The 112,137-nt window shown below is 61.9% G+C and carries 112 protein-coding genes, 3 tRNA genes and 1 pseudogene (2 of these 116 cut by a window edge); 52 read left to right on the top strand and 64 right to left on the bottom strand.

What is annotated here, in order from left to right; all coding sequences use genetic code 11:
• Positions 1-506: the 3' portion of an NAD kinase gene (locus tag AC6JBC_RS08440; protein WP_498023807.1), read on the top strand. The gene continues 271 nt to the left of window position 1, outside the view; only the last 506 of its 777 coding nucleotides appear in the window; the start codon falls outside the window, past its left edge; the stop codon is at positions 504-506.
• A gap of 79 nt (positions 507-585) precedes the next feature.
• Positions 586-660: transfer RNA gene (locus AC6JBC_RS08445), tRNA-Asn, on the top strand.
• A gap of 340 nt (positions 661-1,000) precedes the next feature.
• Here the strand turns inward: AC6JBC_RS08445 and AC6JBC_RS08450 are convergent.
• The 3 genes from AC6JBC_RS08450 to AC6JBC_RS08460 are packed head-to-tail and all read right to left on the bottom strand — an operon-like array spanning position 1,001 to position 3,570.
• Entirely contained in the window at positions 1,001-2,299 is a 1,299-nt protein-coding gene (locus AC6JBC_RS08450) for an SPOR domain-containing protein (RefSeq protein ID WP_498023808.1), read from the bottom strand.
• Positions 2,300-2,312: 13 nt separating this feature from the next.
• Complete coding sequence (locus AC6JBC_RS08455; protein ID WP_498023809.1) at positions 2,313-2,831, bottom strand: hypothetical protein; 519 nt, start codon at positions 2,829-2,831, stop codon at positions 2,313-2,315.
• 16 nt (positions 2,832-2,847) lie between these two features.
• Positions 2,848-3,570 carry an AAA family ATPase gene (locus AC6JBC_RS08460; protein WP_449472118.1) on the bottom strand — a complete coding sequence of 241 codons (723 nt, stop codon included), beginning with the start codon at positions 3,568-3,570 and terminating at the stop codon, positions 2,848-2,850.
• A 180-nt stretch (positions 3,571-3,750) separates the two neighbouring features.
• Between AC6JBC_RS08460 and AC6JBC_RS08465 the strand changes: the two genes are divergently transcribed.
• From AC6JBC_RS08465 to purU, 3 genes are all read left to right on the top strand, one after another.
• Complete coding sequence (locus AC6JBC_RS08465; RefSeq protein ID WP_498023810.1) at positions 3,751-4,797, top strand: SPOR domain-containing protein; 1,047 nt, start codon at positions 3,751-3,753, stop codon at positions 4,795-4,797.
• A 73-nt stretch (positions 4,798-4,870) separates the two neighbouring features.
• Positions 4,871-5,890 carry a 2-oxoadipate dioxygenase/decarboxylase family protein gene (locus AC6JBC_RS08470; RefSeq protein WP_498023811.1) on the top strand — a complete coding sequence of 340 codons (1,020 nt, stop codon included), beginning with the start codon at positions 4,871-4,873 and terminating at the stop codon, positions 5,888-5,890.
• A gap of 71 nt (positions 5,891-5,961) precedes the next feature.
• Complete coding sequence (gene purU, locus AC6JBC_RS08475; protein ID WP_498023812.1) at positions 5,962-6,828, top strand: formyltetrahydrofolate deformylase; 867 nt, start codon at positions 5,962-5,964, stop codon at positions 6,826-6,828.
• A gap of 545 nt (positions 6,829-7,373) precedes the next feature.
• Here purU and AC6JBC_RS08480 read toward each other — a convergent pair.
• The 4 genes from AC6JBC_RS08480 to AC6JBC_RS08495 form a co-directional block, all read right to left on the bottom strand.
• Positions 7,374-7,586, bottom strand: a complete 213-nt coding sequence (locus AC6JBC_RS08480) for a DUF2093 domain-containing protein (protein ID WP_498023813.1) — start codon at positions 7,584-7,586, stop codon at positions 7,374-7,376.
• Positions 7,586-8,989 carry an NAD(P)H-dependent flavin oxidoreductase gene (locus AC6JBC_RS08485; RefSeq protein WP_498023814.1) on the bottom strand — a complete coding sequence of 468 codons (1,404 nt, stop codon included), beginning with the start codon at positions 8,987-8,989 and terminating at the stop codon, positions 7,586-7,588. The genes AC6JBC_RS08480 and AC6JBC_RS08485 overlap by 1 nt, the downstream gene beginning before the upstream one ends.
• A 94-nt stretch (positions 8,990-9,083) precedes the next feature.
• On the bottom strand, positions 9,084-10,223 hold the full coding sequence (locus AC6JBC_RS08490; protein ID WP_498023815.1) for a glycosyltransferase family 4 protein: 1,140 nt from the start codon (positions 10,221-10,223) through the stop codon (positions 9,084-9,086).
• Entirely contained in the window at positions 10,216-11,085 is an 870-nt protein-coding gene (locus tag AC6JBC_RS08495) for an alpha/beta fold hydrolase (RefSeq protein ID WP_498023816.1), read from the bottom strand. The genes AC6JBC_RS08490 and AC6JBC_RS08495 overlap by 8 nt, the downstream gene beginning before the upstream one ends.
• A 67-nt stretch (positions 11,086-11,152) precedes the next feature.
• Between AC6JBC_RS08495 and AC6JBC_RS08500 the strand changes: the two genes are divergently transcribed.
• The gene (locus tag AC6JBC_RS08500) at positions 11,153-12,547 is read left to right on the top strand and encodes a protein adenylyltransferase SelO (protein ID WP_498023817.1); all 1,395 of its coding nucleotides are present in this window, start codon (positions 11,153-11,155) and stop codon (positions 12,545-12,547) included.
• A 155-nt stretch (positions 12,548-12,702) separates the two neighbouring features.
• Positions 12,703-14,136 (top strand): succinylglutamate-semialdehyde dehydrogenase, encoded by a 1,434-nt coding sequence (astD, locus tag AC6JBC_RS08505; RefSeq protein ID WP_498023818.1) that lies wholly within the window; start codon positions 12,703-12,705, stop codon positions 14,134-14,136.
• A gap of 166 nt (positions 14,137-14,302) precedes the next feature.
• Here astD and AC6JBC_RS08510 read toward each other — a convergent pair whose 3' ends face one another.
• The 6 genes from AC6JBC_RS08510 to AC6JBC_RS08535 all read right to left on the bottom strand — a co-directional run bounded on the left by AC6JBC_RS08510 (position 14,303) and on the right by AC6JBC_RS08535 (position 19,544).
• Positions 14,303-15,094: a phosphoadenylyl-sulfate reductase gene (locus AC6JBC_RS08510; protein WP_464788912.1), complete on the bottom strand. Its 792-nt coding sequence runs from the start codon at positions 15,092-15,094 to the stop codon at positions 14,303-14,305.
• Positions 15,087-15,527, bottom strand: coding sequence for a DUF934 domain-containing protein (locus AC6JBC_RS08515; protein WP_498023819.1), 441 nt, complete (start codon positions 15,525-15,527; stop codon positions 15,087-15,089). The genes AC6JBC_RS08510 and AC6JBC_RS08515 overlap by 8 nt, the downstream gene beginning before the upstream one ends.
• A complete protein-coding gene (locus AC6JBC_RS08520) occupies positions 15,520-17,151 on the bottom strand; it encodes a nitrite/sulfite reductase (RefSeq protein WP_498023820.1) in 1,632 nt (543 codons plus the stop codon). Before AC6JBC_RS08520 ends, AC6JBC_RS08515 begins: the two co-directional genes overlap by 8 nt.
• 2 nt (positions 17,152-17,153) lie before the next feature.
• On the bottom strand, positions 17,154-17,450 hold the full coding sequence (locus AC6JBC_RS08525; protein ID WP_449472101.1) for a DUF2849 domain-containing protein: 297 nt from the start codon (positions 17,448-17,450) through the stop codon (positions 17,154-17,156).
• The gene (cobA, locus tag AC6JBC_RS08530; protein ID WP_498023821.1) at positions 17,447-18,235 is read right to left on the bottom strand and encodes a uroporphyrinogen-III C-methyltransferase; all 789 of its coding nucleotides are present in this window, start codon (positions 18,233-18,235) and stop codon (positions 17,447-17,449) included. The genes AC6JBC_RS08525 and cobA overlap by 4 nt, the downstream gene beginning before the upstream one ends.
• A 262-nt stretch (positions 18,236-18,497) precedes the next feature.
• The gene (locus AC6JBC_RS08535) at positions 18,498-19,544 is read right to left on the bottom strand and encodes a family 43 glycosylhydrolase (RefSeq protein WP_498023822.1); all 1,047 of its coding nucleotides are present in this window, start codon (positions 19,542-19,544) and stop codon (positions 18,498-18,500) included.
• 135 nt (positions 19,545-19,679) lie between these two features.
• Between AC6JBC_RS08535 and AC6JBC_RS08540 the strand changes: the two genes are divergently transcribed.
• Entirely contained in the window at positions 19,680-20,075 is a 396-nt protein-coding gene (locus tag AC6JBC_RS08540; protein ID WP_498023823.1) for an MAPEG family protein, read from the top strand.
• 42 nt (positions 20,076-20,117) lie between these two features.
• On the opposite strand, the gene AC6JBC_RS08545 is transcribed toward AC6JBC_RS08540, so the two are convergent.
• Positions 20,118-21,602, bottom strand: a complete 1,485-nt coding sequence (locus tag AC6JBC_RS08545; protein ID WP_196226296.1) for a replicative DNA helicase — start codon at positions 21,600-21,602, stop codon at positions 20,118-20,120.
• 119 nt (positions 21,603-21,721) lie between these two features.
• Between AC6JBC_RS08545 and AC6JBC_RS08550 the strand changes: the two genes are divergently transcribed.
• The 5 genes from AC6JBC_RS08550 (at position 21,722) to AC6JBC_RS08570 (ending at position 24,710) form a co-directional block, all read left to right on the top strand.
• Positions 21,722-22,204, top strand: coding sequence for a UPF0262 family protein (locus tag AC6JBC_RS08550; RefSeq protein ID WP_460987934.1), 483 nt, complete (start codon positions 21,722-21,724; stop codon positions 22,202-22,204).
• A gap of 72 nt (positions 22,205-22,276) precedes the next feature.
• Positions 22,277-22,903, top strand: a complete 627-nt coding sequence (locus tag AC6JBC_RS08555; protein WP_464788917.1) for a glycoside hydrolase family 25 protein — start codon at positions 22,277-22,279, stop codon at positions 22,901-22,903.
• Positions 22,900-23,343, top strand: coding sequence for a cytidine deaminase (locus AC6JBC_RS08560; protein WP_498023824.1), 444 nt, complete (start codon positions 22,900-22,902; stop codon positions 23,341-23,343). The genes AC6JBC_RS08555 and AC6JBC_RS08560 overlap by 4 nt, the downstream gene beginning before the upstream one ends.
• Before the next feature lie 8 nt (positions 23,344-23,351).
• Positions 23,352-23,906 carry a dCTP deaminase gene (gene dcd / locus AC6JBC_RS08565; RefSeq protein WP_449472091.1) on the top strand — a complete coding sequence of 185 codons (555 nt, stop codon included), beginning with the start codon at positions 23,352-23,354 and terminating at the stop codon, positions 23,904-23,906.
• A 45-nt stretch (positions 23,907-23,951) separates the two neighbouring features.
• Positions 23,952-24,710 carry a metallophosphoesterase family protein gene (locus AC6JBC_RS08570; RefSeq protein ID WP_498023825.1) on the top strand — a complete coding sequence of 253 codons (759 nt, stop codon included), beginning with the start codon at positions 23,952-23,954 and terminating at the stop codon, positions 24,708-24,710.
• 24 nt (positions 24,711-24,734) lie between these two features.
• On the opposite strand, the gene AC6JBC_RS08575 is transcribed toward AC6JBC_RS08570, so the two are convergent.
• Both AC6JBC_RS08575 and AC6JBC_RS08580 read right to left on the bottom strand, forming a co-directional pair.
• On the bottom strand, positions 24,735-25,430 hold the full coding sequence (locus tag AC6JBC_RS08575) for an anti-sigma factor family protein (RefSeq protein WP_498023826.1): 696 nt from the start codon (positions 25,428-25,430) through the stop codon (positions 24,735-24,737).
• Positions 25,427-25,915, bottom strand: coding sequence for an RNA polymerase sigma factor (locus tag AC6JBC_RS08580; protein WP_498023827.1), 489 nt, complete (start codon positions 25,913-25,915; stop codon positions 25,427-25,429). Before AC6JBC_RS08580 ends, AC6JBC_RS08575 begins: the two co-directional genes overlap by 4 nt.
• 88 nt (positions 25,916-26,003) lie before the next feature.
• Between AC6JBC_RS08580 and AC6JBC_RS08585 the strand changes: the two genes are divergently transcribed.
• Both AC6JBC_RS08585 and AC6JBC_RS08590 read left to right on the top strand, forming a co-directional pair.
• Positions 26,004-27,311 (top strand): S8 family serine peptidase, encoded by a 1,308-nt coding sequence (locus tag AC6JBC_RS08585; RefSeq protein ID WP_498026034.1) that lies wholly within the window; start codon positions 26,004-26,006, stop codon positions 27,309-27,311.
• A 100-nt stretch (positions 27,312-27,411) separates the two neighbouring features.
• Positions 27,412-28,101, top strand: coding sequence for a hypothetical protein (locus tag AC6JBC_RS08590; RefSeq protein ID WP_498023828.1), 690 nt, complete (start codon positions 27,412-27,414; stop codon positions 28,099-28,101).
• Between the two features lie 142 nt (positions 28,102-28,243).
• On the opposite strand, the pseudogene AC6JBC_RS08595 reads toward AC6JBC_RS08590, so the two are convergent.
• The 8 genes and pseudogenes from AC6JBC_RS08595 to AC6JBC_RS08630 all read right to left on the bottom strand — a co-directional run.
• Positions 28,244-28,486 (bottom strand): annotated as a pseudogene (locus tag AC6JBC_RS08595) (transposase domain-containing protein); the annotation flags it as partial.
• A 25-nt stretch (positions 28,487-28,511) separates the two neighbouring features.
• Positions 28,512-30,581, bottom strand: coding sequence for a recombinase family protein (locus AC6JBC_RS08600; protein ID WP_498023829.1), 2,070 nt, complete (start codon positions 30,579-30,581; stop codon positions 28,512-28,514).
• Positions 30,568-30,750, bottom strand: a complete 183-nt coding sequence (locus AC6JBC_RS08605) for a hypothetical protein (RefSeq protein WP_087576147.1) — start codon at positions 30,748-30,750, stop codon at positions 30,568-30,570. The genes AC6JBC_RS08600 and AC6JBC_RS08605 overlap by 14 nt, the downstream gene beginning before the upstream one ends.
• 104 nt (positions 30,751-30,854) lie before the next feature.
• Positions 30,855-32,384 (bottom strand): IS66 family transposase, encoded by a 1,530-nt coding sequence (tnpC, locus tag AC6JBC_RS08610; RefSeq protein WP_498023830.1) that lies wholly within the window; start codon positions 32,382-32,384, stop codon positions 30,855-30,857.
• 67 nt (positions 32,385-32,451) lie between these two features.
• The gene (tnpB, locus tag AC6JBC_RS08615) at positions 32,452-32,805 is read right to left on the bottom strand and encodes an IS66 family insertion sequence element accessory protein TnpB (RefSeq protein ID WP_253345114.1); all 354 of its coding nucleotides are present in this window, start codon (positions 32,803-32,805) and stop codon (positions 32,452-32,454) included.
• Positions 32,802-33,224, bottom strand: coding sequence for an IS66-like element accessory protein TnpA (tnpA, locus tag AC6JBC_RS08620; RefSeq protein ID WP_498023831.1), 423 nt, complete (start codon positions 33,222-33,224; stop codon positions 32,802-32,804). Before tnpA ends, tnpB begins: the two co-directional genes overlap by 4 nt.
• Positions 33,225-33,405: 181 nt before the next feature.
• The gene (ctrA, locus tag AC6JBC_RS08625; RefSeq protein WP_196226306.1) at positions 33,406-34,113 is read right to left on the bottom strand and encodes a response regulator transcription factor CtrA; all 708 of its coding nucleotides are present in this window, start codon (positions 34,111-34,113) and stop codon (positions 33,406-33,408) included.
• Between the two features lie 209 nt (positions 34,114-34,322).
• Positions 34,323-35,216 carry a LysR family transcriptional regulator gene (locus AC6JBC_RS08630; RefSeq protein ID WP_498023832.1) on the bottom strand — a complete coding sequence of 298 codons (894 nt, stop codon included), beginning with the start codon at positions 35,214-35,216 and terminating at the stop codon, positions 34,323-34,325.
• Between the two features lie 107 nt (positions 35,217-35,323).
• Here AC6JBC_RS08630 and AC6JBC_RS08635 point away from each other — a divergent pair, with 107 nt between their 5' ends.
• Together AC6JBC_RS08635 and wrbA are read left to right on the top strand one after the other, a co-directional pair.
• On the top strand, positions 35,324-36,043 hold the full coding sequence (locus AC6JBC_RS08635; protein ID WP_498023833.1) for a pirin family protein: 720 nt from the start codon (positions 35,324-35,326) through the stop codon (positions 36,041-36,043).
• Positions 36,044-36,155: 112 nt separating this feature from the next.
• A complete protein-coding gene (gene wrbA, locus AC6JBC_RS08640) occupies positions 36,156-36,755 on the top strand; it encodes an NAD(P)H:quinone oxidoreductase (RefSeq protein ID WP_498023834.1) in 600 nt (199 codons plus the stop codon).
• A gap of 105 nt (positions 36,756-36,860) precedes the next feature.
• Here the strand turns inward: wrbA and AC6JBC_RS08645 are convergent, their stop codons facing one another.
• On the bottom strand, positions 36,861-37,847 hold the full coding sequence (locus tag AC6JBC_RS08645) for an acyltransferase family protein (protein WP_498023835.1): 987 nt from the start codon (positions 37,845-37,847) through the stop codon (positions 36,861-36,863).
• 65 nt (positions 37,848-37,912) lie between these two features.
• Between AC6JBC_RS08645 and AC6JBC_RS08650 the strand changes: the two genes are divergently transcribed.
• The 5 genes from AC6JBC_RS08650 to AC6JBC_RS08670 all read left to right on the top strand — a co-directional run bounded on the left by AC6JBC_RS08650 (position 37,913) and on the right by AC6JBC_RS08670 (position 40,887).
• Positions 37,913-38,590 (top strand): RluA family pseudouridine synthase, encoded by a 678-nt coding sequence (locus AC6JBC_RS08650; RefSeq protein WP_498023836.1) that lies wholly within the window; start codon positions 37,913-37,915, stop codon positions 38,588-38,590.
• Positions 38,577-38,981 carry an alternative ribosome rescue aminoacyl-tRNA hydrolase ArfB gene (gene arfB / locus AC6JBC_RS08655; RefSeq protein ID WP_196226538.1) on the top strand — a complete coding sequence of 135 codons (405 nt, stop codon included), beginning with the start codon at positions 38,577-38,579 and terminating at the stop codon, positions 38,979-38,981. Before AC6JBC_RS08650 ends, arfB begins: the two co-directional genes overlap by 14 nt.
• Positions 38,982-38,990: 9 nt before the next feature.
• A complete protein-coding gene (locus AC6JBC_RS08660; RefSeq protein WP_498023837.1) occupies positions 38,991-39,476 on the top strand; it encodes a GAF domain-containing protein in 486 nt (161 codons plus the stop codon).
• A 127-nt stretch (positions 39,477-39,603) separates the two neighbouring features.
• A complete protein-coding gene (locus AC6JBC_RS08665; RefSeq protein WP_498023838.1) occupies positions 39,604-40,455 on the top strand; it encodes an RcnB family protein in 852 nt (283 codons plus the stop codon).
• Positions 40,456-40,509: 54 nt separating this feature from the next.
• Complete coding sequence (locus AC6JBC_RS08670; RefSeq protein WP_498023839.1) at positions 40,510-40,887, top strand: VOC family protein; 378 nt, start codon at positions 40,510-40,512, stop codon at positions 40,885-40,887.
• Between the two features lie 36 nt (positions 40,888-40,923).
• Here the strand turns inward: AC6JBC_RS08670 and AC6JBC_RS08675 are convergent, their stop codons facing one another.
• Together AC6JBC_RS08675 and AC6JBC_RS08680 are read right to left on the bottom strand one after the other, a co-directional pair.
• Positions 40,924-41,742, bottom strand: coding sequence for an arginyltransferase (locus tag AC6JBC_RS08675; protein WP_498023840.1), 819 nt, complete (start codon positions 41,740-41,742; stop codon positions 40,924-40,926).
• Positions 41,743-41,866: 124 nt separating this feature from the next.
• On the bottom strand, positions 41,867-43,114 hold the full coding sequence (locus AC6JBC_RS08680; protein ID WP_464788933.1) for a threonine ammonia-lyase: 1,248 nt from the start codon (positions 43,112-43,114) through the stop codon (positions 41,867-41,869).
• 97 nt (positions 43,115-43,211) lie between these two features.
• On the opposite strand from AC6JBC_RS08680, the gene AC6JBC_RS08685 reads away from it, so the two are divergent.
• Positions 43,212-44,081: an NAD(P)-dependent oxidoreductase gene (locus AC6JBC_RS08685; protein ID WP_498023841.1), complete on the top strand. Its 870-nt coding sequence runs from the start codon at positions 43,212-43,214 to the stop codon at positions 44,079-44,081.
• A complete protein-coding gene (locus AC6JBC_RS08690; protein WP_498023842.1) occupies positions 44,078-45,772 on the top strand; it encodes an amidohydrolase in 1,695 nt (564 codons plus the stop codon). Before AC6JBC_RS08685 ends, AC6JBC_RS08690 begins: the two co-directional genes overlap by 4 nt.
• Before the next feature lies 1 nt (position 45,773).
• Here AC6JBC_RS08690 and AC6JBC_RS08695 read toward each other — a convergent pair whose 3' ends face one another.
• The 19 genes from AC6JBC_RS08695 to AC6JBC_RS08785 form a co-directional block, all read right to left on the bottom strand.
• Positions 45,774-47,516 carry an MFS transporter gene (locus AC6JBC_RS08695; RefSeq protein WP_498023843.1) on the bottom strand — a complete coding sequence of 581 codons (1,743 nt, stop codon included), beginning with the start codon at positions 47,514-47,516 and terminating at the stop codon, positions 45,774-45,776.
• On the bottom strand, positions 47,517-48,269 hold the full coding sequence (locus AC6JBC_RS08700) for an FkbM family methyltransferase (RefSeq protein ID WP_498023844.1): 753 nt from the start codon (positions 48,267-48,269) through the stop codon (positions 47,517-47,519).
• Positions 48,266-49,411: a glycosyltransferase family 4 protein gene (locus AC6JBC_RS08705; protein WP_498023845.1), complete on the bottom strand. Its 1,146-nt coding sequence runs from the start codon at positions 49,409-49,411 to the stop codon at positions 48,266-48,268. Before AC6JBC_RS08705 ends, AC6JBC_RS08700 begins: the two co-directional genes overlap by 4 nt.
• A complete protein-coding gene (locus tag AC6JBC_RS08710; protein ID WP_498026035.1) occupies positions 49,408-50,697 on the bottom strand; it encodes a hypothetical protein in 1,290 nt (429 codons plus the stop codon). The genes AC6JBC_RS08705 and AC6JBC_RS08710 overlap by 4 nt, the downstream gene beginning before the upstream one ends.
• A 29-nt stretch (positions 50,698-50,726) precedes the next feature.
• Positions 50,727-51,479: a class I SAM-dependent methyltransferase gene (locus tag AC6JBC_RS08715; protein ID WP_498023846.1), complete on the bottom strand. Its 753-nt coding sequence runs from the start codon at positions 51,477-51,479 to the stop codon at positions 50,727-50,729.
• Positions 51,480-51,542: 63 nt separating this feature from the next.
• Positions 51,543-52,676 (bottom strand): glycosyltransferase, encoded by a 1,134-nt coding sequence (locus AC6JBC_RS08720; RefSeq protein ID WP_498023847.1) that lies wholly within the window; start codon positions 52,674-52,676, stop codon positions 51,543-51,545.
• Positions 52,676-54,025, bottom strand: coding sequence for a sugar transferase (locus tag AC6JBC_RS08725; protein WP_498023848.1), 1,350 nt, complete (start codon positions 54,023-54,025; stop codon positions 52,676-52,678). The genes AC6JBC_RS08720 and AC6JBC_RS08725 overlap by 1 nt, the downstream gene beginning before the upstream one ends.
• A 94-nt stretch (positions 54,026-54,119) precedes the next feature.
• Positions 54,120-56,015 carry an XrtA/PEP-CTERM system amidotransferase gene (locus AC6JBC_RS08730; protein ID WP_498023849.1) on the bottom strand — a complete coding sequence of 632 codons (1,896 nt, stop codon included), beginning with the start codon at positions 56,013-56,015 and terminating at the stop codon, positions 54,120-54,122.
• An 11-nt stretch (positions 56,016-56,026) separates the two neighbouring features.
• Positions 56,027-57,562, bottom strand: coding sequence for an exosortase A (gene xrtA, locus AC6JBC_RS08735; protein ID WP_498023850.1), 1,536 nt, complete (start codon positions 57,560-57,562; stop codon positions 56,027-56,029).
• On the bottom strand, positions 57,559-58,788 hold the full coding sequence (locus AC6JBC_RS08740; protein WP_498023851.1) for a TIGR03087 family PEP-CTERM/XrtA system glycosyltransferase: 1,230 nt from the start codon (positions 58,786-58,788) through the stop codon (positions 57,559-57,561). Before AC6JBC_RS08740 ends, xrtA begins: the two co-directional genes overlap by 4 nt.
• Positions 58,785-59,849: a FemAB family XrtA/PEP-CTERM system-associated protein gene (locus tag AC6JBC_RS08745; RefSeq protein ID WP_498023852.1), complete on the bottom strand. Its 1,065-nt coding sequence runs from the start codon at positions 59,847-59,849 to the stop codon at positions 58,785-58,787. Before AC6JBC_RS08745 ends, AC6JBC_RS08740 begins: the two co-directional genes overlap by 4 nt.
• Positions 59,846-60,694, bottom strand: a complete 849-nt coding sequence (locus tag AC6JBC_RS08750; protein ID WP_498023853.1) for an XrtA system polysaccharide deacetylase — start codon at positions 60,692-60,694, stop codon at positions 59,846-59,848. Before AC6JBC_RS08750 ends, AC6JBC_RS08745 begins: the two co-directional genes overlap by 4 nt.
• A 9-nt stretch (positions 60,695-60,703) precedes the next feature.
• Positions 60,704-61,915: an XrtA/PEP-CTERM system-associated ATPase gene (locus tag AC6JBC_RS08755; RefSeq protein WP_498023854.1), complete on the bottom strand. Its 1,212-nt coding sequence runs from the start codon at positions 61,913-61,915 to the stop codon at positions 60,704-60,706.
• Between the two features lie 19 nt (positions 61,916-61,934).
• On the bottom strand, positions 61,935-63,518 hold the full coding sequence (locus AC6JBC_RS08760; protein WP_498023855.1) for a hypothetical protein: 1,584 nt from the start codon (positions 63,516-63,518) through the stop codon (positions 61,935-61,937).
• On the bottom strand, positions 63,515-64,432 hold the full coding sequence (locus tag AC6JBC_RS08765; protein WP_498023856.1) for a P-loop NTPase: 918 nt from the start codon (positions 64,430-64,432) through the stop codon (positions 63,515-63,517). Before AC6JBC_RS08765 ends, AC6JBC_RS08760 begins: the two co-directional genes overlap by 4 nt.
• A gap of 11 nt (positions 64,433-64,443) precedes the next feature.
• Entirely contained in the window at positions 64,444-65,961 is a 1,518-nt protein-coding gene (locus tag AC6JBC_RS08770) for an XrtA system polysaccharide chain length determinant (RefSeq protein WP_498023857.1), read from the bottom strand.
• Between the two features lies 1 nt (position 65,962).
• A complete protein-coding gene (locus tag AC6JBC_RS08775) occupies positions 65,963-66,607 on the bottom strand; it encodes an XrtA/PEP-CTERM system exopolysaccharide export protein (RefSeq protein WP_498023858.1) in 645 nt (214 codons plus the stop codon).
• A gap of 133 nt (positions 66,608-66,740) precedes the next feature.
• Positions 66,741-67,973 (bottom strand): pyridoxal-dependent decarboxylase, exosortase A system-associated, encoded by a 1,233-nt coding sequence (locus tag AC6JBC_RS08780; RefSeq protein WP_498023859.1) that lies wholly within the window; start codon positions 67,971-67,973, stop codon positions 66,741-66,743.
• Entirely contained in the window at positions 67,970-69,502 is a 1,533-nt protein-coding gene (locus AC6JBC_RS08785) for an acyl-CoA ligase (AMP-forming), exosortase A system-associated (protein WP_498023860.1), read from the bottom strand. The genes AC6JBC_RS08780 and AC6JBC_RS08785 overlap by 4 nt, the downstream gene beginning before the upstream one ends.
• Positions 69,503-69,552: 50 nt before the next feature.
• Here AC6JBC_RS08785 and AC6JBC_RS08790 point away from each other — a divergent pair, with 50 nt between their 5' ends.
• Positions 69,553-70,560: a GNAT family N-acetyltransferase gene (locus AC6JBC_RS08790; RefSeq protein WP_498023861.1), complete on the top strand. Its 1,008-nt coding sequence runs from the start codon at positions 69,553-69,555 to the stop codon at positions 70,558-70,560.
• Positions 70,561-70,589: 29 nt separating this feature from the next.
• Positions 70,590-70,880: a phosphopantetheine-binding protein gene (locus tag AC6JBC_RS08795; RefSeq protein WP_464772198.1), complete on the top strand. Its 291-nt coding sequence runs from the start codon at positions 70,590-70,592 to the stop codon at positions 70,878-70,880.
• Positions 70,881-71,041: 161 nt separating this feature from the next.
• Here AC6JBC_RS08795 and trxB read toward each other — a convergent pair whose 3' ends face one another.
• The 5 genes from trxB to AC6JBC_RS08820 all read right to left on the bottom strand — a co-directional run bounded on the left by trxB (position 71,042) and on the right by AC6JBC_RS08820 (position 76,292).
• Complete coding sequence (gene trxB, locus AC6JBC_RS08800) at positions 71,042-72,004, bottom strand: thioredoxin-disulfide reductase (RefSeq protein WP_498023862.1); 963 nt, start codon at positions 72,002-72,004, stop codon at positions 71,042-71,044.
• A 128-nt stretch (positions 72,005-72,132) separates the two neighbouring features.
• Positions 72,133-72,870 carry a proteasome-type protease gene (locus AC6JBC_RS08805; RefSeq protein ID WP_464772196.1) on the bottom strand — a complete coding sequence of 246 codons (738 nt, stop codon included), beginning with the start codon at positions 72,868-72,870 and terminating at the stop codon, positions 72,133-72,135.
• A 24-nt stretch (positions 72,871-72,894) separates the two neighbouring features.
• A complete protein-coding gene (locus AC6JBC_RS08810; protein WP_498023863.1) occupies positions 72,895-73,767 on the bottom strand; it encodes a transglutaminase family protein in 873 nt (290 codons plus the stop codon).
• A 16-nt stretch (positions 73,768-73,783) separates the two neighbouring features.
• Positions 73,784-74,716, bottom strand: a complete 933-nt coding sequence (locus AC6JBC_RS08815; protein WP_464789157.1) for an alpha-E domain-containing protein — start codon at positions 74,714-74,716, stop codon at positions 73,784-73,786.
• 166 nt (positions 74,717-74,882) lie between these two features.
• The gene (locus AC6JBC_RS08820) at positions 74,883-76,292 is read right to left on the bottom strand and encodes a circularly permuted type 2 ATP-grasp protein (protein ID WP_498023864.1); all 1,410 of its coding nucleotides are present in this window, start codon (positions 76,290-76,292) and stop codon (positions 74,883-74,885) included.
• 230 nt (positions 76,293-76,522) lie between these two features.
• On the opposite strand from AC6JBC_RS08820, the gene AC6JBC_RS08825 reads away from it, so the two are divergent.
• Both AC6JBC_RS08825 and AC6JBC_RS08830 read left to right on the top strand, forming a co-directional pair.
• A tRNA-Met gene (locus tag AC6JBC_RS08825) sits at positions 76,523-76,599 on the top strand.
• A 167-nt stretch (positions 76,600-76,766) separates the two neighbouring features.
• Positions 76,767-77,198 (top strand): universal stress protein, encoded by a 432-nt coding sequence (locus tag AC6JBC_RS08830; RefSeq protein WP_498023865.1) that lies wholly within the window; start codon positions 76,767-76,769, stop codon positions 77,196-77,198.
• A 25-nt stretch (positions 77,199-77,223) separates the two neighbouring features.
• Here AC6JBC_RS08830 and AC6JBC_RS08835 read toward each other — a convergent pair whose 3' ends face one another.
• Entirely contained in the window at positions 77,224-79,122 is a 1,899-nt protein-coding gene (locus AC6JBC_RS08835) for a potassium transporter Kup (protein ID WP_498023866.1), read from the bottom strand.
• Positions 79,123-79,311: 189 nt separating this feature from the next.
• On the opposite strand from AC6JBC_RS08835, the gene AC6JBC_RS08840 reads away from it, so the two are divergent.
• The 4 genes from AC6JBC_RS08840 (at position 79,312) to AC6JBC_RS08855 (ending at position 83,920) form a co-directional block, all read left to right on the top strand.
• Complete coding sequence (locus tag AC6JBC_RS08840; protein WP_498023867.1) at positions 79,312-80,538, top strand: NAD(P)/FAD-dependent oxidoreductase; 1,227 nt, start codon at positions 79,312-79,314, stop codon at positions 80,536-80,538.
• Between the two features lie 80 nt (positions 80,539-80,618).
• Positions 80,619-81,329, top strand: coding sequence for a head GIN domain-containing protein (locus tag AC6JBC_RS08845; RefSeq protein WP_498023868.1), 711 nt, complete (start codon positions 80,619-80,621; stop codon positions 81,327-81,329).
• A gap of 466 nt (positions 81,330-81,795) precedes the next feature.
• Positions 81,796-83,070: an ammonium transporter gene (locus tag AC6JBC_RS08850; RefSeq protein ID WP_498023869.1), complete on the top strand. Its 1,275-nt coding sequence runs from the start codon at positions 81,796-81,798 to the stop codon at positions 83,068-83,070.
• A gap of 4 nt (positions 83,071-83,074) precedes the next feature.
• The gene (locus tag AC6JBC_RS08855) at positions 83,075-83,920 is read left to right on the top strand and encodes a glycosyltransferase family 2 protein (RefSeq protein ID WP_498026036.1); all 846 of its coding nucleotides are present in this window, start codon (positions 83,075-83,077) and stop codon (positions 83,918-83,920) included.
• Here AC6JBC_RS08855 and AC6JBC_RS08860 read toward each other — a convergent pair.
• Entirely contained in the window at positions 83,917-85,248 is a 1,332-nt protein-coding gene (locus AC6JBC_RS08860) for an MFS transporter (protein WP_498023870.1), read from the bottom strand. The genes AC6JBC_RS08855 and AC6JBC_RS08860 overlap by 4 nt on opposite strands.
• Positions 85,249-85,414: 166 nt before the next feature.
• Between AC6JBC_RS08860 and cyoA the strand changes: the two genes are divergently transcribed.
• The 7 genes from cyoA (at position 85,415) to AC6JBC_RS08895 (ending at position 92,324) form a co-directional block, all read left to right on the top strand.
• A complete protein-coding gene (gene cyoA / locus AC6JBC_RS08865) occupies positions 85,415-86,551 on the top strand; it encodes a ubiquinol oxidase subunit II (protein WP_498026037.1) in 1,137 nt (378 codons plus the stop codon).
• 156 nt (positions 86,552-86,707) lie between these two features.
• Entirely contained in the window at positions 86,708-88,726 is a 2,019-nt protein-coding gene (cyoB, locus tag AC6JBC_RS08870; RefSeq protein ID WP_498023871.1) for a cytochrome o ubiquinol oxidase subunit I, read from the top strand.
• 6 nt (positions 88,727-88,732) lie between these two features.
• The gene (gene cyoC, locus AC6JBC_RS08875; RefSeq protein ID WP_498023872.1) at positions 88,733-89,377 is read left to right on the top strand and encodes a cytochrome o ubiquinol oxidase subunit III; all 645 of its coding nucleotides are present in this window, start codon (positions 88,733-88,735) and stop codon (positions 89,375-89,377) included.
• Complete coding sequence (gene cyoD, locus AC6JBC_RS08880; RefSeq protein ID WP_498023873.1) at positions 89,374-89,763, top strand: cytochrome o ubiquinol oxidase subunit IV; 390 nt, start codon at positions 89,374-89,376, stop codon at positions 89,761-89,763. Before cyoC ends, cyoD begins: the two co-directional genes overlap by 4 nt.
• Positions 89,760-90,476 (top strand): SURF1 family protein, encoded by a 717-nt coding sequence (locus AC6JBC_RS08885; protein ID WP_498023874.1) that lies wholly within the window; start codon positions 89,760-89,762, stop codon positions 90,474-90,476. The genes cyoD and AC6JBC_RS08885 overlap by 4 nt, the downstream gene beginning before the upstream one ends.
• On the top strand, positions 90,473-91,801 hold the full coding sequence (locus tag AC6JBC_RS08890) for an ATP-binding protein (RefSeq protein WP_498023875.1): 1,329 nt from the start codon (positions 90,473-90,475) through the stop codon (positions 91,799-91,801). Before AC6JBC_RS08885 ends, AC6JBC_RS08890 begins: the two co-directional genes overlap by 4 nt.
• Positions 91,791-92,324: a response regulator transcription factor gene (locus AC6JBC_RS08895; protein WP_498023876.1), complete on the top strand. Its 534-nt coding sequence runs from the start codon at positions 91,791-91,793 to the stop codon at positions 92,322-92,324. The genes AC6JBC_RS08890 and AC6JBC_RS08895 overlap by 11 nt, the downstream gene beginning before the upstream one ends.
• Before the next feature lie 8 nt (positions 92,325-92,332).
• On the opposite strand, the gene AC6JBC_RS08900 is transcribed toward AC6JBC_RS08895, so the two are convergent.
• A tRNA-Gly gene (locus AC6JBC_RS08900) sits at positions 92,333-92,406 on the bottom strand.
• A 223-nt stretch (positions 92,407-92,629) separates the two neighbouring features.
• Here AC6JBC_RS08900 and AC6JBC_RS08905 point away from each other — a divergent pair.
• Together AC6JBC_RS08905 and AC6JBC_RS08910 are read left to right on the top strand one after the other, a co-directional pair.
• Positions 92,630-94,594 (top strand): hybrid sensor histidine kinase/response regulator, encoded by a 1,965-nt coding sequence (locus AC6JBC_RS08905; protein ID WP_498023877.1) that lies wholly within the window; start codon positions 92,630-92,632, stop codon positions 94,592-94,594.
• Between the two features lie 149 nt (positions 94,595-94,743).
• A complete protein-coding gene (locus AC6JBC_RS08910; protein ID WP_498023878.1) occupies positions 94,744-95,664 on the top strand; it encodes an alpha/beta fold hydrolase in 921 nt (306 codons plus the stop codon).
• Here AC6JBC_RS08910 and AC6JBC_RS08915 read toward each other — a convergent pair.
• From AC6JBC_RS08915 to epsC, 3 genes are all read right to left on the bottom strand, one after another.
• Complete coding sequence (locus AC6JBC_RS08915; RefSeq protein WP_498023879.1) at positions 95,647-96,591, bottom strand: NAD(P)H-dependent flavin oxidoreductase; 945 nt, start codon at positions 96,589-96,591, stop codon at positions 95,647-95,649. The two genes, AC6JBC_RS08910 and AC6JBC_RS08915, sit on opposite strands and share 18 nt — an antisense overlap.
• A gap of 92 nt (positions 96,592-96,683) precedes the next feature.
• Positions 96,684-97,028: a DUF2794 domain-containing protein gene (locus AC6JBC_RS08920; RefSeq protein WP_464802441.1), complete on the bottom strand. Its 345-nt coding sequence runs from the start codon at positions 97,026-97,028 to the stop codon at positions 96,684-96,686.
• Complete coding sequence (epsC, locus tag AC6JBC_RS08925; RefSeq protein ID WP_498023880.1) at positions 97,028-97,750, bottom strand: serine O-acetyltransferase EpsC; 723 nt, start codon at positions 97,748-97,750, stop codon at positions 97,028-97,030. The genes AC6JBC_RS08920 and epsC overlap by 1 nt, the downstream gene beginning before the upstream one ends.
• Positions 97,751-97,906: 156 nt before the next feature.
• Here epsC and AC6JBC_RS08930 point away from each other — a divergent pair, with 156 nt between their 5' ends.
• A complete protein-coding gene (locus AC6JBC_RS08930; protein ID WP_460987872.1) occupies positions 97,907-98,680 on the top strand; it encodes a sulfite exporter TauE/SafE family protein in 774 nt (257 codons plus the stop codon).
• A gap of 39 nt (positions 98,681-98,719) precedes the next feature.
• Complete coding sequence (locus tag AC6JBC_RS08935) at positions 98,720-99,646, top strand: hydrogen peroxide-inducible genes activator (RefSeq protein WP_498023881.1); 927 nt, start codon at positions 98,720-98,722, stop codon at positions 99,644-99,646.
• 3 nt (positions 99,647-99,649) lie between these two features.
• Here AC6JBC_RS08935 and AC6JBC_RS08940 read toward each other — a convergent pair whose 3' ends face one another.
• From AC6JBC_RS08940 to pgsA, 3 genes are read right to left on the bottom strand one after another with little or no spacing between them, the layout of a single operon-like run.
• Positions 99,650-100,093, bottom strand: coding sequence for a molybdenum cofactor biosynthesis protein MoaE (locus tag AC6JBC_RS08940; RefSeq protein WP_498023882.1), 444 nt, complete (start codon positions 100,091-100,093; stop codon positions 99,650-99,652).
• Entirely contained in the window at positions 100,090-100,350 is a 261-nt protein-coding gene (locus AC6JBC_RS08945; protein WP_498023883.1) for a MoaD/ThiS family protein, read from the bottom strand. Before AC6JBC_RS08945 ends, AC6JBC_RS08940 begins: the two co-directional genes overlap by 4 nt.
• 3 nt (positions 100,351-100,353) lie before the next feature.
• Positions 100,354-100,917, bottom strand: a complete 564-nt coding sequence (gene pgsA / locus AC6JBC_RS08950) for a CDP-diacylglycerol--glycerol-3-phosphate 3-phosphatidyltransferase (RefSeq protein ID WP_498026038.1) — start codon at positions 100,915-100,917, stop codon at positions 100,354-100,356.
• 146 nt (positions 100,918-101,063) lie between these two features.
• Here pgsA and AC6JBC_RS08955 point away from each other — a divergent pair, with 146 nt between their 5' ends.
• The gene (locus AC6JBC_RS08955) at positions 101,064-102,359 is read left to right on the top strand and encodes an MFS transporter (RefSeq protein ID WP_464789161.1); all 1,296 of its coding nucleotides are present in this window, start codon (positions 101,064-101,066) and stop codon (positions 102,357-102,359) included.
• 7 nt (positions 102,360-102,366) lie between these two features.
• Here the strand turns inward: AC6JBC_RS08955 and AC6JBC_RS08960 are convergent, their stop codons facing one another.
• Positions 102,367-102,549: a hypothetical protein gene (locus AC6JBC_RS08960; protein WP_464788981.1), complete on the bottom strand. Its 183-nt coding sequence runs from the start codon at positions 102,547-102,549 to the stop codon at positions 102,367-102,369.
• Between the two features lie 108 nt (positions 102,550-102,657).
• Here AC6JBC_RS08960 and AC6JBC_RS08965 point away from each other — a divergent pair, with 108 nt between their 5' ends.
• The 8 genes from AC6JBC_RS08965 to AC6JBC_RS09000 all read left to right on the top strand — a co-directional run bounded on the left by AC6JBC_RS08965 (position 102,658) and on the right by AC6JBC_RS09000 (position 110,755).
• A complete protein-coding gene (locus tag AC6JBC_RS08965) occupies positions 102,658-104,718 on the top strand; it encodes a transglycosylase domain-containing protein (protein ID WP_498023884.1) in 2,061 nt (686 codons plus the stop codon).
• A gap of 141 nt (positions 104,719-104,859) precedes the next feature.
• Entirely contained in the window at positions 104,860-105,282 is a 423-nt protein-coding gene (locus AC6JBC_RS08970; protein ID WP_498023885.1) for an iron-sulfur cluster assembly scaffold protein, read from the top strand.
• Positions 105,282-107,102 carry a cation:proton antiporter domain-containing protein gene (locus AC6JBC_RS08975; RefSeq protein ID WP_498023886.1) on the top strand — a complete coding sequence of 607 codons (1,821 nt, stop codon included), beginning with the start codon at positions 105,282-105,284 and terminating at the stop codon, positions 107,100-107,102. The genes AC6JBC_RS08970 and AC6JBC_RS08975 overlap by 1 nt, the downstream gene beginning before the upstream one ends.
• On the top strand, positions 107,099-107,425 hold the full coding sequence (locus AC6JBC_RS08980; RefSeq protein WP_498023887.1) for a DUF423 domain-containing protein: 327 nt from the start codon (positions 107,099-107,101) through the stop codon (positions 107,423-107,425). The genes AC6JBC_RS08975 and AC6JBC_RS08980 overlap by 4 nt, the downstream gene beginning before the upstream one ends.
• 47 nt (positions 107,426-107,472) lie before the next feature.
• Entirely contained in the window at positions 107,473-107,937 is a 465-nt protein-coding gene (locus AC6JBC_RS08985) for a Fur family transcriptional regulator (RefSeq protein ID WP_464788986.1), read from the top strand.
• Between the two features lie 49 nt (positions 107,938-107,986).
• Positions 107,987-109,921 carry a 1-deoxy-D-xylulose-5-phosphate synthase gene (gene dxs, locus AC6JBC_RS08990; RefSeq protein WP_498023888.1) on the top strand — a complete coding sequence of 645 codons (1,935 nt, stop codon included), beginning with the start codon at positions 107,987-107,989 and terminating at the stop codon, positions 109,919-109,921.
• Positions 109,922-109,983: 62 nt separating this feature from the next.
• Complete coding sequence (locus tag AC6JBC_RS08995) at positions 109,984-110,439, top strand: SRPBCC family protein (protein WP_498023889.1); 456 nt, start codon at positions 109,984-109,986, stop codon at positions 110,437-110,439.
• Entirely contained in the window at positions 110,426-110,755 is a 330-nt protein-coding gene (locus AC6JBC_RS09000) for an ArsR/SmtB family transcription factor (RefSeq protein WP_498023890.1), read from the top strand. The genes AC6JBC_RS08995 and AC6JBC_RS09000 overlap by 14 nt, the downstream gene beginning before the upstream one ends.
• A 12-nt stretch (positions 110,756-110,767) precedes the next feature.
• Here the strand turns inward: AC6JBC_RS09000 and AC6JBC_RS09005 are convergent, their stop codons facing one another.
• From AC6JBC_RS09005 to ileS, 3 genes are all read right to left on the bottom strand, one after another.
• Positions 110,768-111,181 (bottom strand): DUF3035 domain-containing protein, encoded by a 414-nt coding sequence (locus AC6JBC_RS09005; RefSeq protein ID WP_196226372.1) that lies wholly within the window; start codon positions 111,179-111,181, stop codon positions 110,768-110,770.
• A complete protein-coding gene (lspA, locus tag AC6JBC_RS09010; RefSeq protein ID WP_498023891.1) occupies positions 111,181-111,693 on the bottom strand; it encodes a signal peptidase II in 513 nt (170 codons plus the stop codon). The genes AC6JBC_RS09005 and lspA overlap by 1 nt, the downstream gene beginning before the upstream one ends.
• A gap of 142 nt (positions 111,694-111,835) precedes the next feature.
• On the bottom strand, positions 111,836-112,137 hold the final stretch of the coding sequence (ileS, locus tag AC6JBC_RS09015; protein ID WP_498023892.1) for an isoleucine--tRNA ligase. The gene runs 2,611 nt beyond the window's last position; 302 of the gene's 2,913 nt are visible here — the last part of the coding sequence; the start codon falls outside the window, past its right edge; it ends in the stop codon at positions 111,836-111,838.

Below are 112,137 nucleotides of genomic sequence, written 5' to 3' on the forward strand. Positions count from 1 at the left end.
CCAAGCCTTTCAAGGTCAATCCGCTGCGCATGACGGTGGATACCGTCGATGGCGAACGCTTTTCAATTCCCGCCATCAACGAAGTGTCGCTGCTGCGCGAGACGCGCCAGACAGCGAAGCTGGAAGTCCATGTGAACGGCCGAACAGCGCTCACTGAACTCGTATGCGACGGCGTGCTGGTCGCAACGCCTGCTGGCTCTACGGCCTATAATCTGTCCGCGCACGGTCCTATCCTGCCGCTGGGTTCGGGCCTGGTCGCGTTGACGCCGATCAGCCCCTTTCGTCCCCGCCGCTGGCGTGGGGCGATCCTGCCTGAAAGCACGGCGATCCGTTTCACTGTGCTTGATCCGGTAAAGCGCCCCGTCAGCGCGGTCGCGGATCAGCGCGAAGTCCGTGACGTCGCCGAGGTGGAGGTGCAGATCGATCGAGGGACGCCGCTCACCCTCCTTTTCGACCCGGAACATACGTTGGATGACCGGATCGCAGCGGAACAATTCATCGCCTGAAAAAATTCGCAATTCTGTCCTTGCCATCCGAAGAATCTCGCTGCTATAGGCGCGGCCTGCCCAGCGAGAGCCGGGCTGCTCCCCGATAGCTCAGCGGTAGAGCATTCGACTGTTAATCGAATGGCCGTAGGTTCGAATCCTACTCGGGGAGCCACTTTCGTCCACTTGGGCGGCTCCAGAAATTTGCGGATTATAATGGAATTCGTCCGAACGGGCGGACAAGGCGCGCGCATATTCGCTTGCCCGAATATGGCTGCGTCGCTTCTTACGTTGAGACGGTAGATATGAATTGCTCACCGCCGAAGCGAGGCCCTCATCGTCTCGAAAGAGCGTAAAAACGACAAAGCCCATCCCATGAGGGGATGAGGTCATCAATCTGAAAGACTTTAGAGCGCGCTGCGTTAATCGGACGCAGGTCGCGCGCTCTAGTTATTTTGTTATCGCATCCTTTTAAGCGCAAAACCGGTTCCCACTTTTGCGCACGATGCTTTAGGTCAGCGCGATGCGAACTGACGCGGCTTGGATGCCAGCGCCCAGCGCTGCGGCTCCGCGCCGGGGGCCTTTTCCCGAACGAAGCATTGGCCACGGCGAGCGCGGATTGCGCGGCATAGCGCCGTCGCTTCCACGCGATCGTCAAAGCCGCTGACGGCAAGGCGAGCATAGCTGACGCCGTTCACGGTAATCTGGCTGGTGACGACCGGCAAAGCGGCTATCGCGCTGTCCCGGCGGGCGATATCGTACCATTTCTCCTTGGCGATCGCAGCGTTTGAATAGGCGCCAAGTTGAACAACCCACGGGCTGTTCCCATTGCCATCGAAACGAAGCGCCGGGCGAGCCGCGAGCGGAGCGCGAGCGGCTGCCTGCTGGCGAAGCCCTGCCGCCTTTACCGGAGCATTGGATACTTTCAAGGGCGTCGCGGGGGCGACATAAGGCGTGAAGGCGACCGCCTGCTGAACTGGTTCCTGCTTCGTCGCTTCGGGGGCAACCTCCTCGGCAACGGAAGCGGTCGGCGTTTCGACAGCACTTACCTCTGCCATCTGAACGGGCGCGGCCTCGGTCGTGAGGGCGAGCGCAACGGGCTGGCCCGCGTCACTGCGATCGACGGCAATGCCCATCAGACCGGCAATGCGCTGCTGCGCGAAATCGGGAGCGGCGGTCTGCGCCCATTGGGCGATCCGCTGGTTGGCGGCGAGCGGTTCAAGGTCGAGGCCTGCCATTACACGCGCGTCCTTCCACCGTCCCGCCAGCGCATAGGCATAGGCGAGATTTTGGCGCGTGCGCGCGGTGGCCGACGGATCATGGATGGCTTCGGAAAGGATGCGAACACCCTCCGCTGCGTCGCCCGCCATTGCCATAGCGAGCCCGTAGTCGCTCGCGGGAACGACGTCTGAATTGGTTGCGAGCAGCTCGCGCGCAGCGTCATTCTTCCCAAGCGCTACCTTTACCAGGGCGAGGCTGACGATGGTGCGGGGATCGCGATTGCCAAGGGTCATGGCGTCGCTGAGCGCGGTTTCCGCAGAGATGAAACGGCCGCTCGCAATATAGGCGCGACCCAGCAGCTGCCGATAGTTGGCGTCTTGCGGAGCAGTCTTGACCGCCGCCTCTGCCGCCGCGACTGCGCGAAGGCCATCCCGGCTTATCAACGCCTTGTCGATCGCTGCTGTCACACGGCTGGAATCCTCCTTGGCCGCTGCGATGGCGGACGGACGGAATGCCGCGCCGGTGCAGCCGACCATCGTGGTTCCGACGATCAGCGACGAAAGTGCCGCCTTGGAAAGAGCACTGCGCTTCATGGCTTGATCCTTCTTACTCTGCTTCGTCGCGCGGCAGTTGCTGCGCGAGCCGGTCGATTTCCGGCAGGCTGGCGAGGAAAACATCGAGTGCTTCGGTCACCATCTGTTGGGCAGAACGGCCCGCGACGGCGCTTGCAAGGCGCAGCTTCAAATGACGATCCGCGTCCAGCCGCAGCGTGAAAGCAGCCTTGCGGCCCCTGGTTCCGGAACGGATGGCGGGGGCGATCGTCTTGACCGCTTCTTCCATGCGCTCGGCCAATTCCTCTCGCTCGACAACGACGGAAGGGATGGGCGCGGCTACCGGCGGCAGCGTCATCGGGGTAAGCCCGACAACGGCGCGAGGCTCGGCAGGCACCGGCTCAGGCTCAGTCACGTCGAAGCCCATGTCGTTCCAGCCCAGATCATCCTGCAGCAGCGCTGCCGTAGCCTGATGGCCAAAGCCCATGATGGGGCGGCGCATGGCAGGCTGAGCAGCACCCTTGCGGGCGAGAAGTCCGGAGGTCAGCGAAGCGAGTGGCTTGGGTTCGGCCATGATGTCTTCCCTCCCTTTACTGACCTACGACGCGGCGGCCGAAGCCACCGGTCGCTGGACGAACCGCACCGCTGGTGCCCGCCGTGCCGTTGGGCACCGAGAAGACCGTGCGACGGAAATTCTTTTCCAGGCGGTCGGAGACATAGGTCCACAATTGCGTGACCTCGCCCGCCGAACGGCCGTTGGGATCAACCTCCATCACCGTGCGGCCGTCGATCATCGATGCGGCGAAATCGGTGCGGTGATGCAGCGTCACGGGTGCGACAGTGCCATGCTGGGAGAGCGCCACGGCAGCTTCCGACGTGATCCGTGCCTTGGGCGTCGCGGCGTTGACCACGAAGATCAGCGGCTTGCCCGCCCGTTCGCACAGGTCCACCGTCGCACCGACAGCGCGCAGGTCATGAGGACTGGGACGGGTCGGCACCACGATCAGCTCGGCCACGGAAATGACGCTTTGAATGGCCATGGTGATCGCCGGGGGCGTATCGATGACGGCAAGTTTGAAGCCCTGCTGACGCAGAATTTCAAGATCGGCCGCGAGACGCGCGACCGTCGTCTGGGCGAAGGCGGGAAATTCAGCCTCTCGTTCATTCCACCAGTCGGCAAGGGACCCCTGGGGATCGATGTCGATCAGAACCACCGGGCCAGCGCCTGCCCTTTGCGCCTGAACGGCCAAGTGACCAGACAAGGTGGTCTTCCCCGATCCGCCTTTTTGCGATGCCAATGCGAGTATGCGCACGCGCGTTTCCCCCAGAAAATCCAATTGCCTGTTGGACTGCCACGACGGCACCTAAAAATTGGTTAACTTCGGCGCATCCTTCGAATGGAAGCATATTATGAAGAGTGCTTCTCCTAATGCTAAGCGAGCGTTAACCTTGTTCGCTCATAGGCGGGGGCTACGCTGTTCTTTCAGGAGCACATGCACATGAAGTACATCTGGGGCATCTTGGCCGCTGCAACGATGCTGAGTCTGGCGCCGCCTGCCCTTGCCGATGTAAAAGCCGGGGTCGATGCCTGGCAGCAGGGTGATTATGAAAAAGCCGTCAGCGTCTGGCGGCCGCTTGCGCAGGCAGGCGATCCCGATGCGCAATTCAACATGGGCCAGGCGAACAAGCTCGGACGCGGTGTCAAAGCCGACATGGCTGTCGCACTCGATTGGTATCGGAAGGCCGCCGCGCAGGGACACGTCCGGGCAGAGGACAATCTCGGCCTGCTGATGTTTCAGCAAGGGGAGCGGGCGAGCGCCCTTCCCTATCTTCAGCGATCGGCGGCCCGCGGCGAACCTCGCGCCCAATATATCGTTGGCACCGCCCTTTTTAACGGAGATCTGGCGACCAAGAACTGGCCCCGCGCCTATGCCCTGATGAGCCGGGCGTCGGCGGCGGGCCTGGGACAGGCGACGGCCAGCCTGAAGCAGATGGATAAATATATCCCTGATGATCAACGTCAGCAGGGGCTCGCGCTGGCGCGGGAGATGGGCCAGAACGAGGTAGCGGCGCTGGCGGAAGCCAATGGCCGATTGTCCACCATGCCCATTCTGCGCGAAGAAGCGCCGTCGATGGCGAGCGCCGATCTGCGACCTGCCCGCGCTCCGGAAAAGCCTGCGCCCGCCAAGCCATTGCCGAAGCCGAAATCTGAAGCACCCAAGGCCGCCTTAGCCGCCGCCCAAACGCCGAAACCAGTTGCTGAAAAGGCGAAGGCAACCAAGACGCCAGAGCCCAAGGTAGCTGCCAGCGGCCCCTGGCGCGTACAGCTAGGAGCGTTTAGCGAAGAGGCCCGCGCGCGCGCGCTTTGGACCAGTCTGCGCGGTAAAGTGGCTGGCCTGTCGGCCTATCAGCTTTTTCTGGTGAAAGGCGGCGCCATGACCAAGTTGCAGGCTGGGCCGTTGGCGAACAACGCGGAAGCGTCTCGGCTTTGCAGTGCCATCAAGGCGGCTGGTGCCGACTGCATGCCCCGGAAAATGTGACGAGGCGTAATACTGGCTCTTGGAAGTCAGGGATCAGCGCGCGATAACGGCCATATCCGATATGGAGCGCGCCATGGCCGTCGATAGTGAGCAGGGAAGTGCAACAGCGCTGGTCAGGGCCACGCTGGGTAATAGTGCTGCGGAGCAAGCGCTTGCGGCGCTTACGATCGCACCGCCTTTGCTGGCGGAAACCGGCCCCTATGTCTCTCGAGCAGCGCTTGCCATGGCCTTGAACGTCATTCTGTTTCACGGCCTACTGCAACGGGTTCCGAGCGGCGCTGCTTATGTGGCTGACAGGCTGGCCAGCGGCGGCAAGGTGGTGTTCGATCATGGAGCACTGCGGACGATCCGCCTGCCCCAAGGCCCCACGGGAGCTTTGCCCGCCGGGGAAGACGCTTTCACGCGTATCCTAAAGCCATTGGGCTACACGCTGGCTGGGGTTTATCCTCTGGACCGGCTGAAGATGACCGGGCGCGCTTATGCTCATGCCGACGCTCCCCACAACATTCCCCAATTCTTTGTTTCGGAATTGCATGTCGATCGGTTTGATGCCGAGTTTGCTACAGTCGCGGCAAGCGTTTTTGGTACGTCGCGTGATCCGCTCGATCCGGAAACGCTGACAGTATTGCGCGCCTATGAAGCGGGACAGCTCGTCCCCTTTGAGCGTGCGCGGACGGCCTTGCTGGTTCTGGTGTCCGCCTTCGATCGGCAGCACGATCCTGCCACGTTGGAAGATTATGAGCTGTTGCTATCGCAGTCGCCTGAAGCCGCATGGATCGCGACGGAGGGTAATGCCTTCAATCATGCTACCGACCGGGTGGCGGATGTCGCGGCCTTGGCCCAGCGGCTGAAAGCTGACGGATGGCCGATCAAGGATGATGTCGAAATTTCCCGCAATGGCCGCGTGAAACAGACCGCCCTTCGCGCAGACCCGGTCGAGCGGTTATTTGCCGGAAACAAAGTGCGGCAAGTCCCCGGTTCTTTCTACGAATTCATCAGCCGGGATGTCGATCCCGCAAGCGGGTTGCTCGACCTGTCATTCGACGCGGGGAACGCGACCGGAATTTTCGCGATGACCAGCGCCAATGGCTGAGTTCCTTTAACGGCTTGATCATGGGAGCGGCATAAGGCAACGGCTTTCCCGATCATTCGCGGAGGCTCCCTTTGAACAATCCGGTTATCCCATCATGGGTGCTGACGCTTGTCTGCTCCGACCGTGTGGGAATCGTTGCCGCGGTTAGCCAGTTCCTGGCGGAACGCGGATGCTTCATCACGGACAGCCAACAATATGCCGACAGGGAAGCGGGGCGCTTCTTCATGCGGGTGGCCTTTGAGGCAACCGATGGCCGGATCGCGGATACCGAGCAACTGCAAGGCGAGTTCGATGCCGTAGGCGCGCGCTTCGGCATGGACTGGCGTATCACCGCCGCGCAGGAAAAGCCGCGCATGCTGCTCGCCGTTTCCAAGGGCTCGCACTGTCTTGCCGACCTCCTGCACCGTTGGCAGACAGGGACGTTGGCCATCGACATCATGGGGGTGGTGTCGAACCATCCCGACATGCGCCGGATTACCGAGTGGCATGGCATCCCCTATCATGAGCTTCCGCCCAACGGGGATAAGGCGACGCAAGAAGCCGCTTTGCTGGACGTTTTCAGCCGATCACGATCGGATTATCTGATCCTCGCACGCTATATGCAGGTGTTGTCCGAAACGCTTGTGGAACAGCTCGAAGGACGTTGCGTCAACATCCATCACAGCTTCCTGCCAGGGTTCAAGGGCGCGCGGCCCTACCACCGGGCGCATGAGCGCGGCGTCAAACTGATCGGCGCGACGGCGCATTTCGTGACCGCCGACCTCGATGAAGGGCCGATCATCGAGCAAGCCGTGGAGCGCATCGACCATCGTGCCACGGCTGAAGACATGATCCGCATCGGCCGCGACATCGAGGCGCAGGTTCTGGCGCGGGCGGTCGGCTGGATCGCTGACCGCCGGGTGCTCCTGAATGGTGGCAAGACCGTCGTTTTCCGCTGATCAGATGCCGAGTTTCGCCCAAAAGTCTTCGGGCGCGATCACGGCATCAGCAGCGGCTCTGGGCTTCCGCGACCAGGATGAGTGTGGAATGTAGATGTCGCGCCCTGTGTCGCGAGGGCGTTTGCGGCGTGCAAGAATGGGTCGAGGGCTCATCGTCTTCTCCTTAAGCGGAGGAACACGAAACCTTGCGTGGTCGCATGGGGGCCGTGCGCTTTAGCCGTTGTTGACGCGGAGCAAGCTGTCATCCTTCAAAAGCCGCGGAGCCTTAAGCTCGAGCCCTTTTTACAATGCCGCTTTTGAAAGGAAACATAGTTTTGCTTTAACGGCAGTCGCTTACGCTTGCCGCTGTTACCGAGGTTCGATCAAAATAGAATGTCGTAGATAAACCAGCCCACAATGAGGAAGCTGGTGACGACACATATCCGATCGCCATAGATATCAATTCGCGACATCGCCGACATCCTTCCGCACGCGGCGATCTTTGTCGCCTGCGTGGACAGGATAACGCATCAAACCAGGAAAGGGAACAAAAAGTGCAGCGCCGATCAGGCGCTGACTAAGCCGCGATGACGCAGGAACGACTGGGTCGCCTCAACGGGACCCCGATAGGCCTCCTGAAATTCGGCGCTCCAATATTTAAGGTCGTCAAGATCGATACGTGCGCCCGACACCGCACAAAGGACGAACTGGCCCGGACGCACTATGTCGAAATGTGGCGTGTGATATTCCAACACCGCCAATCCCTGAATCTCCGCCATCAGTCGCCCGTCAAAATACGGTCTACGAGCTGCTTCACCGTCGGCACGAAACCGTTGGAATAGAAAGGATCCTGCTTGAACTTGTAAGCACCATGTCCGGCGAACAGGAGGTTCTTGTCCAGGTCCCCGCCATGCACCGCTTCTTGCAAGGATTTCTGAATGCAGAAGCTCCTTGGATCGGCAAGACGGCCGGTGGAGTTCGTCTCACTGTCCATCCAGCTAGAGAATGCGCACTGGCTGAGGCAGCCCATGCAGTCGGTCTGATCCTTGCGGATCTCCGCCCTTTCCTCTTCGGTGACGAATACCAGCGTGTTGTCGGGCGTCTTGAGAGCGGAGGTGAGGCCCTGCCCCACCCACTCGCGCGCCCGCAACAGGTCGCCCCGCGTCACCCAGAAATTCTTGCCCTTCACGCCTGCATCAAGCTGATGCGTGTGGTCGCCAGCCTGTTCCGTGCTGAACGGGATCTGGCGTTCCGACCGTGCCTCGAGCTGACGGAGGAAGGGGTTACGGATCGCCGAGCTGTAGAAGCCGGTCGGCGAAAAGCGATGAAGCAGCACGTCACCGGGTTCCAGCTGGGTCAGGCGTTCCTTCCAAAGCTGGGGGATGGGGCTTTCCTGCGTCAGCAGCGGGCGTGTGCCGAACTGAAACGCTATGGTGCCCAGTTCCGGATTGTCGATCCAGTCGTTCCAATCCTTGAGGTGCCAAACCCCGCCCGCCATGATGATCGGCACCTCGTCGGATATGCCGCCTTCGCGCATGGTTTCCCGAAGCGCCTTGACGCGCGGATAGGGATCCTGAGGCTCCCGAGGGTCTTCGGCATTGGAGAGGCCATTATGACCGCCCGCCAGCCACGGGTCCTCATACACCACCGCAGCCAGCCATTCGGAAGCCTTTGAATAGGCGCGCTTCCACAAGGCGCGAAAGGCACGGCCCGAACTGACGATCGGGAGGTAGCTCACGCCATAAGAGGCCGCGATCTCGCTGAGCTTGTAGGGCATGCCCGCGCCGCAAGTGACGCCAGCCACCATGCCCCTGGTCTTTTCCAGAACGCCGTGCAGCACGCGCTGCGCACCGCCCATTTCCCAGAGGACGTTGATGTTGATCGCGCCCTTACCACCAGCGATTTCGAAGGCGCGCTTCACCTGTTCAACCGCGCCATCGACGGCATAGGCGATCAGTTCTTCATGACGATCGCGGCGGGTTCGGCCGTGGTAGATCTGGGGAATGACATTGCCCATGCTGTCATAGCTGTCGGCATTGACGGCCGACACGGTGCCGATGCCGCCCGCAGCGGCCCATGCACCGGAACTGGCGTGATTGGAGACGGCCACGCCCTTCCCGCCCTCGACCAGCGGCCATACTTCACGACCACCATAGATGATGGGCTTCAAACCCTTGAACAACCTAATCTCCCGCGCAATAGCTGCTGGGTCACCCGTCGACTAAGCCCCGCTCTATAGCAGCTTTCACGACTGATGACGAATTTACGGCCGCGCCCTACCGCAAAATATGGGGGCTGGATAGTACCTGTCCATAAAGCGTCGCATAAGCATCCACCATTGCGGCCTCTTCGAAATCGCGTTGAGCCCGGTGCAGGTTCGCGTCACCCAGACGGTTGCGAAGCTCGGAGCTTGCTGCCAGCCGTCCTAGCGCGTCGGACAGCGCCGCCTCATCAAAGGCGATGAATGGCTGGTTTTCCGGCGCGACCATCTGAGCCACATCTCCGACATCGGTTGACGCCACCGGCAAGCGCGCGGCCATCGCTTCCACCAGCGAGATGGGGAATTGTTCACTGTCCGAGGACAGCGCAAAGATGTCGAGCAAGCCAATGAAACGCGAAGGATTGGGCAGAAACCCGGGCATGCATATGTCATCAAGCCCATGCCGCGCCGCTTCCGCCATGATCGGGTCGCGCTCAGGCCCTTCTCCGATGACTACCAGTTGCAGCTTATCACGGTGCGGCGCGACGGCGCGGACCAGCCGGGGGATATTCTTCACCGGACGCAAGCCGGCCAGCGTGCCGACAAGCAACTTGCCCGGTGAGCGCACCAGCCCTGGAATGGCGTCGGAAACGGGTTGAAGATATTGTGCGACGTCGATCCCGTTGCGGATCAAATGAACTTTCCGCGCAGGCTGATGCCACATCGCGCGGGCAATCTGATTGAGCCGGATGGACGGCACGACGACGGCCTGGGCGCGCTGGAGCGCCAGTCGGCGGTAGAGGTTGCGCCCCGTCTTGAGGCGCTCGGCCTCCTCGATGTTGAAGCCATCCTCATGATGGATCAACGGGGGCATCGGGAGAAAGGATGAGCAGAAACGATGGGCCATGACGGCATCCATCGCGCCCCAATTATAAGTAAGAACAAGGTCAAAGCTGGACATGAAGCGTCCCAATGCCCGGAAGCGGCCGGGGCCGGGACGGCCGGTGAGTTGCGGGGGAGCGGGGAAGCTGACATCTATTCCCGGCGCGATCGCCGATCGGGCGCCCATTGCTTCTGGCGCTGCGCTGACGATCGTGTGGCTGGCGCGGTTTCCCCACAGGTTCATCAGGCGGACGGCACGCGCTTCCTTGCCGCCGAGGGAAAAACTGCCGTGAACATGAAGAAGGCGGGGCGGCCGCCGAATAGTGTCAGCCATGCAGGACTCGGGCGAGTAGGCGGTCGATGGCGGCGGCGGCTTCCAGCTCGTCCAAAATGGGCGCGTGACCGACGTCGGGAACGGTCACGAGTTCAGCGCTCGAGCCCATATCTGCCAGCATGCGTTCGGCTGTTGAGGCGCTGATAACGTCGGAGTGTTCGCCGCGCAGAATCAATGAAGGAATGCCATGGAAGGAAGACATTACAGGCCACAGGTCGACCCCGGCCTCTCCTCCGGCCAAGCGGAGGGGCTCGGCTATGCGCATGTCATAGTCCAGCACGACGCGGCCTCCGCTGTTGAGGCGGTACAGGCGCTTGGCCATGGCTAGCCATTGTTCGAGGCCATAGCGGGGATAGATGTCGCGGTTCGCCTCTTCGAGGGCGCGTGCGGCCTGGACCCAGCTTTGATGTGATTGGCCAACGCCCACATAGGTGCGGATGCGGTCCAGCCCCGCCTGCTCGAGCTTCGGCCCCACGTCGTTCAAGAGCGCACCGGCCAGCCATTCGCGGTGAGTCGCGGCGATCAACATGGTGATGAGGCCGCCGAGCGAAGTGCCGATCGCGACGAAGCGGGTGATGGCAAGGTCGGCGAGAAGGCGGCTGATGTCCTGCAAATAGGTCAGCGGGACATAGGTCATCGGGTCCTTGGCCTGCGCGCTTTCGGCCCGGCCGCGCATGTCGGGGCAGATGAGGCGCCAATCACCCGCTAGACGATCGGCCAGGGGTTCAAAATCGCGCGCGTTGCGGGTCAGGCCGGGCAGGCAGAGCAGTGGTGGGCGACCATCTTCACCGCCGCCATAATCGCGATAATGGAGCCGGAGGCCGTCGGGAGACCACCAATAGCCGTCGGTGAAGCTGGTCAACGGTCGTGCGCCCTCAAATAAATGTCCAGCGGTTGCAACTTCCTGCCCCGCTCCCCCATATCGCCGCATGGACAAATCCTCGCAAGCAAACAGATACAATCCGGCAAAGGAAATCTTCGGATTACAGCCGGATTTCGCCGATGAGGTCGCCCCAGCCGACTTCCCGCAGACGATTTTACGATACCGTAACGACCGGGCCGCAGCCAGCGTGGGGTTGGAAACGCTGAGCGATAAGGAGTGGATTCGTCATTTCGGGCGATTTAACCCCCTGCCCGGCAACCTGCCCCAGCCCTTGGCGCTGCGTTATCATGGACATCAGTTCCGAACCTACAATCCCGACATAGGCGACGGCCGAGGTTTCCTGTTCGCGCAGTTGCGGGATGATGCTGGACGGATTCTGGATCTGGGGACGAAGGGGTCGGGGCAAACGCCCTATAGCCGTTTCGGCGATGGCCGCCTGACGTTGAAAGGCGGGGTTCGCGAGATATTGGCCACCGAAATGCTCGAAGCGCTGGGCGTCAACACGTCAAAGACCTTCTCGCTGATCGAGACTGGCGAGGCGCTGGAGCGCAATGACGAGCCCTCCCCCACCCGCGCGGCCGTGATGGTGCGGCTTAGCCATTCGCACATCCGCATTGGGTCGTTCCAGCGCGCCGCCTATTTCGATGACAAGCCCCTGTTGGAGCGGCTGACCGATTATTCGCTGCGGTTGCTTTATGACGAGGAGCCGGGGAACCACGCCCCCGCGCAATTGCTTGGACGCGTGGTCGAACGGACGGCCGATCTGGCGGCAAGCTACATGGTTGCAGGGTTTGTGCATGGCGTGCTGAACAGCGACAATATCAATGTGACGGGCGAGAGCTTCGACTATGGGCCGTGGCGCTTCACGCCCTTGTGGGAGCCAGGCTTTACGGCGGCCTATTTCGATCATGCCGGACTTTATGCCTTTGGGCGACAAGCAGAGGCGATCCATTGGGACGTGGCGCAGCTGGCTGTCTCCTTGCGCCCATTGGTCGCGGCCGAGCCGTTGATCGAGCAGTTGGAGCGGTTTCCCGAGCTGTTCGGGCAGGCGATGGTTCGGCGCTTTTGCTGGCGGCTGGGTGTCGCGCCTTCAGGAGAGGCGGACGCGATGATCCAGGCGGCCGTCAATGGCATGGCCGCGAGTGAGACGCCGATCGACCGTTTTTTCCACGATTGGCGTGGTGGAGAGCCGCGTGACGGGGCGGACTATTCAGGTGAGGCATGGACTCCGTTCCGTGAGGCTGTTGCGGGGATGGAGGCAAGTGGCGGCAGGGAGCATGACTATTGGAGCGATACGGCACCCTGTTCGATGCATATCGACGAGGTTGAGGCGATCTGGAGCTCCATTGCCGAGCGGGATGACTGGTCGCTGTTGCAGGAGAAGGTGGCCGTGGTTCGGCGGATGGGTGAGGCTATGGGAAGTGGGCCGGAGGTGCCTTGAGGCCGGTGAGTTATAGAAAGGCGGCGCGTGTGAGCCACTGCGCTCGCTCCCCCTCTCCCCCGCCCTCTCCCCGGTGGGGAGAGGGCGCTTTTTCTTGTTTTCGCGCGGCTGGGGTGCCCCTTCCCTAATGGGCTGTTATCCGCCATATCGGCTGTATGTCCGCGACGCTGACTTCGATTGAACCCGCCACTGGCGCACTGTTGTGGCAGGGGACTGCCAGCGATGTAGAGGCGGAGGTCGCAAGGGTCAGGACCGCTTGGCCCTCATGGGCTGCACAACCGATTTCCTATCGCATCGAGACGCTTCGTCGTTTCGTCAATGTCGTGCGCGCCAATGAAGAGGCGTTGGGCGACCTGATCGCGCGGGAGACGGGAAAGCCGCTTTGGGACACACGAACCGAAGTCACGGCCGTGATGAACAAGGTCGACATTTCGGTGGCCGCTTATTCCGAGCGGACGGGGCAACGGCGGTTGGAATCGGCAATGGGTGCCCGCCAGTCGGTGCGGCACAAACCGCATGGCGTCATGGCGGTGTTAGGCCCCTATAATTTCCCTGCCCATCTGCCCAATGGCCATATCATTCCTGCCCTGCTGGCCGGGAATGGCGTGCTGTTCAAACCGTCCGAAAAGACGCCAGCGGTGGGCGAAATGCTTGTGCGTTTCTACCATGAGGCGGGCGTGCCGCAGGATGTCGTGCGGCTGGTGCTGGGCGGGCCGGATGAGGGTAAGGCGCTTGCGGCCCATGCCGACGTGAACGGCATTTTATTTACCGGGTCGGCATCAACGGGCCTGGCGATCAATCGGCAGTTCGCCAGCAATCCGGGCAAGATATTGGCGCTGGAAATGGGCGGGAATAATCCGATCGTCGTCTGGGACACCGGCGATATCGCCAGCGCCGCCGTCCTGGTGGTGCAGTCGGCTTTTCTGTCGAGCGGCCAACGCTGCACGGCTGCGAGCCGATTGATCGTCAAGGAAGAGCTGGCCGACCTGTTGATCGGTGAGGTCAAGAAGATCGCCGACCGGCTGATCGTTGATCATCCGCATGCCGACCCTGCCCCCTTCATGGGACCGGTCATCGACAATCATGCGGCGGACCAACTGACCGAAAGCTTCCTTTATCTGATGAGCCATGGCGGGCGGCCAATAAAGCATCTGGTGCGCCTGTCGGAAGACAGGCCGTTGTTGAGCCCAGCGATCATCGACGTGACCGCGATGACGGAACGGCCCGACGTGGAGCTATTCGGGCCGTTGTTACAGGTAATCCGCGTTCCCGATTTCCCGGCCGCAATCGCGGAGGCGAACAATAGCCGTTATGGCCTGTCGGCCTCCCTGATCGGCGGATCGCCTGAGCAATATAATCAGTTTTGGGCGAATATCCGGGCGGGCATTGTCAACTGGAACCGGCCGACCAACGGCGCTTCGTCCTCGGCGCCCTTTGGCGGTCAGGGCATTTCGGGCAATCATCGGCCGAGCGCTTTTTATGCGGCGGATTATTGTGCTTACCCTGTTTCATCGGCGGAGATCGAGCAGCCACGGGCATCGATCGGAATTGGACTGAAGGAAGTGGATGTCAGTGGGATGGGGGATTGAGGGAATTATCCCGGCGTCCTTCCAGCCATTTCTGACGTCATGCTAGCGAAAGGCGTAAGCTGGCAACTCAGCACAAGGGATCAAATGGTCATCGCGTCATCCCAGCTTCCGTTGGGATGACGCGATGTCGATGTCTATCTCGCCCAACCGAGGTCGGCTCAGTCTATCAGAACACAGGCTGATTAGCCGGGTCTTCCGGATCAACCACGGGCGCCGGGATAGGCGTCACGGGCGTGTGAATGCCGCATTCCACCTTGTCCCAACCGCGCCAGCGTCCTGCGCGCGGGTCTTCACCCGGCAGCACCTTCGACGTGCACGGCTCGCAGCCTACCGACAGATAACCCTGCGCCTCCAGCGGATGGCGCGGCAGGTCATGCTCCGCGAAATAGGCTTCCAGATCGTCCTTCGCCCAATCACCCAGTGGATTAATCTTCAGGCGGCCGTCTTCCACCTCGAAACGCGGCATATTCTGGCGCGTGGTGGATTGAAAAGCCTTGCGCCCAGAAATCCACGCGTCCAGCCCGTCCTTGGCGCGCTGCATCGGCTCGACCTTGCGGATGTCGCAGCATCCATCCGGATCATAGGACCAGCGCAGGCCCGTCTCGTCCTTCTTCGCCAGCACTTCCGCATTGGGAGTGACCGACCGGCTGTCGGAAAAACCCATCCGGCTGATGAGCGTATCGCGATAGTTCAGCGTTTCCGCGAACATCTTGAGCGTATCAACGAAGATCACCGGCACGCTCTTGTCCGCCCGCGCCACCAGATCGAGCAGCACGGCACTTTCCGTACCGAAGGAAGACACAACCGCCACCTTGCCTGCCAGACCTTCGGCAAAGACGGTCTTGAGCATCGTCAATGCATCCACGCCTTCGAAACGCGCGTTCAGCGCGTCCGCGTCGGCCTGCGTGAAGGCAGGGCGGGCGTCGATTACGTCAAGCTGGCGGGCAGGTTCAGCCATATATACTCTCCGGGTGCCGCTTCGCCCAAACCGGGCTGCGGCCATCGACGGTCTTTTGATAGACGTCGGCATAGCGATTAAGGGCGCGATCGACGGCGGCATCGTCCAGCGCCTTGTCGGGGCGGAAGCTATCGAAGCCGCAGCGGCGCATCGCGTTGATCTGATCGACCAGCACATCGCCCACCGCGCGCAGTTCACCCTGATAACCGGCCTCGCGCAGGATACGGGCGGCCGAATAACCGCGCCCGTCGCCATAGGCGGGGAAGTTCACCTCAACCAGCGACAGCCGGTCGAGATAGGGCAGCAACTCGCGCGCATCCTCGCCCGCTTCGATCCGCACGGCAGTCGAATTGGACTGGCCGGTGAAGGATTCGACCGTCACGGCAGGTTCCTGCGCGGCTTCACCGTCGCGGAAAGACAGGAACTCAACCATAGATCGCCTCCTTGAAGGGCTTCATGCCAAGACGGCGATAGGTGTCGAGGAAGCGTTCGCCTTCCTGACGTTCGGCAAGATAGAGGTCGGTGACCTTCTCGATGGCATCCACGACGCCATCTTCGGAAAAGCCCGGCCCCGTGATCTGGCCGACGGCAGCATCCTGCGCGCCGGAACCGCCAAGCGACAGCTGGAAATTCTCCACGCCCTTACGATCCACGCCCAGCACGCCGATATGACCGGCATGATGGTGGCCGCAGGCGTTGATGCAGCCGGAAATCTTGACCTTCAGCTCGCCCAGTTCCTTCTGGCGGCCGGCGTCGGCGAACCGTTCCGAAAGCTTCTGCGCCAGCGGGATCGATCGCGCATTAGCAAGGCTGCAATAGTCCAGGCCCGGGCAGGCGATGATGTCGCCGATCAGGTCAAGATTGGCCTCCGCTAGCCCAGCCCCGTCCAGCTTCTGCCAGATGGCATAAAGGTCCGCCTTTTTCACATGCGGCAGGACGAGGTTCTGCGCATGGGTCACGCGCAGTTCGTTCAGCGAATGGTGTTCGGCGAGGTCCGCCACCAACTCGATCTGCTCGGCCGAAGCATCGCCCGGAATGCCGCCGCGCGGCTTCAGGCTGATGTTGACGATCGCATAGCCCGGCTGCTTGTGCGCCGCGACCTGCCGGTCCACCCACAGGGCGAAGGCCGGGTCGCTACGGTCGATCTCGTCGCTCAGACCCTGATCATAAGTCGGGTTGGCGAAGAAGGGCCGGATGCGGTCCAGCTCCTCGCGCGGCGGGTTCAGGCCCAGTTCCCGCATGTGCGCAAACTCTTCCTCGACCTGACGCTTATATTCCTCGACGCCCAGCTCATGGACCAGGATCTTGATCCGTGCCTTGTACTTGTTGTCGCGGCGGCCGTAGCGATTATAGACGCGCAGGCACGCTTCCAGATAAGGCACGATCTCATCTTCGGTCACGAAGTCCTTGATAAGAGGCCCAACCATCGGCGTACGGCCCATGCCGCCACCGGCATAGACTTCCGCACCAATCTGCCCATCGCGCGACACCAGCTTCAGGCCGATATCGTGAAGCCGCATCGCCGCGCGATCCTCTTCGCTGGCGATCACCGCAATCTTGAACTTGCGCGGCAGATAGGTGAATTCCGGATGGAAGGTCGACCATTGGCGCAGCAGCTCGGCCCAAGGGCGCGGGTCCGTCACCTCATCAGCGGCGACGCCCGCATATTGGTCGGAGGAGATGTTGCGGATGCAATTGCCGCTCGTCTGGATGGCATGCATCTCAACCGTTGCCAGCTCGGCGAGGATGTCGGGCGCGTCGGCCAGCTTTATCCAATTATATTGCAGGTTCGTGCGCGTGGTGAAGTGGCCATAGCCCTTGTCATATTTGCGCGCGATCTCACCCAGCTTCCGCATCTGCGGCGCGTTCAGCGTGCCATAAGGAATGGCGACGCGCAGCATATAAGCGTGAAGCTGGAGATAGAGGCCGTTCATCAAACGCAGCGGCTTGAACTGGTCTTCGGTCAGTTGCCCGGCCAGGCGGCGTTGCACCTGATCGCGAAATTCCTCAACGCGGGCGTCCACGATGGACTGGTCATAGCTGTCATAACGATACATGGTCAGATCACCCAGTTGCCGGCATCGGCGTCATTCGGTTTAAGCGTCAGGTCGGGGCGCACCGTCGGTCCCAGAGCGCGGATGCGGTCCTTGATATGGGCCGGGCGCACGCCTTCGTCGGTCAGGGTAGCGTCGATCACATAGGGAGCGACCACCCGCAGCGCGGCTTCCTCGGCACGGGCAAGCTCGTCGCCCTTGTCGCCCACATCGACGGATTCGCCGACCTGCCGCGACCAGCCGTCGCCCGCCCACCAGATCACATCCCCGGTGCCAAGGTCATTGCCGGTCAAAATCTTCACGAATGCATCTCCGCCCCATTATTCACCTGTGTGGCCCAGCCAGCCAGCACGTCCTGCGCCAGCGCATAGGCCGCCACTTCACCGACCACAATCAGGGCCGGACTTTTTACTTTTTCACGCGCCACCATGTCACCCAGATCGGTGAGCAGGGTGCGCAGCGTGCGCATATCGGAACGCGTGCCATTTTCCAGCACCGCGACCGGAATGGCAGGCGACACGCCATCGGCAATAAGCTTGTCGGCGATATCCGCCGCCGTCGCCACGCCCATATAGATAACCAGCGTGCGGCCATGGCCAGCAAGCCCGGACCAGTCCTGATCCGTCAGCCCCTTGCACTGGCCCGCGACGAAGGTCACCGCGCTCGCCGCATCACGATGGGTGAGGGGAAGCTGCGCCTGCGCCGCGCAGCCGATCGCCGCGCTGATCCCCGGCACGATCTCGACCGGCACGCCAGCGGCGCGGCATGCTTCCATTTCCTCGCCTCCACGACCGAAGACGAATGGATCGCCGCCCTTCAGCCGCACGACATTGCGTCCGGTAAGCGCCAGTTCCACCAGCAAGGCGTTGATGCCCTCTTGCGGCATCGAATGGCGGCTGCGCTGCTTGGCGACGGAAATCAATTCAGCATCGACCGAAGCCATCGCCAAAATCTCGGCCGAAACCAATCCGTCATGCACGATGACATCCGCCTGCGCGATCAGGCGCGCAGCGCGCAACGTCAGCAGTTCCGGATCACCCGGACCCGCGCCGACGAGAAAGACGGTAGCAGGGAGTTGTTCGGCCATGCTGGGCAGATGGCGGAAGCGCTCAACCGTTTCAATTCAGAATGCTTTGCCCATGGCGAAGGAAAATTTGGGGGATGGGGTGTCCAAGTCCGACACCCGCCCCTTCATTCCCACAAAATCAGTTGCATTCGGGCCGGGAAACTCGGCCGCTTCACCTATACTAGAGCATTTTCGAAGCAGATGGCATCATCTGCTGGCTCGGAAAATGCGGAAACAAAAGACAAATGGAGCATGATCCAATTCAGTCTGATCGGATCATGCTCTAGCGTGGAGAAATGACACCGTTCGCCGTCAGTTTGAGTGGGGCGATCCTGCCGTCGCGCAGATAGTGGACGTCGAAAATCACGCTTTGGCGGAACAGCGGTGTCGTGCCCTCCTGCGATTGGTCATTGCAGGCGAGAAACCAGCGACCGCGCCACTTGAAGAAAGAGCCATGGCGGTCGAAGTTCAGCCAGTTCTTCGGCTTAAAACCGGGGGGTGGCGCATAGCGGCCCCGCATGGAGCTGTCGTTAAGGAAAGACGGCTTCACATTTTCGGGCAGCAGCAAGGGGCCTTTGCACTGGAAGGGGCCATAGGGCGACGTGCCGATCCCGTAATAGGTCCCCCATGACAGATAATAATATCTACCCCGGCGGTGCAGGAATGGTTTGTCGTCCGTCTTGCCCGGACCATAAGGCCCTTCGGGATCGGCAATCGTGATCTTGCGCGGTGTTTCGGCGAGCGAGATCATATCGTCGGACAGGCGCGCGATATAATAGTCGAAGGTGCCGAACACGATGTAGCTGGTGCCATCGGCTTCCTGAAAGATACCGGGGTCGCGGCTTTCCGTAGGAACCTGCCCCTTGGCGATCAGCGCCTTGCCCAGTGGATCGCGCCACGGGCCTGCGGGCGCGTTGCTGACGACAACGCCGATATCCTCAGGACCCATGGAGAAATAGAGATAATATTTGCCATTGCGGCGGATCGCGTCAGTGGCCCAGCATCGGCTGCTCGGCTTACCAAAATAGGTCTGTTCAGGCAGTAGCGTGCCCTCATGGGACCAGTTCACAAGATTGTCGCTCCGCCAGATCTGCCAATCCTTCATCGTGAAGGTGCGGCTCGTCGGGCTGGCGTCATGGGTGGCATAGAGCCAGGCGACATCATCGAAAATGCGGATCTGCGGATCGCATACGCCCATCGGCAGGCGCAACGGATTGCCGGTATATTGCAGCCTTGAGCCTTTGCTGAGTTCGCGTGCGACGGCCGGAGCCGCCGACCAGACGCTGGCGAGAAGCGGCAGGGTCAGGGCACGGCGCCGGGAGATGATCACCTCGTTGTCCTCGCTCAGATCAATTGTCAGTATTGACCAATAATCGAACGGTATCGTTCTGTCGAGCAAGCCTCATGGCGCGAGCGCAGGAATGGCGATAACGTAGCCCGCTTACCTGTGGAAAGGGGATACCGCATGGCAATCGAGCTCAAGATATTGGCGTGGAGCTGCGTGCTCCTGATGGTGCATATTTTCGCGGCGGCGCATTTCAAAACGAAGCAATATGGACCGAAGTGGAACATGGGCGCGCGGGACGAGACCTTACCCCCGCTGGAGCCGATCGCCGGACGGCTGGTGCGCGCGCAGGCAAATTTCCTTGAGACCTACCCCATCGCCATCGTCGCGCTGCTCGGCGTGGTGATAGCCGGCCGGACGAGTGACCTGACGGCCATCGGCGCATGGCTGTGGCTGGGCGCGCGGATCGTCTATTTTCCGCTTTACGCGATGGGCGTGCCGGTGGTGCGGACGCTGGTATATATGGTTGGGCTGATTGGTCTTATATTGGTGTTGCAGGCGCTCATCACGGGTTGAGCGCCCTCGCCCCTTAGTTCGAGCAGAGCCGAACTCAGTAGATCACTCATAATCGCCCATATAACCGCCGTCCGCGAGGTCGGAGAAGCGGGTGATCTTTGCGTCGAACTTCATACGGATACGGCCGGTCGAACCGTGACGCTGCTTGGCGACGATCAGTTCGGCAAGGCCGTATATCCGCTCCATCTCCTGCGCCCATTCGAGATGTTCGCTACTCTCCTTGTTCCCCGGCTCCTTCGCGGCGACATAATAATCCTCGCGGAAGACGAACCAGACCATGTCGGCGTCCTGCTCGATCGAGCCGGATTCGCGAAGGTCGGACAGCTGCGGACGCTTGTCCTCGCGCTGTTCGACCGCACGGCTCAGCTGTGAAAGCGCCAGAACCGGAACATTAAGTTCCTTCGCCAAGGTCTTGAGACCACGAGAAATTTCAGAAATTTCCTGCACGCGATTGTCGCTGCCCCGCCCGCTGCCCTGTAGCAGTTGGAGATAGTCGACGATGACGAGGCCAATGTCATGACGCCGCTTCAACCGGCGCGCACGCGTACGCAGCGCCGCGATGGTCAGACCCGGCGTGTCATCAATGAACAGCGGCAGTTCCTGAAGGTCGCGCGCGGCGCGGGACAGGTTCTGGAAATCGGCGCGACTGATTTTGCCCATGCGGAGCGCCTCTCCGCTGATGCCCGACTGTTCGGCAAGCACGCGGGTCGCGAGTTGGTCGGCCGACATTTCGAGGGAGAAGAAGGCGGTCTTGGCGCCCATATTCTTTTCTGGCGGGATGCCATCGACGTGGTCGCGCATCCAGCGGGACGCGGCGTTATAGGCGATGTTGGTGGCGAGCGAGGTCTTGCCCATGCCTGGACGCCCCGCGAGGATCATGAGATCCGAATTGTGGAGGCCACCAATCTTTTCGTTGAGGCTGTTGAGCCCGGTGGTGATGCCGGAGACGTGGCCGCCACTGTTGAGAGCGCGTTCGGCCACCTGCACGGCCATGGTGGTGGCGGTGGCGAAGCTCTTGACGGAGCCGGTCTCGCCCTCGCCCTCGGATACTTTATAGAGCGCGACTTCGGCCATCTCTATCTGCTCGCGTGGGTTGACATCCTCGCTAGTATCCAGAGCATTTTCAACCAGTTCTCGCCCAACATTCACAAGCTGGCGCAGGAGCGCGAGGTCATAAATCTGGCTGGCGAAATCGCGCGCGCCGAGCAGCGCCGCACCATTGCCCGTAAGCTGCGCGAGGTAGCCGACGCCACCCAGTTCCTTAAGAGCCGGGTCCTGTTCCAGCATCGGCTTAAGCGTGACCGGATTGGCGACCATGTCGCGCTCAACCAGCTTCATCACGGCTTCATAGATGCGGCCATGCAGAGGCTCGAAGAAATGCTCCGCCTTGAGCTTGAGCTGGACATCCTCGGCAATGCGGTTGTCGATCATCAGCGCGCCCAACAGCGCGGCTTCCGCCTCCACGTTGCGCGGGAGTTCGGGGATGCCTGCTTCTGCGGCGGGATTAATCTGCACCAGTTCGACCATGCGCCTCTCATCGCCCTCGCCGGGGTTCTGCGCAAGGGGCAAGCTGTGTCCCGACAGGCAAAGCTGTGGAGAACTCCCCCTTGCTTTTCATCGTCGGCAGCAGCAGGGACTATGGACCCATGACCGACCCGCGCATCATCGACATCACGCTTGACGAGCGGACGATCCTTTGGCGCAACGCCGATGTCGAGCAAGAGCGGCGGATCGCCATATTCGACCTGCTGGAAGACAATTATTTCGCGCCCCAGCGCACCCATGCCGATGATTATGCAGGTCCCTACCGCGTGCTGCTGCGCGTCGAGGATGGGCGGCTGGTGATCGAAATCAAGCGGGAGGATGGCGAACCGCTGGAGGCGATCATCCTCGGCCTCGGCCGGTTCCGGCGTCCGATCCGGGAATATTTCGCGATCTGCGACAGCTATTATCAGGCAATCAGCAATGCCTCCCCGCAACAGATTGAAACGGTAGACATGGCGCGCAGGGCCATCCACAATGACGCGGCGGAAATGCTGATCGAGCGGCTGGAGGGCAAGATCAAGGTCGATTTCGACACGGCACGACGCCTGTTCACGCTCATCTGCGTGCTGCATATCAAGGGGTAAGGGGACATTCGCCAGCATTCTTCCGGCCGGTTTCTGGTCCGCATCGTTGCGGGCGCGCTGGTTATCGCCCTGTTGGTGTTGGGGGCATGGAGCTATGCCTGTCGCTGGGCGCCGGGGCGCGACGTCTATCCGGTTCAGGGCGTAGCCGTTTCCGCCGACGGAGGCGCTATCGATTGGGGCACGCTGGCCGCCAACGGCGTAGATTTCGCCTATATAAGAGCGGCCAAGGGCACAGAGGGCCGCGACCCCGCCTTTGCGCGCAACTGGTCTGCGGCGCGATCGTCCGGTTTGCGCTATGGCGCGGTGCTGGATTTCAGTCTGTGCGGCCGCGCGGCCGGTCAGGCGACACGCTTCGTCACGACAGTGCCACGCGACAATGCCGCCCTGCCCCCGGTGATCCGGCTCGACTTTGATCCTGGCTGCACTGCGCGGCCGGGGCGGGACGCGGTGCTGTCTGAACTCAATACGCTGGTGAACCTGGTCGAGAGCAATGCAGGCAAGCCGGTGCTCCTCAACATCTCTAGGGCTTTCGAGGAGGAATATGACATTGCGTCGGGCATAAACCGGACGCTCTGGCTGGACGGAAACTTCTTTCCCCCCGACTATGCCACCCGTCGATGGGTGATGTGGACGGCGAATGACATGCGTCATATCGATGGCATCGATGGCCCGGTCAGATGGGGCGTGGTTGCGCCATGAACACGAGTGAAGACGTCAGGACGCTGATCGAGGCAGCGCGTGCGGCGAAGGCAAATGCCTATGCCCCGTACAGCCGTTTTGCTGTCGGAGCGGCCGTGCGCTTGTCCGATGGCGAGGTGGTCGTTGGCGCGAACTTCGAAAATGCGAGCTTTGGCCTGTCGCTCTGCGCTGAAACGGTGGCGCTGGCGGCAGCTAATGCGCAGGGGAGGCTTGGCGATGTTCAGGCGATTGCGGTCGTCGGCGGTGGCGCCGATCCGATAACGCCTTGCGGAAGATGCCGCCAGATACTGAACGAAGCAGAGCAGGTGGCAGGCAGACCCATCGCCATTTATTGTGCGGCGGGCGGAGGTGATTCCGTGGTCCAACACAGCGTTACCGAACTTTTGCCTTTCTCTTTTGGACCCAATGATTTGGGTCATGATCCTTCCAGTAAGAGTTAAGAATAATCATGTCGATTTTGTCGGATAAATGGATTCGCGAGCAGGCCATTTCCCAAGGAATGATCGAGCCATTCGTGGAAAATCAACGGCGGGACGGCTGCATAAGCTATGGCTTGTCCTCTTATGGCTATGATGCGCGCGTGGCCGACGAGTTCAAGATTTTCACCAATGTCGACAGCGCAGTGGTGGACCCCAAGGATTTCGCGGCGAACAGCTTTGTCGATCGCAAGACCGACTGCTGCATCATCCCGCCCAACAGCTTTGCGCTCGCCCGGACGGTCGAATATTTCCGGGTGCCGCGCGATGTACTGGTGATCTGCCTTGGCAAATCCACCTATGCGCGGTGCGGCATCATTGTGAATGTGACGCCGCTGGAGCCGGGCTGGGAAGGCCATGTGACGCTGGAGTTTTCCAACACCACGCCCCTCCCCGCCAAAATCTACGCCAATGAAGGAGCCTGCCAGTTCCTCTTCCTCAAGGGCAATGAGCCTTGCGAGGTCAGCTACGCCGACCGGGCGGGGAAATATATGGGGCAGCAGGGCGTTACATTGCCTCGACTCTAGGCGACGTGCGACAAGGGCGATGATGAATTTCAATGGGCGCCAGTCATGCTGAAGTTTTTCCGCCGCGGTGCATCGCCAGCGCCCTCTTTCGTGCCCGACATAGGCGGGGACCGACGGGTCTATGCCATCGGGGACATTCATGGGAGGCTCGACCTGTTCGAACAGCTGCTGCGGTTGATCGATCAGGATGACTCGGCCCGTGCACCCCTGCCCTGCCATCTCGTCCTGCTGGGCGACCTGATGGATCGCGGGCCGCACTCGGCCGCCGTCATAGAGCATGCCATATCCTTGTGGCGAGCATCCCCGAATGTGCACCTGATCAAAGGCAATCATGAGGAGGTCTTTGTCGGCGCCGCGAAGGGCGATGCGCAGTATGCGGGCTATTGCCGACGCATTGGGGGTGTGGCCACGCTTGAAAGCTATGGGCTGGAATCCGGCGTTGGCACAGCAATGACGGACAAGGACATCGCGTCATGGATGCTGGAAAATGTGCCCCGTGAGCATGTCGATTTCCTGAACGATTTTGCGGATAGTCTTGTGATGGGCGACTATCTGTTCGTTCATGCCGGGATCAGGCCCGGCCTGCCGCTGGAGAAGCAGGACGCAGCGGATTTGCGCTGGATCAGGGGTGAGTTCCTACATGACCGGCAAGCCCATCCCTATATGGTGGTCCATGGGCACAGCATCGCCAGCGAAGTCGATGAACAGGCCAACCGGATCGGGATAGACACGGGTGCCTGGAACAGCGGCAAACTGACGGCGATCGGCCTTGAGGGCACGGAGCGCTGGTATTTGCAGACTTAGCCAGAACGAAAAGACGTCCGAAGTTCAGCGCCAGCCCTTCTCCTTCGCGGCAGCCTCCTGGGTCGCGTCGGCGGGGGAGCCTTCCATCAGGGCACCGACCGTCGCCATGATGCGAGCGTCGGTGGAGGATGCCTGACGGTAATCCGTTGATTGCGGAGTGCCGGGAATCAGTTGCTGAACGTGCCAGCCTTTCCCCCCGCGGCAGGCAACTCCGGACAGGGAGCCGCCTTCGAAGCTGCGGCACCAGCCTCCGCCCTTGCGCTGAAAACTCAGGCCAATGCGGATTGATGCGTCCTGTTGTGCCGAGGCAAGTTGGGTTTCGAGGGCAGACGCGAGTTCGCCCCTCGCCGTCATGACGCCATCCTTGACCGCAATGGGTCCAGCGGGGCCGCTCGACAAGCGGCCGACGCCAAGACCCAAGACAAGACTGGCGGCGATCGCGCCGCCGATGCCCCAGCTGCGCCATTTGGGGGGTGCGGCACGGGTGATGGGCGTGACCTTCGCCCGTTCCTCCAGCAGCGCGCGCATGGCCGGTGGCACCGACTCAGCTGCCACTGGAGCATAGTGGCCAGACAGACGCTGCCGCAAATGCCGGTGCATTTCGAGCCGCTGGGCCAAGGCCGGATCGTCCGCAACGGCGCGATCCACGCGGCGGCGGGTGACTTCGTCCAGCTCGCCATCCACCCAGGCGATCAACATGGCTTCGTCAATGTCGGTCATGCCGCTTCTCCCAGCAATTCGATAAGGGCGCCGCGTCCCCGGACCAGCCGGGACGTCAATGTGCCCATGGGGACGCCCATGATGCTGGCGGCTTCCTTGTAGGAAAGCCCCTCGACCAGGACGAGGGCGATGGCTTCGCGCTGGTCGTCCGGCAGGGCCTGCATCGCGCGATCGACGTCGGAGAGCGTAACATGCGCTTCCACATCCTGGTCGCCTGCATAGCCGACATGCTCCCCCGCTTCTTCGGGCGCGAAGGTCCGCACGGCGCGCTGCCGCGAACGGGCTTCATCGATCCAGAGATTGCGCATGATACGATACATCCAACTGTCCAACCTTGTCCCCGGCTGCCATTGTTCGCGCGCCCGCAGCGCCCTTTCCAGCGCCGCCTGACACAGGTCGTCCGCATCGGCGCGATCCCGCGAAAGGCTGACGGCGAAGCGCCGTAGCCGGGGGAGGATCGCCAACAGATCGCTTTCGAACGACATCCGGTCTCCATCACATGTTCAGGGATGAAACGGCTGTGCCCACACGTTTCATCCCTGAAGGCTTAAATCTACCGGAAATAAATGCGTGATGATTCATTATGGATGCGAAAGAACCGGAAAATTCGCTTCCGCGCCGTCCAAGGGTAAAGAGATAGAGATGAAGATCCCACGTTCCTGGATTGTTGCCGGGCTGCTGCTGACAGGTCCGGCGGCCCACGCGCAACTGCTGCCCTCCCCCGGCGGAGCGTTGGGGCAGGTCGGAAGCATCCTCGACGATGCTGACCGAGCGCTGGAGCGAACGGAACTGGACCGGGTCGCTCCCGGCCGCCTGGCCCAACGCCTGGTGGCGGCCAGGGCAGCGCGGATCGGTGATATGTTGCGGCGGCATGGCGACAGTGTGGAACTGGACGACAGGAAAGAACCGGCGCGGCGTGGCGTCATCCTGCTGACAGGCGCGAAACCGGCGAGCGTCGATGCGTTGCGCGGCGCTGGCTATGCGGTGGAAAGCGATGCAGTTGAAGGGATCGACCTACCGATCGCGCGGGTCACGGTGCCGCCGGGGCGCAGCCTCCCCCGGGCATTGAAGCAGGTGCGCTCCATCGCGCCCGAGGCGGAGGCGAGCGCGGACAATCTTTATTTCCCCGGCGGCGTGGCGCCCAAGTCGGAAGGAGCCGCATTGGCAGGCGCAGGCCCTGTCCGGTCGCAAGCGGCGGGCATGATCGATGGCGGCGTTGCCCGTCACGCGTCCCTGACCGGCCCAGTCGAGCAGCGCGGCTTCGCGCGCGGCGCGCCTCGCGTCAGCTCGCATGGGACGGCGGTAGCGTCGCTGATTAGTGGGGCCGGAGCCATCCGGGGCGCGGCGCCGGGGACGCCCCTGCTGGTGGCGGACGTCTATGGTGACGATCCGGCGGGCGGCAGCGCCTTTGCTATTGTCCGCGCGCTGGGGTGGATGGCGGCGCGAGGGATCAAGGTCGTGACGGTGAGCCTGGTTGGACCCGACAATCCTCTGCTGGCGGGAGCGATCCGGCTGGCGCGGGACAAGGGCGTGATGGTGGTCGCAGCGGTCGGCAATGATGGCCCGGCCGCGCCACCCGCCTATCCCGCATCCTATCCCGGCGTTGTGGCAGTAACGGGCGTAGATGGCCGCGGCCATTTGCTGCCTGAAGCGGGGCGCGCACGGCATGTCGATTTCGCAGCGCCGGGCGCGGATATGAACGCCGCGCGCAGCGATGGAGGCAAGGGCCGCGTGCGTGGCACGTCCTTCGCAGCGCCGCTCGTCGCGGGTCGGCTGTTCTCAAACGGTAGCGTGAATGGGCTGATCGCGGAAGCCAAGCCGGGAAGCAGCAAGGCATTCGGACACGGGGTCGTCTGCGGCAATTGCAGAAATATCGATTGAATATCAGTGTCTTGTAAAAAATATTCTTGCGCCAGGGATTAAGTCGCATCGCCATCCCGTTGTCCTTGCATCGGATCGAAAACGAACAAGGAGACGATCGATGAAGAAGACACTCATTCTTGCCACTGCCTGCCTCGCAGCCCTGACTGTAACTCCTGCATCCGCCCAGCTTCTGGGTGGCGGCGGCGGGCTCGGCGGTGGCCTTGGCGGCGCTCTGGGTGGCGCTGGCGGGTCGCTGGGCGGCACGTTGAACGGTTCGGGCGGTATCGGCCTCGACCGCGCTGTCGATCTGGAGAATGGCCATGTTTCGGCGAAGGGCTCTGGTTCGGGCCGGGCTGATGGCGCCGCGGGCGGATCGTTGAGCCACAAGGGGAAGAGCCATGGCGCGAACGCTTCAGGTTCCGCGAGCGGATCGGCGAGCGGCGGCCTGACGGCAGACACGCTGGGCACCAACGATGTCGCCAATGCGGTTGGCGGCGTAAGGGACCAGGCCAGCCAGACGGCAGGAGCAGCGCGAGACCGTGCGATCACCGCTGGCGCAGCGGCGCAAGGACAAGCCAGTGCTACTGCTCAGGCAGCACGCAACCGAGCAAGTGGCGCGGCGAGCGGCGCTGGATCGGCCGCCGGTAACGCAGCGGGCGCGGCGCAGTCTGGAGCGGCCAATTCGACCGGAAGCACCAGCAACGCCCTTAACGGTGGCGCTGCGCTAAGTGCGACGGGTCAGCTCACCGGAAGTGGACAAGCTTCCGGGTCCAGCGAAAACACGTCGTCCAGTCAGGCGGACAATTGACCCCACCGGGCGGATCCCCCCACTTCGGGCTTTGAGCCCGCCCCTCTTCCGCCCCTCCGCCTGACAAGACAGGGCCGGTGATCCCAAAAGGTCACCGGCCCTTTCCATATCGTAAGCGCTAAAACACTTCCACTGGGAGGCGTCAGGCGGCCTGATCGATGGCGGTGTTGGTGGCGGCGCGGCTATCTACCCAGTTGTAGGGGAGCAGATCATCGACCGGATCTGCGTCGCCGCGCAGGATGATGCGGGCGAGGACGTCGGTGAGATAGGCCTGAGGGTTAATGCCTCCCAGTTTGCAGGTTTCGATGAGGCTGGCGAACGTCGCCCAGTTTTCAGCTCCCAGGTCATGGCCTGTGAACAGGGCGTTTTTCCGCTGGAGGGTGATGCCTGATTCATTGTGCTGCTCCTCTTCAAATGGCGGAAAACAGGGATTTTTGGTTTTCATCCTGAGTACGACACGGGCCTTTTCGCGAGATCGCGGCTTGGATTTCGGGCTTTTCGAGGTCCGCGGCGCGGATTTGATGCGGCGCGCCGGGCATAACCTGCTCGGTCGGGAGCAAGCCAGCTTCGACGACACGGCGGATTTTGTGGTTTGTGACGCCGAACTTGGCTGCCGCCTCCGACATGGTGAGCCATTCACCACCCGTGGTTCCGGCGGAACGATAGCCTTCAATCTTATGCACACGGCGCAGCGAGCTGACGCGATGCCCAGTCCATGTCTTGCCCTGACCCGTTCGCATGCCCATACGGTTGAGGGTGGCGGCGACATCGGCATCGGACCAGCGCGTCGCCATCGATCGAATGATTGCCATCGCTTCTTCGGGCGTGCTCTTGGTATGTTCCCCGGTCTTGGGTTTGCGGATGCGAACCTGGGAATGCTGCCCGCCTTGCCAGTGAATGGTAAGCTCGATTTCCTGCCCATCGTTTTCGACGGTGGCGACGATATCCTTCACCAGCGCGCGCAACAACCTTTGCCGGAACCGCATATCGACATCGGGGGCATTCCACGCCGCTTTGAGATCGTGAGCCAAGCCGGCGAAATTCGGCAGGGCGGCGTCATCGCGCACTTGTCGTTCGTTAAGCCGCACCTCGCAGGCCTCGACACGGCGCAGCGTCGCTTCCCAGCTTTTCTCCAGCTGAGCGGCGATCAACCGGTTATCGGGATCGCAGGCGGCATAGCGTCGCTCAGCAAGCGAGGCTTCATAGCGGGCTTGCTGCAAATCCAGCTCGACCAGCTGTCGCCTCTGCGCTTCGCCTTCAAGATGCATACGCTCTGCCTCCAATGCCGCGTCGATCGCCAAGGGCTCCACGGCGCGCAGCAGTTCCTCCATAACTGCCACATCCGTTCGAGCGCCATTGGTGGTCATGCATCGGGGCCGGGCCAGCATGAGGTTCGAGCGGTCGCAGCGGTAGATATGATAGCCGATGCGGCGGCCGACATAAACGACGCACAGGCGGCGGCCACAATGACCACAAGTGAGCATGCCTGCGAGGAAAGCCTTGCCACCGCGGCCGGACTTTATGCCGCCGGCCTTGCCGTAGGCGTTGGTCGCCAGGACCCTTTGGTTCCGCTCAAACTCATCCCAGCTGACATAGCTGTCATGATGCTCCCTGAGCATGATGCCCCAATCGTCGTACGACTTGCGATGCCCATAGCTCTTGCGCACTCGACCATCGACGATCTGGGTGCGCTTCTCGGTTTTGCCATAGGCGTAGGCACCGGCGTAGAACGGGTTCTTGAGCACGCTAATTACATTGCGATAACGGATCGGAACCCAATCAAAGGAGACCATCATCTTGCCGTCCGATGGGCGCGGGAAATGCATACCTTCGGCGGTCAGCGCGATGAGCACCTGGCGGGCGCTACCTATCTCGCGGAACCGCGCGAATATGTGCCTGATGGCCTCCTGAACTCGAATGTCGGGGTCAAAACTCAGACCGTAGTCGCGATGCCAGATGTAGCCGATCGGAACGCTGATGCGCAGTTCGCCGCGCTGAGCCTTTTGCCGTGCAGCTTCGTACATACGGGCACGGATTACAGAAAGCTCGAACTCGCTGATACTGCCCTTCATGCCGAGCAGCAGCCGGTCGTTCGGCTTGGCCGGATCGTAGACCCCATCGATGTCGATGACACGAGCATCGACCTGGCCGCAAAGCTCGAGAAGCCGGTGCCAGTCGGGTCCGTTGCGGGAAAGGCGAGAGGCCTCAAGGCACAATACGGCGCCGACGCGACCCGTGCACAGATCCTCCACCAGACGCTCAAAGCCGGGGCGATCCACTGCACCGCTCGCGCTGCGTCCAAGATCCTCATCGATCACCTCGACATCACGAAATCCCCAGCGGCGCGCAACATCGACGAGTTCATACTGGCGACGCTGACTCTCCAGGTTCCCGTTGACCTGCTGGGGCGTCGACTGCCTGACGTAAACAACTGCCTTGCGCCTCAGCAGGGCCATCGGAAGGAGATTACCGCCCGTCATTGGTCGTCTCCTCGTCCGAGACGCCTGCGGCCGCCATCAACAACTTGGCTAGGCTTGCCACCACGACGACGCGCTGGGCTCTCGTCAGACCGTCCAGGCTTCTGGTGTCGAGCGGCATGATCAACTGGCGCAGCGCCGGCAGCCGCGTTGGTGGGGGCAAGGTCTTCATCGTTTACCTCCTGAGCGTTCAAACCGCTCAGCAGGGCATTACGAAGGTCCGCGTCGATCAAGAGGCTATGGAGATCGGTCAACGCATCTACGGCAACCTGAGGGCTACCCAAGCTGAACGCATCGCACACCTCGCGATCCAACATCCAAGCCGGAACTACGATGACTTCGCCGGGGCTCACCACAATGTGGGCGACTCTGCCGTTCGCCCGTTCCTCGGTATACTCGCACCGAACCGTGCGCTCGAAATAGGGATGCCACCGATACCAGACGACAACGTCGTGCCCGACATGGGCAGAATGTCTGCGAGATGGCAAGCGGCCTGATTGATCGCTCGACGGTGTTGTTGTCCAGTTCGATCCGTCCATCGTCGAGGAAGCGGACGAGGCCTTTCCAGTGGTTGAGGGTGTAGCCGATGGCCTCGGCCGTGTTGGAGCTTCGCGGCAGCTTGGGCAGCATTTCCTCAAGCCAGGGTCGCATGTCGGCGATGATCCGAGCGGATTCAGTCTGGCGGATCGCCAACCTGTGTTCGGGGCTGGAACCTCGGATACGAGCCTCGATCTTGTAGAGGCTGGCGATCCGCCTTAGCGCCTCATCGGCGACCGGGGCGTTGCCGCCCTTGGCATCGTCGAAGAAGCCACGCCTGACGTGCGCCCAGCAGAAGGCGAGCGTTCCCGGGCCGCCCTTCCGGTCCGGCGCCTCTATGTGCTTATAGGCGCCATAGCCATCGCATTGGACGATGCCGGTGAACTCCCCGAGCAGCTTTTCCGCCCAGACTTTTCCGCGACCGGGCATGTAGGTGTAGACGACGGCCGGTGGATCGGTGCCCCCATGCGCGCCATCATCACGAGCGATCGCCCAGAGATATCCCGTCTTCACCTTGCCGGTGCCGGGCGCCAGGACCTTGGCGGTGGTCTCATCGACGAACAGCCTCGCGCCCGTCAGGAGATCAGCTTTCATCCGGCCGGTCAGGCGCCCGAGCCAGGCAGCGGCTCGGCCCGCCCAGTTGCACATGGTTCCCCGGTCGATCTCAATGCCCTGACGTCGCAGCGCCTGCGCTTGCCGATAGAAGGGCATGTGATCGGCATATTTCCTCACCAGAACATCGGCGATCAGCGCCTCAGTGGGCAGGCCGCCTGGCACCACATGCTTGGGTGCGGGCGCCTGGAACACGCCGTCGCTGCAGGCGCGGCACGCCATTCTCGGCCGGGACGTGACGATCACGCGATATTGGACCGGGATCACATCAAGCCGGCTCGATATGTCGCTGTCTATGCAGTGCAGCGTGCCTCCGCAGCAGGGACATTCCTTCTCGTCTGGAAGGATCACTTCCTCAACCCGGGTCAGGTGCGCGGGCAACGACGCCCGTGCTGTCCCGCTTTCCCTCCGCGCCCGTTCCTTCTTCTGGCCTGCCGCCTGCTCGCCAAGCGCCTCCAGTTCAGCACGGGCGACGTCGAGATCATCGAAGGCAAGCGCCAACTGATCTTCGCTCAGCTTCTCGGACCGCTTCCCGAATGTCGTGCGGGTGATCTGGTCGATGATATGCTGCATCCGAGCTTCACGCTCGAGGCCGACCAGGACCATCGCCTTGAGGGTGGCGACATCGTCAGGAAGGTCGGCTGCCGTGGCGGACATGCCCCATTTCTGGCAGTTTTTGGGCGGTCCGCAATGGCCTATCGATCAGGGGAATCAGGCGTGCGACCTATCGCGTCGTCACCGGAACCTGGGTGCGCGGCGTGTGCATTTTCGACCATTGCAGCCCTTCGAACAAGGCCGACGCCTGCGATGCCGACAGCCGCATGACGCCATCGTGCGCCCGGGGCCAATGAAAGCCTCCGGTCTGCAAGACCTTGCTCACAAGCACCAGGCCGGTGCCGTCCCAGACCAGCAGCTTGATCCTGTTCGCCCGCTTCGAGCGGAAGATGAAGACCACCCCCGAGAAGGGCTTGAGTCCGAGTTCATGCTCGACCAGCGCCGCCAGGCTAATCGCGCCTTTCCTGAAGTCGACCGGCTTTGTCGCCACCATCACCTTGAGCGGCCCTGGCGGGATGATCATCCCGACCGGCCCACAGCGGCGAGCACCCGGGCGATATGATCCTCGCTCGCGCCCGGCGGCACGTGGATCGCGAGGGTGGTCGTGCGGATCACGATCTCATCGCCTCCACCATCAGCCGAGCCGGCGCCGCCCGCATCTTCAATCACCGCCGGAACAAAGCCCATCTTTTTGCTGGCCAGGCGCTTGCCCGGGATGCTGTCATGCCGCCATGCGTAGAGCTGCTGTGGCAGCAGCCCATGCGTTCGTGCAATTTCCGCGATGTTGGCGCCGGGTTCAAAACTCGACGCGATGATCCGTGCCTTGGCTTCCGCCGTCCAGCGGCGCCGCATCGGTCCTGCGGGAATGACGTCCATACGCGAGGGGCGTTGCCCCTCCTGCCTTTCGAAACTTGTTTCGAATGTTCTTACATCATCAGCCACTACGATACCCCTCAGACGAGGGGCAAAACATAGCCAGATCAGCGCCTACGAAAATGTGGGGAGGTTTTTGCGCTTACTCCATATCGGCCTTAGACGATCATCGATTGTGTTCGACCAACGACAAAGGCCGGTAATCCTTTCGGATCACCGGCCTTTGTTGCATCCTTGCGGGGTGGCCAGGTCAGGCGACCTTGGTCGCCACCTCCTCCGCTTCATCAGGATCGCGCAGCACATAACCACGGCCCCACACGGTTTCGATATAATTGTCGCCGCTGCAAGCCAGAGCGAGTTTCTTGCGCAGCTTGCAGATGAAGACGTCGATAATCTTCAATTCGGGCTCGTCCATGCCGCCATAGAGATGGTTAAGGAACATCTCCTTGGTCAGCGTCGTGCCCTTGCGGAGCGAAAGCAGCTCCAGCATCGCATATTCCTTGCCGGTCAGATGGACGCGATTGCCATCGACTTCGACGGTCTTGGCGTCCAGGTTCACGGCCAGCTTGCCCGTGCGGATGACCGACTGCGAGTGCCCCTTCGACCGGCGCACAACGGCGTGGATGCGAGCGATCAGCTCTTCGCGATGGAAAGGCTTGGTCACATAATCATCGGCGCCAAAGCCGAAGGAACGAACCTTGCTGTCCATCTCCGCAATCCCGGAAAGGATGAGGACCGGCGTCTGCACCTTTGCGGCGCGGAGCTTCTTCAGCACGTCATAGCCGTGCATGTCCGGCAGGTTCAGATCGAGGCAGATGATGTCGTAGTCATACAACTTACCAAGATCGAGACCTTCCTCGCCCAGGTCCGTGGTGTAGACGTTGAAGCCTTCGGTCGTGAGCATAAGCTCAATCGCCTTGGCGGTGGTCGGTTCATCTTCTATTAGCAGAACGCGCATATTGAAGCCCCTGTCCTTGCAGATCCCGTCAACCCCTAAGAACGGCGTCTGCTCCAATTCATTAACCAAAAAACTTCTGAAGGACAAAGGTTAATTTTTCGCTAACCCGCAGAAATGCGCGAGTCGCGGGAATTTGAATCTGTTTGCAAAGATTTATTGTCGAAGTGATTCATTTTGAGTCAAGATAGATTCACCTGCACAACGAAGCTTCAGCAACCGTGGTTGCGAGCGATGAAGTCGAGCAGCGCTTCGACCCGCGCGGGCCGTAAGCGCGAGGGCGGCGTGACCAGATGCAAACCAAGTGGCGGCGGCCTCCAGTCGACAAGGACCTCCTCCAGTTCACCAGAAGCGAGCGCTTCGCCCACTATGAAATCGGGCAGCCGAGCAACGCCTATGCCTCCCCGCAGCGCAGGCAGCATCGCCTCGCCGCTGTTCACGGTGAGACGCGCCCTTACCTGTATCACGACATTCTGCTGCCCCGGCCCCGAGAAGCGCCACACGTCAGGCGTCGGCGCATTGGCATAGCAAAGACAGTCATGGGCACCGAGGTCGGACGGATGTTTGGGCCTGCCCCGCTCCTCCAAATAGGCGGGAGAAGCGATGACATGCATCTTGACGTCACCCAACCGCCTCGCGCGGAGCGAGCTATCGGGCATGTCGGCAATGCGGAGGGTGGCGTCGAGCCCCATCTCGATCATGTCTATCCGCGCATCGGACAGGTGAAGATTGATATCGACGGCGGGATGAAGCTTGGCAAACTCCGCGACCAGCGGCGCGATGCGGAGCAATCCGAACGTCATCGGCGCCCCCAGCCGAATAGTTCCGGACAGTTCGTCCGTATCCTGGCGGGCGGCTTCCTCCGCCGCCTGCCCTTCCTCGAAAATCCGGGCTGCATGACTGGCCAGCCGCTTGCCACTTTCAGTCAGGGCGAGGCGTCGGCTGGTGCGATTGAACAGGCTGGTTTCAAGATGCTGCTCAAGGCGTGTGACCGCCTTTGAAACCGTGGCTTTCGACACGCTGAGCGCCTTGGCGGCGTCGGTGAAGCTGCGATGCTCCACAACGGCGGCGAACATCGCCCATGCTTCAAGGTCGGGAAGACGCATAAAGGAAACAATCCGTTTCAATGCTGCTGGTTTAAGAAACGATCCTGATCGTTAAATCAGTCGGAAGCAAGCGGGAACGCTTTTCCGCCGCAACGAAAGGCACAAATATGATCACCGCCGCAGGAAACCGCATCGAGCGTCGCCCCTTCGAGACGCTGGGTCATGCCGACCATGGCTGGCTCAACGCTCGCCATCATTTCTCCTTCGCCAACTATCATGACTCCGATCGCATGGGCTGGGGCGCTATCCGCGTATGGAATGACGATGAGATCGCGGCGAACACCGGATTTCCTCCTCATCCCCACCGCGACATGGAAATCGTCACCTATGTCCGCAAGGGCGCGATCACGCATCAGGACAGCCTAGGCAACAAGGGCCGCACCGAGGCAGGCGACGTACAGGTGATGAGCGCAGGCACCGGCATCCGCCACTCCGAATATAATCTGGAGGATGAAACGAGCACGCTGTTCCAGATCTGGATCATACCGAAGGATCAGGGCGGCGCGCCGAGCTGGGGCGCCAAGCCCTTTCCTAAGGGCGATCGCGCCGGACGCTTGGTCGTGCTGGCCAGCGGCTATGCGGAGGATGAGGAGGCGCTACGCATCCGCGCCGATGCCCGCCTACTGGGTGGGACGGTGAAGGCTGGCACCAGCGTGACCTATGAAAGCACCGAGGGACGACACCTGTATCTCGTGCCCGCCACGGGGCGGATCGAGATTGACGGTCAGACCTTTGAAGCGCGCGACGGGGCCGCGATCCTGGGCGGACAGCCGATCACGATCACCGCGATCGAGGACAGCGAAATCGTCCTCGTCGATAGCGAATAGCTCACAAGGCCTATCGGCCGCTCGCTCACCTTGCCCCCCTAAGGGGGCGAGCGGTCGCATTATTCAAGAAACCTTTTCCCAATCAATGCATTACCAAGACTGGAGACGCTTTATGGCTAAGGTGCTGGTTCTCTATTATTCGTCCTACGGCCACATCGAAACGATGGCGAAGGCCATCGCGGAGGGCGCGACCGCCGCTGGCGCTCAGGTCGATATCAAGCGGGTTCCTGAAACCGCGCCCTTGGAGGTCGCCCGGAATGCGGGCTTCAAGCTGGATCAGGATGCGTCGATTGCGACCGTAGCAGAACTTGCCGACTATGATGCAATCATCATCGGCACCGGCACCCGTTTCGGCCGCATGTCGAGCCAGATGGCGGCTTTCCTTGATCAGGCAGGCGGCCTTTGGGCGCGCGGCGCGCTTAACGGAAAAGTGGGTGGCGCCTTCACATCTACTGCCAGCCAGCATGGCGGGCAGGAAACGACTTTATTTTCGATCATCACCAATCTGTTGCATTTCGGCATGGTGATCGTGGGGCTGGACTATGGTCACGCCGGGCAGATGGGCGTCGATAAGGTGCGCGGCGGTGCGCCCTATGGCGCCACGACTATCGCGCATAGCGATGGCAGCCGTCAGCCTGATGAGGATGAACTGGAAGGCGCCCGGTATCAGGGGCGGCGGATCGCGGAGACCGCGATCAAGCTGCACGGGTAGAAATTTGGCTGCACCCTCCCCCTCTCGGTGCAGCGGTTGAGCCTTGGGTCGCAAGGCACAACGATCGGGGCTGGTGCATAGGATGGGTGCACCGGCCCCTTTTTTTCAGAGGAACAAGCGACCGCCAACCGGGCTGGCGCGCAAAAGATAATAGACGGCGATGGGCAGCAACAGCGCGTGGAGCAGCAACCAGGGCTTGTCCAAATGGGGTGACAGATAGTGAATGACCGTGACGTGAAGATACATGATGACGAGCGAGGCCCTCCCCACCGCCGCCAACCATCCGCCAAAAGGCGCGACATGGACCGAAATGCGGAAGATCAGCAGAGACGTCGCGACTGCTGAACCCACCGACAGGATCGGCAAGCCGTAATCCGCAGCCTTCATGTTAAGCGTGGGAAGCAGACCGGATAGCCCCGCCAGAGCCAGCGCGCCCAAGGGGAGCCACATCCAATGCCTCCACGGCACCCGCTGCCACACGGCTCCGATCCAGAGCAGCACAAAGGCCATGGGCACGGTCAGCAACCCCAGCACGGACGTCTGGGTAACCTCCCCTGCTACATACGCTACAACAGAGACAGGTATGATCGCGATAAACCAGCGCCGGTCGAGCGGATCGGGCCAACGGGACAGCAGGGCGTTGAACAGGATACGCGCGGCCATCAGGCAGGGCACGAACCAGAATATGGTATAGGGACCGTGCAGCCATGATCCGCCAAGAAGGATCGGCAATATATCGTCCGGCCATTGGTTGAATATGGGCCGTTGCCCCTTCATGGGCTCGATGATCTGATCCGCGATGATCAGCGATGCGAGGAAAGCCGCATAGGGGCGCATCTGCGACGCCAGTTGCCGCAGGGCGAACCCCTTGGGCGGTTGCGGACGGGAAAGCAGGCCCGACAGCAGGAAGAATAGCGGCATGTGAAAGCTGTAGAGCGCATCGCGGAGGGGGCCGCTTCTCCACACATGTCCGGCCACCACGGCGATGATGCCAATGCCGCGCGCCACATCGATCCATTCCAGCCGCCCGCCACCCTGCACCCGTTCCGATGGCGCCGACTTGTGCTGGACCTCGTTCCCCCTGTTCTCCATGGCTTCCACGCCCTATAGGACAGCGCGCGCCCGTCAATCTTTCCAACTGCTCCCGGAATCACTCCTTGTCCCTATTGCATGACCGAGTTCTCTTCATCGATGGCGAAGCCATCATCCTCGACAAGCCCGCTGGCTTGCCGGTCGATGCGCCGCGCGACGGTTCGCTGAGCTTGGAGAACCACCTTTCGTCACTAACCTTCGGCTTTCAGCGCTGGCCCCTGCCGGTGCATCGGCTGGATCGGGACACCAGCGGTTGCCTGCTGCTCGCGCGCAATCCCAAGGCGCACAAGCGCTATGCCGCCGAGTTTGAGGCAGGAACGGTCAGCAAGCGCTATGTCGCGGTCGTGGACGGCGTGCCGGAAACCGAAAGCGGCACGATCGAACTGTCGCTGAAGAAAGTCAGCAGCGCGGCCAAGGGCTGGCGCATCATCGCGGCAAAGGAAGGAAAGTCCGCCGTGACCGAATGGCGAAAGCTGGCGGTGAAGGACAGCCGCTCGCTGATTGTCTTCACACCGCGCACCGGACGAACCCATCAGATTCGCGCGCATACATTATATGGCCTGGGCTTCGGCATCGCTGGCGACCCGGTCTATGGCACCGGCGAGGGACCAATGCTGCTACACAGCCGTTTCCTCAGCATCCCGCGCGGGAGCAAGGCTCCGGCAGAGGCGACAGCTCCTCTGCCCGCCACCTTTGCGGCAGCGGGCTTCGGGCCAGAGTATCTGGACGATGCCGGACTTTGACATTCCGGAAGATGCGCTGGAGGAGCGCTTCATCACCGCTGGCGGTCCCGGCGGGCAGAATGTCAACAAGGTCGCCACTGCGGTCCAGTTGAGGGTGGCTCTCTATCGCTTGGGATTGCCGGTCCATGCCTTCCGAAAAATAAAGGAACTGGCGGGGTCTCGCCTGACTTCCGGCGGAGAGATCGTAATCCAGGCGTCCCGCTTCCGCACGCAGGAGGCCAATCGTCAGGATGCCCGCGACCGGCTGGCCGAGATGATAGCGCAGGCTTACAAACGCGACCCCCGGCGCATCGCCACAAAGCCGGGCAAGGCAGCAAAGGCACGCCGGGTGGACGCCAAGAAGGCGCGCAGTTCGGTGAAGCAGGGGCGTGGCAAGGTGCGGATGGATTGAGGACTGCCAATGTTTGATTTCAAGGCACCAGCGCATAGCGACAAGTCCGCACTCAATGCGGACCTCCTGTCGGCCGTCGATGCAGTGACGGACGGCGAGCCCGATGCGATCGCCAACATGGCCAATGTCGCGGCGCTGATTTGGCAATTTCTTCCGGACCTTAACTGGGCAGGCTTCTATCGTATGGTAGAGGGTGAACTTGTGCTTGGCCCGTTTCAGGGGAAGCCAGCCTGCATCCGCATTCCTCTGGGCCGGGGCGTCTGCGGCACGGCGGCGGCAACGGGAGAGACCCAGCTGGTCGAGGATGTCCACGCTTTCCCCGGGCACATCGCCTGCGATGCCGCCAGCGCATCGGAGATCGTTGTGCCGGTGAAGGTCGGTGGCCGCGTCGTCGCGGTGCTTGACCTCGATAGCCCAATCCCGGCGCGTTTCGATATCGCCGACCAGAATGGGCTTGAGATACTGATCGAACGGATCGGCGCTCGGCTCGCTTAACAGCGCTGCTCCGTTTCGGGACAGGCGGGGCGTTCCCCCCGCGTGGATCGTGGCGGATCATCATGCTAAACCAGACGTTAACGTCACGGCCATGCCCAAGGCAGCCATGAACAACGGGGAGTTTTGCATGCGGATCTGGAGCATTATGCTGGCGGGCACGGGCCTTGCCCTCGGCCTCGCAGCGCCGGCTTTAGCGGGTGATGCCGCCGGGACTGGCGCGACGCTCCCTGTTTTGGGCAAAAGCTTTTCCGGTATGCGGCCGGTTCATGCCGGAATGCACCGCGGAACGATGGTCCACCGCTGGGGACCCCGCGTTCAGGGTCGCTGGTTTGCGGGCTGGTATGCGCCGGGCGGTTGGGGCGCTTACCGGCGGCCGGTCATGGGCTATGTCCTGCCATCCTATTGGGTGAGCCCCACCTACCGGATCGGCAATTATGGACGCTATGGCCTGCCCGCGCCCGCCGATGGCTATGGTTGGTCCCGCTATTATGACGATGCCGTGATGGTCGATCGGCACGGCCGCGTCCAGGATCATCGCAGCGACGTCGATTGGGATGCCCGCGATCAACAACCGGACCGGCCGGGCGTTCCCTATGACGATGATGTGACCGCGCATGATGGTCCTCCGCTCGCGCCCCATGAATATGAAGGGCGCTGGACCGGCACGTGGCGTGACGACAACGGCCGCACGGTGAGCGGCGAATATGAGGGCCGTTTCGAAGGCGAGGCGCGCAGTAACTATGGAGTGGATTATGACGCTCCGCCCTATGGCGCACCACCGCCCATCGTCCGGCATGATGGCCCCGGCGCCCCGGTGGTGACGACGACACAGGCTCCCGGCTACATCGCGGGCGGCTATTATTATCCGGGTGCCACGACAACGACAGTCGTCATCACGCCGACGGTCACCACCACCAGCTATGTGACCGAAACGACGACGCGCCGCCATGGCGTCAAACGCAGGTGCAACTGCAAATAGGATCAGCAGTTTAGCCTGTCTGAATACCCGGTGGGCAAGGACAGGAGAGACGGCATGATCCATCATGTGTCGGTTGGGACAAACGACGTCGAACGCGCGCGGGCGTTTTACGACCCGCTGATGGCACTGCTAGGCTATCGCAACATACGCGATTATCCGCATTCGCTGGATTATGGCGTGACGGATGTGGCGTTCAGCGTCGAGACGCCAGTAAATGGGGGCCGGGCGTCGTCTGGCAACGGCGTTCATATCTGTTTCGAAGCGGCCGATCGCGAAGCCGTCCGCGCGTTTCATCGACTGGCGCTGGAGCTTGGCGGCACCGATGAAGGCGCGCCGGGCGTTCGCCCCAATTACGACGCCCATTATTATGGGGCCTTCGTGCGCGATCCGGATGGAAACAAGATCGAGGCCGTGACCTTCGCCGCGAAATAGACGGATGCAGTCTTGTGGCGGTCGAGGCCGAGAGGGCTATTTCCGAAAGATACCCGCCAGCTCGATCGGCAACGGCGGCTCATCGCGAGGCAGCACACCCCGGATGGCCTGCGCCTGCTCCTGCGGGTCGAAACGAACCCAACCGCTGCGGCTCAGCTTTTCCAGCGGGCGGTAGCGGACCTTATATTGCATCCGCTGCGACCCTTCGACCCAATAGCCGAGATACACATAGGGCAGACCGGCCTTCGCGGCGCGCAGGATGTGATCCATGATGATGAAGTTGCCCAGGCCCTTGCGATGCTCCAACTCCGTATCGAAGAAGCTGTAGATCATCGACAGCCCGTCGCCCTGCCGGTCGGTCAGGCATGCGCCGATCAGCTTGCCGGGGCGGCCATTTTTACCGGGCTCGCGATATTCGACGACATGGCTTTCGACCGGGGTCTGCTCGACCATGTCGGCGAAATCCATCTCGTCCATCTCGGTCATGCCGCCGCCCGGATGGCGGGCCTTCAGATAGCGCTGGAGCAGTTCGAATTGCTCCTCGGTGGACCATGGCTTGCATGCCGTGACGATCAAGTCGCTGTTGCGGCGGATGAGCTTGCGCTGCGTCGCGTTGGCCGTGAACTCTCCTGCCACCACGCGAACCGACACGCAGGCGGAGCAGTCGGCGCAACTCGGCCGGTACGCGACATTCTGGCTGCGGCGAAAGCCGATGCGGCCGAGCGCATCGTTAAGTTCCGACGCATTGTCGCCGTTAAGTTCGGTAAAGACCTTCCGCTCGCTCCGGCCCGGAATATAGGGGCAGGGGCTGGGGTTCGTCACAAAGAAGCGCGGAAAACGAAATGGTGCGCTCACCCCACGGTCTCCGTCAAAACGCTGCGCGAAACTTGAGTCATGGACAGACTATGACGCCCGCAGCCTTCCGTGAAAAGGTCATTTACCACGAAAAAAATGCGTACTCCCTGCGCCGGGAGGCCGATCAGGCAACCTCGATCGGCGCGACCTCATATCCTGCGGCGCGCAGGGCCGTGATCAGCCGATCGAGATGCTCCCCATCGCGGGTTTCGCATTCGACGTCGAGGCTAAGGCCCTTGGCCGGAAGATTGGTGAAGATGCGCTGATGCGACAGCTCCAGAATGTTGACCGCTTCCTGATCGAAGATGCGGGCGACATGGAACAGTGCGCCGGGGCGGTCTTGCAAAATGATACGCAGGCGCGCCAAACGACCCGACCGCGCAAGATCACGCAGCAACACGTTCGCCAGCAGGCGCGTGTCGATATTGCCGCCTGTCAGAACGAGTCCGACATTGCGGCCCGCGAACAATCCCTTGTGCATCAACAACGCGGCAAGCCCGGCCGCGCCTGCGCCCTCGACCACCGTCTTTTCGATCTGGAGCAGCAGGCTCAACGCCTCCTCCAGATGCCGTTCATCGACCAGCAGGATGTCGTCGGCCAGACGCTCGACAAAGCGGCGCGTCAGCTCACCCGGCTCCTTCACCGCGATGCCTTCGGCCAGCGTATCGCCGTCGCAGGGAAGGTTCGCCTGCTTGATATGGCTGTACATCGACGGATAGAGTTCCGCCTGCACGCCATAGATGCGGATGTCGGGCTTCATCGCCTTGGCCGCAGTGGCCATGCCGGAAAACAGGCCGCCGCCGCCAATCGGTATGACCAGCGTGTCGATCTCGGGCGCGTCCTCCAGCATTTCAAGCGCGACAGTGCCCTGCCCGGCCATGATGTCGGGTTCATCGAACGGGTGAACGAAGGTCAGACCATTTTCCTTGGCCAGTTGGCGCGCATAGGTGCTGGCGTCGTCAAACTTCTCGCCATGCAGCACGACCGTCGCGCCATGCCCTTGCGTCTGCGTCACCTTCACCGTCGGCGTGGTCACGGGCATGACGATCGTCACGGGCACGCCCAGACGGCGGCCGTGATAGGCAAGCCCCTGCGCGTGATTGCCAGCGGAAGCGGCGATCACGCCCTTTTCCTTCGACGCCGCGTCCAGCTGAAGCAGGCGATTGAGCGCGCCGCGTTCCTTGTAAGCAGCGGTAAACTGGAGATTTTCGAACTTCAGGTAAACCTTGCAGCCGAGCATGTCGGACAAAGTCTGGCTGATCAGCGTCGGCGTATGCACGACCGCGCCCGAAATCCGCACGCGCGCCGCCAATATGTCATCGACGGTTACGGGCAGCGGCATCGCGCTTTCGATCTTGCTCAACGTGTTCATGCGCTCGCCCCTAGCGGAATTTTACCTCGGAAGGAACTGGCCCTTGGCGAAATCTCGTCCTATGGCAAAAGGCCACGCGGCTAACTGTACGAGGCATATGGCTAATATCGCGTTTATCGGTCTGGGCGTCATGGGCGGCCCGATCGCCGGGCATCTGGCGAAGGCCGGACACGAACTGACCGTCTACAACCGCTCGATCGGAAAGGCGAAGAAGTGGGCCGAGGCTTATGGCGGCGCCGTGGCGGTCACCCCGGCCAAGGCGGCGGAAGATGCCGAAATCGTCATCAGCTGCGTTGGCACCGACGATGACCTTTCGCAGGTCACCGTTGGCAAGGAAGGCGCGTTCCGGACGATGAAGCCAGGCAGCCTGTTCATCGACCATACGACGGTATCGGCACGGATCGCGCGGCAGTTGTTCGTCGAAGGGGAAAGCCGGGGGCTTCATTGCGTCGATGCTCCCGTATCGGGCGGTCAGGCAGGCGCGGAAAATGGGCGCCTGTCCATCATGTGCGGTGGCACGGGACCGGCGGTCGAGGCCGCGAGTATCGTCATGCAAAGCTATGCCGCGCGGATCGTGCATGTCGGCGGTGCGGGAGCCGGGCAAACGACCAAGATGGTGAACCAGATTTGCATCGCGGGCGTTCTGCAAGGGCTTTCCGAAGCGCAACGCTTTGCGCAAGCCGCCGAACTGGATTTGGACAAGGTGTTCGAAGCCGTGTCCGGCGGCGCCGCGCAAAGCTGGCAGATGGATAACCGTTGGAAGACTATGGCACAGGACAGTTTCGATTTCGGCTTCGCAGTTGATTGGATGCGCAAGGATCTTGGCCTTGCCCTCGAAGAGGCGCGTGCCAATGGTGCGACCCTCCCCGTGACTGCACTGGTCGATCAATTCTATGCCGATGTGCAGGCGATGGGCGGAAGCCGACAGGATACGAGCGCGCTGGTGAGGCGGATCACCAAGGCATGAAGCGCGCCCTTTTGGCGGCCATCACCGCGCTCGCCCTGCCCTTTCCCGCTTTGGCATCGGGGGTCATCGACAATGTGAATGGCATCGCGGTCGATTCCAGTGGACGCACCGTGCGGTTTCGCTCTCTGCTGATAGACGACGAGGGCAAGGTCGAAAGGCTGCTACCCGGACGCTATGAAGCGCCGCCCCGCCAGAAGAAGCTGAAGAAGGGCGAGAGCTGGCCCAAGGGGCTGGACTTCCAGCTGGACGGCGGGGGCAAGACACTGATCCCCGGCCTGATCGACGCGCATGGCCATGTCATGGCGTTGGGCCTGACGCAGATCACGCTCGACCTGTCGGGCACGCGTTCGCTGGCTGACGCGCAGGGCAAGATACGGGAATATGTCGCCGCCAATCCCGGACGGAAATGGATCATCGGCCGGGGGTGGAATGCCGATCTTTGGGGGCTTAATCGGGCGCCCACCGCTGCCGATCTCGACTTTGCCTCCGCCGATGTCCCAATATGGCTGGAAAGCGCGGACGGCCAAGCAGGCTGGGCCAATTCAGCGGCGATGAAGGCCGCCAACATCAGCGCCACAAGCAAGGCGCCTGCCGGTGGCCGGATCGAGATGACCGGGGGCAAGCCATCCGGCATTTTCGTCGGCAAGGCGATGGACATGATCCAGCGGGTCGTCCCCCCTCCCGCCCCCAAAGACCGGGACATCGCGCTGGAAAAGGCGCAGCAATTGTTGCTTGCGAACGGCGTCACCGGCATTGCCGACATGGGCACCACGATCGAGGATTGGCAGGCATTCCGCCGCTCGGCAGATCGGGGCGCGCTGCGCGTGCGGATCATCTCCTATGCGCAGGGCCTCGACAATATGGTGCTGATTGCAGGCCCTGAGCCGACACCGTGGCTCTATGATGACCGGCTGCGCATGGGCGGGCTGAAACTAACGTTGGACGGATCGCTCTCATCTCACGGAGCGTGGCTCAGGGCCGATTATGCCGACGCGACGGGGCAGCGTGGATATTCGCTCATCCCATCCACCCAGCTGCGCAACATGATGAGCCGCGCGGCGATGGACAATTTCCAGATCGCCGTCGATGCCTCCGGAGACGCGGCCAACAGCGAACTGCTGGATGCGATCACGGAACTGGGCCAGACCTACAAGGGCAATAGGCGCTGGCGGATTGAAAAGGCAGAGATTGTTGATCCGTCGGACCTTCCCCGCTTCGGACAAAATGGCGTCATAGCGTCTATGCAACCCGCGCTTCAGGCCACAAACTGGCGCATGGCGGTGGCGCGCATGGGCGAGAACCGGTTGAAGGGCGGCTATGCGTGGAAAGCGATGCTCGATAATCGCGCGCCATTGGCGTTCGGCTCCGGCGCGCCTGTGACAAGTCCGAACCCCTTTGTCGGCATGGCCGTTGCCATGAGCCGCGAGGATGCGGTCGGCGAACCGGCGGGGGGATGGATGTCGCAGCAGCGAGTGAGCTTTGAGGCAGCGCTTGACGGCTATACGCGGCAGGCGGCTTTTGCGGGTTTCGCGGATAAGCGCTTCGGCAGCCTGATCCCTGGACAGCGCGCAGATTTCATCCTCATCGACCGGGACATCTCGATCGCTCGGCCCGCCGACATACGGGCAACGCAGGTTCTGGAAACATGGATCGGCGGCAAGCGGGTCTTCATGAAGGGCGCCAAGCCCTAAATCATAGCACGTCGCCCGACGCGTTCATCGCATCATCGATGGTTTCAGGCAGCGGCGGCAACACCGGCTTGTCGCATCCAGCAGCCTTCATATGTGCGCGGAGCGCGTCCATGCGACCGAGATTCCAGCGAGCGAGCGGTATGCCCAACGGGCGGAACTCGGCGCGGTCGAATAGTTCTACGACATAATGCTGACAAAGCTCGTCCACCTGCCCCAGCGTCAACATGCCAAGGTTCATCACCATGGGCCGCCCCGGTACACCGTCCCGGCCGCGCACCAGATCGGTCACATATAATCCGCCGCGCGGATCGACCAGCACCACATCGGCCTTCGACGCATCGATCATGCGATGGCTGGCGGCATAGGGCGCGACGAACACATGCGTGCGCCAGACCAGAAAGGCGCTCATCGCCAACGTTATCGCCACGGCCAGGTAAATGGGCCGCATCGCCGCTGGACGGAAACGCGCCCAGCCCAGGCCCGCCAGCAGGCAGAAAGGCCCGATGAAGCCGTGGGCATAGCGAAAGCCCCAGCCATAGCCCTGGGCCAGCGCGAGCGCGCAACCGGCAAAGCAGCCAAGCGCCAGTGGCAATGCGATTTCCTGCCCCCGCAACGCCTTGCGCCATTGCATCGCCATCACGCCCAGCGCCGCCAGCGGCACCATCAAGATATTGTTCCATGCGGCAAAACGGCTGAGGTTGACCAGCGGTTGCCAGCGATCGCCCAGGCGTTCGAACAGGCTCCCCACCTTGTCCGCCACCCCTGCGGAAGGCCGGACATCGGCGGCAGGCCCCAACGATTGGACGAGGAATCCGGGCCAGAGCTTTGCCCACACGACAACGATGGCGATCAGGATCAGGACGTGAAATGCGGCAACGGCCCAGCGGCGCGATAGGAGCATCCACAATATGAAGGGCGCGATGAAGATGGGCGGGAAATGCCATTGATGCAGGCCAGCTGCCACCAGCGCCACCGCACCAGCGCTGCCATGGCCGATCACGCCACCCCGCAGGACAAGCGCGAGCCAGACCATGTTGAGCGCGAAATGGCCTGTCATCGCATAGGGGGTCATCGCCGTGACCCAGAGCTGCGTGGACGACAATCCAAGCAGCATCGTCACCCAAACGGCATCGTCCCGCGTCGGAAAAAGATGCAGCGCCACGCGCCACAGGGCAAAGAGCCCGGCAATCAACAATGCTGGACCCGCCAGATTCGGGTCGCCCAACTGCCAGAACAAGGCCTGAATCGCGCTGTTCATCGGCAAATAGGCGGCGGTCCAATAGTCGGCAGCGCCAAAGGGAGAGAAGAATTCCGGCATGATCGCGCGCCGATAGGCTTCCCATTCGGCGGGGATCGGTCGGGCAAACAATCCTTCGCGCATATAGGCGGCCGCAAAGCGCGCGACTTCCTCGTCTCGCGATATCGAATAGTTCTGGAACAGCCAGTAATGGCCCGCCCAGGCGACGAGGCCAAAGACGACGATCAGCGGCACGATCACCCGCGCGCGGGGCTTTGGCAGGCGGAACCCCATCCCCTCGGCAAAAAGCGCCGCCAGCGTCAGCAGTAACAGCCCGCCCAGCAGCGCGGGAAAATCCTGATCCAGAAACAGGATGACCGCCAGGCTGACACCTTGCCGATACGTCACATGCCACAGAAATGTAGCGCCCAGCCACAGGGTCAGGCCGATGGCACCCGCCAGGAAAAGGCGGCGGGCATCGATAGGCCGGGCGGGCGGAACGTACATTCAGCTTTCCTGCGGCAGCAGCGCCCGGTTGACGAAAATGCCATCCATTTCGACGAGCAGCGGAAAATGCCCCTTGTTGTTGGCGAAGAAAGCCGAGGGGACGAAATCCTTTTGCTCCAGCCAATCGATCATCGCCTGATAGCCGGTGCCGTTCTCGTAGATGAGGCGCACGCCAAGTTCGGTCTGCACGCCCGCCATGGCAGAGATCGCGGCCCCCGCACCTTCGCAGACGGAAAGATCATGACCCTGCGTGTCCATCTTCAGGAACGGACGGGAAAATCCATGCTCCGCCCGCAACTCCGGCAGAAGCGTGTCGATCCGCCTGCATTGCATCTCGACCGTCCGGGTGACTTTGTTGCGCTCGGCAAAGATGGCATCCTGCCGATCCGACGGCTTCTTGAGCGAGCTGAACTGATCGGCCGCCATGATGTTGAAACTGGCGGTTCCTTCAAAGTCCGACAAGGCAAGATTGAACACGTGCCATTTGGCGTCAGATGCCGCCCGGCGGGACAGCTCTGCAAAAATGTCGGGATTGGGTTCGAAGGACAGGATCGTGCCGGAAAAGCCTACATCTTTGCGCAACATCGCCGCATATTGGCCCCGGTTGGCGCCGACATCGAACATGCAATCGACCGCAAAGGCGGAGAGGAACCGACGAAGCGCCTGGATCTCCGGATATTGATGCACCCGCCCGGCGATGGCGAGGCGGATCGCCAGCGCGCGGTCGGCCAGTTCGCGGACATATCGGCTCATGCGCGCGAGGCCATAACAGAGCGGTAAATGCCGATCGTTGCCAACGCCATATCCTTCCAACTGCCCATAGTCTCACCATAGGCGCGTGCCGCCGCGCCAGCCGTCTGCCTGATGGCGGGGCTTTGGATTAGCCGCAAGAGGGCTTGAGCAAGACCGTCCGGATTTCCGGCGGCTGTGCGGATCGCCACTCCCTCCGGCAAGGCGGCAAACATGCCCACGTCCGATGTGACCATCGCCTTGCCATGGTGCAGGGCCGACAGGAATGCGCCGCTTGAATCGATCTGGCGATAGGGGAAGATGATGGCATCGGCCTTTGCCATATGGGCGTCCAGCCGCCCTTCCGTGAGGAAGCCAAGGTCGGCAATCAGCCGGTCGGCAAAGCCTTCGGCCCGGACTCTTTCCAGCAATGGCGCTACATCCATGAAGGGCTTGCCTGCCACCACCAGTTCGAAAGCATGCCCCGCCCGCCAGAGCGACATGCAAGCCTCGATCAATATATCGACGCCCTTATACGGCCTGATCGTACCGAAGAAGAGCAGGCGCGGGACGGAGGCATCGGGGATAGCGGCCAGATCGGCCGTTGTCGCCGGTGCCAGACGCATCGGGGGGTGGGACGTCACATGAATGCGGGCAGATGCGATCCCCTGCGCCTCCAATGCCTGGCGCGTCGTATCGCCATGCACGATCAGCGCATCGAATAGGTCGAGCAAGGCGCGATATCCTCTGCCCTGCACGCCTGCATCGGCATGATAGGCATCCGCATTGTGGACCGTATGGACCAGTGGAACCCGCCCCTTCAATCGGCGCAACAGCAGGCGGTCGGCGGGCGCGAGGGGCAGCCATTGGAAATGCGCAACGTCCGCCGCTGCCAGCGTACCGATCCGGCCAAGCACGCAGGCGGCGCCATATTCGGCGGCCTTGATCAGACGAAAGGCCTTGCCCTCCCCCAATCGCGCTCGCAACGCTTCGCTCCGATGGAAGAATCTTGATTCGTATCGATAGCTCTCCGGCGCGATGGCGTCAGTGGATCGCATCGGGCGGCCGAGCAGGGTCACATCCGCGCCCTGTGCGGCAAGACCGCTGCACAGGCTGTCATCATATCGCCCGGTGAAAAGCGACGGATCGACCATTGCGATCTTCATCGCGCGGCCGGACCTTGCAGCAGACGGCGCAACGACAGGGCATGGAGCGCCGCGACGACGATCATCGTCAGCGCATAGGTTGCGAGGAAGCCTCGATCGAACCCGTCACCCAGCATCATGGCGAGTGGCACGCTGAGCAGCGATCCGGCGAGGAAGGGTAGAGAGCGCTTGAGCAGGTGAGAAAAGCGCCCGAGCGCCGCCTGGACATAGACCGACACGCAGATCAGCGTCAGCGCCAGCAAAGCGCCGTCAATCAGCAGCAGATCGGTCATGCCAATGGCGGCTCGTCCGGCGAACAGCTTTGCGAAGACCCACTGCCCAAGCATCAGCAACGCAGCCGACGCGGCAAGGGCGAAGATAAACCCGGCCGCCAGTGCCCGGGCCAGCAATTGTCGCAGGCGGGGTCGGTCTCCCCCGTGAAAAGCTCGGGTGATGCGGGGAAGCGCGGCTTCCACCATGGCGCGGATGGCCATGGAAAGCGCCCGCGACATTTTGAACAGGAAATCGAAAAGCAGCATCGGCCGCGCATCCTGCGTGGCGATCGCTATGGTGAAATAGGGCGCATTATAGGCCACGATCTCCGAAACGGTGAACAGCGCCGACGCACTTATATCCCGCAGATAATGGGTGCGCACATATGCGCCGCCCCGGCGAAATGCCAGCCAATGCCGCGTCGTCATACCCAACCGACCATGCACCAACTTGATGGCATATCCGATCACGGCCATGCTGATGATCAGTTGCAGCGCCACCGAAAGTCGCGCGTCCAACCCTTTGAGAATCAACAGCAGCAGCGCGATGGTCATAATCCGCCGCAAACAATCCAGCATCTCCCAGACGAAATTCCCATCGACCGCCGCCAGCGCCCTTTTCGCGAGCAGCGCCGGAAGGTTGATGCAGGCGGACAGGAAAAAGAGAATGAAGAGGAGCGGCATCGTCGTGTCGATCCCCCCCGCCACCAGCGCGACGAGCAGGATCACCACCCCGCCGAGGATCAGCATGCCCAGGAACAGGAAAAGGACGCCCATTTCCTCCAGCCGGAAGCCGTCCCCGCTGTCTCCGCCATGGCCAAGCCAATGACGCCGCAGCCGGGCATAGATAATGCTGGTCAGGCCGAACTCGGCCGAAATGGTGAAGTTGCCGAAGGCGACCAGCAGCAGAAACGCCTGAAACTCGCGCAGCGGCAGGACGCGCACGAAAACATAAGTGACGGCGAAACCCCAGATCAGCGTCAGCCCGACATTGGCGAGCTTGATGAGGGCGATGAACCGGGCAGACCCTTCCATCCTGGCGATGGTCCTGCCGACCAGCGCGCTCACCGGGCGGCGCTTCCCACGGGCTTGCGAGCGCGGAACAAGTGGTCATCCAGCGCAAAGAAATGGCGCGTATCGGCATCGATCCCGCTCGCGTCGATCTCTTCCAGCAGGAAGCCCGCTGCGCGAATGCGATCGGCGAAATCCAGACCATATTGGCGCACATGGTCCCACTGGCCAAATCGCCGTTCCCGCTCGCGGGGCGGAATGTCGAAGCTGCCATCCTCCGTCGGCTTGTCCCACAGCGGCACGATCAGCCAGGCTTCGCCGCCGGGCTTCAAAGCGCGATAGATATTGCGCAGGACGGCGTGATCGTCCGGCACATGCTCCATGACATGGCTGGCATAGAACAAGTCATATTGTTCAGCCTCCTCCAACGCCATCAGGTCCACGCGGCGCATGCCGGGAACCGAATAGCGCGCCGGATCAAGATCGGCGGGTACATAACCGGCGGCGGCAGAAAAGCGGCGGACAAGGCTGCCTTCATTGGGTGCCATGTGCAGGATGGCCCCATCTTCCGGAACCGTCAGCGTCTTTTCCGCGATCAGATGGTTCATCAGCCGTTCGCGCGGCGATGCTCCGCAATTGGGGCATCCCCATTCCGCATTCTCGCCATAGCGGAAGAAGCCGACGACTGACTGACCACATGCCGGGCACGCCCGGTTAGCGCGCGCGCCCATCGCCTTGCGCAGGACAAGCATGGTCCGGGTCAGATGCTTGCCGACGGCTTTCGCCACCCGCTGGAAAGTAATCACGCCTTGGCTCCGATCAGCATTGGGGAGGGCCTATACATGATGCCCCGCCTTTGGCGAGAGGGATCAGCGTGACTTTGCGGGATTCCAGACAGTGACCGTGCGGCCCGACATGGCTTTGATGACTCCCTGAAACGTAGCGGCATAGGCGATGAGAATGTCGGTCACCGCCGCCAAAGGCCCCGACTTCGCCCGCAAGCCCATCGTCAGCAGAAGTAACGCGAGCGCCGTTGCGCCCAGAGCCAGCAAAAGCGAGATGCGGACAGCCAGCAACAGGGCCGCAATCCCACCGGTCAGAATGAACACTCCTCCAAACCACCTGATGATCTTGCGAGACGCATATTTAAACCGGTCGAGCGGCTGCATTCGGCGAAGCTGCGGACGAAGATGCAGATGCGTGTGCCATGCGCGAGCGGCGATTCGAACCTTTCGCCGATATTCATCGCCCCTGCCCGCAACCAGTCTTTCCCTGGCGATGACGTCCTTCGCCTTGACCAACCGCGATCCCGCGAACACCACCGCCATCGACACCGTCAAGTCATCAAGCACACTGTCCGGAAAGACAGGATAGAGCGCGCGGCGGATGGAAAAGATCGAACCGTCGGCACCGAGCACATTGCCGGTACGGGACTCCTCGTCCTTCAGACGCTCCTCCATCCGCCAGTAGAGCGAGCCCACCGATGCCGTCGCGCTCTCACCCTCACCCATATAATGCAGGGAGCCGAGGACGCCGCCCACATCAGGATCAGCATAGCGGGCGAGAAGATTGCCGATCGCCTCCTCGTCCAGCATCACATTCGCGTCGGTAAAGATCAGCACATCGCCACGTGCGCGCGCCGCCAGCTGCTTCATGCCATGCGCCTTACCGCTGCGACCCGGACCCTGTATCAACGTCACCAGATCACCCCGTGCGGCTATCAGCGACGCGGTCTCGTCCAACGAACCATCGTCAAAGGCCAGAATCTCAAGGGCGGGATGGCGGCGCTTCAGCATCGCCAGATTGGCCAGTTTATCCGGCATCGCCGCTGCCTCGTTATAAGCGCAGAAGAGCAGCGAAGCCGAGGGCACTTCACCCGCGCGCGGCGCCTCCGGCTTCGTCGGCAATGCGCGCAGGATCAGCGGGTAAAAGAGGAACGGCCAGAGCAGCGCCACCACCGACGCGACAAGGACGAGCAAAAGGATCAGGTCCACACCGCGCATCAATACGCCTTGTGATGCACCAGCACCCCGATGGTCGCCATGATGATACGCAGGTCACGCCAGATCGACCATTTCGTCACATATTCAAGGTCCGACTGAAGCCGGTCGATCAAATCCTGATGATGGTCGGTCGATCCGCGATGACCACGGACCTGCGCAAGGCCGGTCATGCCCGGCTTGATGCAATGCCGCTCCCAATAGCGCTCATCGACTTCCCAATAGAGGCTGTCGCCCGCCTTGGCCGCTGCGGCATGGGGACGCGGCCCGACAATGCTCATGTCGCCACGTAGCACGTTGAACAACTGCGGCAGTTCATCGATGCTCGTCCGGCGCAGGAAGCGTCCGACAGGCGTCACCCGATCATCATCCCGCGCTGTCAGCTTGTCCGCCTTGTGGTCAGCCGCCTCGATCCGCATCGACCGGAACTTGTAGATATTGAAGGGCCGCGCATCGCGCCCGATCCGGGGCTGCTTGAAGATGACGGGTCCGGGGCTGGTCAGCTTCACCGCCAGCGCGGCTGCGATCAGCACCGGCGAAATGGCGATGGTCGCAGCTGTCGCTACGATAATGTCGAAAATCCGTTTGATGATCCGGTCGCGGAACTGGAACGGGCCGCCCGCCACGATGATGGTCGGTTGCCCATCGAACTCATCGACGCGAGCAGGTGCGAACCGCAGCAATTCGGGCACCACGATCTCACCGCGTGCGGACAATGACTTAAGCGCCACCGACCAGTCGCTCATCCGCTCCATCGGGCATGCGACGATCACACGCTCGGCCATGCCGACCGCCGCCGCCAGCCGTGCCGCCATGTCGGCATCGTGGCTGGCAGGCCGCAAGTTGGCGGCGGCCGCGTCGATCACTTCCATATGCGGGCGGGTCTCTATCTCCACGCCATCCATGATGACGGCGGTAAGGTGCGGCACCTCGCCCAGCAAGCGAGCGCTAAGCCGGGCAATCGCCAGCCGTACCAGCGCAACGCTGACCGCCGAAAAGCCAAGGCCGACGACAAAGGTCAAACGCGAAAGCTGCTCGGCGATCTTGCCCAAATAGACCACCAGCAACATCAGCAACGCCGCCTGCGCCAGCGCCAAAAGCCCCCGGAAGATGCCGCGCCGGATGTCGTCCAGCATGTGAATGCCGTAAGCCCCGCCCTGCACCGCCAGCAATATATAAAGCGGCGCGACCATGGCGAACATCACGAGGCCATGCGGCTTCCCCGGCTCGCCCAGCAGCGCGCCCAGCACGAACCAGTTCGCCAGCAGAAATGACAGGAACAGTCCTACCAGATCCCCTAGGAGGCAGAGCAGGTATAGTCGCGCTCGAACTATTTCCTTCGAAACTGTCACTTGCGTCCTGCTTGTCCTTAACCCGCCCGCTCCGTTGGCACCGGCGGGACTGCCATGCAAGGCTTTGCGTGAAAGAGCCTTCTTTGCCAGCCGGTCAAAGGCCGAACAAGCGGGTCAACGACTTGTCCAGCATCAGCAGTTGCCAGAGCAATCGGCCATGATCGGCCATCCCGGACTTGTGATCGGCGGCGATGCGCCCCAGCGCCTTGGCGTCGAACCAGCCGGTTCGGGCAATCGCCGACCCACCCGCAATGGCGCTCGCCTCACCCGCGAGCGGCCCGCGAAACCAGTTGCTGATCGGCGTCACGAAGCCCATTTTCTGACGATAGAGAATGTCGTGGGGCAGGTAAGGCTCCATGGCCTTCTTCATCAGATATTTGCCGCTATTGCCCCGGATACGCTGGGCAACGGGCAAGCGGGCGGCGAACTCCACCAGCCGGTGATCGAGCAAAGGCTCGCGCGCCTCCAGCCCCACGGCCATGCTCATCCGGTCGGTCTTGGTCAGGATGTCGCCCGGCAACCAGATATGAATATCGGCATATTGCGCCCGGTCCAGCGGATCGCGCGCAGGCGCATCCGCCATGGCACGGATATAGCGGTCCTCGGCCCGATAAGCGCCCAGCCGACTGCGCATGTCCTGACTAAACAGCCTTTGGCGCAGAGCATGGGGCGTGACGCTGACGGATGCAGCATAAGCCTCGCTCCCCTCACCCGCCAGTTCGAGGAAGGTCGACTTTGCCCGCAGCGCTTGGGGCGCCCAATCGGCTTTCGGATACCAGCGGCCCAGGGTCCCGAAAAGCGGCGCGCGCACCGATGCAGGAATGAGGCTGCGCACCCGCTCCCCCTGCATCTGGAAGCGATGGCGGCGATATCCGGCAAAGGCTTCGTCGGCACCATCGCCCGACAAGGCAACTGTCACCTTCTCCCGCGCCAGTTCGCACACCCGATAGGTGGGCAGCGCGGAGGCATCGGCGAAGGGCTCGTCAAAATGATAGGCGAGCGTATCGATCAACCCATAATCATCGGGCGATACGATCCGCATACGGTGGTCGGTAGCAAAGCGCCGGGCAACCCGGTCAGCATAGGCACTCTCGTCCAGGCTCGCCACATCGAAGCCGATGGTACAGGTCTTGACCGCCTGATTGGACGCCTCCGCCATCAAGGCGACGACGCTGCTACTATCCACCCCGCCGGACAGAAATGCTCCCAGCGGCACGTCGGAAACCATGCGTGACCGAACCGCCTGCCGCATCAGGGCGACCAGTTCCTCCTCCAACGCCTCCGGCTTAGCCTTGCTGCGTTCGGCAAAGCTCACATCCCAATAGCGCTGCGGCTGGGGCACGGGCCGCCCACGCACCAGCCGCAATGTGTGACCGGCCGCCAACTTGCGCACGCCCGCAACGATGCAGGCGTCGTCGGGCACATAGCCATAGGCCATGAAATCCTCGACCGCCGCCAAATCTGGGGCGCGGCGGAGCAGCGGGTGAGCGAGCAGGGCCTTCAATTCCGATCCAAAGATCAGACTGCCATCCGAAAGCTGCGCATAATATAGCGGCTTCACCCCCAGCCGGTCGCGCACCAGCCACAGCGACTGCGCCCGCGCGTCGAACAGGGCAAAGGCGAACATGCCATGGAACCGCTCGACACAGGCCTCGCCCCACTGGCGATAGCCGTGAAGGATCACCTCCGTATCGCTGTCCGTACGGAAGACATGCCCCTTGGCCTCCAACTCCGCGCGGACTTCGGCGAAATTATAGATCTCGCCATTGAAAGTGACGGCCAGGCTCTCATCCTCGGTCAGCATGGGCTGCGCCCCGCCGCCAAGGTCGATGATGGAAAGGCGCACATGGCCCAGCCCGACGCCCGGCGCCGTCCACGTACCGCCGCCATCGGGTCCGCGATGTGGCATCACATCCAGCATCGCGCGCACCCGCGCTGGATCGACCGGCTTGGCCGTTTCAAGATGGAAGATGCCCGCTATCCCGCACATGCGAAGGGGCTTTAGCGGATGCCGAGGCTGCGGTCAGCCAAATCCTTCACATCGCCAATATCTTGCAGGAACAGCGCGATGGCGGCGTCGGCGGGCTTGCCCTGCCGCTCTTCGGCCGAGACGATGAGGGCAGCGGCGCGTTGATCGCGGCCGAGCAGCCGGGCCAGCATCGTGTCGATCTTCACGCGCGGCGCGCTGCCGGTGACGGGGCCGTCTCCCACCTTGTAGAAGCTGACGGCATGGCGGACCACCGGCCCGGGGGCGGTCATCTGCTCGCCTAGCCCGTTCGAGGGGGCGGGCGCAGGCGAGGACCATGACCAACGCTGGTCAGGATTCGCGGCGCCTTGAGCAAAGCCCACAAGCTCACGCCCCTCATCCTGCCGGTCAAAGCTGGCGATGGCGAGGTCAACCATATCTCCCGCCGCATTCCGGTAGCGTCCAAGGACAAGATAGTCCGCCCCATCGAATCGCGGTCTCCACGGGTAGCGCGGCTGCGCCGAAGTCAGTGCCCAGTCCTTGACCGCAGGGAGAGTCGGCGCACCGGGCAGTGGCTTGCTCGCCGCAGCGCTCACGATCAGCCAGACGGGCGCGGCAAGCACCAACACGCTCGCTGCACCAACTGCGACGACAAGCGGGAGGCGACCACGAATGAGGCTCCCAAGCCGAGCAGGATCAAACCATCGATCACCCGGCCGTCGGTCGAAAAAGGGCCACGCTGCGGCCATCACCACCGCCATGATGATAGCGAAAAAGACCCAGCCATACATGACATGGTCAAAGCCGACCGCAGCCTCGATATTGGTCAGATGCGCGATCCATATGGTCCCGAACGCACGCAAGCCGTTGGCCAGCACCGCCAATATCAGCGCACCTGCCATGAAGAGGATGCGACGCCGCCAGCTTGCAAAGCAGACATTGCAGACCAGCGCGCCATAGGCCGTCATCGCAATGACGAACTTCGCGCCCGAGCAGGCCTCCGCCACCCGGAAATAGCCGGTCGGCGTCGTTATGAAGATGCCGTCCAGATGCGCGGGAACGCCCGCAATGCCGAGAAAGACCATGCATAGCCGCGCCGTGATCAATTGCAGCGGCGCGACCAGTTCCTCCCCCACCGGCACCATGAAGAAGGCGTAGAAAAGCGGGAACAGCAGCGCCCTCGCCACGGCAGGCCCGAGCAGCGTGATGACGCTACCCTGCAACATCAGGATGATCGCCGCATGGCGGAACACCGCGACACCCGCCGCCGCTCCCAACAGCCAGGCGAACGCGCCCAGCGCCATCCAGATTAATCCGGGAGCCCAGGGTACGGGCTGAAGCTGGCGCAGGCCGGGAAGTCTCTGCTGCACCAGCCACGCGATCAGGAACGGGATGAAGAGGCAATGGCCGAAGGTGGACGCATTCCACCATATCGACACCATACCCGCCGCATCGCGATGGAACAGCGTCAGGATCAGGAACGCCAGAACGCCAAGCGCGGCGAGATGCCCGCGCCAGCCTTCCACGCCAACGTTGCGCGCTCGAGACAAAGACAGCGTCCTGTCAGTCACGCGGCCCGGCTGCCTAAAGCGGGGACAGGACCGAACAGCATATCCGGCAAGCCCTTGAGCGTTTCCGACCAGCGATAGCGTTGCTCCACTCGCGAGCGGGCAGCCTCGCCCAGACGCCGCGCCCGATCAGGATCAGCCAGCAGCGCGCATATCTTTTCGACCTCTGCGGCAGGATCAGCCGCGATGAGAAAATGCACCCCGTCCTGCGCATCGATGCCTTCGGCCGCTTGCGGCGACGCGACGATGGGCCGCGCCATGGCCATCGCCTCCAGCACCTTATTCTGTATGCCTCGAGCGATCCGCAGCGGCGCAACCACAATATCCGCCGCCGCCAGCCAGCCGCGAACATCAGGCACCGCGCCAGTCACAATGACGCCGGGCAGTTGAGACAACGCGTTGACGGTCGGCGAAGGATTGCGCCCGACGATGGCAAAGCAAGCCTCGGGATGTCTGGCTCGCAAGGCTGGCAAGCTATCACGCGCAAAGCTTTCTACCGCCTCGACATTGGGTCGATAGTCCATCTGCCCGGTGAACAGGATGAGCGGACCCGCCGGTCGCGCAACCCCATCAAATTCGGCCGCCGGATCGAAATAATCCAACGCCACGCCATTATCCATGCCGATGACCCGCGCGCCGTCCAGGCCCGCAGCCTCCCGGAACAGTGCGGCCTCGGCTTCACTAACGAAAGCGCTGACATCAGCACGCTCGGCAGTGGCACGCTCAAAATCGAGCAGAACCCGCCCTTCGCGCCGGTTGATCCACCCCATGGCACCGCCGCCTGCCGCTCCATAGCTCGCATATTTGGCCGAATCGAAATCGACGAAATCCATGACGAAACGAACGCCATCGGGAAGCACCGGCACAAAATGCGCCATCTGCACCGAATAGGCCATCACCGCCGCGATCGGCCGCTCCGCCAAAGTCGTCCGCACCCATTGATGCAGCCGCTTGTCATCAAAGAGGGACACCAGCATCGGCTGCCGCCTAACCAATCCGGACAGACCCGCCACAACGCGCGACCTGTCGCGCTTCAGCACGTACTGGCTCGCCGTCATCTCCGCCATGGCCGATGCGAAACTCAGGTCGCGATCGTCATCCGCAAAGCAGCCGACATGCACCGGCGCTATCTCCGCCAGCCGCTTCAATATGTGATAGGATCGGATCTTGTCGCCCCGATCAGGTGGAAAGGGGATGCGGTGGCAGAGGAAAACTATCTCGCCCGTCATCCCAGCCCCCGCGAAATCAGCGGGCCGATCAGGTTGGCGATCGGCAGCGGCAGCTTCTTCCACATCTCCACGCGACGCTGATATTGCGCGCTGTTAGGATTGATGTCGCGCCGCTCGCCCGTCGCCGACCAGCTATGATAGGCGAGTGGCACTGGATCAAAGCCAAAGCTCTTCTTCCACGCGGCCTGCCCGCTTCCCGTCTTGGATCGGCCGAAGTCGAACAGGCGCATGCCGCGTGTCCGCCCATGGCCCATCAGCCGGTAATACATGAGTTCGTTGGAACGCAGCCGCCGCGCCTCGGCGACGCCGCCTCCCCAGAATGGCATGACCCGCCCCTGATGGTAGAGTGTCAGCACTCCCGAAACCGGCCGGTCACCCTCATAGACGATCAATATGTCGGCATCCTCACCGAACGCCGCCAGCACTTCGCGAAACAGGCGCTTCGGAAAAACCGGCGTCCCGAGATTGCGCACGCTCTGCGCATAAACATCATAATGCGCCCGCACGAGATGATCGTCCCGCCCAACCTCAACCCTCAACGCCGGATTAGCCAATGCCTTGCGCAATTCAGCCCGGTGCTTGCGTGGGACAGCGAGCAACTCACCCTCGTCATCGGCAGCGATCGGCCTGACGAAGCCGAGATGGCTTCCCGCATGAACGCTCCAGCCCTCGCCGGGTGATGACCCGCCGCGCAGTTCGACCGAAGCGACGCCGCGATCCCGTGCAAATCCTTCAGCAGCGCTCGCCAGCGCCGACGAAATGGCAGAATCGCTCGCCAATATGCCGCCATCGACGGCAAAGCCCGAAGACACGAGCGCTTCACCGAACAGGCGGCTTTTCATGTGCGTCAGCGGGAGAAGACCCGCGATCTGCCCCGACGAAGCGACAGCAGCCAGCATATGCGCACGATTGCCAGTGCCACGCTCAACCGCCTTGATCCAGGCAGGCCGATGGAAAGGCGTTCCGTCCACCATGCCCTCAACGAAGGCATCCACCGCAGCCACCTGCACGGCGTCGTCCAAATCGAGCGTGATCACGCCGACTCCGCCATCCACCCTCATGCCGCCAACTCCGCCTCGCGAGCGACAAGCGCATCCACGCGCGTCCAGGAAAAATCAGCGGTCAGCCGACGCAGCTTGTTCGCCATCACGGACAGATTGCTGTAATGGCGCAAACGCGATCGAAGCGGCGCTCCCGCCACGCGCGGCTGGTCGGGATCAATTTCCCAGGGATGGAAATAGATGATGGCGGGCTGCTTCTCCCGCCCATTCACTTGCCGGATAGCCCAGCGGGAAAAGCCATAGGGCAGCAACCGGAAAAATCCCCCACCGCCCGCAGCCAACCTCCGCCCGCCAAACTTAGCCGTCGTCACCGGCAGCTCCAGCAAATCACTCCCCGCCACCGGCCGCCAGGCAAAGCGGGGCGATTCAGGCCAGCCATAATGATCATGTCGGATCGGCGCGACGCTGCTGGAATAGCGATAGCCCTCCTCCGCCAATATGGCGTGCGCCCAAGGCGTCCGATGGTCGATCGAAAAGCTGGGCGCCCGATAGCCAATGACGCGCTGCCCGCTGGCATCCTCCAGCAGGGCGCGCGACCGGCGCAAATCCGTGCGAAACGCCTCCGGGCTCATCGTAAAGACACGCGCATGATCATAGCCATGGCTCGCCACCTCATGCCCAGCCTCCGCGATCCGCCGCATCAACGCAGGATAGCGCTCCGCCACCCATCCAAGCGTGAAGAATGTCGCGCTGACCCCCGCCTCAGCAAACAGGGCCAACACGGCATCCGTATTGCGCTCCACCCGATGCGTCAGTCCGTCCCACGAAGACCGGCTGATCGTGCGCTCAAAAGCGCCGACATGAAACCAATCCTCCACATCGACCGATAGGGCATTCAGCACCATGATGAAGCGTCAGGCGGCGGCGCTATGCGGCGCGTCGCCCATCCGCTGTTCACGCTCCACCCAATCCACCAGCAGCGTCAGCACGCGACGGAGCGCCGTATCCTGTTCGCCCACGCGGAATTCCAGCGAGGAAAGCCGCTCCTCGATCAGAGTGAAGCAATCCTTCAGCGCCTCGGGGTCCACCGCCTCGATGGCGACCTGTTCGATCCGCAGCGAATCTACTTCCGCGCGCAGCGTGGCAATCTCGTCCATCAGCGCGGGCGATGGCTCGGGCTGACGCGACCGCAGCGCATTAAGTTCGGCGCGCAGTGTTTCGCGCGCGGGTTCCGCCTGCGCCGCGACCGGAGTCACAGTAGGCGCCTCCTCCGCTTGGTCCAGCACGGATGACGGCATCGGTTGCACGGCAACATCGCTGTCCGCGCCCATATCCTCGATCACCGCCTGCACTGCAGCCGCATCGATTTCCGACAACTGATCCAGCGCACCCAGCAGCAGCACACGGCTGGCCAGCACATTGACCCGGCGCGGCACGCCCCCGGTCGCGGCATAGATCGCCGCGAACGCATCTGGCGTGAATTGCGGATCACCATTCCACCCGACGATCGACAGGCGATGCAGGATATAGGGTTCAACCTCCTCCGGCTGCATCGGATCGAGATGATGGGTCGCGATCACGCGCTGCCGCAACTGCTCCAGTTGCGCGGACTTCAGCAGATCGCGAAATTCCGGCTGGCCCAGCAGGAATATCTGCAACAGCGACTGCCCGCCCAACTGGAAGTTGGAAAGCATGCGCAGCTCTTCAATCGCCGAAACAGAGAGGTTCTGCGCCTCATCGACGATCAGCAGCGACCGCCGCCCTGCGCGCGCCTGACCATGCAGGAACGCCTCGATCTGCCGCAAAATCTGCGCCTTGGGCATGTCATCGGTCGGCAGGCCAAAGCTCTGCGCGGTGAGGCGCAGCATGTCGTCCCCGCCGACCTGGGTGGATACGATCTTGACCGCAGTGAGCCGCGCCGGATCGATCGTCGCCATCAGGTGCCCGACCAGCGTCGTCTTGCCCGCGCCGATGTCGCCGGTAATGACAATGAAGCCTTCACCCTGCGCCAGGCCATAGCCCAGATAGGACAGCGCCTTGCGATGGGTCGCGCTTTCAAAATAGAAATGCGGGTCGGGGGTCAGCTGGAACGGGCGGCCCTCAAATCCGTAGAACTGGTCGTACATCTCTCGTCTCCGGACGCGATTAGAAGCTGTACCGCAGGCCGACCTGGCCCATGGCGTTGATGACGGCATCGAGATCGTCCGCCTTGGCACTGTCGAGCCCAAGCGAAGCGGAAGCCTGAAGATTGCGGTTAATAAGGCGGTTGTAGCTGGTGAACGCGCCCAGGTTCAGCACGTCGAGCCGTGCGCCGCTCGCATCGAAATAATTGGCGTAGACGGCGCTATCCAGACTGGACCGGCTGTCGATCACGTAGCTGAGCGAGGCGGTGCCATACCAGTTCTGGTCCCGCGTTCCGCGCACGAACACCGTCTGACCCGAAGGCGTCACAAACTTGCGCTGCGAATAGCCAAGGCCGACGCCAAGGCCCCAAGGTCCCCGCTGCGCCGCATATTGGGCGGCAACACCACGATAGCGGAAGTTCGCGTCGGTAACCCCGGTCAGCGCATCGTTGAAGCACTGCCCGCCGCCACTCTGCGAGAAGGCGCAGCCGGTGAAATCGCCAGTGAAGGGATTGCGCACGACATTCAGGCTGCTGCCCGAGACCGCCGCAACATTGGACGTGATGATCCGCCCAAAGCTGTCGATGCCGTCGAACACCACCAGCGCAAAGGACTGGCCGCGACCCTGCCATACGAAGCTACCCGTATAGGTCATGCCGCCATAGCGTTCGCCGACCCGCGCTTCCAACGAGGTGCGGCGATTGGGACGCCAGAGCACGCCAACGTCCCAGATGATGTCATCGAAATCATAGATCAGCGAGCGCGGCGAACTGTCGTCAGTGACATAGCGGCCGTTGCGGATGACTGGCACCCCGCTCGAATCCAACTCGGGCGAGCGCTGGCTGATCTTGATCCGTTCATAGCCTACACCCCCGGCAAGGGCGACAGTCGGCGACACCGGCAGCGTCGCATCCACGCGGCCCCATGCATCCTCGAACCGCTGATCCAGTTCGCTCGCATCTTCCCGGTCATAGCCAGCGCTGGCCACGATGCCGAGCGGCAGCCAAACACCCGGCGCCACGCCGACCGAACCAGCGAGGCTGTGCGAAACCGAGTCAGCGAAGGAACCGACATTGGGCGCTCCGGCAAAATCGGCGTTCACATCCTCATCCACCCGCGCATAGCCGAGCCGATAAGAGGCCGTGACGTCGATGTCGCCGAAGGATGAGGCGTAGGACGGCGCCACATAACCGGCATAAACCTGGCTAGTCTGACTATCGTTCAGCGTCGCCGCGCCCGAAAGGCCATCCGTACGAATGCGCGTCGCAAGCGCCCCCGCATTCAGGGTGAGCCCATGCGACACCAGATACTGGCCCGAAACGATACCGCTGATCACATCCTGATCGCTGGCCTCGCTTCCCCAGCCAAAGCTGTGATTATATTGAACGTCAGCGACCGCCTCGACACGGCGCGTCTGCAACTGCGCCGTCAATCCCGCCGTCACATTGGTATAGGTCAGGACATCGCCACCACCTTTCAACGGCACGAGCACGGTTTGATCAACGCCCAGATAGGGGGTAACTTCGACCTTCCGCTCCTGCGCCATGACGGGCGAAGCGGTCAGCGTCAGCGCGCCCAGCAACCCCAGGGAAGTACGCAGCATCATGCGTCGTCGCTCCCCTCACCATAATAGCTGCCAAAGCGGCGGCCGCTGGCGGAGAAGGTCACGCCGTTCAGCAGCAACTGCACCTGCCCCGCCGCCTTCAGCATGCCCGCCGCGTCACGCAGCGCGCTTTCGCTCGTCTGGTCGGCGCGCACCACCAGCAACGCGATGGCTGCATGGCTCGCCAGCACGGCACCGGCCGACGCAGCGAGCAAAGGCGGCGAATCGAACAGGATGACCCGGTCCGGCCGCCCCTCGGTCAGGCGGCGAAGCAGCGTTTCCGTCCGCGCCGAAGCCAGATATTCCGTGTCGTTGTTGCTCCGCTGTCCCGCAGGCAACACGGCAAAGGACGGAATATCCGTACGGATCACACAGTCCTCGATCGCGACCGACGGATCGGCAATGGCATCCATCAGCCCCTGCCCGCTCGTCAGGCCCAGCGCCTCTGGAATGCCCGGCTTGCCGAAGTCAGCATCGACCAGCAGGATCTCCCGATCCTTCTCCGCCGCCAGACTTAGCGCCAGGTTGATCGCGCAGAAGCTCTTCCCCTCCCCGCTATGGGCCGAGCACACCAGCACACGATTGCCGCGCGGATCATCGCCAAGCTGCGCAAGCAGATCGCGTTTCAGCAGCCGGAACTCCTCGCTAATCGCAGTCGCCGGACTATCGGGCGACAGCCAGCCATTTTCGGCCAGAGCAATCCGGTCGATACTTTGCACCGGCCCACGCCAGTCAGGCGCGCGATATCCCGCCTCCACAGCCACCGGCCGGGCAATCTCCACCACTGGCGGCAAGACCTCATCGGCAGGCACTTCCACAGCAGGAGCAGCACGCCCCTGCAAAGCCGCGCTGAAATCGTAGATTTCCGTCGCCCGCTCGATCAGCGAACCTTTGGAAAGGGAGCTATGCTTGTTCATCTTGCCGCTCCTCAGGCCATGCCACGCTGGATAAATTCGACGAGGATCAGCAGCACACACAGCGCCGCCAGCCCCCCGCTCGCACCGGCGAGCCATTTCAGCCGCTGCTTCTCGACCGCCCTCTGCGCGGCGCTAACCGTCTGCGTGATCGAACCGATGACCGGCAGGCCAACCGCCCGCTCCAGCCGTGCCGCCGTCGGGAAGCTGCCCTTGAGCTGCCCCATCGCAAAGGCGCTGCCGATGCCTGCACCAATGCCGACGATCAGTACACCGAGCAGCAGTAGCGGCCGGTTCGGCGCCGATGGCGCGGTGGGCGCACTCGGCGGATTGATCACGCGGAACTGAACGGAGCCCGTCTCGGTCTTCACATCACCGCGCAGGCGCACATCCTCGCGATCAGCAAGCAGCTTGTCATATTGAGTCTTCAGCACCTCATAATCGCGGTCGAGCTTTTCCTGCTCGGCGGCGAGGCCCGGCTCATCGGTCTGGCGCGATGACATTGCATTAAGGTCAGCCTGAAGCTGCGCCTTGCGCGTCTGCAAAGCCTGAACAGTCGCCGCCCGCTCCGCCTGCATCGACTTGATCGACAGATACGCAGGGTTGGGCGAACCAGCCGCCCCGCCCCCGCCGCCACCCTGACGGCGCAGCGCTTCGACCTGACGCTGGGCCGCGATCACATCCGGATGGTCAGCGGTCCAACCCCGCGCGCGCATTCCGGCAAGGTCCGCCTGAGCCTGCGCCAATGCGGAAGGGCCGCCCGAAGCGCCAACACCCGGCAACACCTGCGGCGTTCCAGCAAGCTGGCCGTTCATGGCGCTCAGCGCACTCGACGCCTGCACCAGCTGCGACTCGATATTGTTGATCTCCATCCGCGCCGCGTCCATGCGCTGGCCTATGGAGCCCGCGCCCGGCAGCATCCCAGCATAGCGCTGCTCGAACTCGACACGACGTTGCTCTGCGGCAGCCAATTGACGCCCGCGCGCCGCGATCTGCTGGTCAAGGAAGGCAAGGCTCTGCTTCGTCTCGACACGGTCGGACGACAGGTTCGTTTCCTGGAAAATCTCGATCAGCTTCTGCACCGCCTGCTGCGCGATCCGCGCATTGGCTCCGTCCGACAGGCTGGAGTCCGCCGACTTGGCGCTGATATCGATCATGCTCGGATCGATCTGCGCCATCACAGTGATGCCTTCACGCAGCGCCGTAATCTTGGCCGCCATGTCGCGCGGCCCGCTGATCGTCTGGTTAAGGTCGGTTTCCTTGACCACCCGCTCCAGATTGGCGGTGCTGGCCAGCGTCTGGCGCACGCGATCAAGGTCCTGTTGCGACTGGACTTGCGTAATGCCGACCTTGTCCTGCAACAGCGACTGCGTATTCACGTAAACACGCGCCTTGCTCTCATAGCTGTTGGGCACCAGAGCCACGCCCAGCCACCCCAGCATGCACACGCCCCAAGCCACGGCCAGCGCCAGCCAGCGCCGGGTCCATATGCCGTGAAGGGCAATCAGCAGTTCGTCGTAAAGACCGGCCATATCAGAACATGCTTTCCGGAATGATGATGACATCGCCCGGCGCCAGCATGACGTTCGCCTTGCTATCGCCGCGCTTCAGCAGATCGCCGATGCGGACGTTGAATTCCTGCTGCTTGCCCTGTTCCTTGTTGAAGCGCACGAGCCGCGCCCGGTTACCCGCCGCATATTCGCTAAGGCCCCCGACGGAAATCATGGCGTCAAGCAGCGTCATGTTGGCGCGGTAAGGAATGGACGCAGGCTTTTCGGTCGCGCCCACGATCCGCACCTGCTGACTAAAGGTGCCCGAGAAATTGTTGACGATCACCGACACCAGCGGATTTTCGATATATTTGGTGAGCGCCACCTTCATGTCGTCGGCCAGTTGCTTGGGCGTCTTGCCCACGGCTGGCATGTCGGCGATCAGGGGCGTGGTAATCCGCCCATCCGGCCGCACCTGAACCTTCGCGCCCAATTCCGGGTTGCGCCATACAAAGACAGTCAGGTCATCGAGCGGCCCGATCACATATTCCTCGCCCGGCCCTTCCTGCTGCGCCACGAAGGATGCCGAGGGCAGCTGGGCACCACCGCCTCCAGAAGCGCAGGCCGACAGCGCCAAGGCGGGCAGCGATGCGCCGATCAGAGCTCGGGAAAGCGACAGGAAACGCATATCTTCACCTCATGACAGGGCCGCACGCATGCACGGCCGCCAAGCAAGTGAAGCGGCCGCAAAGCGATGGGCTTTGGGCCTCTTCTTGCCCCTAAAGGGTAAAGATACGGTTAGGCGTCAAACTATTGGTATATCAGCCAAGTAATAGTTCGAGCGCAGGCGGATGCCCCAAAAAGGCGGCGGGACTAGCCGAAGCACCATAGGCCCCCGCCGCGAAGATCGCGATCAGGTCCCCTTCCACCACCGGCGGCAAAGCAACCTTGTCGCCCAGCTTGTCGATCGGCGTGCACAGACAGCCCACGACCGTGACGGCCTCCTCCGCAGGCGGCGCGCCATAACGGTTCGCCACCGCCATCGGATAGTTGCGCCGAACCACCGTGCCGAAATTCCCGCTTGCCGCCAATTGATGGTGCAATCCGCCATCCACCACGGCGAACGTCTCGCCCTGGCTCTGCTTCACATCGACCACACGGGTCAGGTAGACGCCCGCCTCGCCCACCAGCCAGCGGCCAAGCTCCATCGCAAACTCACTGCCCGCCAATATATCAGCGCGGGCATGCAGCGTCTGGCCCAGCGCCTCGCCGATCGGCGCAATGTCCAACCGCTGATCGCCCGGAAAATAGGGAATTCCAAATCCCCCACCCAGGTTGACGAGCGGCGGCGCAGTACCCACTGCATCCGAAAGCCGCGCCGCCAATCCCACTGTTGCCGCCTGCGTGTCGATCAAGGCTTCCGCGTCCAGCGCCTGCGATCCCGCAAAAATATGCCAGCCGCGCCAGTCCGCTCCCGCGTCGATCAACGATCGGGCAAGCCCCGCCGCCCGATCGGCATCGACGCCAAAGGGCTTGGCCCCGCCGCCCATGCGCATGCCCGACCCCTTAAGGTCAAAGTCGGGATTGACCCGCACGGCGAGCCGGGGCGTCCGCCCCCGCTTCTCCGCGATGGCAAGCGCTCGGCGCGCCTCTCCTTCCGACTCCAGGTTCAGCGTCACGCCAGCATCGATCGCAGCCGCAAGTTCATCATCGCGCTTGCCCGGCCCGGCAAAGCTCACATGCGCCGCATCCATCCCGGCTTCCAGCGCTCGCGCCATTTCGCCGCCAGAAGCCACGTCAAAGCCATCAACCAGCCGCGCCATACGTTCCAGCAACGCCGGATAAGGGTTCGCCTTCACCGCATAATGGATCGACAATTGCGATGGCATGGCCTCCCGCAAATCGCGCACCTGCCGCTCGACTATCCCCATGTCATAGACGAACAACGGCGTATCCCCCGCCTCGTCCACCAGACTCGCCGCACCGCATCCGCCGATCAGCAACATGCCTTCCTCACCCTCGAAAAAGGGCGGAACAGGTCCCATCGGCTTCATCTGTCATATTCCTTGGCCAGTGCCACTCGGTCGATCTTGCCATTAGGCGTCCGGGGAAAATCCGCCAGCCGGATGATCGTCCGGGGCTGCATGAAATTCGGCAATTCGGTCTTCAACCTCGCCTCGACCGTCGCCTCGGCATCAGCGTCGCCAGATCGGATGAGCAGCAGCACCGCCTGCCCCAACCGTTCATCCTTGATGCCCAGCGCGACGGCCTCCGCCACCCCAGGCACCGCCACCGCCGCTTCCTCAATCTCTGTCGGACTGATGCGATTGCCCGAGGATTTGATCATCGCGTCATCGCGTCCAACGAAATAGAGCAGCCCTTGCGCATCCCGTCGCACGCTATCCCCTGACCAGACCGCCATACCGCCATAGCGAGAGGACGGCGGCGCAGGCTTAAACCGCTCTGCCGTGCGCGCCTCATCCCGCCAATAGCCTTGCGCCACCAACGGCCCGCAATGGACCAACTCACCCGCTTCATCATCGTCCGTCAGGCTGCCGTCGGGCCGCACCACCAATATCTCCGCATGCGGGATCGCCGACCCCATCGAGTCGGGATAACGATCCACAAGCGCTGGCGGCAGATAGGTGGACCGAAAAGCCTCGGTCAGCCCATACATGGGATAAAGGTCAGCCTTGGGGAAAAGACCGCGCAATTTAGCCACCAACGGCCGGGTGAGCGCGCCACCACTACTCGTCAGGCGCTTCAGCTTCCCCGCCACTTCCGGCTTCCATTCAAGCTCCGTCAACTGCACCCAAAGCGGCGGCACCCCGGCCAGCGTCGTGATGTCGCGCTTGTCCACCGACTTCATGACGTCACGCGCCGTCAGATAGTCGAGCGGATAGACGCACCCGCCCGCATACCAGGTCGAAAACAGCTGATTCTGCCCATAATCGAAACTGAAGGGCAGCACGCACAAGGTCCGGTCCTCGGCATTGAGGCCCAGATAGCGGGCCACACTCGCCGCACCGAGCCATAGATTGGCGTGGCTGAGCATCACCCCCTTGGGCCGCCCGGTCGAACCGCTGGTATAGAGGATCGCCGCCAGATCATGCGGCCCGGCTTCGGAGGGCGGCAGTCCATTCCCGCCGCTCATGGCTGCCGCCGCATCCTCCTCCCGCAACAGGCGGCAATCGCCCGGAACATCCCCCTGCTCCAAAGCATCAAGCCGCGCCGGAGTAGCGACCAGCAACCGCGCGCCGCTGTCAGCGAGGATATGCGCCACCTGCGCATGCTTCAGCAGCGGATTGACCGGCACATGCACCAAGCCCGCGCGCGGGGCCGCCAATGGCATCAGCGCGGCAACCGGACCCTTGGCAATCCAGCTTGCAACCCGCGCACCCCTTTCCAGCCCGAACCCCGCCAGCCAACCTGCAAGGCGACCAAGCGTCGTCTCAAGTTCGGCATAATCCTGCGATCCCGACCGGCCATCCAGCGCCGGACGCGCCGCCTCACCCCGCAACAACAGGTGGTCGATCGGGCGAACTTCCTCGCCATCGATCAGGGCGGTTCGGCTTAACTCCATTTCCAGACTTTTCACCTAAGGCATGGGGACAGTGCCGGGGAGATAATGATTTGCTGGTCACAAGGGAATACAGCACGATCGCAGATGCCCGGCAGGCGCTGGACGGGCGGATGGATCGCGCCGCGACGCCTTCCCTGTTCGACCGCATCGACTGGTTCGAATCGCTGCACGAACATTGTTTCAACAACCAGCAAGTCCGCATCTTTCAGGCTATAGAAGGACAGGTCGAAGCATGGCTGTTCCTGCTGTCGCCCTCTCCCGAACGGCAAAGCGCGCTTGCCAACTGGTACAGCTTTGCCTGGTCGCCGATATATCTCGGCGATCCTGATGAGCCGATGCGCCGCCGTCTGGCAGAGATACTCGCCGCCGAACTGTTCAGGACCGGCCGCCACATCGACTTTTATCCGGTCGGCGATACAGCGGAAATGCTCCTCGATGCCTTCAGGCGTAGCGGCTGGTTCGGCGTCCGGCGGCCCATGGGTGGACGCCATGTCCTCGCCCTGAACGGCCGCGACTTCGCCGCCTATTGGGCGGATCGCCCCAGCCGTCTGCGCAATCAGGTCCAGCGAAAGGCCCGCTCGAGCCACTTCACCATCGAGATTCGCCATCAGGTCGATGACACGCTGTGGCACGACTATGTGACGGTACATGCGAGCAGTTGGAAACAGCCGGAACCCGGCCTCTCCTTCCTGCGCACACTGGCAGAACGTGAGGCCGCCGCCGGGACGCTCCGGCTCGGCTTTGCGCGCCTCAATGGCCAGCCAGTGGCGACCCAGCTATGGACTATCGAAAATGACGTCGCCCTCATCCACAAGCTGGCGCATGATCGCGCTTTCGACGGCGCTTCTCCGGGCACATTGCTCAGCCACGCGATGTTCGCCCACGCCATAGATGCCGACAAGGTCCGCCACATCGACTACGGCACCGGCGACAACCCCTACAAGGCGGAATGGATGGAGCAGCGGCAAACGCTCTACCGTCTCGACTTCTTCAATCCGCGATTTGCCTCGACATGGATTCCCGCGGCGCGAACCGCGATTTCCGCCCTTGTGGGCTGAAGGCGGAACGATTAGGTAAGCCCCCCATCATGCGGGCGAAAACCTCTATGCCGGTCGACCGGACAAGCGACATGTCAAACGCGATGCGCGATCTGCTTCGCGATGTGCTGGCCCTGTCCCAGGAACGCGTCGATGCGTTCGACGCCGACACGCCCCTGTTCGGCGCTTTGCCTGAACTGGACTCCATGGCCGTCGCCACGCTGCTGACGGAGATGGAAGACCGGCTCGACATCCTGATCGAGGATGACGACATCGACGGCGAAACCTTCGAGACCTTCGGCACGCTGGTTGCCTTCGCGCGGACGAAGATAGAGGCCTGACCCTCTCATCGCCCCCCACCACCCGTTCGGGCTGAGCCTGTCGAAGCCCTCTTCTTTCCTTGAAGGACAAGGAGAGCCCTTCGACAAGCTCAGGGCGTACGGAGGATAGCGAAGACCCAGCAACGCGAAGCACGCAACGCGCACCCCCGCTCCACGCCCGCTTACTCCGCCGCCAGCGCCTCAAAATCCGCTTCGGCCAGGAACTTCTCCACGTCCAGCGCCGCCATGCAGCCCATGCCCGCCGCCGTCACCGCCTGCCGATAAATCTTGTCGCTGACATCACCCGCCGCGAACACGCCCGGAATAGCGGTACGCGTCGTGCCCGGTTCCACGATCAGATAGCCTTCATCCATCGGCAGCTTGCCCGCGAGCAGCTCCGTGGCAGGCTGATGCCCGATCGCGACGAAAGCCCCATCAGTCTCGATATGCGAAGCCTTGCCCGTCACCGTATCGATCAGATCGACGCCGACCAGCCCTTCCGGATTACCGCCACCCACAAACCGCTCGATCTTCTGGTTCCACAGCACCTTGATGTTCGGATGCGCAAACAGCCGCTGCTGCAAAATCTTCTCCGCCCGCAGCGAATCGCGGCGGTGGATCAGCGTAACGTCATGGCTATGGTTGGTAAGGTACAGCGCCTCCTCGACAGCGGTGTTACCCCCGCCGATCACCACAACCTTCTTGCCACGATAGAAAAATCCATCGCAGGTCGCGCAGGCGGAAACGCCCTTGCCCTGCAACAACTGCTCGCCTTCCGTACCCAGCCACTTCGCCTGAGCGCCCGTCGCGATCACCAGAGAGTCAGCAAAATAGCGCGTCCCGCTGTCGCCGGTCAGGCGGAAAGGCCGCTCCGACAGGTCAACGTCGACAATCTGGTCGTACATCATCTGCGCGCCAACATGCTCGGCCTGCGCCTGCATCTGCTCCATCAGCCATGGCCCCTGGATCACGTCGCGGAAACCCGGATAATTTTCCACGTCGGTCGTGATGGTCAGCTGCCCGCCCGGCTGCATGCCCTGCACCACGATCGGCGCCAGCCCCGCCCGCGCCCCATAAATGGCGGCCGAAAGCCCGGCCGGCCCCGAACCGAGGATCAGCATGCGAGTGGAATGGGTAGCGGTCATCAGATTCCCCAGCTCTTTAGATTCGTTTGTCGGGATGAAATAGGCAGCAGCGCCGGACGCGCAAGCCTGACTATCGCATGGAATTGCTTGGGCGCGGGCAAGCTCCGCCTCCCCCGCCTCTCCAGCCGTCAGTCAATGACGTTGGGCAGGTCCTCAAACCCCTTGCGCAGCGCCGCCGACCAGCTGAGCGAAAGCAGCTGAAATTCCTCGTTATCGGCCTCTATCCGGGTGCGGACACGGAAATCGAACTGGCCGCGCTCGATCACCGTCAGGTCCAGCGGCATGCCCACCGACAGATTCGATCGTAAGGTAGAATCCATAGACACCAGCACCGCCTTGGTCGCGTCCTCCAGACTCGTCTCGCGCTTGATGATCCGGTCCAAAATCGGCTTGCCATATTTATGCTCGCCAATCTGGAAAAAGGGCGTGTCCTCCGTCGCCTCGATGAAGTTGCCCGCCGAATAGATAAGGTAAAGGCGCGGCTTCCCCCCCCGCCGTTCCCCCGCGAGCAGGATGGAGGCATCTGCACCGGACCCCTGCATTTCGATGGTGCTGCGATAATGCTGCTGCATCTCGCACATCGCATCCCCCACCAGTTGCGCCGCGCGGTGCATCGTCGCGCAATTCAGGATGCTTTCAACGTCCGGATCGACCTGCGAATCCTTGATCGCGCGGCCCAGCATCGTCTTGACGCCCTGTGTGATGGACAGGTTGCCCGAACACATAAGCACAAGCGCCCGCTCGCCCGGCACGCTGTAGGTAAAGCTTTTCCGAAAGCGCGCGATATTATCCATGCCCGCATTGGTGCGGGTGTCCGACAGCATGACCAATCCCTGGTCCACGCGCACCGCCACACAATAGGTCATCGCCCACCGGGCTCCTGTATCCGTTCAACCCTGCGGGATGGCAGGCTGAAGGCTTTGTTGTTGCTGCCGTTGCAGCTGCCTTTCTTCCACCCCTTCCTCCGCCTGCGCGATCCGGACGTCCGCGTCAATCCAGATATCGCCCGCCGCCGTCACGGACCCCCGGATGGGCGCCGCCGCATTGGCATCCAGGCCCGACGCCAGCCGCAGATAGCGCTCCGTTACACAGACCCGGTTCGACGGATCGAACCCGACCCAGCCCAGATCCGGCACGCACGCCTCAACCCAGGCGTGGGTTTCATGCAGGGCAACCCCGCCCTCCGCCAGCAGATATCCCGTCACATATCGCGCCGGAATGCCCAGGGCTCGCGCCCCCGCGATGAATATCTGCGCATGGTCCTGACAAACCCCCGCCCCCAGCGCGAAGGCCTCTGCCGCCGTGGTATCCGAAGACGTCACGCCGCCCCGATAGACCACAGCATCGCTGACCGCCGCCGACAAGGCATGTAACCGCGCCAGCGTCCCCCCATCATCCGGCAGGGAAAGCGCCATGTCCCGAATGGCATCGGACGTCCGGGTCAGCTGCGTTTCCCGCAGGAAATAGACCGCAGGCACCCGGCCGTTTCCATGCCCCAGAACACCGCTCGTCTCGCTCGTCTCCGCCAACCCTTCGGCAACGATCGCCGCATTGTCCAGCCGGTCATGCCGTATCCAGACAGCCTCCATCTCGCCAAAGCTGTTGCAGCGGAACCCTTCGACCGGCTCGCCATTCACGCTGACCTGCCATTCCAGCACCCGTTGCGACGCCGTGTCGATCGGCATCAGCTTCAGGCGCATCGCCACCCGGCCTGCCGTCGCGGCATAACGATAAGTCGTCTGATGGCGTACCAGCAATTTCAAGGCGTACCGCGCTCCTTCATCCGAAATGATAGGTTTGGGCGATCTCCGCGCCCAATTGGTTGGTCATCTTCAATCCGCCCAGCACGGTTTCATGCAATCCGACGCGGAAAATCTCTCCGCTGTCCAGCTGTTCCAGATCGTTCACCATTTGCCGCACCGTCTCATGGCACGTGCCCCGCCCATTGTGCCAACCCGCCAGCCGGTTGAGCCGATAGGCAAGCTGTTCATAGCAATAGGCCACGCTGCGCGGGAAAAGCCGGTTCAGCATCAGGAAATCGGTGATCTGCCAGGGCGTATAGGTGCCGCCATAGACATGGTGATAGGCCCGCGCTCCAGACAGAGCGTAGAGGACCGAGGTCCACTGATAATGGTCCCGGTTGCCCCCGATCACCTCGGTTTCTGGCAACAGCACATAATATTTGACGTCCAGCAGCCGCAACGTCATCTGCGCCCGCTCCAGCGCCGACCCGGCACGCAGGAAATCATGCCCTTCATTGCGCAACTGCCCGGAATGCGCCGCACCCCGGAAGGTCATGACCCGCGTCTTCACCCAATCGATCAGCGCGGGAAGCTGCTGCCGCGCTTCCCCCACATCATAGCTGTCCAGCTTGCGCCACCCTTCGTTCAGCGCCTCCCACATGTCCTGGGTCAGCATGGTGCGCGCCGACTTAGCGTTGGCACGCGCCTTCAGCAGGCAGGACCGGATTGAACTGGAATTATCAAGGTCCAGCATCAGATAGGATATGGCGTCCCTCTCGGCGACCTGTATGCCTTCGGGAAATGGGCCATCGACCCCGGCTGCCCGTACCACCGACCGCCATTCGTCGCGATGATGCGCCCCCGGCAGGATCGCCATTCGCTGTCCCATGGTAAGCAAACGAGCCGTAGCCTCCGCCCGCTCCATATAGCGCGCCATCCAGTAGAGATTTTCGGCAGTCCGGCTCAGCATGGGCGCACCCACCTCCTCCCCGTCATCCTGCCTCTCGTTGTCATCCCGCCTCTTACCGTCATCCCAGCGAAAGCTGGGATCTCAGGCGAGAGCGCACTGCATAGCCTCACGAGATCCCAGCTTCCGCTGGGATGACGATGACTGCGAAAGATGCTGGCAACCTCCATCAGTCCTGCAACACCCATGTATCCTTCACCCCACCCCCCTGACTGGAGTTCACCACCAACGACCCTTCGGTTAGCGCAACCCGCGTCAGCCCGCCGGGCACCAGCCTGATCTGCTTGCCCACCAGACAATAGGGCCGGAAATCCGCATGCCGCCCGACCACCGAAGCCGGACCAAGAGTAGGCACGGTCGAAAGGTCCAGCGTCGGCTGCGCGATGAACTCGCCCGGATTGGCCCTGATCCGCTCCGCATAGGCGGCGATTTCCTCGCTGGTCGACTTGGGACCGATCAGCATTCCGTAGCCGCCCGACCCATGCACCTCCTTGGCCACCAGTTCGTGCAGATGCTCCAGCACATGGGCGCATTCGTCCGGCTTCCCGCACTGCCATGTCTGGATATTGTCCAGGATCGGCTGCTCACCCAGGTAAAATCGGATCATCTCCGGAACGTAGATATAGACCGCCTTGTCATCCGCGATCCCCGCGCCCGGCGCCGAAGCCAGCGTCACCCCGCCATTGCGATACACGTTGAAGATGCCGGGAATGCCCAGCAGGCTGTCCGGCCGGAACACCAGCGGATCAAGATATTCGTCATCGATCCGGCGATAGATGACATCGACTTGGCGGGGGCCAAGCGTCGTCTTCATCCACACCCGATCCTCGTCGACGAACAGATCGGCAGGCTCCACCAGCTCCACGCCCATCAGATCGGCGAGGAAACTATGTTCATAATAGGCGCTGTTGAGCGATCCCGGCGTCAGCAGCACAACCACGGGATCACCTTTGCACGCGGGCGGCGCGACTTCCTTCAGGCTCTTGAGCAGTTCAGCGGGATAATCATCGACCGGCGCCACCAGCCCCTGCGCGAACAGCTCAGGGAACATGCGCGTCATGATCTCGCGATTTTCCAGCATGTAGGACACGCCCGACGGCGTACGGCAATTATCCTCCAGCACCTCGAACCGCGACGGGCCGGTGCGGACGATGTCGATCCCGACGATATGGCTGTACACCTTCCCCGGCGGGGTAAAGTCCGCCATCTCGGCGAGATAGGCGCTATTCTGGTAGATGATGTCGGCGGGCATGATCCCCGCCTTAACGATCTCTCCCCGATGATAGACATCATGCAGGAAAGCGTTGAGCGCCCGTGCCCGCTGCTTGATACCCCGGTCCAGCACCCGCCATTCCTGCGCGGTAAAGATACGCGGCAACAGGTCGAACGGGATCAATCGCTCCGGATCGCCGCCCTCGCCATAGACCGCAAAGGTAATGCCGATCCGCCTGAAGATCGCTTCCGCTTCATCCAACCTGCGGTTGAGCCCGGCGATGCCCGTCCGTTCCACCCAATTCTGCACTTCGGCATAACAAGGCCGTATCGAACCATCCGGCTCAAACATTTCGTGGAAGGGCAAAGCGTCGATCCTCCCTCGGGCCTAGCCCGGTTGTGCATTGCAACATTAGTGCAACGTGCCCGAACGATTGCAAGCGCAAAAAGGGCGCCGACCAAGATTTCCCCGCGCCCGACGTCCGGCGATCTCCCCTGAAGAGAATTTGCACAGCCGTCGCCAAACCCCGTTGACCCCACAAGTCGCTCTGCCTATAGCGCGCGCACCGCAGGGCGACTGCCCGGCGCAGCCCATGGGGCGGAGTAGCTCAGCTGGTTAGAGCAGCGGAATCATAATCCGCGTGTCGGGGGTTCAAGTCCCTCCTCCGCTACCAATTATAATCCACATGAAAATCAGCAGTCGGCGTCATCCTGACGCTCTTTCGCATCCGGCGCGGGGGTATCTGCGCGCTGCCGTCTCGGCCGAAACTCTTTGTTACAGACGCTACACCTTTCGGCTCGCCCCTCCTGATAGACAGTCATGGTCAAGAGAGGAGAGACCATGGCTTTTTCATCTATATTGGTCGCTATCGACATTCATGATCATGATCACGCAAAGTCCGCACTGGAAGCGGCAGCGGCGCTTTCCGGAGGCGGTGCGAAAGTGCATATCCTTTATGTGCGATACTTCCTTCCGGTAAATTATGAAGGCGCGATCACCGTCGATTTCGACACGCAGGAGATCACAGAGGCTCAGCGACAGGTCGACGAATGGAAAGTCGAGTTCGGCCTGACTCGTGCCAGTTTCGCGTCCCATCGCGGCCGAGTGCGTGATGAAGTTCTGGATGAAGCGCAACGCGTGGGTGCCGACCTCATCATCATCGGCTCACATCAACCGTCGCTCTCATCCCGCGTTCTGGGTTCCAACGCCGCCGCGATCGTCCGCAATTCGCCGATAAGCGTGCTCATCGCTCGTCAGAAAGCGATCGGCTAACGGATGGCCAGCCGATGGCGCCAGATCAGATTTCCAGCTGCGACCCCAGTTCCACCACCCGATTGGTCGGCAGCTTGAAAAACGCCATCGGGCTTTCCGCATTGCGCACCATCCACGCGAAAAGCCGCTCGCGCCAGATGGCCATGCCAGGACGGGATGACGGCACCAGCGTTTCACGGCTGAGGAAATAGCTGGTATCGGCCACGCCAATCGGCCCGCCGCAGTCGCGCACTGCCTTCATTGCGGCGGGCACATCGACATTTTCCATGAAGCCGTGGCGCAGCATCAGGCGATAGAAACCCGCGCCATGATCTTCGACACTGGTACGGCCGTCATAGGGTAAATGCGGCACTTCCTCCGCCCGCACGGTCAGGATGATGTTGCGCTCATGCAGGATGCGGTTGTGCTTGACGTTGTGGAGCAGGGCCGGCGGAACACCCTCCGTCGTTGAGGACAGGAAGATCGCCGTACCCGGCACCCGCTTCAAGGACGCTCCGGCTGACTTGATGAACAGGTCGAGGTCCATCGCATCTTCGCGCAGACGGTTGCGCATGATCCGCCGCCCCGACGCCCAGGTCGTCAGCACCAGGAAGGATATGGCCGCGACCAGCAGCGGGAACCATCCGCCATCCGGAATCTTCGTCGCGTTCGACAGGAAATATGCGCCATCGATGATCAGGAACAGGCCCGTCACCATGCCCGCGACGAACGGGTTCCAGCGCCACACGCTGAACATCAACGCCCCCATCATGCAGGTGGTGATGACCATGGTCCCGGTCACGGCGATGCCATAGGCAGCCGCCAGATTGCTCGAACTGCCAAAGCCCAGCACCAGCATGATCACCAGCACCAGTAGCGTCCAGTTGATCAGCGGCACATAGATCTGCCCCGCCGCCGAAGCGCTGGTGTGCAGGATACGCAGGCGCGGCAGGAAACCCAGCTGCACCGCTTGCCGCGTCACGGAAAAGGCGCCGGATATGACCGCCTGGCTCGCAATCACCGTCGCCATGGTCGCCAGGATCACCAGCGGCAGCCTCGCCCATTCAGGGGCAAGCAGGAAGAACGGATTCTGCGCCGCGGCGGGCTCATCAAGCAGCAACGCCCCCTGCCCCAGATAATTGAGCATCAGGCACGGCAGCGCCGCGTAAAGCCACGCGATGCTGATCGCCTTGCGCCCGAAATGTCCCATATCGGCATAGAGCGCCTCCGCCCCCGTCACCGCCAGCACCACCGATCCCAAAGCCAGAAAGGCGAGTTTCGGATCAATCAGGAAGAAGCGCAGCGCCCACCATGGATTGACGATGGCGACAATCTCCGGGTGCCGCAATATGTTGGTGATGCCCAAAATTGCGAGCACCAGGAAATAAACCACCATGATCGGCCCGAACAACGCGCCGACTCGCGCCGTGCCGATGCTCTGGATGATGAACAGGGCAATCAGGATCACGATCGCAATCGGCAGGACCAGCGGCGTAAGACCAGCCTGCACCACCGTCAGCCCCTCGACCGCCGACAGGACGGATACCGCCGGAGTGATGATCGCATCCCCGTAAAAAAGCGCAGTGGCCAGCACGCCCAGCGCCGCGATCGTCGGCGTCCAGCGCGTCTCGCCCATCCGTCGCCCGATCAGCGCCAGCAACGCCATGCTGCCGCCCTCACCATTATTGTCAGCTCGCAGGATGATGAACACATATTTGACCGTGACGACCAGCATCATGGTCCAGAAGATCAGCGACAGCACGCCATAGATATGGGCCGGATCGACCGCCAGCGGATGGTGGCCGACAAAGCTTTCCTTCAGCGCATAGAGTGGAGAGGTTCCGATGTCCCCGAACACCACCCCCAACGCGCCGAGCGCGAGGCCGTGTAGCGGACCATGCGCCGCATGGCTCCCCCCGCTAACCGGCAAATCCTTGTCAGCCATAAGGCAGAAAACCCCCAACTTTGGCGAGCGCCTATGCCACAATCAGGGATGGCAGCGCCATGGGGGACAGGCGGCGATCCGCTATTTTATATTTTGGCCCGCTGACTTCAAAAGTCCCGCCTACCCCTTGTCAGTCCGGGGAAAGCGCGCCAAGGACGGCAGCAACTTGGACTGAGGGGATGCTGGCCGATGAGCCATTATGACGTTCTGATCGTAGGCGCGGGCCATGCAGGCGCGCAGGCGGCCATTTCGCTTCGTCAACTCGGCTTTGAAGGGTCCGTCGCCATGATCGGTGACGAAAAATACCCGCCCTATGAACGCCCGCCGCTGTCGAAGGAATATTTCGCGGGCGACAAGGTCTTCGACCGTATCCTCATCCGCCCCGCCGCCTTCTGGGAAGAACGCAAGATCGACATGCTGCTCGGCCACCGGGTGAAGGCCGTCGATCCGGAAAACCAGACCATCACCACAGGCAATGAGCAGATTTCCTACGGCAAGCTCATCTGGTGCACGGGCGGCAGCCCGCGCATGCTGACCTGCGACGGCGCCGATGCGCCCAACGTCCACGCCGTGCGCCGCCGCGATGATGTCGACGCCATGATGGCGAAGATGGACCAGATCAACCATGTCGTCGTGATCGGCGGCGGCTATATCGGGCTGGAAGCAGCCGCCGTGCTGACGAAGTTCGGCAAGAAGGTCGTGCTGCTCGAAGCGCTCGACCGCGTCCTCGCCCGCGTTGCCGGGGAAGAACTCTCCCGCTTCTACGAAGCTGAACATCGCGCCCATGGCGTCGATCTGCGCACCGGTGCCGCGATGGACTGCATCGAGGTGCAGGATGGCAAGGCGACCGCCGTGCTGATGCAGGATGGCGAACGGATCGAAACCGACATGGTGATCGTCGGTATCGGAATCATCCCCGAAACCGGCCCGCTGATCGCTGCGGGCGCTACTGGCGGCAATGGCGTCGATGTCGATGAATATTGCCGCACCAGCCTGCCCAACATCTATGCTGTCGGCGACTGCGCATCCCACGCCAACCGCTTCGCGCGCGGCGCCCAGCTTCGCCTTGAGTCGGTGCAGAACGCCAATGATCAGGCAAAGACCGCCGTCGCCCACATCATGGGCAAGGAAGAAGCCTATGACGCCGTGCCATGGTTCTGGTCCAACCAATATGATCTGAAGCTCCAGACCGTGGGTCTTTCGATCGGCCATGACCACACCATCCTGCGCGGCGATCCGGCGACCCGCAGTTTCTCGGTCCTGTATCTGAAGACCGGAAAGCTCATCGCGCTCGATTGCGTCAATGCGGTGAAGGACTATGTGCAGGGCCGCGCCCACGTCCTTTCGGGCGCCCTGCTGGACCAGGCGCAATTGGCCGACCCCTCGGTCCCGCTAAAGGAAGTCGGCCTCGCCTGAGACCGGCCATCGGTACTTGCTCCCGCGCAAAGCGTTGCTATCACCTTGAAGCAATGCGCTTTGTCACGAAAGGTAGGGCCATGACAGGTCGATTGCGACAGCTCCTCTGGCCCCTGATCGCAGGCACCGCGCTGCTGCCCATGCCCGCCGCATCGGCGACGCGCGGCTATACCATCACCAGCTTCGACGCGATCCGCGTCGATGCACCGGTGGAGGTGATCATCACCACAGGCGCGGGCGCTTCCGCCAAAGTCGATGGCGATCAATCCCTTATCGAACGACTGCACATCGATGTGTCGGGGCGCCTGCTGACCATCAGGATGGACCGCGCCCAACCCGGCGAGAAAAGCGGCGGCCGTGCCACCGTCCGGCTCTCGACCGGCACGCTTGAAAGGCTGGTGCTGACCGGTGGCGGCTCCATTTCGGTCAGCCGTATGAAGGGCTTGCGCGGAGAGATCGTGCTTGGCGGCAATGGCGATGTCAGCGTCGCCGCGGTCGATCTCGATCAACTCAGCCTCGGCCTCGCAGGCGCAGGCCGCGCAACCTTGGCGGGGCGCGCCGCAATCGCGACAGTGCGGGTAAACGGCCCGGGCGCCGTAGCTGCCGATGGCCTGCGCACCCGCCAGGCGACGGTCAGCAATGACGGCCCCGGCAATGTCGCCCTGACCGCCGACGTAACCGCCAAGATATCGGCATCAGGCTCGGGTGACGTCACCATAGTCGGCAAGGCCGCCTGCCAGGTCGAAAATCGCGGCACAGGCCGCATCTCCTGCGGCGGCGAAGCCTATTAGAGCTTGATCGTCTTACACGGAGCGTCGGCGTCGAGGCTCATTTTCCGTCACCCCGGGCTCGACCCGGGGTCCCGCTGCCTCGACGGCGTCAGAAAAGGAGTGGGACCCCGGATCAAGTCCGGGGTGACGATCACTCAAACATGATCATGTTCTAGGGTGTGTGGGGATTCAGTTCAGGATGAGGCGAAAATGGTGAATTTCGAGAACCGGCGCGCAGCGTACTTCAGTACGTGAGCACCGGAAGCGCAGAAAGTCGCCATTTGCAGCCCGTCATGGACTGAATCCCCACACACCCTAGGTGCCGTGGCTTTCATCGCGATCACCTAACCCCGTTCGGGCTGAGCTTGTCGAAGCCCCTTCTCTTTCTTGAAAACCCCGCCCCCACAACCGCCCCTCCTCACTAAGCTTATCAAAGTGTTTACCGCCACCCCATAGACATAGGACACCAGACATATCGGATCGTCCCATGTTCGCTCGCGCCCTCCTCCTCTTCCTCTTCATGGCCTCGCCCCAAACGGCAGAAGCACAGGTAGCGATGGCCGTCGCGGACAGCGGAGACACGGCCTGGATGATCCTCTGCGCCCTCCTCATACTACTCGCCGGGCTTCCGGGCCTGCTTCTGCGCCACGCGGGCCTCGTCAATGTGCGAAGCGCGCTCTCGGCAAGCACCCAGCTTATCGTCGTCGCGGCGGGCGCATCGCTCGCCTGGGCCATCGCGGGCTATAGCCTCAGCTTCGCACCCGGCAGCGCATGGCTGGGCGGCGGCGCGAACCTCCTACTCGCCAACCTGGGCTCCCTGAAGGCTGGCCTGACCGTTCCCGAATCCGCTTTCGTCCTGTTCCAGATGGCCTTGGCCCTCTTTGCCGTCTGCCTCCTCCCCGGCGCCACGGCTGGACGCGCGCGCTTCGGCTGGATGGCGGCCCTTGCTCCGCTCTGGCTGCTGATCGTCTATGCCCCGCTTGTTCATGGCATCTGGGGCGGCGGCTGGCTTGCAGCGCTCGGCATCATCGACTTTTCCGGCGGCCTCGTCATGCACATGAGCGCAGGCTTTTCAGCGCTCGCACTCTCCCTGATCCTTGGCCGCCGTCCCCGACAAGTCGGCGCAAGCCACGCACCGGTACTCAGCCTCGCGGGTGGCGCATTGATCTGGATCGGGTGGGCGGGCATTTCCGGTGGCTGGGCTCTTGGCGCCACGGACAATGCCGCCACGGCCATCCTCAACACACATTTCGCTGCCAGCGCGGGCGCCCTCGCATGGGCGCTGTCGGATCGCGCCGCAACCGGCCGCATCAGCGCCCCCGGCATCATGTCGGGCGCCGTCGCTGGTCTCGCCGCCATTTCTGCCTCCGCCGCACTTTCGGGTCCCGGAGGGGCAATGCTGATCGGCCTTGTCGCCGCCCTTCTCTGCCGCATCGCAAAGGCAACGTTCGGGCGCGGCGTCGATGATCCGGCGTCGGTGTTCCTGCTGCATGGGCTAGGCGGCCTGATCGGCGCCCTGCTGTTGCCGCTCTTCGTTCAGCCGCTCCTCGGCGGCGTAGGTTTCGAAGGCGACATCAGCCTCATAACGGCCATGCTGAGCCAATTGGCCGGTGTCATTGCCGTCGCCCTCTGGTCAATGGCGGGAACCTCTATCGTCGCGCTGCTGCTAACGGTCGTACTGCCCATGCGTTTAACGGCAGAGGAAGCCTCCGAGGGCCTTGATCAGGTCGACCATGGTCAGCAGGGCTGGGACTTCCGCTAACATCATGGGCATCGCCGTCGGCATCTTCGCCCATCAGGAGGAGCGGCGGATCGGCCCCTGCCTTGCCTCGCTCCCGCTGGACCGGGCGGACGCCGTCTATCATGTCCTCGTCAACGGCTCGACCGACGCCACCGTCGCCCGCGCCCGCGACATGACAGCCGGGCGAGCCAATGTCCGGGTGCATGACATCGCCCAGGGCGGCAAATCGCGAACGTGGAACCACCTGATCCATGATCTGCTGGACGGAACCGACGAAGCCATCATCCTCCTCGATGGCGATGCCCAGATCGCACCCGGCTCCATCGACGCCCTGGTGCACGCGGTAGGAAGCAACGGCATCAATGCGGCGGCGGGCATGCCTCTGAACGGCCGAATGGCAGCGCATTACCGCCATCTGCTGTCAACAGACGGCGGCCTCTTCGGCGATCTCTACGCACTGTCCGGCCATTTCGTGAACCGCATCCGCGCGCGCGGCCTACGTCTGCCCGATGATCTGATTGGCGACGATGGTCTCGTCGCGGCCTGGGCTCATACCGATCTGCAAACCGACGCCGCCTGGCAGCGCGAGCGTGTCATCGCTTGCGAAGAAGCAGGCTTCCTCTGCGAACCCGTCCGCCTCACCCGCCCTGCAAGCTGGCGCATGCAATATCGGCGGATGACCAACTATTCGCTGCGCTTCTTCCAGAACCGCATCGTCTCCGACATCATGGGCCGGGAAGGCCCGGACGGCCTGCCGCACGAACTGCTCAGCCTCTACGCCACATGGCTCCCCCGCCTTGCCCCGCGCTCCGGCCCCACCGGCTGGTTCGACCGAAAGGCACTCGCGCGGATGCGGCAGATGGCGGCTTAGCGGTCCTTGCCCGCCAGCTCCTTGTTGATGAACAGCGCCAGCCCCGTCACCACCGCGCCCGAAAACAGATAAGCGCCCGAAGCCGCCAACCCGAACGTGACCGACAGCGCCAACGCCACCAGCGGCGCAAAGCCTGCCCCCACCAGCCAGGCAAGGTCCGAAGTCAGCGCCGACCCCGTATAGCGCGTGGCCGTCGAGAAGTTGGACGCTACCACACCAGAAGACTGCCCGAAACTCAATCCCAGCAGCATGAACCCCAGGATCATGAAAGCGATCTCCGCCAGCTCTCCGCCGTTCAGTAACAGTGGCGCGGCGATGCTGAAGATACCGATGCCCAGCGCCGACCAGGCGAGCAACTTACGCCGCCCCACCATGTCCGCGACAAAGCCCGACACGACGATGGCCAGCACGCCCACGCTCGCCCCGATCGCCTCGATCACCAGAAAGCGCTCCAGCGGCTGCTTCGTATAAAGCGCGATCCAGGACAGCGGAAACACCGACACCATATGGAACAGCGCAAAGCTCGCCAGCGGAGCGAAGGCGCCAATGACGATATTTCGCCCATCCGTCCGCACCGTCTCGATGACCGGCGAAGGCTGCAACTCCCGCGCCTCGAACAGCCGCTCAAACTCATGCGTCACGACGATCCGCAAGCGCGCGAACAGCGCGACCACATTGATCGCGAAGGCCACGAAGAAGGGATAGCGCCAGCCCCAATCAAGGAAATCCGCCCGCGACAGGTTGAACAGGAAAAAAGCGAACAACCCACTCGCCACCACCAGCGCCAGCGGCGCGCCCAGCTGGGGCATCATCGCATACCAGCCTCGCTTGTTCTGCGGCGCGTTCAGCGACAGCAGCGACGCAAGCCCGTCCCACGTCCCGCCCAGCGCAATCCCCTGCCCAGCACGCAACGCGGCCAGCAGCACCGCCGACCATATGCCAACCGTCTCATATCCCGGGAGAAACGCGATAAACGCCGTCGATCCCCCCAGCAGGAACAGCGCAATGGTCAGCTTCACCCCCCGCCCATAGGCCCGGTCCACCGCCATGAAGATGAACGACCCGATCGGCCGCGTCACGAACGCCAGCGCGAAGATCGCGAAGGACCACAGCGTCCCCGCCAGCGGACTTAAAAAGGGAAAGACATGCGCCGGAAACACGATGCACGAAGCGATCGCATAAACGAAGAAGTCGAAAAACTCCGACGTCCGCCCGATGATCACGCCGATCGCGATCTCACCCGGCGCGACCTTATGATCCCGCGCCGTCACAAGGCGTGCGTCGCGCTCCATCTGCGTGGAGGATGGTGTGGTGGTCGCGGCGTTCATCGGTCTGGACAAGCCTTCATGCTGCGGGAACGATCCATGCCAAACATCGTTGCAGCATAGCGAATCGCCCCGGTGGTCGAAAGGCCATTGCCCTATTTTGCGCCTGCGAGGGGATAGGACAAAAGGTCCAATGTCGATCGCCAAGCATCCCACTTATGCGGGCTTCATGACCGCACGCCCTCGCCCCTTTTCCCGAGCTTTTACGCGCCGAATCGCGCCGTTGCTGCTGCTTCCCCTTGGCGCATGCAACTGGGTGGTCATGTCGCCTGCGGGCGATGTTGCAGTGCAACAGCGTGACCTGATCGTCATTTCGACACTGCTCATGCTGCTCATCATCCTGCCGGTGATGGCCACGACGATCTGGTTCGCCTGGCGCTACCGGGAAAAGGCGCAGGCCAAGGATTATGACCCCGACTGGGACCATTCGACCAGCCTTGAGCTGCTGATCTGGTCGGCCCCGCTGCTGATCATCATCGCGCTCGGCGCCATCACCTGGACCAGCACGCACCTGCTCGATCCCTATCGCCCGATCGAGCGCATCGATCACGAGCGCAAGGTCGAACCGGCGGCCAAGCGGCTCCAGGTCGAAGTCGTCGCGCTCGATTGGAAGTGGCTGTTCATCTACCCCGAACTGGGCATCGCAACGGTGAATGAACTCGCCGCGCCGGTCGATCAGCCGATCGAGTTCAAGATCACCTCCGCCACGCTGATGAACAGCTTCTTCGTGCCCGCGCTCGCCGGACAGATCTACGCCATGCCCGGCATGCAGACGGTCCTCCACGCCGTCGCCAACAAGCCCGGCACGTTCGAAGGATTCTCCGCCAACTATTCCGGCGCAGGCTTCTCCCACATGCGCTTCCGTTTCAAGGCAATGGATCAGGCCGGGTTTGACCGCTGGGTCGCGCAGGTAAAGGCCAGCAACGCGAAGCTCGACCGCGCCACCTATGTGAAGCTGGAACAACCAAGCGAGAAGGTCCAGCCCCTCTATTTCGCGGGCGTCGAGCCCAAGCTCTTCCACGCCGCCCTCAACATGTGCGCCCAGCCGGGCAAGCGCTGCATGGACGAGGTCATGATGACCGACATGATGGGCGGCGGCGGCAAGGAATCGGCGCGTGATACCGAAGGCCTGCGTCATGACGGCACCATCGACGTGGGCGGCTTCCACCCCGTCGAGCCCGGCAAGAAGGGCGAGATTGCGCAGCCTGCGGGAATGACGCCTGCGGCAGAGCGCACGCCTGCTGCGCAGGGGCATGAAGCGCCGGGGCAGAAGGATGCCGACGGCCATGCGCATCATGGTCGGTAAGCCCCTCATATCACCCCTCCCCTTCAGGGGAGGGGCCGGGGGTGGGGGAGCGCCCCAAGCGCCGCATTATCCGGCCAATCCCCACCCCAACCCCTCCCCTCAAGGGGAGGGGCTTAAGATAATCTCCTCCCCCTCCCTCCCAAGGCCCTGACCCCCATGTCCCCTCATCCCGCATCCGAAAACAGCGGCATCTGGAAACTGATCTTCGGCCGCCTCGACTGGAGCGCCGTCCCGATCCACGAACCGATCGTCATGGGCACCTTCGTCGCGGTCGTAATCGGCGGCATCGCTATCCTTGGCCTCGTCACCAAATATCGCCTCTGGGGCATGCTGTGGCGCGACTGGTTCACGACCGTCGATCACAAGCGCATCGGCATCATGTACATGATCCTGGGCCTCATCATGTTCCTGCGCGGCTTTGCCGATGCGCTCATGATGCGCCTGCAACAGGCTTGGGCCTTCAACGGCTCCGAAGGCTATCTGAACGCCCATCACTACGATCAGATCTTCACGGCGCACGGCGTGATCATGATCTTCTTCGTCGCGATGCCGATGATCACCGGGATCATGAACTATATGGTCCCGCTGCAAATCGGCGCGCGCGACGTCAGCTTCCCCTTCCTCAATAATTTCAGCTTCTGGATGACCACAGCGGGCGCCGTCATCACCATGATGTCGCTGTTCGTCGGTGAGTTCGCCCGCACAGGCTGGCTCGCCTATCCGCCGCTATCGGGCATAGCCTACAGCCCCGGCGTCGGCGTCGATTACTATATCTGGGGCCTGCAAGTCGCAGGCATCGGCACCCTCTTATCCGGCGTCAATCTCATCGCCACCATCGTGAAGATGCGCGCGCCCGGCATGAGCATGATGAAGCTGCCGATCTTCGTCTGGACCTCGCTCTGCTCGAACATCCTCATCGTCGCGGCCTTCCCGGTGCTGACCGCCGTTCTCGCGCTGCTCAGCCTCGACCGTTATGTCGGCACGGCCTTCTTCACCAACGACATGGGCGGCAACCCCATGATGTACGTGAACCTCATCTGGATATGGGGCCATCCGGAGGTTTACATCCTCATCCTGCCACTGTTCGGTGTGTTCAGCGAAGTCACCTCTACCTTCTCCAGCAAGCGCCTCTTCGGCTATTCATCAATGGTCTATGCGACGGTCGTCATCGCGATCCTGAGCTATCTCGTCTGGCTGCACCATTTCTTCACCATGGGGTCGGGGGCCAGCGTCAACAGCTTCTTCGGCATCACGACGATGGTCATCTCCATCCCGACCGGGGCCAAGCTCTTCAACTGGCTCTTCACCATGTATCGCGGCCGCATCCGTTTCGAGCTGCCGATGATGTGGACGGTCGCCTTCATGCTGACCTTCGTGGTCGGCGGCATGACCGGCGTGCTGCTCGCGGTGCCGCCAGCCGACTTCGTGCTGCACAACTCGCTATTCCTGATCGCGCACTTCCACAATGTCATCATTGGCGGCGTGCTGTTCGGCCTGTTCGCGGCGATCAACTATTGGTGGCCCAAGGCGTTCGGGTTCAAGCTCGACCGCAAATGGGGCGTGTACAGCTTCTGGCTGTGGGTCGTGGGCTTCTGGGTCGCTTTCATGCCGCTCTATATCTTGGGCCTGATGGGCGTTACCCGCCGCATGCGCGTGTTCGATGATCCCAGCTTGCAGATCTGGTTCCAGATCGCTGCCTTGGGCGCCTTGATGATCGCGGCCGGCATCGCCTGCATGTTCATCCAGTTCGCCGTCAGCATCATCAACCGCGACAAGCTGCGCGACACGACCGGCGATCCCTGGGACGGCCGCACGCTCGAATGGGCGACCAGTTCGCCCCCGCCGGACTATAACTTTGCCTTCACCCCCGTCATCCATGATGGCGATGCATGGGCGGACATGAAGAAGCGCGGCTATCAGCGGCCTCTCTCGGGCTATGAAGCCATCCACATGCCCAGCAACAACGGCACCGGCGTGATCATCGCGGGCCTGTCAGTGGCCTTCGGCGTCGGCATGATCTGGTACATGTGGTGGCTCGCGGGGTTGAGCTTCATCGGTATCCTAGCCGTCACGATCGCTCACACCTTCAACTACAAGCGCGACTTCTACATCCCCAAGGATGTGGTGGAGCGCACGGAAGGCGAGCGCACGCGCCAGCTCGCGATGCAGGGCTAACAGCACATGGCAAGCGCACCCACTATAGACGCCGCTTTCCTCGACAAGGACGGCAACCCGCTCTTCCATCTGGAACATGAGCCCCACCATCCGGAAGGCTCCAGCACCATGCTGGGCTTTTGGATCTACCTGATGAGCGACTGCCTCATCTTCGCCTGCCTGTTCGCCACCTATGCGGTGCTGGGCGGCAGTTATGCGGCGGGGCCGAGCCCAAAGGATCTGTTCGACCTCCCGCTCGTCGCGCTCAACACCGCGATGCTGCTCTTTTCGTCCATCACCTATGGCTTTGCCATGCTGGCGATGGAAAAGAACCGGGTCGCCGCAACGCAGGGCTGGCTGGCGATCACCGGCCTGTTCGGCCTCGCCTTCCTGTCGATCGAGCTTTTCGAGTTCGCGCATCTCATCCATGAAGGCGCAACCCCGATGCGCTCGGGCTTCCTGTCCGCCTTCTTCACGCTGGTAGGCACGCACGGCCTCCACGTCACCTTCGGCACCATCTGGCTGGTGACGCTGATGGTGCAGGTCGCAAAGAAGGGCCTGATCCCCGCCAATCAGCGCCGCCTCATGTGCCTGTCCATGTTCTGGCATTTCCTCGACGTCGTCTGGATCGGCGTCTTCACCTTCGTCTATCTCATGGGGATGCTGCGATGAGCGCGCACGACCACAGCCATCACGACGATCATCATGGGCAGGCCCCTGCCCATGGCACCTTCGGCAGCTACATGATCGGGTTCGGCCTGTCGGTCATCCTGACAGCCATTCCCTTCTGGCTCGTCATGACCGGGGTGCTGGGCGATCCGCAGCTGACCGCCTTCACCATCCTTGGCTTTGCGGTAGTCCAGATCATCGTTCACATGATCTACTTCCTGCACATGAACACCCGTTCCGAAGGGGGCTGGACGATGCTGGCGCTGATCTTCACGATCGTGCTGGTCGTCATCACCCTGTCGGGATCGATCTGGGTCATGTATCATCTCAACCATAATATGATGCCGCAGATGGATATGAGCGTGCATGACATGAGCCAGATGCCGTGACCGCCGACCTACCCCGCCGCCGGTCGGCGGGGTTCCTGATCGGCTTTACGGTCGCCGCCGCCCTGGCGGTCGCGGGGCTGGTCAGTCTTGGCGTCTGGCAAGTGCATCGCCTGGCATGGAAGCGCGACCTGATCGAAAAGGTCGAAAGCCGGGTCCACGCCGCGCCTGTCCCGGCGCCCCCTTCAGCCAGCGACGATGACGCCTATCGCCGGGTGATCGCGACCGGCCATTTCCTGCATGACCGCTCCACGCTGGTGCAGGCTTCAACGGCGCGGGGCGCAGGCTTCTGGGTACTGACCCCGCTCCTCACCGATCGCGGCTTCACGCTGCTCGTCAACCGGGGCTTCGTACCGCCGGAAGCCCGCACCCGCTTTTCCAGACCAGCTGGCCAAGTCCGCGTGACCGGCCTGATGCGCCTCAGCGAACCGGGCCGCGGCTTCCTGCGCTCTAACGATCCGGCCGCAAATCGCTGGTATTCACGCGACGTTGCCGCCGTCGTCGCCGCGCGCCAACTTCGCGCGCCGGTCGCCAATTATTTCATTGATGCCGAACGCAGCGGCCCGCCACCATCCCTTCCCATAGGCGGCCTGACCGTCCTTACCTTCCCCAACAGCCATCTTTCCTACGCCCTCACATGGTTCGCGCTGGCGGCGATGGCGGCTGGCGCCTACATCTTCGTCATGCGCCATGAATGGAAGGAAAGACGGTCTTGAAGCGGTGGCTGTCCACCGGCGCCCGCCTGCTGCCCAGCCAATGGCCAGCGGACGCGGCCGGGCGCAAGAATATGGCGCTGCTCGCCCAGCTTCGCTGGATCGCGATCGCGGGGCAGGTCGCGACGATCCTCTTCGTACATTGGGGCATGGGGATCAGCTTGCCTGTCGCCGCCATGCTGCTGGTTGCCTCGATCGGGGCAGCGGTGAATGTCGCCACCTTTGCTACGCTGCGCCGCCGTACCGACGTTGCGCATATCGAACTGTTCCTGGCGCTCGTCTTCGACGTTCTCTTGCTGACAACCCAACTGTATCTCAGCGGCGGCGCGACCAATCCCTTCATCGCGCTCTACCTGCTTCAGGTGGCGCTGGGCGCGGTGCTGCTTGATCGTTGGAGCATCTGGGGCATCGTCCTCCTGTCGCTGCTCTGCGCGGCGATGCTGTCTCTCGTCTATCGGCCGCTGGAGCTTACCGATGCGCTGGAGGGGCGCCTCTTCGACCTGCACATCCTCGGCACCTGGATCTGCCTCGCCATGATCGCGGTGCTGCTGGTCCTTTTCATGAGCCGGGTAACGCGAAACCTCCAGGCCCGCGAAGCCTATCTCGCCCAACTACGCCAGCAGGCGGCGGAGGAAGAACATATCGTCCGCATGGGCCTCCTCGCCTCCGGAGCCGCTCATGAACTGGGCACTCCCCTCTCCCAACTGGCCGTCGTGCTAGGCGACTGGCGCCACATGCCCGAAATCAAGGCGCACCCGTCCCTGCTCGAAGAGGTCGAGGAAATGCAGGCCGCCGTCCAGCGCTGCAAACAGATATTGACAGGCATTCTCATTTCCTCAGGAGAAGCCCGAGGCGAAGCTCCAAAAATCACGCCAATTCGCGATTTCATTCTTGAAATCGCCCAAAGCTGGCGTTCCCCCAACCCGACCATCCCCCTCCGCTGCGATTTTGGCCCCCACGATTATCCCCGCATCATCGCCGATCCCGTCATCCGCCAAGCCATCACAAACCTCCTCGACAATGCCCGCGAAGCTGGCGCCACCTACATCGACCTGCTCGTCGGGCGGGACAGCAACTCGCTCAACATCGCCGTCCGCGACAATGGCAAGGGCTTCAGCGAACAAATGCTCGCCGATTTCGGCAAACCCTACCGCTCCAGCAAAGGCAAGCAAGGCAGCGGCCTCGGCCTCTTCCTCGTCGTCAACGTCGTCCGAAAACTCGGCGGCAACGTCTCCGCCAGCAACGGCGCGGACGGCGGCGCGCTCATCCTGCTCCGCCTCCCGCTCAGCACGGTCGCCTTCGAAGAGGAGTTGCCCCATGGAGGATGACCGACTGCTGGTCCTTGTCGAGGATGACGAAGCCTTCGCCAGAACGCTCAAGCGCTCTTTTGAACGGCGCGGTTATCAGGTCCTGACCGCTGACAACCATGCCACTCTTCTCGGTGTGCTCGAGAAGCACCGTCCCCACTATGCAGTAGTCGATCTTAAGCTTGCATCTGAGTCCGGCCTGGTTTGCGTCCAGACACTTCATGCCCATGATCCCGACATGCTGATCGTCGTCCTGACCGGCTTCGCCAGCATCGCGACCGCTGTCGAAGCGATCAAGCTCGGCGCGTCGCATTATCTCGCCAAGCCCTCAAACACGGATGACATCGAAGCAGCATTCGCCCGATCGACTGGCGACCCATCGACCCCGCTCGCCCCACGTCCGACATCGATCAAGACCCTCGAATGGGAGCATATTCATGAGGTTTTGAAGGACAGCGAATTCAACATATCCGAAGCAGCGCGCCGCCTCGGCATGCATCGCCGGACGTTGGCACGAAAGCTGGCCAAGCGGCAGGTCGGCTGATGTAAGAATGGAGCGGGTGAAGGGAATCGAACCCTCGTCGTAAGCTTGGGAAGCTTCTGCTCTGCCATTGAGCTACACCCGCAACGCCGCCGGGATTAGCGGCTGATCCGGGGAAGGTCAACGATCTCCCTCTGCCCCGCCAAAAGCTCCCCGCATAGGCTCTTCTCCCCAAACCCCTCAAAAATATGCGTTAGTTAATAGGGCGATATGGGCTGAGCGACAGATTGACGGTTCACCGGCGGAACGATGAACCGTTCGGGGTGTTTGGCAGTTTTCAGAAGATACAATAACTTAATGGGGAACTTATGAACACGGCGGCGCCGGAGGACTCTGGAAACCGCTTCGAACTGCTTGTCCAGAGCGTTACTGATTACGCGATCTACATGCTCTCAACCAATGGCACGATCGTTAGTTGGAACGCAGGAGCGCGCCGGTTCAAGGGATATGAGGCCGAAGAGATTGTCGGCCAACATTTCTCCCGCTTCTACACCCCGGAAGATCAGGCGGCGGGCATTCCAGCCCTTGCGCTCGAAACTGCGGAGCATGAAGGGCGGTTCGAAGCCGAAGGATGGCGCGTGCGCAAGGATGGCGGGCGCTTTTGGGCAAGCGTCGTCATCGACCCCATCCGCGACTCCGCAGGCAAGTTGATCGGCTTTGCCAAGGTGACGCGCGACCTCACGGAACGGCGCACTGCCGAAGAAGCGCTCAAGGCAAGCGAGGAGCGCTTCCGCCTGCTGGTGGAAAGCGTCACCGACTATGCGATTTATATGCTCGACCCGGTGGGCACCATCACAAGCTGGAACGCAGGCGCAGAACGATTCAAGGGATACACCGCAGACGAGATACTCGGTCAGAATTTTTCCCGCTTCTATTCGGAAGAAGACCGGATGGCCGGAATACCCTCCCGCGCTCTTGAAACGGCGACCCGAGAAGGACGGTTCGAAGCGGAAGGATGGCGCATTCGCAAGGACGGGTCGCGCTTCTGGGCCAACGTCGTCATCGACGCCATTCGCAACTCCATGGGCCACCTCATAGGCTTCGCCAAGATCACGCGCGATCTGACCGAGCGGCGGGAATCTCAACTGGCACTCGAAGAAGCGCGCGAAGCCATTTTTCAGTCGCAGAAGATGGACGCGATCGGCAAGCTGACGGGCGGGGTCGCTCATGATTTCAACAACCTGCTCGCCGTCATCATGGGAAGCCTGGACCTTGCAAGGCAGCGGCTGCAAACCGGAGCCGACATTTCGCGCTATATCGACAATGCGATGACGGCGGCCGATCGCGGGGCCATCTTGACCCAGCGCATGCTGGCCTTTGCCCGCCGCCAGGAGTTGAAACTGGCCAGCATCGATTGCATCGCCCTGGTGCGAAACATGGCCGGGCTGCTGAAATCGACCTTGGGTTCCACTGTGACAATAGAGACCCGTTTCCCCCTGTCCCTCAGCGCCGCGCATGCAGACCCGGCGCAGCTGGAACTGGCGCTGCTGAACCTTGCTGTAAACGCCCGCGATGCGATGCCGGGTGGCGGCCGGATCATTGTCGAAGGTGCCGAGGCTCATCTTACTGCGGAACAACGGCCTGATCTGCCCTGTGGTCATTATGTCCGCCTTTCGGTCATCGACGAGGGGGAGGGCATGGATGAACATACCCTCGCCCGGGCTCGCGAACCGTTCTTCACCACCAAAGGCGTAGGCAAGGGCACCGGCCTCGGCCTTTCCATGGTCCACGGCTTTGCCCAGCAGTGCGGCGGGTCGCTGATCATCTCAAGCGAGCCGGGACGGGGCTCGATTGTCTCGCTCTGGCTTCCAGTGGCTGCTGATGAGATTGACGCGAAGGAAGACGAGCGCCAGAGCCTGACCATCGTTGAGCCCACAGATCAGCCGCTCGTCATATTGGCGGTCGATGACGATGACTTGGTTCTCACAAACACGGCGGGCATGCTCGAGGAATTGGGACATACCGTGTTTCAGGCAGGGTCAGGAGCGGATGCTCTACGAATGCTGACCGAGGGTGACGTTGATCTTGTCATCACCGACCATGCAATGCCTCATATGACGGGAGCGCAACTGGCAGACGCCCTGACTGAAAGCCATCCCGGCTTGCCCGTCATCATCATCACGGGATATGCCGAACTGCCCCCTGGCGCCACAAAACGGCTGAGGCTCGACAAGCCGTTCAAACAGGCCGATCTAGCGCGCATGGTGGCCTTGGCCGATCATGATCGGGCCGCTGACCGGGTGATTCCGTTTGGGCGATCAGAAGGTTTTTGACCGACCCAATCATTTCTTCGGCGTCTCCCACTTTGGCACGCCAAGGGCGAGAACCCTGCTCACTATCGCCATCAATTTTCTCAAAAATGCTGCTATAATGACTAAGTTATGATGCTGGCCGTCCAGAATCGCGGAGTGCGCCCCAGGACATGAATATCACCCCAGATTTTGCCAGTCCGCTTGGCGAATGTCCGGACAACGTCGCCACCTTAAGCCCGACATCGCATTTCTTCACTTCACTGCGCACTCGCCTGCATTATGTCGATTGGGGAAACCGCTCCGCGCCCACATTGATCCTGTTGCACGGCGCCCTCGATCATGCGCGTAGTTGGGATTGGACGGCTCGGGCACTTGCGCGGGACTTCCATGTCGTGGCTCCTGATCTTCGGGGCCATGGCGACAGCGCCTGGTCTACCGAGGGCACCTATTTGACGGCGGACTTCGTCTACGACCTCGCCCAGCTTGTGGAGCAGGTAGGGCGGGACAAGGTTGTTCTGGTGGGCCATTCGTTGGGCGGATCAATAGCCTTGCGCTACGCAGGCCTCTTCCCGGAGCGCATCGACCGCCTGGTCGCAATCGAGGGGCTGGGCCTCTCCCCGGAGAGGCTTAAGGACAAGGCAGCCTATCCCGCACCCGATCGCTGGCGCGAATGGATCGAGCAGCGCCGCGCGAGCGCTCGCAAGCAGCCTCGTCACTATCCCACGCTCGAAGCGGCAGTCGCGCGCATGCGGGAACGGAACGATCACCTGTCAGGAGAACAGGCGCTGCATCTGACGGTTCATGGCGTGAACCGAAATGAAGATGGCAGCTATGATTGGAAGTTCGATCCATATCTTCGCCAAACGCCGCCGCAAGACATGGTTGGAGATGATCTACCGCAGTTCTGGTCGCGGGTTCACTGCCCAGTACTCCTTTGCTTGGGTCTGGACAGTTGGGCATCGAATCCCGTGAATGACGGCAGGGCAGCGCACTTCCGTGATGCGCGACTGGTGGAATTTGGTGAAGCCGGACATTGGTTACACCACGACCGGTTTGACGCATTCCTTGCAGAACTACGCGCCTTCCTTTGATTGGAAGGATGTAATGGCAACAATGTACTGCGCCTTCAATTGCTCTATGAACGAAGCGGCGGGCTGAATTTTCTCGACCGCGCCTATGCCTTGGCCCGCCCCCCAAATGTCGCGCCAGGCCTTTTTCTCATCTTCGGCCATAGCGGCGATATCCATGTCGGCGGCATTCGTCAGCTTGTCAGGGTCCAGCCCGGCTGCTGTAATGCTAGGTCTCAGATAATTGCCATGCACGCCAGTGAAGTGATCCGAATAGACGATGTCGGTGGCGCTACTGTCTACGATCATCTGCTTATATTTGGGGTCGGCATTCGCTTCTTCCGTCGCGATGAAAGCAGAGCCCATATAGGCCAGATCAGCCCCCATCATGCGGGCGGCCGCAATCGCTCGGCCGGTTGCGATCGCCCCTGACAGGATCAAAGGGCCATCAAACCATGCGCGGATTTCTTCCACCAGCGCGAACGGCGACAATGTGCCCGCATGGCCCCCTGCCCCTGCGGCAACCGCAATCAGGCCGTCCGCCCCCTTTTCGATCGCCTTCCTCGCGAACATGTTGTTGATGACATCGTGGAACACAAGGCCACCATAGCTGTGGACCGCTTCGTTGACGTCGGCGCGAGCGCCCAGCGAGGTAATCACGATCGGAACGCGATATTTCACGCAGAGAGCTAGGTCCTCCTCCAACCGGGCATTTGTCTTATGGACGATAAGGTTGACCGCGAAAGGCGCATCATCCTCAGTCAGTTCCCGGCGGAGAAGTTGAAGCCACTCTTCGAACACGCCTGAAGGCCGTGCGTTGAGCGAAGGAAATGAGCCCACAATGCCAGCGCGACATTGAGCGATCACAAGCGCGGGCCGGGACACGATGAACATCGGAGACGCTATCAGCGGCAAGGTTAAACGATCTTCAAGCAGCTTCGGCAAAGTCATCAATCGGCCTTATTCGTCGTTGGCTCTGGCACCCCTTATCGGCTGCCACCTTTGGTCTTCGCGATATCGGACACTCGCAATCAGAAACAGCGCTAATCCCGCACAATCTTAAGCAATCTGCGTTCGACGGGCGCAAGAATGCCCTGAAGTTCAGCACCTCGTTTTAAAATGCCCCCGGCCTCCCCGATCAGCGCCCACATTCCTTGCCGGTGACGAAGCGAAGGCCGCTTCTCGATGCGATATTCCGGGCGTTCGGCGGCCCGTCGAAAGGCGGAAAAAACTGCTGCATCATGACCGAGATCGATCGCATAGTCCCGCCAATGACCGGCGGACACCATCCGGCCGTAAAGATCCATGATGCGTTGCAATTCCAGTCGGTCGAACCCCGTCTGTCCCATCGGATTGGCTTGAGATGGGAACGGGGTCACATTGCTCATCAGGCGCGACCACGCTCCTGGAACAAGGGGATATCATCATCAGGGGATTCATGAGCCCCTTCCTGCCGCTGCTCCAGCAGCTCTGCCAGACGCTTCTGTAACTGCTCGATTTCCTGCTGAAGCTGTTCCAGCTTATATTTTTCCGGATCATGGCAATCGCTACAGGGGGTGCCATAGGGCAGGAATTCGCGCTGATAAGCGGTCACATCGACGACCATTTGCCGAGCCGGAATACCGACCATGGTTGCGCCGTCGGGCACATTTTTCGTGACCACTGCGTTAGCACCCACGCGCGCGCGCGCGCCGACATGAACAGGCCCAAGCACCTGAGCGCCCGATCCAACGATAACTCCATCGGCCAGGGTCGGGTGCCGCTTGCCTGCAATGCCGTTCGCAGGGTCGGTCCCGCCAAGTGTCACATTCTGATAAAGAGTGACATCGTCACCGATTTCAGCCGTTTCACCAATCACTGTGAAGCCATGATCAATGAAGAACCGCTTGCCGATGCGCGCACCGGGATGGATGTCGTTGCCGGTGAGAAAGCGGGAAAAATGATTGACCGCGCGCGCCATGAAATAGAGCCGAAGGCCGTAGAGGCTGTGCGCCACGCGATGAAACCCAAGAGCCCAGACCCCCGGGTACAGGAGGATTTCAGCCCGCGAGCGCGGAGCCGGGTCACGCGATTTGACCGAGTCCAAATAGCCAATAAGATTGCGCAGCATGCAGCGGCCCCTGAAAACCGAAGGCTACTACATAGGCCTGCGATAATCCATTTTCCAGATGCGTGGCTATTTCGGCTTCTGACCATAAAACAGAATGTTTCTTGGAGAGCTATGATATACCAAGCAATGCGGTAGACAATCAACAGGGGCCTTTGAATGACCGATCCCATCCTCGCTCATCTCAGCGAACTTCTACCCTTTATCCTGATCGGTTTTGGAGCCCAAATGATCGATGGGGCTTTGGGAATGGCGTACGGCGTGATTTCCAGCACCCTGCTTTTAGCATTGGGCGTGCCGCCAAGCAGAGCATCCGCCAGCGTACACGCCGCCGAAACTTTCACGACCGCTGTCTCGGCCATAAGCCACATCGCCCATCGGAACGTGGATTGGCGGCTATTTTCACGCCTCATCATTCCCGGCGTCATTGGCGGCGTGACAGGAGCCTACATTCTTTCAAACATCGACGGATCAGTGATCAAGCCTTTCGTTCAACTCTACCTGACCGCAATCGGCGTTTATCTGATCTGGCGCGGCTTTCATCTGCCACCCCATCCACGAGACCCGAAGTGGGTGGCACCACTTGGCCTCGTCGGCGGTTTCATGGATGCCTCGGGCGGCGGCGGCTGGGGGCCGATCGTCACTTCCAATCTTCTGATTCAAGGGTCCAGTCCGCGCCACACGATCGGCACGGTCAACACCGTCGAGTTCGTTCTGACGCTGGCGATCAGCCTGACATTCATCCTTCATCTGGGCTGGCAGGCCTTTACGACCTACACCGTCGGCCTGTTACTCGGAGGAATAGTCGCGGCACCCTTTGGCGCGATGCTTGCCCGTCACGTCGCACCTCGGATGCTATTCACAGCGGTTGGCACAATCCTGACGCTTACGTCGCTGTTCGGCGTAGCCAAATGGCTTGGATATATCGGCTGACGCTCTTATCTTCGGCTTTCTAATCGAGAAAGGCGATCGATGTCGAGTTACATGCCTACGCTGAAACAGCTGCAATATCTTGTTGCGCTTAAGCAGCACGGGCATTTCGGCAAGGCAGCCGACAGCTGCTATGTCACGCAATCAACGCTTTCGGCGGGTATCCGCGAACTGGAATCGCTGATCGGCGTGACGCTGGTTGAACGGACGCGAAGGGTGGTGCGCTTCACGGCTCTGGGCGACCGTATCGTGGAGAAAGCGCATCGCGTTCTGCGCGAAGCGGAGGAACTTGCGGCTATCGCCGAAGCCTCGGGCAAGCCGCTCACCGGCGAGTTGCGCATGAGCGTCATCCCGACAATCGCGCCTTTCCTGCTACCTCGCCTGCTCCCCCGCTTGCGGGCGGATAGGCCCGAACTCAAGCTTTACCTCCGGGAGGAGACGACGCAGACCGCGATCGAGTCACTTCGTCACGGCAACGTGGACTGTGTACTCCTTGCCCTGCCCTTTCCCACCGGGGAGTTGGACAGCGAGATTCTGTTCCAGGACCGGCTATATGTCGCATTTCCTCAAGACGATCCCCGCGACCCGCCCGAGTGGGTGGCGCCGGACATGATCGATGAGACGAAGCTGCTTTTACTGGAAGATGGTCATTGCCTGAAGGACCATGCTCTTGCCGCGTGCAACCGCCCCGAAATCCGTTCGAGCGCGATGATGATGGGCACCTCCCTCCATACGCTGGTTCAGATGGTCGATAATGGCCTTGGTATGACGATCATGCCGGAAATGGCCATTACGGGCGGAATATTGGATCACACCCAGATCGCCGTACGGCCTCTGCGATCCGACCGATCGCACCGTGACATTGCTCTGGTCTGGCGCAAGAATAGTCCGAGGGAAAAGGAATTTCGTCTGCTCGCCGAGCTTCTGCGCGATGCCGCCGATTTACCGCAATCCAGTGTAGCCGCCTGATCTTCAGCGGGTCCAGCCGCGCGCCTTCGCCTCATCCTGAACGCGCGCCTCCACCCAGGAGGCTGCCCTATCGGCAAAATGCTCCTTCTTCCAGAAGGGCGCGTCAGACTTCAGCCAATCGATCAGGAAGGCGCAGCTTTCCAGCGCGGCCGCCCTATGTCGCGATGCCGTGCCGACAAAAACGATGTGTTCGCCTGGATTGAGCTTTCCAAAGCGATGAATCACGCGCACGGCCAAAAGCGGCCAACGCGCGGTCGCTTCATCGACTATCCGCTCGACCTGAGCTGCCGTCATCGCCGGATAATGCTGAAGCTCGAGCGAAACCAGCGCGTTGTCGCCGCGCACAACCCCTGTGAAACTGGCAACACCCCCGCCTCCCGCAGCTTCCAGCAGCGCCAACTCGGCGCCTACGTCGAAATCCTCCGGCTGGATGGAAACACAGTTCATCCGCCAGTGACCGGGGGAAAGATCGCCAGCTCGTTAGCTTGCCCGATCACTGTTTCGAGCGGCACAAAGCGCTGATCCAACGCTGCGCGCAGCCGCACGGTATCACCCAAAGCTTCAGAATAGCGGCCTCCACGTTCCGCAAGCTGCGCAATCAGATTTGCGACACTCATGTCGGCGGCGGGCCGATCGACTTGTTCACCGTCGCAGCCGATGATTTCTCGCACCCAGGCGAAATAGAGGATTTCGAGTTTAACCACGCATCAGTCCATATGCTTGATACCGACCCGCAGATAGTCCCAACCGGTGATCAAAGTCAGTATTGCTGCGGCCCAGAGGGTCACGATACCCAGCGACTGAACCAAGGGAAATGCGGGCACCGCGCCCGCCAGGATCAGTGCGCCCAAGGCTATCAGCTGAAAGGTGGTTTTCCACTTGGCCAGGCGGGACACCGGCACCGAAACCTGAAGACCCGCCAGAAACTCACGCAGCCCCGACACGGCGATTTCGCGCAACAGAATGATCATGGCGGCAGCGATGTGAATACCCGCGATGTCGCGAGTGGCGGCCAACATCAGAATGACTGCGCCAACCATGATCTTGTCGGCGATGGGGTCCAGAAAGACGCCCAGCTTCGAAACGGTCCCTTGGGCTCGCGCCAGATAGCCATCGAAATAATCGGTAATGCCCATCAGGCAATAAAGCCCGAAGGCAAAGGCATAGCCGGTCGTCCAGCGAGCACCGACCTCTGCGGGCCAGAGCAACGCGACAAGCAACGGGACGGTCAGTATCCGCGAAAGCGTCAGCAGATTGGGCAGCGTCAGCATGGCGGCGGACTGCCACAGTCCGCCGCGTAGCACAAGCAGCCGTGATGAGGGCCTCGACCGCTTCTCATTCGGATGCGTTGGACAGCCGACGCGGCAGCCGCTAGACCCCGCTCCGCTCGTCCACAGCGAAGAAGACCTTCTTGCCTATGCAAGCCTCACTCAGGCTCCTTAACAAGCGACGTTTCCTGCCGCTTTTCGTCACTCAATTGCTCGGGGCCTTTAACGACAACCTGTTCAAAAATGCGATGGTGCTGTTCGTCGTGTACAGCGTTTATAATGACGAACGGTCGGAAACCTGGTTCAGCGCGTTGGCGACGGGCATATTCATCCTGCCATTTTTCCTCCTGTCCGCGCTGTCAGGCCAACTCGCCGATCAGCGGGACAAGGCCGTCATCATACGATATGTAAAAGCAGCCGAGATCGCCATAATGCTGGTTGGCGCCATTGGCCTGGGGCTGATCTGGAGCGGCATAGCGATCCATGGCGTGGCCATTCCGCTGTTGCTCTGCGCACTCTTTGCGATGGGCGTCCATTCCACCTTCTTCGGCCCGATCAAATACGCCATCCTGCCTCAACATCTGCATGATGACGAGGTGCTTGGCGGCACAGGCCTGGTAGAGGCTGGAACTTATATCGCCATCCTTGCCGGAACGATCCTGGCGGGCTTAATTCCCGTGGAGGTCGCAGCCATCGGCATCGTCGTGACAGCTGCGATCGGCTATGTGGCAGGCCGAGAAGTGCCGCCCGCGCCTTCATTGCTTGAGCGGCAGCCAATCGACTTCCACATCATCCGGTCATCGATCGCGCTGGTGCGGGGTACAATGCATATCCGGCGCCTCTATCTGGCCATCATGGCAATCAGCGTCTTCTGGGCCGTCGGCTCAATCCTGTTCATCCAGTTCCCGCCGCTCGTCAAAAATGTGCTGGCAGCGGACAAGTCAGTGGCCAGCTTGTTCCTGGCGATCTTTTCCGTGGGCATCGCGATTGGGTCGATCGCGATCAACCGGCTGCTACAGGGACATGTGTCGGCGCGTTACGCACCCGCATCCGTCATTGGCATGGGTCTGTGCATCGTCGCATTTCACATTGTATGTGATCTATGGACGCCTGACGGAAGCGGCGCGATGCTCTCGCTCAAGGGCTTTCTTGCCCATCCCCTGGCGCTAGCATTATCGGCATGCCTGCTTGGTGTGGCGACATTCGGCGGCATGTTCGTGGTGCCGCTTTATGCATTCCTCACGACGACGGTCGAAAAGTGCGAGGCTGCCCGCACCGTAGCCGCAAACAACATCGTCAATTCAGGCGCCATGGTTCTGGGATCATTTTTTGCAATTGGCCTGAGCATCGCAGGCATGTCTGTCATCGACCAGCTTTTGCTGGTGGCGGCGCTATGCCTCCCCTGCGCATGGATCGCATGGACGCTTCACAAAGCCTGCGACTGAGGCCGGATCAGAAGATGAAGCTGTAGAAGGCGGTGAAGAATGCGCAGAAGCTCAGAACAAACAGCTTCCAGTCGCTCTCGTCCGAGGTAGAGGCCGAAGCGTCCTCCACCTTCAGGACGTGACGCGGCAGCCGCTGACGAAAGGCATGGCGGGCAGCTTCGTTCGTAAGGATAAGCGGACGCGTTCGCATGGCATCGAGTTAACGCCTGATTCACCATTTCGGCCACCCATTATCGTGGTTAACCCGAGAGTGTCCCGAGACAGGACGCTATTGACTGTATCAATCTGATAATACAGCATGCTGGAGCCAATGAAAGATCCCCTGCCCGCGCCTCAGCCCGATCAGCCACCCCGCGAGTTCGGAGCAGGGCCACCCAGCGCCTTCGCTCCATCCACGCCATGGCGAAAGCGGCTGCATGCCATAGGATGGATCGTCGCCGGACTGCTCGCACTGCTGATGGTCGTGATCGCCTGGCTGGCAGTCACCGCGCCACTTTCGCGGTCGTTGAAGCCGATCGCGCCGCCAAGCGTCAGCCTCATGTCGGCCGACGGCCATCTCATCGCCCGGCGCGGCGCGATAATCGATCGCCCCGTTTCGATGGCAGATCTGCCCAAACATGTGCCTCAAGCCTTCATGGCGATCGAAGACCGGCGCTTTTACAGCCACTGGGGCGTCGATCCGCGAGGGATAGTACGAGCCGCCTGGCACAATCTATGGTCGGACGGTTCGTCGCAGGGAGGGAGCACCATCACCCAGCAGCTTGCCAAGGGTGTGTTCCTTTCCAGCGACAGAACGTTCGGACGAAAAGCGCGGGAGGCGCTGATCGCCTTCTGGCTGGAAGCATGGCTGACCAAGGATCAGATTTTCGAACGTTATCTGTCGAACGTTTATTTCGGCGACAATGTCTATGGATTGCGCGCAGCTTCGCTGCACTATTTCAGCCGCCAGCCCGAACGGCTCACCATTCCGCAGGCCGCGATGCTCGCGGGATTGCTGAAGGCGCCCTCTCGCCTTGCGCCAACCGCGAACCTGAAAGGAGCACGGGAGCGCGCCGCCCTGGTGGCGCAGGCGATGGTGGACGCTGGCTATATCAGCAAGGCCGAACGCAACGGACTGCGCCCAGCGCGGCTGGACGTGCGCGAAACGCCGGATCCGACGACCGGCACCTATTTCGCCGACTGGGTACTGCCCGAGGCGCGAGACCGCGCGGGCGCGGTTTATGGAGCGCAGACTGTTCCAACGACGCTCGACTGGCGGATCCAGCGCCTGGCCGAAGCCGCAATTCGCCGAGCGCCTCTAGGCCAAGCCGAAGCAGCTCTGGTGGCGATGAAGCCCGATGGCAGCGTGGTGGCCATGGTCGGCGGCAAAAATTATCGCGCGAGCAGCTTCAATCGGGCCGTGCAAGCAAAGCGGCAGCCCGGATCGACCTTCAAGCTCTTCGTATATCTGGCCGCATTCCGATCCGGAATGACGCCGGAGGATTTTATCGAGGACACGCCGATCACCAGCGGGACCTATCGGCCCGCCAACCACGGCGGCAAATATCGCGGCCGCATCACCTTGCGTCAGGCATTCGCGGCGTCGAGCAATGTGGCGGCAGTCAGATTGACGCAAAAAGTGGGCGTCGATGCTGTCATTAAAGTCGCGCGCGACCTGGGCATCACGGCACCGCTGACAGAAGATCTCAGCCTTGCGCTAGGCACGTCCGAAATTCCGCTAATCCAGCTCGCGCAGGCTTATGCCACCGTGGCTGCGGGTGCCTATCCGGTAATCGCCCACGGCCTTCCTCCCGAAGAACAGGGGTGGTTCGGCCGCCTGATGAGCCGTCAGCGTCATTTCAGCCAGGATCAGCTTGAGATGATCCGCGACCTGTTGTCGTCAGCCGCAAACCGGGGAACGGGCAGCGCAGCGGCACTTCGCACCAGCACATTCGGCAAGACGGGAACCACCCAGGATAGCCGTGACGCGATCTTCGTCGGTTATGCCGGTGGGCTGGTGACGGCCGTCTGGATCGGCAATGACGATAATGCCCCGCTCCCCGGCGGCGCGGCAGGCGGCGGCGTTCCTGCGCGCATCTGGCGAAACTTCATGGCCGGAGCAATCAACGAACCTGTCGAAACACCGCCCGAACAACAGGATAGCGACCTCGTCAACGCAATCGCGAATGTGACGGTGGAAGGAGGCCTGGGTAATATGAGCCTGGGTGTCGATGACAATGGTGTTTCGGTCAACATAGGCCCCAATCAACTGCGCCTGCCCATCGGCCAGCCTGAAGCGCCGCCCTCCCCCCCCGTCCCCGCTACGCCGCCGCCGCGGATCGTGCCGACACAGCCGACCGATGGAGGCCAGGAACCTTGACGTGATTGACGTCTGGGGGGGGGGGCTGGCGGCATGCCACGGCGCGACGACATGCTGCCAATGCCGCAGCCAAACTGCGAATAATCTACCGATGATGTCTGCGGCCTTTCTCATGCGCCCTAGCTGTCCTAAAGGGAAAGCATGAGCGCCCCCCTCTACAACAAGGACATATTGCGCCTAGCCGCCAGTATCTCGCATCACCGGCGACTGGCACAGCCGCAGGCAACCGTGGAAAAACGATCGCCCACTTGCGGATCACGAGTGACGGCAGACGTAAGAATGGAAGGCGGGAAGCTGGTCGAGCTAGGTCTGGACGTTAAAGCCTGCGCACTCGGCCAGGCTTCGGCTGCGCTTATGTCGGCTCAGGCAATTGGCCTGACAGCAGCCGAACTCGAGACCGCGCGAGACAAGCTGGCCGCCTATCTCGCTGGCGAGGGCGATGATCTGGATTTCTGGCCGGGATTGACCGTCCTCGCTCCCGCCCGTGGATATCCGGCGCGTCACGCCTCGATCCGGCTGAGTTTCGAGGCGGTGGCAGAAGCCGCCCGCGTGGCGGAGGCCTGATGCCTACTCCCCCTGCCGCGGCGGCGCATGCGCCCCTCAATGCAACCGACCTCCTGCTGTCCGAAGGTGTAATCCTGCTGGGCGCGGCGGTGCTGTTCGTCATGATCTTCCGCCGCTTCGGCCTTGGCGCAGTTCTTGGCTATCTGGTTGCAGGGGCGTTGGTCGGCCCACAAGGTCTTGGCCTTGTCGGCGGGGCGGAATCGAAGCTGGCGATTGCCGAAATTGGCATTGTCCTGTTGCTTTTCCTCGTCGGTCTTGAACTTCACCCGGCGCGGCTCTGGCGATTGAAACGCGACATCTTCGCCCTCGGCCTTGCCCAGGTGGTGATGTGCGGTTTGGCTTTGACCGCGATCATCTATTTTTCGACCGGCTTCACCTGGGGCGCAGCTATTGCGCTAGGCCTCCCCTTGGCGTTGTCTTCCACGGCACAGGTTCTGCCCAGCCTTAAAAGCAGTGGACGCATCAACTCTCCTTTTGGCGAGAAAGTCTTTTCAATCCTGCTTTTTCAGGATCTGTCGATTGTCCCGCTAATCACCATCGTGGCGGCATTGTCACGCAACCCTGCGGATGTTGGAGGCCCTCCAGGCATCCAGCTTGCGGGCTATACGGTTGCTGCCATTGCAGGACTGGTACTGGCTGGGCGTTTCATCCTGCGCCCTCTGCTTCAGCTAGTGGGACGATTGGGCGAGCGTGAACTTTTCGTGGCAGTCGGACTGTTCACGGTTCTTGCCGCTGCTGCCCTCATGCATGCGCTTCACCTGTCCACGGCGCTGGGCGCATTCGTCGCAGGCGTGATGCTGGCCGACTCTCCCTATCGGCATGAGATAGAAGCGGATGTAGAACCATTCCGCTCTATCCTGCTGGGTCTGTTCTTCCTCGCGGTCGGGATGGTGCTGGACCTGCATGCCGTTGCGGCGAACCCCTTGTTCGTCATCGGCATGGCGGCGATGCTCGTCATGACAAAGGCATTGCTGATCACCAGCCTTGCCCGGCTGTTCGGCATGGAATGGACGCAGGCGATCGGCGCGGGCCTGTTGCTCAGCCAGGGCGGCGAATTCGGCTTTGTTCTTTTCGCCCAGGCGCAAAACGCCCTTTTGATCGCTCCTCAGGGCGCCAGCCTGTTCAGCGCGATTGTGACCTTTTCCATGGCCACGACGCCATTTCTCATGCTCTTTGCCCGAAGGTTGGAGTTCGCGCAGCCGAAAGGTCAGCGAAATCCCGCTGGCCCGGACGAGGCCACGCGCGGAACCGCGATCATCGTGGGCTACGGGCGTTTCGGGCAGACTGTCGCCCAGATGCTGATGGGGCACGGGTTCGAAGTCGTGCTGATCGACAAGAAACCCGCCCAGATCGAGGTTTCGAGCCGGTTCGACATGAAAGTCTATTATGGCGATGGTACGCGAATCGATTTGCTCCGCCGCTCGGGAGCCGAGGAAGCCCGCTTAATTGCTTTCTGCCATGACGATCCGTCGCTGGACAGCCGTGTGCTGGAACCTATCGCTGAGGCATTCCCTCAAGCAGCACTGCTTGTCCGCGCCTTCGACCGGCGGCAATTGCTCGCGTTGAAGGATATGGATCTTGCAGGGATTGTCCGTGAGGTTTTCGAATCCGCCATTTGCATGGGAATCCAGGCGATGGACACGCTGGGCGTGCCGCAGGCGGAAATAGAAGAGGTTGAACGCAAATATCGCGAAAATGATGATCAGCGGCTGACGGTCCAGGGCGAGCAAGGGACATTGCTGGCCGCCAAGGAACTGATGTTCAGGCCCGGCAGGCGGATGCGTCTGATGGCTCGGGGAGAAGAAGAGGAAAACGCATGATCCCGGTCCTGGCCTCGCTTTCAGCGGTGCTCGCCATCGCTGCGGGCGCTTTTGGTGCCCATGGCGCATCCAGCCATGAAGCGGCCGAATGGTTGCGGACTGGCGGCTTATATCAGTTGATCCACGCAGTTGCTGCACTGACGCTGGCAAATGGCGCGCGCGGCCCGGCGTTACTGCTTCTGATGGGCGCCGCGATCTTCGCGTTCACCCTCTATGCCATGGCCATGGGAGGTCCGCGTTGGCTGGGTGCTGTGACGCCTGTCGGTGGCACGTTGATGATTGCGGGGTGGTTATGGGCAGCTTGGGCTTATTGGCGCGCCTGACAGGCCGCCCTTGCCCCCAAACCCGCCCACGCATAGATTGAACCCATATGGCCGAACACCATCATCATCACGAACCCACTGGCGCAAGCCTGGCCGACGCAGCCCGCAACGCGCTGGAAGCTCAGAACGAGCAGTGGACGCCCATGCGTGCTGCGATATTCGATGCGCTGGCTGCCGAAGAAAAGCCGACGTCGGCCTATGACATTGCCGACAGCGTTTCCAAGGTTCGGGGAAAGCGAGTGGCGCCCAACAGCGTCTATCGTATCCTCGACCTGTTCGTGGCGAACAACATCGCCATGCGCGTGGAAAGCGCGAATGCCTATATCGCCAACGCACATCCGGGCTGCCATCATGATTGCATCTTCCTCGTCTGCCGCAACTGCAAGGAAGCGACCCATGTCGATAATGATGTGGTGACGAACGACGTTCGCGCCGTGGCGGAACATCAAGGATTCCGGGCAGAACGGCCCGTGATCGAGATACTCGGAACCTGCGCCAAGTGCGTGGCGTGAAGCAGGCGTTGCGCTTTGATCAGGAACGGCCTAGCGCGCTTGGGAGTCTATGCCTTTAATGAATGACAGTCCCACAACGCCGCTGCTCGACCAGATCACCTGGCCCGCGGATCTGCGCACGCTCAAGCCCGAGCAACTCCCTCAGCTTGCCGATGAACTCCGGCAGGAAGTGATTTCTGCCGTCGGGGTGACTGGCGGCCACCTGGGATCGGGGCTGGGAGTGGTCGAACTGACGACCGCTATCCATTATGTTTTCGACACGCCCAATGACAAGCTGGTCTGGGATGTGGGCCACCAATGCTATCCGCATAAGGTGCTGACCGGTCGGCGCGACCGCATCCGAACCCTTCGCCAGGGCGGCGGCCTTTCGGGCTTCACCAAGCGGGCCGAAAGTGAATATGACCCCTTCGGCGCCGCTCATAGTTCGACATCCATCAGCGCGGCACTGGGATTTGCCGTTGCCAGCAAGCTCGCAGGAAAGCCGGGCAAGGGCATAGCAGTGATCGGTGATGGCGCCATGTCGGCAGGCATGGCGTATGAAGCCATGAACAACGCGCGCGAGGCCGGAAACAGGCTGATCGTGATTCTGAACGACAATGACATGTCGATCGCGCCACCGGTGGGTGGTCTTTCCGCCTACCTCGCGCGCCTGGTATCGAGCCGCGAATTTCTGGGCCTGCGCGATCTTGCCAAGCGGCTCGCACGCAAATTACCCCGCCCTCTCCACAATGCCGCCCGCAAAACCGATGAGTTTGCCCGCGGCATGGCAATGGGTGGCACCTTGTTCGAGGAACTCGGCTTTTACTATGTCGGACCTGTCGATGGCCATAATCTCGATCAGCTGATACCCGTTCTGGAAAATGTCCGTGATGCCGCTGAAGGGCCGTGCCTCGTTCATGTCGTGACCCAGAAAGGCAAAGGCTACGCTCCAGCGGAAGCAGCAGCCGACAAATATCATGGCGTCCAGAAGTTCGACGTCATCACCGGGGCGCAGGCAAAGGCGCCTCCGGGGCCGCCCAGCTATACTGCGGTGTTTGCCAACGCCCTGGTCGCCGAAGCCCGGCGCGACAGCACTATCTGCGCGATTACCGCCGCCATGCCTTCGGGTACGGGCCTCGACAAGTTCGCGGACGCTTTTCCAGAGCGTTCATTCGACGTGGGGATTGCCGAACAGCATGCGGTGACCTTCGCTGCCGGGCTTGCGGCACAGGGCATGCGGCCTTTCTGCGCGATCTATTCGACCTTTCTCCAGCGCGCCTATGATCAGGTCGTGCATGATGTCGCGATCCAGAATCTCCCGGTGCGCTTCGCTATCGATCGGGCCGGGCTGGTGGGAGCAGACGGTTCGACTCATGCGGGCAGCTTCGACATCACCTACCTCGCCACGCTTCCCAATATGGTCGTTATGGCGGCTTCCGACGAAGCGGAGCTGGTGCACATGGTCCACACCTGCGCCGTTTATGACAGCGGGCCGATCGCCGTCCGTTATCCGCGCGGCAATGGCGTGGGCGTGCCGTTACCGGCGACGCCCGAGAAGCTGGAGATCGGCAAGGGACGAATCGTCCGGGACGGCCGACAGGTCGCCATATTGTCGCTCGGCACCCGTCTGGAGGAAGCGTTGCGCGCCGCTGAGGCCTTGGAAGCGAAAGGACTGTCCACGACTGTGGCGGATTTGCGGTTCGCCAAGCCATTGGACGAAGCGATGATCCGTCGCCTGCTCACCACGCACGAAGTTGCCGTGACGGTAGAGGAAGGCGCCATCGGGGGCTTGGGCGCCCATGTATTGACGCTGGCGAGTGATCTGGGGCTGATCGACAATGGCCTGAAGCTGCGAACCCTGCGCCTGCCGGATGTTTTCCAGGATCAGGACAAGCCGGAACTTCAATATGCAGACGCGCGGTTGGATGCGGCGGCGATCATCGACACCGTACTGACGGCGTTACGGCATAACAGCGCCGGAATAGCGACAGAAGCCCGGGCATAACGCAACCAAATGGTTGCATATCTTGAAGCAGAACGCATATAAGCAATCTGGAGGTTGCTTATATGGTGGATTCAATCAGTAAAAGCATCGAAATGGCCGCGTCGGTCGAACAGGTTTGGGGCGCGCTGATCGATCATGAAAAGTTCGGAGCTTGGTTCCAGGTAGCTCTGGATCAGCCTTTTGTCGCGGGCAAGGCATCGACGGGGCATATGACCTATCCCGGCTTCGAAGAATATCGCTGGGAAGCACGGGTCGTGGCTGTCGAACCCATGAGGCGGTTTGCTTTTGAATGGCCTGCGACTGGCGGTGACAAGCAGTTGATGGACAGCGGCGTACCCGTGCCGGAATGGACATTGGTCGAGTTTCTGCTTGAGCCCGCTGGCAGCGGCACATTGTTGACGGTCACGGAAAGCGGGTTTGACAAGGTGCCTGAGCCGCGCAGAAGCAATGTCATACGCTCTAACGACGGTGGTTGGGCAGCGCAGGTGAAGAATATCCGAAAATATGTTGAAGGTTGAGGAAGCACCGGCGCGGCTGTTTGCCGCATTGGGTGACGTCACGCGCTTGGGGCTGATTGGGCGACTTTCCGATGGGACGGAACGCTCCATCGCCCAATTGGGTGAGGGCCTGCCGATCAGCCGTCAAGCGGTCGCGAAGCATCTCAACGTCCTGCTGGGCGCGGGACTGGTGCGCCGCACACGATCCGGGCGTGAGGTGCTTTTCACCCTGGAACCTGAGGCGATCGTGGACGCGCGCGATTGGCTTGCTCAGGTCTCAGGCCAATGGGATGAGACTTTGGGCAGGCTCAAGAACTTCGTCGAGAGCCAGCCCTAATTTCCTCCTGCCTTACTGCTGCGGGATCGCAGCGCGAGCATCCTGCCCATCACCTTCCGGCGCGGCGATGATTTCGCGGGTCGCGGCGCCCTTGTCGACGACTTCCGTGCCCGGATCGCCAACGGAGGAGCGGATGCCTGCCGCCGCATTGGCACGGCCTGCTTCGCTCAACGCTGCGCTTTCAGCCGCGCTGCGCTGGGCAGGGCCACCGAACATGGTTTCCATGGCCGCACGGCTCGAATCGACCGACGCAGCGGCGGGCGTACCCGGCGCAGGCGGGACCAGCGCATAATCGGGCGGGATCACCAGCGGCGCCTGACGCGAGACAGCGAACTCATCGGGGCGAGCCCGGTTAAACAGGCCGCCGCCGCCACCGCAGGCGGACAGCATGGAAATCAGGCCAGCGGCGAGGATCAGTTTACGCATCAGTTCAGTGACTCCGTCTTTGCGCTCTTCTCGCGCAGCAGCAACGCCCGTGCAAGCAGGATCAGCACGCCGATCGTGATGGCAGCGTCGGCCAGGTTGAATATGAGAAAGGGCCGCCATTCGCCAAAGTGCAGATCGGCATAATCGACGACATAGCCAAGGCGAACACGGTCAACGATATTTCCAATGGCGCCGCCAAGGACCAATCCAAGGGCTGCAACATCCTGCCGCGCCTTTTCCCGCCACATCCAAACGCCGACAAAGCCAGCGATCAGCATCGTCATGCCCACGAGAAGCCAGCGCATCATGTTTGTGTCGGCATGGAAGAAGCCCATCGAAACACCGCGATTTTCCAGCCAGCGCAGGCGGAAGATCGGTAGGATCTCGATTCCTTCATCCATCCGGCTCTTGAGCGCGAGCGGATAGGTGACGGTATATTTGATGAGTTGATCCAGCGCGAGCGTGACGATCGCGACGATCAGGCCAAGCGGGCGGCGATTGACAGTTGCCATCAGTGGCGCACCACATGCTTTTTTGGTGATGAAGGTGACACGAACATATCCCTGAAAAGCGCCATCGTAATATTGTTCACCTGCCGCCGGGCGGTAGGCCGTGGGCTATAGCCGAAGCCTGCGCCTGTAGGACAGCAGGTTTTCAATCTGCCAGCACTTCGTCGCAGCGGTTGCAGAGTGCGCCGTCCTCCTCGACTTCGGGCAGCAGACGCCAGCAGCGACCGCATTTGTGCCACTCGCTCGGCTTGACAACGATGCCGTCGCCGACGCCTGTTTCGATGCGGGCGACAATGGCGATTTCTGCGAAGTTCACACCGTCGCTGGAAACCTGCATGCCCATGGCCACATCGGCTTCAAGGCTGGAGCGGATGACCTTTTCGCGGCGGAGAGGTTCGATGGCTTCGTTGACCTGATCGCGCTGGTTGCGGATTTCGGTCCATTTGT

The sequence above is a fragment of the Sphingobium sp. RC1 genome (assembly GCF_059738765.1).

Coding starts and splice junctions, on each gene's coding strand:
- AC6JBC_RS08450 (WP_498023808.1), bottom strand. CDS start 2,299: ATGAAGCGCAGTGCTCTTTCCAAGGCGGCACTTTCGTCGCTGATCGTC.
- AC6JBC_RS08455 (WP_498023809.1), bottom strand. CDS start 2,831: ATGGCCGAACCCAAGCCACTCGCTTCGCTGACCTCCGGACTTCTCGCC.
- AC6JBC_RS08465 (WP_498023810.1), top strand. CDS start 3,751: ATGCACATGAAGTACATCTGGGGCATCTTGGCCGCTGCAACGATGCTG.
- AC6JBC_RS08470 (WP_498023811.1), top strand. CDS start 4,871: ATGGCCGTCGATAGTGAGCAGGGAAGTGCAACAGCGCTGGTCAGGGCC.
- AC6JBC_RS08480 (WP_498023813.1), bottom strand. CDS start 7,586: ATGGCGGAGATTCAGGGATTGGCGGTGTTGGAATATCACACGCCACAT.
- AC6JBC_RS08490 (WP_498023815.1), bottom strand. CDS start 10,223: ATGGCTGACACTATTCGGCGGCCGCCCCGCCTTCTTCATGTTCACGGC.
- AC6JBC_RS08500 (WP_498023817.1), top strand. CDS start 11,153: ATGGACAAATCCTCGCAAGCAAACAGATACAATCCGGCAAAGGAAATC.
- astD (WP_498023818.1), top strand. CDS start 12,703: ATGTCCGCGACGCTGACTTCGATTGAACCCGCCACTGGCGCACTGTTG.
- AC6JBC_RS08510 (WP_464788912.1), bottom strand. CDS start 15,094: ATGGCTGAACCTGCCCGCCAGCTTGACGTAATCGACGCCCGCCCTGCC.
- AC6JBC_RS08515 (WP_498023819.1), bottom strand. CDS start 15,527: ATGGTTGAGTTCCTGTCTTTCCGCGACGGTGAAGCCGCGCAGGAACCT.
- AC6JBC_RS08520 (WP_498023820.1), bottom strand. CDS start 17,151: ATGTATCGTTATGACAGCTATGACCAGTCCATCGTGGACGCCCGCGTT.
- cobA (WP_498023821.1), bottom strand. CDS start 18,235: ATGGCCGAACAACTCCCTGCTACCGTCTTTCTCGTCGGCGCGGGTCCG.
- AC6JBC_RS08540 (WP_498023823.1), top strand. CDS start 19,680: ATGGCAATCGAGCTCAAGATATTGGCGTGGAGCTGCGTGCTCCTGATG.
- AC6JBC_RS08545 (WP_196226296.1), bottom strand. CDS start 21,602: ATGGTCGAACTGGTGCAGATTAATCCCGCCGCAGAAGCAGGCATCCCC.
- AC6JBC_RS08550 (WP_460987934.1), top strand. CDS start 21,722: ATGACCGACCCGCGCATCATCGACATCACGCTTGACGAGCGGACGATC.
- AC6JBC_RS08560 (WP_498023824.1), top strand. CDS start 22,900: ATGAACACGAGTGAAGACGTCAGGACGCTGATCGAGGCAGCGCGTGCG.
- dcd (WP_449472091.1), top strand. CDS start 23,352: ATGTCGATTTTGTCGGATAAATGGATTCGCGAGCAGGCCATTTCCCAA.
- AC6JBC_RS08570 (WP_498023825.1), top strand. CDS start 23,952: ATGCTGAAGTTTTTCCGCCGCGGTGCATCGCCAGCGCCCTCTTTCGTG.
- AC6JBC_RS08575 (WP_498023826.1), bottom strand. CDS start 25,430: ATGACCGACATTGACGAAGCCATGTTGATCGCCTGGGTGGATGGCGAG.
- AC6JBC_RS08580 (WP_498023827.1), bottom strand. CDS start 25,915: ATGTCGTTCGAAAGCGATCTGTTGGCGATCCTCCCCCGGCTACGGCGC.
- AC6JBC_RS08585 (WP_498026034.1), top strand. CDS start 26,004: ATGATTCATTATGGATGCGAAAGAACCGGAAAATTCGCTTCCGCGCCG.
- AC6JBC_RS08590 (WP_498023828.1), top strand. CDS start 27,412: ATGAAGAAGACACTCATTCTTGCCACTGCCTGCCTCGCAGCCCTGACT.
- AC6JBC_RS08600 (WP_498023829.1), bottom strand. CDS start 30,581: ATGACGGGCGGTAATCTCCTTCCGATGGCCCTGCTGAGGCGCAAGGCA.
- AC6JBC_RS08605 (WP_087576147.1), bottom strand. CDS start 30,750: ATGAAGACCTTGCCCCCACCAACGCGGCTGCCGGCGCTGCGCCAGTTG.
- tnpC (WP_498023830.1), bottom strand. CDS start 32,384: ATGTCCGCCACGGCAGCCGACCTTCCTGACGATGTCGCCACCCTCAAG.
- tnpB (WP_253345114.1), bottom strand. CDS start 32,805: ATGATCATCCCGCCAGGGCCGCTCAAGGTGATGGTGGCGACAAAGCCG.
- ctrA (WP_196226306.1), bottom strand. CDS start 34,113: ATGCGCGTTCTGCTAATAGAAGATGAACCGACCACCGCCAAGGCGATT.
- AC6JBC_RS08630 (WP_498023832.1), bottom strand. CDS start 35,216: ATGCGTCTTCCCGACCTTGAAGCATGGGCGATGTTCGCCGCCGTTGTG.
- AC6JBC_RS08635 (WP_498023833.1), top strand. CDS start 35,324: ATGATCACCGCCGCAGGAAACCGCATCGAGCGTCGCCCCTTCGAGACG.
- wrbA (WP_498023834.1), top strand. CDS start 36,156: ATGGCTAAGGTGCTGGTTCTCTATTATTCGTCCTACGGCCACATCGAA.
- AC6JBC_RS08645 (WP_498023835.1), bottom strand. CDS start 37,847: ATGGAGAACAGGGGGAACGAGGTCCAGCACAAGTCGGCGCCATCGGAA.
- arfB (WP_196226538.1), top strand. CDS start 38,577: ATGCCGGACTTTGACATTCCGGAAGATGCGCTGGAGGAGCGCTTCATC.
- AC6JBC_RS08660 (WP_498023837.1), top strand. CDS start 38,991: ATGTTTGATTTCAAGGCACCAGCGCATAGCGACAAGTCCGCACTCAAT.
- AC6JBC_RS08665 (WP_498023838.1), top strand. CDS start 39,604: ATGCGGATCTGGAGCATTATGCTGGCGGGCACGGGCCTTGCCCTCGGC.
- AC6JBC_RS08670 (WP_498023839.1), top strand. CDS start 40,510: ATGATCCATCATGTGTCGGTTGGGACAAACGACGTCGAACGCGCGCGG.
- AC6JBC_RS08680 (WP_464788933.1), bottom strand. CDS start 43,114: ATGAACACGTTGAGCAAGATCGAAAGCGCGATGCCGCTGCCCGTAACC.
- AC6JBC_RS08685 (WP_498023841.1), top strand. CDS start 43,212: ATGGCTAATATCGCGTTTATCGGTCTGGGCGTCATGGGCGGCCCGATC.
- AC6JBC_RS08690 (WP_498023842.1), top strand. CDS start 44,078: ATGAAGCGCGCCCTTTTGGCGGCCATCACCGCGCTCGCCCTGCCCTTT.
- AC6JBC_RS08695 (WP_498023843.1), bottom strand. CDS start 47,516: ATGTACGTTCCGCCCGCCCGGCCTATCGATGCCCGCCGCCTTTTCCTG.
- AC6JBC_RS08700 (WP_498023844.1), bottom strand. CDS start 48,269: ATGAGCCGATATGTCCGCGAACTGGCCGACCGCGCGCTGGCGATCCGC.
- AC6JBC_RS08705 (WP_498023845.1), bottom strand. CDS start 49,411: ATGAAGATCGCAATGGTCGATCCGTCGCTTTTCACCGGGCGATATGAT.
- AC6JBC_RS08710 (WP_498026035.1), bottom strand. CDS start 50,697: ATGGAAGGGTCTGCCCGGTTCATCGCCCTCATCAAGCTCGCCAATGTC.
- AC6JBC_RS08720 (WP_498023847.1), bottom strand. CDS start 52,676: ATGCGCGGTGTGGACCTGATCCTTTTGCTCGTCCTTGTCGCGTCGGTG.
- AC6JBC_RS08730 (WP_498023849.1), bottom strand. CDS start 56,015: ATGTGCGGGATAGCGGGCATCTTCCATCTTGAAACGGCCAAGCCGGTC.
- AC6JBC_RS08740 (WP_498023851.1), bottom strand. CDS start 58,788: ATGACGGGCGAGATAGTTTTCCTCTGCCACCGCATCCCCTTTCCACCT.
- AC6JBC_RS08745 (WP_498023852.1), bottom strand. CDS start 59,849: ATGAGGGTGGATGGCGGAGTCGGCGTGATCACGCTCGATTTGGACGAC.
- AC6JBC_RS08750 (WP_498023853.1), bottom strand. CDS start 60,694: ATGGTGCTGAATGCCCTATCGGTCGATGTGGAGGATTGGTTTCATGTC.
- AC6JBC_RS08755 (WP_498023854.1), bottom strand. CDS start 61,915: ATGTACGACCAGTTCTACGGATTTGAGGGCCGCCCGTTCCAGCTGACC.
- AC6JBC_RS08760 (WP_498023855.1), bottom strand. CDS start 63,518: ATGATGCTGCGTACTTCCCTGGGGTTGCTGGGCGCGCTGACGCTGACC.
- AC6JBC_RS08765 (WP_498023856.1), bottom strand. CDS start 64,432: ATGAACAAGCATAGCTCCCTTTCCAAAGGTTCGCTGATCGAGCGGGCG.
- AC6JBC_RS08770 (WP_498023857.1), bottom strand. CDS start 65,961: ATGGCCGGTCTTTACGACGAACTGCTGATTGCCCTTCACGGCATATGG.
- AC6JBC_RS08775 (WP_498023858.1), bottom strand. CDS start 66,607: ATGCGTTTCCTGTCGCTTTCCCGAGCTCTGATCGGCGCATCGCTGCCC.
- AC6JBC_RS08780 (WP_498023859.1), bottom strand. CDS start 67,973: ATGAAGCCGATGGGACCTGTTCCGCCCTTTTTCGAGGGTGAGGAAGGC.
- AC6JBC_RS08785 (WP_498023860.1), bottom strand. CDS start 69,502: ATGGAGTTAAGCCGAACCGCCCTGATCGATGGCGAGGAAGTTCGCCCG.
- AC6JBC_RS08795 (WP_464772198.1), top strand. CDS start 70,590: ATGCGGGCGAAAACCTCTATGCCGGTCGACCGGACAAGCGACATGTCA.
- trxB (WP_498023862.1), bottom strand. CDS start 72,004: ATGACCGCTACCCATTCCACTCGCATGCTGATCCTCGGTTCGGGGCCG.
- AC6JBC_RS08805 (WP_464772196.1), bottom strand. CDS start 72,870: ATGACCTATTGTGTGGCGGTGCGCGTGGACCAGGGATTGGTCATGCTG.
- AC6JBC_RS08815 (WP_464789157.1), bottom strand. CDS start 74,716: ATGCTGAGCCGGACTGCCGAAAATCTCTACTGGATGGCGCGCTATATG.
- AC6JBC_RS08830 (WP_498023865.1), top strand. CDS start 76,767: ATGGCTTTTTCATCTATATTGGTCGCTATCGACATTCATGATCATGAT.
- AC6JBC_RS08835 (WP_498023866.1), bottom strand. CDS start 79,122: ATGGCTGACAAGGATTTGCCGGTTAGCGGGGGGAGCCATGCGGCGCAT.
- AC6JBC_RS08840 (WP_498023867.1), top strand. CDS start 79,312: ATGAGCCATTATGACGTTCTGATCGTAGGCGCGGGCCATGCAGGCGCG.
- AC6JBC_RS08845 (WP_498023868.1), top strand. CDS start 80,619: ATGACAGGTCGATTGCGACAGCTCCTCTGGCCCCTGATCGCAGGCACC.
- AC6JBC_RS08850 (WP_498023869.1), top strand. CDS start 81,796: ATGTTCGCTCGCGCCCTCCTCCTCTTCCTCTTCATGGCCTCGCCCCAA.
- AC6JBC_RS08855 (WP_498026036.1), top strand. CDS start 83,075: ATGGGCATCGCCGTCGGCATCTTCGCCCATCAGGAGGAGCGGCGGATC.
- AC6JBC_RS08860 (WP_498023870.1), bottom strand. CDS start 85,248: ATGAACGCCGCGACCACCACACCATCCTCCACGCAGATGGAGCGCGAC.
- cyoA (WP_498026037.1), top strand. CDS start 85,415: ATGACCGCACGCCCTCGCCCCTTTTCCCGAGCTTTTACGCGCCGAATC.
- cyoB (WP_498023871.1), top strand. CDS start 86,708: ATGTCCCCTCATCCCGCATCCGAAAACAGCGGCATCTGGAAACTGATC.
- cyoC (WP_498023872.1), top strand. CDS start 88,733: ATGGCAAGCGCACCCACTATAGACGCCGCTTTCCTCGACAAGGACGGC.
- cyoD (WP_498023873.1), top strand. CDS start 89,374: ATGAGCGCGCACGACCACAGCCATCACGACGATCATCATGGGCAGGCC.
- AC6JBC_RS08895 (WP_498023876.1), top strand. CDS start 91,791: ATGGAGGATGACCGACTGCTGGTCCTTGTCGAGGATGACGAAGCCTTC.
- AC6JBC_RS08905 (WP_498023877.1), top strand. CDS start 92,630: ATGAACACGGCGGCGCCGGAGGACTCTGGAAACCGCTTCGAACTGCTT.
- AC6JBC_RS08910 (WP_498023878.1), top strand. CDS start 94,744: ATGAATATCACCCCAGATTTTGCCAGTCCGCTTGGCGAATGTCCGGAC.
- AC6JBC_RS08915 (WP_498023879.1), bottom strand. CDS start 96,591: ATGACTTTGCCGAAGCTGCTTGAAGATCGTTTAACCTTGCCGCTGATA.
- AC6JBC_RS08920 (WP_464802441.1), bottom strand. CDS start 97,028: ATGAGCAATGTGACCCCGTTCCCATCTCAAGCCAATCCGATGGGACAG.
- epsC (WP_498023880.1), bottom strand. CDS start 97,750: ATGCTGCGCAATCTTATTGGCTATTTGGACTCGGTCAAATCGCGTGAC.
- AC6JBC_RS08930 (WP_460987872.1), top strand. CDS start 97,907: ATGACCGATCCCATCCTCGCTCATCTCAGCGAACTTCTACCCTTTATC.
- AC6JBC_RS08935 (WP_498023881.1), top strand. CDS start 98,720: ATGTCGAGTTACATGCCTACGCTGAAACAGCTGCAATATCTTGTTGCG.
- AC6JBC_RS08940 (WP_498023882.1), bottom strand. CDS start 100,093: ATGAACTGTGTTTCCATCCAGCCGGAGGATTTCGACGTAGGCGCCGAG.
- pgsA (WP_498026038.1), bottom strand. CDS start 100,917: ATGCTGACGCTGCCCAATCTGCTGACGCTTTCGCGGATACTGACCGTC.
- AC6JBC_RS08955 (WP_464789161.1), top strand. CDS start 101,064: ATGCAAGCCTCACTCAGGCTCCTTAACAAGCGACGTTTCCTGCCGCTT.
- AC6JBC_RS08960 (WP_464788981.1), bottom strand. CDS start 102,549: ATGCGAACGCGTCCGCTTATCCTTACGAACGAAGCTGCCCGCCATGCC.
- AC6JBC_RS08965 (WP_498023884.1), top strand. CDS start 102,658: ATGCTGGAGCCAATGAAAGATCCCCTGCCCGCGCCTCAGCCCGATCAG.
- AC6JBC_RS08970 (WP_498023885.1), top strand. CDS start 104,860: ATGAGCGCCCCCCTCTACAACAAGGACATATTGCGCCTAGCCGCCAGT.
- AC6JBC_RS08975 (WP_498023886.1), top strand. CDS start 105,282: ATGCCTACTCCCCCTGCCGCGGCGGCGCATGCGCCCCTCAATGCAACC.
- AC6JBC_RS08980 (WP_498023887.1), top strand. CDS start 107,099: ATGATCCCGGTCCTGGCCTCGCTTTCAGCGGTGCTCGCCATCGCTGCG.
- AC6JBC_RS08985 (WP_464788986.1), top strand. CDS start 107,473: ATGGCCGAACACCATCATCATCACGAACCCACTGGCGCAAGCCTGGCC.
- dxs (WP_498023888.1), top strand. CDS start 107,987: ATGCCTTTAATGAATGACAGTCCCACAACGCCGCTGCTCGACCAGATC.
- AC6JBC_RS08995 (WP_498023889.1), top strand. CDS start 109,984: ATGGTGGATTCAATCAGTAAAAGCATCGAAATGGCCGCGTCGGTCGAA.
- AC6JBC_RS09000 (WP_498023890.1), top strand. CDS start 110,426: ATGTTGAAGGTTGAGGAAGCACCGGCGCGGCTGTTTGCCGCATTGGGT.
- AC6JBC_RS09005 (WP_196226372.1), bottom strand. CDS start 111,181: ATGCGTAAACTGATCCTCGCCGCTGGCCTGATTTCCATGCTGTCCGCC.
- lspA (WP_498023891.1), bottom strand. CDS start 111,693: ATGGCAACTGTCAATCGCCGCCCGCTTGGCCTGATCGTCGCGATCGTC.